This is a genomic window from Burkholderia sp. Nafp2/4-1b (genome assembly GCF_003635165.1).
Classification (GTDB): Bacteria; Pseudomonadota; Gammaproteobacteria; order Burkholderiales; family Burkholderiaceae; genus Burkholderia.
The window spans coordinates 111,069-226,411 of sequence record NZ_ML058624.1; the positions used below are offsets into that span (position 1 = coordinate 111,069).

Annotated in this window: 88 protein-coding genes, 1 pseudogene and 3 riboswitches (2 of these 92 cut by a window edge); of the genes and pseudogenes, 21 read left to right on the forward strand and 68 right to left on the reverse strand. The window is 68.8% G+C overall.

Annotation, left to right across the window (positions count from 1 at the left end; all coding sequences use genetic code 11):
• From C7H84_RS30450 to C7H84_RS30505, 13 genes are all read right to left on the reverse strand, one after another.
• Positions 1 to 119 carry the 5' end (the start) of a hypothetical protein gene (locus tag C7H84_RS30450; RefSeq protein WP_121862274.1) on the reverse strand. 319 nt of this gene lie to the left of the window's left edge, so 119 of the gene's 438 nt are visible here — the first part of the coding sequence; its start codon is at positions 117 to 119; the stop codon falls past the left edge of the window.
• A 203-nt stretch (positions 120 to 322) separates the two neighbouring features.
• Positions 323 to 1,246, reverse strand: a complete 924-nt coding sequence (locus C7H84_RS30455) for an ABC transporter permease (RefSeq protein ID WP_121862275.1) — start codon at positions 1,244 to 1,246, stop codon at positions 323 to 325.
• Entirely contained in the window at positions 1,246 to 2,118 is an 873-nt protein-coding gene (locus tag C7H84_RS30460; RefSeq protein WP_121862276.1) for a sugar ABC transporter permease, read from the reverse strand. Before C7H84_RS30460 ends, C7H84_RS30455 begins: the two co-directional genes overlap by 1 nt.
• A gap of 49 nt (positions 2,119 to 2,167) precedes the next feature.
• Complete coding sequence (locus C7H84_RS30465; RefSeq protein WP_121862277.1) at positions 2,168 to 3,247, reverse strand: ABC transporter ATP-binding protein; 1,080 nt, start codon at positions 3,245 to 3,247, stop codon at positions 2,168 to 2,170.
• Between the two features lie 49 nt (positions 3,248 to 3,296).
• Complete coding sequence (locus tag C7H84_RS30470) at positions 3,297 to 4,463, reverse strand: extracellular solute-binding protein (RefSeq protein ID WP_121862278.1); 1,167 nt, start codon at positions 4,461 to 4,463, stop codon at positions 3,297 to 3,299.
• Positions 4,464 to 4,813: 350 nt separating this feature from the next.
• The gene (locus C7H84_RS30475) at positions 4,814 to 5,200 is read right to left on the reverse strand and encodes a type II toxin-antitoxin system death-on-curing family toxin (RefSeq protein ID WP_121862279.1); all 387 of its coding nucleotides are present in this window, start codon (positions 5,198 to 5,200) and stop codon (positions 4,814 to 4,816) included.
• 1 nt (position 5,201) lies between these two features.
• Positions 5,202 to 5,375, reverse strand: a complete 174-nt coding sequence (locus C7H84_RS36655; RefSeq protein WP_162999420.1) for a hypothetical protein — start codon at positions 5,373 to 5,375, stop codon at positions 5,202 to 5,204.
• 125 nt (positions 5,376 to 5,500) lie between these two features.
• Complete coding sequence (locus C7H84_RS30480; RefSeq protein ID WP_121862280.1) at positions 5,501 to 6,094, reverse strand: alpha/beta fold hydrolase; 594 nt, start codon at positions 6,092 to 6,094, stop codon at positions 5,501 to 5,503.
• Positions 6,095 to 6,146: 52 nt separating this feature from the next.
• Complete coding sequence (locus C7H84_RS30485) at positions 6,147 to 7,475, reverse strand: MFS transporter (protein ID WP_121862281.1); 1,329 nt, start codon at positions 7,473 to 7,475, stop codon at positions 6,147 to 6,149.
• Positions 7,476 to 7,633: 158 nt separating this feature from the next.
• Positions 7,634 to 8,689 carry a 3-keto-5-aminohexanoate cleavage protein gene (locus tag C7H84_RS30490; protein WP_121862282.1) on the reverse strand — a complete coding sequence of 352 codons (1,056 nt, stop codon included), beginning with the start codon at positions 8,687 to 8,689 and terminating at the stop codon, positions 7,634 to 7,636.
• A 127-nt stretch (positions 8,690 to 8,816) separates the two neighbouring features.
• The gene (locus C7H84_RS30495; protein WP_121862283.1) at positions 8,817 to 9,665 is read right to left on the reverse strand and encodes a TauD/TfdA family dioxygenase; all 849 of its coding nucleotides are present in this window, start codon (positions 9,663 to 9,665) and stop codon (positions 8,817 to 8,819) included.
• 10 nt (positions 9,666 to 9,675) lie between these two features.
• On the reverse strand, positions 9,676 to 10,656 hold the full coding sequence (locus tag C7H84_RS30500; RefSeq protein WP_121862284.1) for a quinone oxidoreductase: 981 nt from the start codon (positions 10,654 to 10,656) through the stop codon (positions 9,676 to 9,678).
• A gap of 17 nt (positions 10,657 to 10,673) precedes the next feature.
• The gene (locus tag C7H84_RS30505) at positions 10,674 to 11,636 is read right to left on the reverse strand and encodes a hemerythrin domain-containing protein (protein WP_121862285.1); all 963 of its coding nucleotides are present in this window, start codon (positions 11,634 to 11,636) and stop codon (positions 10,674 to 10,676) included.
• Between the two features lie 281 nt (positions 11,637 to 11,917).
• Between C7H84_RS30505 and C7H84_RS30510 the strand changes: the two genes are divergently transcribed.
• The 3 genes from C7H84_RS30510 (at position 11,918) to C7H84_RS30520 (ending at position 16,962) form a co-directional block, all read left to right on the forward strand.
• Positions 11,918 to 14,611, forward strand: coding sequence for a LuxR C-terminal-related transcriptional regulator (locus tag C7H84_RS30510; protein ID WP_121862286.1), 2,694 nt, complete (start codon positions 11,918 to 11,920; stop codon positions 14,609 to 14,611).
• Positions 14,612 to 14,893: 282 nt separating this feature from the next.
• A complete protein-coding gene (locus tag C7H84_RS30515; protein WP_121862287.1) occupies positions 14,894 to 16,018 on the forward strand; it encodes a porin in 1,125 nt (374 codons plus the stop codon).
• A 239-nt stretch (positions 16,019 to 16,257) separates the two neighbouring features.
• Entirely contained in the window at positions 16,258 to 16,962 is a 705-nt protein-coding gene (locus tag C7H84_RS30520) for a glutathione binding-like protein (RefSeq protein WP_121862288.1), read from the forward strand.
• Positions 16,963 to 17,172: 210 nt separating this feature from the next.
• On the opposite strand, the gene C7H84_RS30525 is transcribed toward C7H84_RS30520, so the two are convergent.
• Positions 17,173 to 17,685: a MarR family transcriptional regulator gene (locus C7H84_RS30525; protein ID WP_121862289.1), complete on the reverse strand. Its 513-nt coding sequence runs from the start codon at positions 17,683 to 17,685 to the stop codon at positions 17,173 to 17,175.
• Positions 17,686 to 17,819: 134 nt separating this feature from the next.
• Here C7H84_RS30525 and C7H84_RS30530 point away from each other — a divergent pair, with 134 nt between their 5' ends.
• Complete coding sequence (locus C7H84_RS30530) at positions 17,820 to 19,028, forward strand: MFS transporter (protein WP_121862409.1); 1,209 nt, start codon at positions 17,820 to 17,822, stop codon at positions 19,026 to 19,028.
• A gap of 108 nt (positions 19,029 to 19,136) precedes the next feature.
• On the opposite strand, the gene cobM is transcribed toward C7H84_RS30530, so the two are convergent.
• The 4 genes from cobM to cbiE are packed head-to-tail and all read right to left on the reverse strand — an operon-like array spanning position 19,137 to position 22,969.
• A complete protein-coding gene (gene cobM / locus C7H84_RS30535) occupies positions 19,137 to 19,865 on the reverse strand; it encodes a precorrin-4 C(11)-methyltransferase (RefSeq protein ID WP_121862290.1) in 729 nt (242 codons plus the stop codon).
• A gap of 43 nt (positions 19,866 to 19,908) precedes the next feature.
• Positions 19,909 to 20,649: a cobalt-precorrin-6A reductase gene (locus tag C7H84_RS30540; protein WP_121862291.1), complete on the reverse strand. Its 741-nt coding sequence runs from the start codon at positions 20,647 to 20,649 to the stop codon at positions 19,909 to 19,911.
• Entirely contained in the window at positions 20,646 to 21,734 is a 1,089-nt protein-coding gene (locus C7H84_RS30545; RefSeq protein ID WP_121862292.1) for a cobalt-precorrin-5B (C(1))-methyltransferase, read from the reverse strand. Before C7H84_RS30545 ends, C7H84_RS30540 begins: the two co-directional genes overlap by 4 nt.
• Positions 21,734 to 22,969 carry a precorrin-6y C5,15-methyltransferase (decarboxylating) subunit CbiE gene (gene cbiE, locus C7H84_RS30550; protein WP_121862293.1) on the reverse strand — a complete coding sequence of 412 codons (1,236 nt, stop codon included), beginning with the start codon at positions 22,967 to 22,969 and terminating at the stop codon, positions 21,734 to 21,736. The genes C7H84_RS30545 and cbiE overlap by 1 nt, the downstream gene beginning before the upstream one ends.
• A 213-nt stretch (positions 22,970 to 23,182) precedes the next feature.
• A riboswitch (cobalamin riboswitch) is annotated at positions 23,183 to 23,374 on the forward strand.
• Positions 23,375 to 23,480: 106 nt separating this feature from the next.
• Here cbiE and cobG point away from each other — a divergent pair.
• From cobG to cobJ, 4 genes are read left to right on the forward strand one after another with little or no spacing between them, the layout of a single operon-like run.
• Positions 23,481 to 24,848 carry a precorrin-3B synthase gene (cobG, locus tag C7H84_RS30555; protein WP_276208423.1) on the forward strand — a complete coding sequence of 456 codons (1,368 nt, stop codon included), beginning with the start codon at positions 23,481 to 23,483 and terminating at the stop codon, positions 24,846 to 24,848.
• Positions 24,841 to 25,467, forward strand: a complete 627-nt coding sequence (locus tag C7H84_RS30560; protein WP_121862295.1) for a precorrin-8X methylmutase — start codon at positions 24,841 to 24,843, stop codon at positions 25,465 to 25,467. The genes cobG and C7H84_RS30560 overlap by 8 nt, the downstream gene beginning before the upstream one ends.
• A complete protein-coding gene (locus C7H84_RS30565; protein WP_121862296.1) occupies positions 25,464 to 26,198 on the forward strand; it encodes a precorrin-2 C(20)-methyltransferase in 735 nt (244 codons plus the stop codon). Before C7H84_RS30560 ends, C7H84_RS30565 begins: the two co-directional genes overlap by 4 nt.
• Complete coding sequence (cobJ, locus tag C7H84_RS30570; protein WP_121862297.1) at positions 26,195 to 27,946, forward strand: precorrin-3B C(17)-methyltransferase; 1,752 nt, start codon at positions 26,195 to 26,197, stop codon at positions 27,944 to 27,946. The genes C7H84_RS30565 and cobJ overlap by 4 nt, the downstream gene beginning before the upstream one ends.
• A 181-nt stretch (positions 27,947 to 28,127) precedes the next feature.
• Here cobJ and C7H84_RS37300 read toward each other — a convergent pair whose 3' ends face one another.
• From C7H84_RS37300 to C7H84_RS30600, 7 genes are all read right to left on the reverse strand, one after another.
• Positions 28,128 to 28,466, reverse strand: coding sequence for a hypothetical protein (locus tag C7H84_RS37300; protein WP_240462139.1), 339 nt, complete (start codon positions 28,464 to 28,466; stop codon positions 28,128 to 28,130).
• Between the two features lie 58 nt (positions 28,467 to 28,524).
• Complete coding sequence (locus C7H84_RS37305) at positions 28,525 to 28,830, reverse strand: lipid II-degrading bacteriocin (protein ID WP_240462140.1); 306 nt, start codon at positions 28,828 to 28,830, stop codon at positions 28,525 to 28,527.
• Positions 28,784 to 29,674, reverse strand: coding sequence for a hypothetical protein (locus tag C7H84_RS30580; protein ID WP_240462141.1), 891 nt, complete (start codon positions 29,672 to 29,674; stop codon positions 28,784 to 28,786). Before C7H84_RS30580 ends, C7H84_RS37305 begins: the two co-directional genes overlap by 47 nt.
• Positions 29,675 to 30,074: 400 nt before the next feature.
• Entirely contained in the window at positions 30,075 to 30,818 is a 744-nt protein-coding gene (locus C7H84_RS30585) for an IclR family transcriptional regulator (RefSeq protein ID WP_121862298.1), read from the reverse strand.
• 60 nt (positions 30,819 to 30,878) lie between these two features.
• Positions 30,879 to 32,045 carry an acyl-CoA dehydrogenase family protein gene (locus C7H84_RS30590; protein WP_121862299.1) on the reverse strand — a complete coding sequence of 389 codons (1,167 nt, stop codon included), beginning with the start codon at positions 32,043 to 32,045 and terminating at the stop codon, positions 30,879 to 30,881.
• 109 nt (positions 32,046 to 32,154) lie between these two features.
• Positions 32,155 to 33,456, reverse strand: coding sequence for a citrate:proton symporter (locus tag C7H84_RS30595; protein WP_121862300.1), 1,302 nt, complete (start codon positions 33,454 to 33,456; stop codon positions 32,155 to 32,157).
• A 114-nt stretch (positions 33,457 to 33,570) separates the two neighbouring features.
• Positions 33,571 to 34,749: a CoA transferase gene (locus C7H84_RS30600; RefSeq protein ID WP_121862301.1), complete on the reverse strand. Its 1,179-nt coding sequence runs from the start codon at positions 34,747 to 34,749 to the stop codon at positions 33,571 to 33,573.
• A 301-nt stretch (positions 34,750 to 35,050) separates the two neighbouring features.
• Between C7H84_RS30600 and C7H84_RS30605 the strand changes: the two genes are divergently transcribed.
• Positions 35,051 to 35,293 (forward strand): hypothetical protein, encoded by a 243-nt coding sequence (locus C7H84_RS30605; RefSeq protein WP_121862302.1) that lies wholly within the window; start codon positions 35,051 to 35,053, stop codon positions 35,291 to 35,293.
• 161 nt (positions 35,294 to 35,454) lie between these two features.
• Positions 35,455 to 35,883, forward strand: coding sequence for an NUDIX hydrolase (locus tag C7H84_RS30610; RefSeq protein WP_121862411.1), 429 nt, complete (start codon positions 35,455 to 35,457; stop codon positions 35,881 to 35,883).
• A gap of 16 nt (positions 35,884 to 35,899) precedes the next feature.
• Here C7H84_RS30610 and C7H84_RS30615 read toward each other — a convergent pair whose 3' ends face one another.
• From C7H84_RS30615 to C7H84_RS30650, 8 genes are all read right to left on the reverse strand, one after another.
• Positions 35,900 to 36,226, reverse strand: coding sequence for a low molecular weight protein tyrosine phosphatase family protein (locus C7H84_RS30615; protein ID WP_121862303.1), 327 nt, complete (start codon positions 36,224 to 36,226; stop codon positions 35,900 to 35,902).
• Between the two features lie 36 nt (positions 36,227 to 36,262).
• The gene (locus tag C7H84_RS30620) at positions 36,263 to 36,835 is read right to left on the reverse strand and encodes a DUF1993 domain-containing protein (protein ID WP_121862304.1); all 573 of its coding nucleotides are present in this window, start codon (positions 36,833 to 36,835) and stop codon (positions 36,263 to 36,265) included.
• Positions 36,836 to 36,974: 139 nt separating this feature from the next.
• The gene (locus C7H84_RS30625) at positions 36,975 to 37,427 is read right to left on the reverse strand and encodes a YaiI/YqxD family protein (RefSeq protein WP_021160082.1); all 453 of its coding nucleotides are present in this window, start codon (positions 37,425 to 37,427) and stop codon (positions 36,975 to 36,977) included.
• 91 nt (positions 37,428 to 37,518) lie between these two features.
• Positions 37,519 to 38,133, reverse strand: a complete 615-nt coding sequence (locus C7H84_RS30630) for a magnesium chelatase (protein ID WP_121862305.1) — start codon at positions 38,131 to 38,133, stop codon at positions 37,519 to 37,521.
• Between the two features lie 68 nt (positions 38,134 to 38,201).
• Positions 38,202 to 39,290 (reverse strand): ATP-binding protein, encoded by a 1,089-nt coding sequence (locus C7H84_RS30635; RefSeq protein WP_121862306.1) that lies wholly within the window; start codon positions 39,288 to 39,290, stop codon positions 38,202 to 38,204.
• The gene (gene cobN, locus C7H84_RS30640) at positions 39,287 to 43,105 is read right to left on the reverse strand and encodes a cobaltochelatase subunit CobN (RefSeq protein WP_121862307.1); all 3,819 of its coding nucleotides are present in this window, start codon (positions 43,103 to 43,105) and stop codon (positions 39,287 to 39,289) included. The genes C7H84_RS30635 and cobN overlap by 4 nt, the downstream gene beginning before the upstream one ends.
• A gap of 6 nt (positions 43,106 to 43,111) precedes the next feature.
• The gene (cobW, locus tag C7H84_RS30645) at positions 43,112 to 44,200 is read right to left on the reverse strand and encodes a cobalamin biosynthesis protein CobW (RefSeq protein ID WP_121862308.1); all 1,089 of its coding nucleotides are present in this window, start codon (positions 44,198 to 44,200) and stop codon (positions 43,112 to 43,114) included.
• Between the two features lie 26 nt (positions 44,201 to 44,226).
• Positions 44,227 to 45,285 (reverse strand): HoxN/HupN/NixA family nickel/cobalt transporter, encoded by a 1,059-nt coding sequence (locus C7H84_RS30650; protein ID WP_121862309.1) that lies wholly within the window; start codon positions 45,283 to 45,285, stop codon positions 44,227 to 44,229.
• A 193-nt stretch (positions 45,286 to 45,478) separates the two neighbouring features.
• A riboswitch (cobalamin riboswitch) is annotated at positions 45,479 to 45,742 on the reverse strand.
• A gap of 187 nt (positions 45,743 to 45,929) precedes the next feature.
• Between C7H84_RS30650 and C7H84_RS30655 the strand changes: the two genes are divergently transcribed.
• From C7H84_RS30655 to C7H84_RS30675, 5 genes are all read left to right on the forward strand, one after another.
• The gene (locus C7H84_RS30655; protein WP_276208420.1) at positions 45,930 to 48,032 is read left to right on the forward strand and encodes a TonB-dependent siderophore receptor; all 2,103 of its coding nucleotides are present in this window, start codon (positions 45,930 to 45,932) and stop codon (positions 48,030 to 48,032) included.
• A 70-nt stretch (positions 48,033 to 48,102) separates the two neighbouring features.
• Positions 48,103 to 48,338, forward strand: a riboswitch (cobalamin riboswitch).
• Between the two features lie 109 nt (positions 48,339 to 48,447).
• Positions 48,448 to 49,257, forward strand: a complete 810-nt coding sequence (gene cobA, locus C7H84_RS30660; protein WP_205611478.1) for a uroporphyrinogen-III C-methyltransferase — start codon at positions 48,448 to 48,450, stop codon at positions 49,255 to 49,257.
• Positions 49,254 to 49,631 (forward strand): cobalamin biosynthesis protein, encoded by a 378-nt coding sequence (locus tag C7H84_RS30665; protein WP_121862311.1) that lies wholly within the window; start codon positions 49,254 to 49,256, stop codon positions 49,629 to 49,631. The genes cobA and C7H84_RS30665 overlap by 4 nt, the downstream gene beginning before the upstream one ends.
• Before the next feature lie 40 nt (positions 49,632 to 49,671).
• Positions 49,672 to 50,274: a cob(I)yrinic acid a,c-diamide adenosyltransferase gene (gene cobO / locus C7H84_RS30670; RefSeq protein ID WP_121862312.1), complete on the forward strand. Its 603-nt coding sequence runs from the start codon at positions 49,672 to 49,674 to the stop codon at positions 50,272 to 50,274.
• A 3-nt stretch (positions 50,275 to 50,277) separates the two neighbouring features.
• Positions 50,278 to 51,588: a cobyrinate a,c-diamide synthase gene (locus tag C7H84_RS30675; RefSeq protein ID WP_121862313.1), complete on the forward strand. Its 1,311-nt coding sequence runs from the start codon at positions 50,278 to 50,280 to the stop codon at positions 51,586 to 51,588.
• A 51-nt stretch (positions 51,589 to 51,639) separates the two neighbouring features.
• Here the strand turns inward: C7H84_RS30675 and C7H84_RS30680 are convergent, their stop codons facing one another.
• A complete protein-coding gene (locus C7H84_RS30680; protein ID WP_121862314.1) occupies positions 51,640 to 51,927 on the reverse strand; it encodes a type II toxin-antitoxin system ParD family antitoxin in 288 nt (95 codons plus the stop codon).
• 112 nt (positions 51,928 to 52,039) lie between these two features.
• The gene (locus C7H84_RS30685) at positions 52,040 to 53,203 is read right to left on the reverse strand and encodes a M20 aminoacylase family protein (protein WP_121862315.1); all 1,164 of its coding nucleotides are present in this window, start codon (positions 53,201 to 53,203) and stop codon (positions 52,040 to 52,042) included.
• A 352-nt stretch (positions 53,204 to 53,555) separates the two neighbouring features.
• Between C7H84_RS30685 and C7H84_RS30690 the strand changes: the two genes are divergently transcribed.
• Together C7H84_RS30690 and C7H84_RS30695 are read left to right on the forward strand one after the other, a co-directional pair.
• Positions 53,556 to 54,626, forward strand: coding sequence for a type IV toxin-antitoxin system AbiEi family antitoxin (locus C7H84_RS30690; RefSeq protein ID WP_121862316.1), 1,071 nt, complete (start codon positions 53,556 to 53,558; stop codon positions 54,624 to 54,626).
• Positions 54,595 to 55,500, forward strand: a complete 906-nt coding sequence (locus C7H84_RS30695) for a nucleotidyl transferase AbiEii/AbiGii toxin family protein (protein WP_121862317.1) — start codon at positions 54,595 to 54,597, stop codon at positions 55,498 to 55,500. Before C7H84_RS30690 ends, C7H84_RS30695 begins: the two co-directional genes overlap by 32 nt.
• A 42-nt stretch (positions 55,501 to 55,542) precedes the next feature.
• Here the strand turns inward: C7H84_RS30695 and C7H84_RS30700 are convergent, their stop codons facing one another.
• The 9 genes from C7H84_RS30700 to C7H84_RS30740 form a co-directional block, all read right to left on the reverse strand.
• Positions 55,543 to 55,965, reverse strand: a complete 423-nt coding sequence (locus C7H84_RS30700; protein WP_121862318.1) for a type II toxin-antitoxin system VapC family toxin — start codon at positions 55,963 to 55,965, stop codon at positions 55,543 to 55,545.
• On the reverse strand, positions 55,962 to 56,228 hold the full coding sequence (gene vapB, locus C7H84_RS30705) for a type II toxin-antitoxin system VapB family antitoxin (RefSeq protein WP_121862319.1): 267 nt from the start codon (positions 56,226 to 56,228) through the stop codon (positions 55,962 to 55,964). Before vapB ends, C7H84_RS30700 begins: the two co-directional genes overlap by 4 nt.
• A 258-nt stretch (positions 56,229 to 56,486) precedes the next feature.
• Positions 56,487 to 57,527, reverse strand: coding sequence for a GNAT family N-acetyltransferase (locus C7H84_RS30710; RefSeq protein ID WP_121862320.1), 1,041 nt, complete (start codon positions 57,525 to 57,527; stop codon positions 56,487 to 56,489).
• Positions 57,527 to 58,366 carry a formyltransferase family protein gene (locus C7H84_RS30715; protein WP_121862321.1) on the reverse strand — a complete coding sequence of 280 codons (840 nt, stop codon included), beginning with the start codon at positions 58,364 to 58,366 and terminating at the stop codon, positions 57,527 to 57,529. The genes C7H84_RS30710 and C7H84_RS30715 overlap by 1 nt, the downstream gene beginning before the upstream one ends.
• A gap of 85 nt (positions 58,367 to 58,451) precedes the next feature.
• Positions 58,452 to 60,716 carry a TonB-dependent siderophore receptor gene (locus C7H84_RS30720; protein ID WP_121862322.1) on the reverse strand — a complete coding sequence of 755 codons (2,265 nt, stop codon included), beginning with the start codon at positions 60,714 to 60,716 and terminating at the stop codon, positions 58,452 to 58,454.
• Between the two features lie 46 nt (positions 60,717 to 60,762).
• Positions 60,763 to 62,139, reverse strand: a complete 1,377-nt coding sequence (locus C7H84_RS30725; RefSeq protein ID WP_121862323.1) for a lysine N(6)-hydroxylase/L-ornithine N(5)-oxygenase family protein — start codon at positions 62,137 to 62,139, stop codon at positions 60,763 to 60,765.
• A gap of 34 nt (positions 62,140 to 62,173) precedes the next feature.
• The gene (locus C7H84_RS30730; RefSeq protein WP_121862324.1) at positions 62,174 to 63,199 is read right to left on the reverse strand and encodes a GNAT family N-acetyltransferase; all 1,026 of its coding nucleotides are present in this window, start codon (positions 63,197 to 63,199) and stop codon (positions 62,174 to 62,176) included.
• Positions 63,189 to 68,171 carry a non-ribosomal peptide synthetase gene (locus C7H84_RS30735; protein WP_121862325.1) on the reverse strand — a complete coding sequence of 1,661 codons (4,983 nt, stop codon included), beginning with the start codon at positions 68,169 to 68,171 and terminating at the stop codon, positions 63,189 to 63,191. Before C7H84_RS30735 ends, C7H84_RS30730 begins: the two co-directional genes overlap by 11 nt.
• Before the next feature lie 9 nt (positions 68,172 to 68,180).
• Positions 68,181 to 77,897: a non-ribosomal peptide synthetase gene (locus C7H84_RS30740; RefSeq protein ID WP_121862326.1), complete on the reverse strand. Its 9,717-nt coding sequence runs from the start codon at positions 77,895 to 77,897 to the stop codon at positions 68,181 to 68,183.
• A 272-nt stretch (positions 77,898 to 78,169) separates the two neighbouring features.
• Here C7H84_RS30740 and C7H84_RS30750 point away from each other — a divergent pair, with 272 nt between their 5' ends.
• Positions 78,170 to 79,915 (forward strand): cyclic peptide export ABC transporter, encoded by a 1,746-nt coding sequence (locus tag C7H84_RS30750; RefSeq protein ID WP_121862413.1) that lies wholly within the window; start codon positions 78,170 to 78,172, stop codon positions 79,913 to 79,915.
• A 253-nt stretch (positions 79,916 to 80,168) separates the two neighbouring features.
• On the opposite strand, the gene C7H84_RS30755 is transcribed toward C7H84_RS30750, so the two are convergent.
• From C7H84_RS30755 to C7H84_RS30785, 7 genes are all read right to left on the reverse strand, one after another.
• Positions 80,169 to 81,206 (reverse strand): iron-siderophore ABC transporter substrate-binding protein, encoded by a 1,038-nt coding sequence (locus C7H84_RS30755; protein WP_121862327.1) that lies wholly within the window; start codon positions 81,204 to 81,206, stop codon positions 80,169 to 80,171.
• Positions 81,203 to 82,033 (reverse strand): siderophore-iron reductase FhuF, encoded by an 831-nt coding sequence (gene fhuF / locus C7H84_RS30760; RefSeq protein ID WP_121862328.1) that lies wholly within the window; start codon positions 82,031 to 82,033, stop codon positions 81,203 to 81,205. Before fhuF ends, C7H84_RS30755 begins: the two co-directional genes overlap by 4 nt.
• On the reverse strand, positions 82,030 to 84,123 hold the full coding sequence (fhuB, locus tag C7H84_RS30765) for a Fe(3+)-hydroxamate ABC transporter permease FhuB (protein ID WP_121862329.1): 2,094 nt from the start codon (positions 84,121 to 84,123) through the stop codon (positions 82,030 to 82,032). Before fhuB ends, fhuF begins: the two co-directional genes overlap by 4 nt.
• Positions 84,120 to 84,983: an ABC transporter ATP-binding protein gene (locus C7H84_RS30770; protein ID WP_121862330.1), complete on the reverse strand. Its 864-nt coding sequence runs from the start codon at positions 84,981 to 84,983 to the stop codon at positions 84,120 to 84,122. Before C7H84_RS30770 ends, fhuB begins: the two co-directional genes overlap by 4 nt.
• The gene (locus C7H84_RS30775; protein ID WP_121862331.1) at positions 84,973 to 85,992 is read right to left on the reverse strand and encodes a TauD/TfdA family dioxygenase; all 1,020 of its coding nucleotides are present in this window, start codon (positions 85,990 to 85,992) and stop codon (positions 84,973 to 84,975) included. The genes C7H84_RS30770 and C7H84_RS30775 overlap by 11 nt, the downstream gene beginning before the upstream one ends.
• 45 nt (positions 85,993 to 86,037) lie before the next feature.
• Positions 86,038 to 86,280: an MbtH family NRPS accessory protein gene (locus C7H84_RS30780; RefSeq protein WP_121862332.1), complete on the reverse strand. Its 243-nt coding sequence runs from the start codon at positions 86,278 to 86,280 to the stop codon at positions 86,038 to 86,040.
• Between the two features lie 95 nt (positions 86,281 to 86,375).
• Positions 86,376 to 87,044, reverse strand: coding sequence for an RNA polymerase factor sigma-70 (locus C7H84_RS30785; protein ID WP_121862333.1), 669 nt, complete (start codon positions 87,042 to 87,044; stop codon positions 86,376 to 86,378).
• A gap of 138 nt (positions 87,045 to 87,182) precedes the next feature.
• Between C7H84_RS30785 and C7H84_RS37310 the strand changes: the two are divergent.
• Positions 87,183 to 87,287: pseudogene (locus C7H84_RS37310) on the forward strand (HHHH-motif protein); the annotation flags it as partial.
• Positions 87,288 to 87,357: 70 nt separating this feature from the next.
• On the opposite strand, the gene C7H84_RS30790 reads toward C7H84_RS37310, so the two are convergent.
• From C7H84_RS30790 to C7H84_RS30820, 7 genes are all read right to left on the reverse strand, one after another.
• The gene (locus C7H84_RS30790; protein ID WP_240462145.1) at positions 87,358 to 88,380 is read right to left on the reverse strand and encodes a fimbrial protein; all 1,023 of its coding nucleotides are present in this window, start codon (positions 88,378 to 88,380) and stop codon (positions 87,358 to 87,360) included.
• Positions 88,381 to 88,388: 8 nt separating this feature from the next.
• Complete coding sequence (locus C7H84_RS30795) at positions 88,389 to 89,147, reverse strand: molecular chaperone (RefSeq protein ID WP_121862335.1); 759 nt, start codon at positions 89,145 to 89,147, stop codon at positions 88,389 to 88,391.
• 17 nt (positions 89,148 to 89,164) lie between these two features.
• A complete protein-coding gene (locus C7H84_RS30800) occupies positions 89,165 to 91,618 on the reverse strand; it encodes a fimbria/pilus outer membrane usher protein (RefSeq protein WP_121862336.1) in 2,454 nt (817 codons plus the stop codon).
• Positions 91,619 to 91,750: 132 nt separating this feature from the next.
• Positions 91,751 to 92,263 (reverse strand): fimbrial protein, encoded by a 513-nt coding sequence (locus tag C7H84_RS30805; RefSeq protein ID WP_121862337.1) that lies wholly within the window; start codon positions 92,261 to 92,263, stop codon positions 91,751 to 91,753.
• A gap of 850 nt (positions 92,264 to 93,113) precedes the next feature.
• Complete coding sequence (locus C7H84_RS30810) at positions 93,114 to 94,601, reverse strand: efflux transporter outer membrane subunit (RefSeq protein WP_121862414.1); 1,488 nt, start codon at positions 94,599 to 94,601, stop codon at positions 93,114 to 93,116.
• A complete protein-coding gene (locus tag C7H84_RS30815; RefSeq protein ID WP_121862338.1) occupies positions 94,601 to 97,738 on the reverse strand; it encodes a multidrug efflux RND transporter permease subunit in 3,138 nt (1,045 codons plus the stop codon). Before C7H84_RS30815 ends, C7H84_RS30810 begins: the two co-directional genes overlap by 1 nt.
• A gap of 18 nt (positions 97,739 to 97,756) precedes the next feature.
• Positions 97,757 to 98,944, reverse strand: coding sequence for a MexX/AxyX family multidrug efflux RND transporter periplasmic adaptor subunit (locus C7H84_RS30820; protein WP_121862339.1), 1,188 nt, complete (start codon positions 98,942 to 98,944; stop codon positions 97,757 to 97,759).
• 150 nt (positions 98,945 to 99,094) lie between these two features.
• On the opposite strand from C7H84_RS30820, the gene C7H84_RS30825 reads away from it, so the two are divergent.
• Together C7H84_RS30825 and C7H84_RS30830 are read left to right on the forward strand one after the other, a co-directional pair.
• On the forward strand, positions 99,095 to 99,742 hold the full coding sequence (locus C7H84_RS30825) for a TetR family transcriptional regulator (protein WP_121862340.1): 648 nt from the start codon (positions 99,095 to 99,097) through the stop codon (positions 99,740 to 99,742).
• Positions 99,743 to 100,071: 329 nt separating this feature from the next.
• A complete protein-coding gene (locus C7H84_RS30830) occupies positions 100,072 to 101,349 on the forward strand; it encodes a M23 family metallopeptidase (protein ID WP_121862341.1) in 1,278 nt (425 codons plus the stop codon).
• A 116-nt stretch (positions 101,350 to 101,465) separates the two neighbouring features.
• Here C7H84_RS30830 and C7H84_RS30835 read toward each other — a convergent pair whose 3' ends face one another.
• The 10 genes from C7H84_RS30835 to C7H84_RS30885 form a co-directional block, all read right to left on the reverse strand.
• The gene (locus C7H84_RS30835; protein WP_121862415.1) at positions 101,466 to 102,191 is read right to left on the reverse strand and encodes an amino acid ABC transporter permease; all 726 of its coding nucleotides are present in this window, start codon (positions 102,189 to 102,191) and stop codon (positions 101,466 to 101,468) included.
• A 2-nt stretch (positions 102,192 to 102,193) separates the two neighbouring features.
• Positions 102,194 to 102,916: an amino acid ABC transporter permease gene (locus C7H84_RS30840; protein ID WP_121862342.1), complete on the reverse strand. Its 723-nt coding sequence runs from the start codon at positions 102,914 to 102,916 to the stop codon at positions 102,194 to 102,196.
• 135 nt (positions 102,917 to 103,051) lie between these two features.
• The gene (locus C7H84_RS30845; protein ID WP_121862416.1) at positions 103,052 to 103,867 is read right to left on the reverse strand and encodes an ABC transporter substrate-binding protein; all 816 of its coding nucleotides are present in this window, start codon (positions 103,865 to 103,867) and stop codon (positions 103,052 to 103,054) included.
• A gap of 471 nt (positions 103,868 to 104,338) precedes the next feature.
• On the reverse strand, positions 104,339 to 105,643 hold the full coding sequence (locus C7H84_RS30850; RefSeq protein ID WP_121862343.1) for an MFS family transporter: 1,305 nt from the start codon (positions 105,641 to 105,643) through the stop codon (positions 104,339 to 104,341).
• Positions 105,644 to 105,875: 232 nt separating this feature from the next.
• Positions 105,876 to 107,555: a SpoVR family protein gene (locus C7H84_RS30855; RefSeq protein ID WP_121862344.1), complete on the reverse strand. Its 1,680-nt coding sequence runs from the start codon at positions 107,553 to 107,555 to the stop codon at positions 105,876 to 105,878.
• The gene (locus C7H84_RS30860; RefSeq protein WP_121862345.1) at positions 107,552 to 108,820 is read right to left on the reverse strand and encodes a YeaH/YhbH family protein; all 1,269 of its coding nucleotides are present in this window, start codon (positions 108,818 to 108,820) and stop codon (positions 107,552 to 107,554) included. Before C7H84_RS30860 ends, C7H84_RS30855 begins: the two co-directional genes overlap by 4 nt.
• 125 nt (positions 108,821 to 108,945) lie before the next feature.
• On the reverse strand, positions 108,946 to 110,868 hold the full coding sequence (locus C7H84_RS30865) for a PrkA family serine protein kinase (RefSeq protein WP_121862346.1): 1,923 nt from the start codon (positions 110,866 to 110,868) through the stop codon (positions 108,946 to 108,948).
• A 510-nt stretch (positions 110,869 to 111,378) separates the two neighbouring features.
• Positions 111,379 to 113,187, reverse strand: coding sequence for a methyl-accepting chemotaxis protein (locus tag C7H84_RS30875; protein WP_121862347.1), 1,809 nt, complete (start codon positions 113,185 to 113,187; stop codon positions 111,379 to 111,381).
• 277 nt (positions 113,188 to 113,464) lie between these two features.
• On the reverse strand, positions 113,465 to 114,394 hold the full coding sequence (rbsK, locus tag C7H84_RS30880; protein ID WP_121862348.1) for a ribokinase: 930 nt from the start codon (positions 114,392 to 114,394) through the stop codon (positions 113,465 to 113,467).
• On the reverse strand, positions 114,391 to 115,343 hold the 3' portion of the coding sequence (locus C7H84_RS30885; protein WP_121862349.1) for a LacI family DNA-binding transcriptional regulator. The gene runs 79 nt beyond the window's last position; 953 of the gene's 1,032 nt are visible here — the last part of the coding sequence; its start codon lies beyond the right edge, outside the window; the stop codon is at positions 114,391 to 114,393. Before C7H84_RS30885 ends, rbsK begins: the two co-directional genes overlap by 4 nt.

Here is a 115,343-nt window from a genome sequence, read left to right on the forward strand (position 1 = left end):
TCGAGCGCGCGGCGCACCGCGGCGTCGACGTCGCTCGAGCCGGGACCGTCGTGAAGCAAGTTGCAGGCGGCCAGTAGCGTGGCGGCACAGCCGAGTGTCAGCAGCGTGGGAAACTTCATGGAACTCCGCGAATCCGGTGAACATCGGGCGGCATGCGGCGGCGCATGATGAACGCAACGCCCGGCCGGTACGCTGCGTAGTCTGCAACGTCCGCGCGTCATTCGCGGTATCCATTTGTAACCAATTGCACCGGAGTTGCACGCGAGTTGCACGCAGGCGCGCCGCGGCGTCATCGCGCTGCCGCCGTCATTCGGCTTGCTGCCTACTGTCGCTCCTCCTTCACGCGGCTGACGAGTTGCGTCGGGCTCACGAACTGCAGCGCGATCACGACCCAGATGAGCGTGATGGCCATGTAGATCATCGCCATCGCATCGATCGACTGCGGCGCGCGCACGCCGGTCGAGAACACCGCGTAATACAGCGCGACGACGAGCGTCTGCGTGCTCGGGCCAGCGGTGAAGAAGGTCAGCTCGAACATGCCGATCGTGCGCACGAGCACGAGCAGCCCCGCCGCGAGCATGCCGGGCACCAGCAGCGGCAGCAGCACGTAGCGGAAATAGCGCCACGTGTTCGCGCCGAAGATGCGCGCGGCGGCTTCGAGGTTCGGGTCGATCTGCTCGATGAACGGCGTCATCACGAGGATCACGAACGGCAGCGCCGGCACGAGGTTCGCGAGGATCACGCCGGACAGCGTGCCCGCGAGCCCGATCTTGTACATCACGGTCGCCATCGGGATCCCGTAGGTGACGGGCGGCACCATCAGCGGCAGCAGGAACACCAGCAGCACGAAGCGCTTGCCGCGAAACGACACGCGCGCGAGCGCATAGGCGGCCGGCACGCCGAGCGCGACCGACAGCAGCACGACAGCGCCGACCACTTCGACCGTCACCCACAGCACGCTCGCGAGCTGGAAGTCTTGCCACGCCTTCGCATACCAGTGCAGCGTGAAGCCCTGCGGCAGCGGCGTGCCGAACCAGCGCGTCGCGATCGAGTTCACCGCGACGGTCGCGATCAGCAGCATCACGTTCAGCAGGAAGAACGCCATCAACCCCCACACGAGCGCCTTCCACGCGCGGCCGGCGAGATTGCCGCGCATCTTCTGCGGCTTCATCGCGTTGACGGGCCGCGCGCCGGGCGGGCTGTGCTTCGGCGGCCACGCCGGCGCGGCATGATTGTCGGTCGCCATCAGCCCTTGCCTCCCGTGACCGGACCGGTATAGAAGAAGCGGCGCGCGCCGAGCATCGACGCGACCACCAGCAGCTGCACGAAGCCCATCACGATCGCGATCGCCGACGCGAGCGAATAGTCGTAGCTCTCGAACGCGGCTTCGGCGGCCGCGATGGAGATCACGCGCGTCGGCCCGGCCGGCGCGCCGAGCAGCACGGCCGACGGAAACACCGAGAACGCCTGCACGAACGACAGGCACGCGGCCATCGTGAGCCCCGGCACGAGCAGCGGCAGGTAGATCTGGCGGAACTGCTGCCACGGGTTCGCGCCGAGCGTGGCCGCGGCACGCGCGAGCGTCGGGTCGATGCCGCTGATGTACGACAGCATCAGCAGGAACGCGAACGGAAAGCCCGACACGATCAGCGACAGCAGCACGCCCCAGTAGTTGTGCGTGAGGCGCACTTCGTCGGTGTACAGATGCAGCCCCTGCAGCGCTTGCGGGAACCAGCCGTTCGGGCCGAAGTACGTGAGCATCCCGTCGGCGACGAGCACCGTGCCGAGCGTGACCGGAATCACCAGCAGCGTCGTGACGAACTTCTGGTACGGCGAGTTGCGGCGCAGCGCGAACGCGACGGGCACCGAAATCCCGACGTTGATCAGCGTCGCGGGCACCGCGAGCTTCAGCGTGACGAGCACGGTCGGCCACATCGCGGTATCGGTGAAGAACTGCACGTAGTTCGCGAGCGCGCCGCCGCCGTTCATCGGCTGGAACGACAGCACGAGGCCGTATGCGAACGGATAGATGAACAGCGCGACGATGAACGCGAGCGCGGGCGTGACGAGCCACGCCTTCGCGTCGCGCGGCGCGCTGCCGGTCGCGAGCGTGCTCATGCGGCCTCCGAGTGGCACACGGCCACGATCGCCGCCTGGCGCCGGCCGCTCATTGCGTGTCTCCCGCATAGACCAGCGTGCGCGCGGGCGCCACGCGCATCCGCAGCCGCTCGCCTTCCGCGAATTCGCCGGCGACCCGCGCCCAGATCGCGCCGAACGGCGTGTTCGCGCGAATCAGCGAATCGCGGCCGCCGTACTCGACGGTTTCGACGGTCGCGTCGAATGCGTTGTCGGCGCCGTCTTCCGCGCGCTCGATGTCGTCGGGGCGCAGCGCGACCAGCACGTCCTTGCCGTCGAAGCCGGCCATCGGCACGCCGGTGATGCGCACGCCGGCGGCGCCGACGTTCACGTAGTCGCCGGCCATCCCTTCGAGCGTGAACGGCAGCACGTTGCGATAGCCCATGAAGCGCGCGACGTGCAGGTTGTGCGGGCGCGTGTACACGTCCTTCGGCGACGCGACCTGCTGCACGACGCCCTCTTTCATCACGACGATCCGGTCGGCCATCGACAGCGCTTCGTCCTGGTCGTGCGTCACGTAGATCGTCGCGCGTTCGAGTTGCGTGTGGATGCGGCGGATCTCGGCGCGCATCTCGATGCGCAGCTTGGTGTCGAGGTTCGACAGCGGCTCGTCCATCAGCACCAGCGGCGGCTCGATGACGATCGCGCGCGCGATCGCGACGCGCTGCTGCTGGCCGCCCGACAACTGCCCGGGCAGCTTGCCTTCGTGGCCGACGAGCTGCACGAGTTCGAGCGCCTGCTGCGCGCGCCGCCGCGTTTCCTGCCTCGACACGCCGCGCATCTTCAGCCCGAAGCCGACGTTCTCGAGCACCGACATGTGCGGAAACAGCGCGTAGTTCTGGAACACCATCCCGAAGCCGCGGTGCTCGGGCGGCAGCACGTCGATGCGCGTGTCGTCGAGCCAGATTCCGCCGCTCGTGAGCGGCTGCAGGCCGGCGATGCAGTTCAGCGCGGTCGACTTGCCGCAGCCCGACGGGCCGAGCAGCGCGATGAACTCGCCGCGCCGGATGTCGAGATCGAGCCCGTCCAGTGCGGCGACCTGCGCGCCCTGCGCATTGGTGAAGCTGCGGCACACGCCGTCGAGCCGCAACCGTTCGAAACTGTGCTTCATTACGCGAACTCCATCGGCACGGGCGCCGTGGCGCCCGCGGGTTCATGCGTCATTTCGATTTTTGCGAACCGATCTCGCGGTCCCACTTCTGGAACGCGGCGACCATCGCCTGCGCGTTGAGCGGCTGTACGTGCGGACGATCGGCGAGCAGCTTCGCGTACTCGGGGCGGCCAAATTTCCTGAGCGCCTCCTGGCTGTGCGCGGGCGCCATCTCGAGCGTCACGCCCTTCACCGCCGGGCCCGGATAGAAGTAGCCGTCGTCGTAGGTCATCGCCTGCTGCGCCGGTTCGAGCAGGAAGTTCATCAGCTTGTACAGCACGTCGAGCTTGTCCTTCGGCACGCCCTTCGGGATCACCATGTAGTGCGCGTCGTTGACCCACGTCATGTTGTCGAACGGCTGGATCCGGAAGTCGGCCGGCACGATGCCGAGCGCGCGCGGGTTGATATCCCAGCCGGTGACGGTCACGGTCATGTCGCGCGTGCCTTCGCCGAGCTCCTTCATCACGGCCGACGTGCCGCCCGGGTAGTACGGCACGCATTCGTTGAGCTGTTTCAGGAATGCCCAGGTCTTGTCCCAGCCGTTGATCGGGTCCTGCGGGTTCTTGTCGCCGAGCACGTACGGCAGCCCCATCAGGAACGTGCGGCCGGGGCCCGAGTTGGCCGGACGCGCGTAGATCAGCTTGTTCGGATGCGCCTTGCACCATGCGAGCAGCTGGTCGGGCGTCTTCGGCGGATCGCTGACCTTGGCCGGGTTGTATTCCAGCAGCGGACCGGCCGGCATGTAGGTCACTTCGATGCCGAAGCCCTGCGCGAGATCCTGCATCTTGCGCGGGCCGGGCGCGTATTTGTCGAGCACGCCGGGGAACGCGCCCGCGTTGTCGGGCAGCAGCTTCAGCCACAGGTTCTGCTCGATGCCGGCGGCGAGTGCGTCGGTGCCGGTCAGCACGAGGTCGATGTCGGAGCGCCCCGCCGCCTGCATCGCCTTGATCTTGCCCGGCAGTTGCGGCGCGGGTGCGTTCGTGAACGTGACGTTCGCGACGAGATTCGGGTTCTTCTCCTTGAACGCCTCGATGGCCTTCTGCGTGAGCTGAAGATTGCCCGCGACGTCGACGACGTTCAGCGATACGGGTGCGGCGACGGCCGCCGCGGCCGACAACGTGAAGCCCAGCGCCAGGGCGATCCGGCGGACGCGCCGCGCGATCGTGGTTGTGTTCATGTCTCCTCGCTTCGGTCGGTGGATGGGACCTTTCTTTCGGGAAATCATGACGGCGTTATACGATGTCGGTCAACAAAAAACCGAGCGGCGCGGGGCGGGAATTTCCCTAACAGAAACCTTCCTGAATGCTCCACTCCCCCAGACGCAAGCGCTCGGTCGGTCGGCGGAATGAGACAAAGGCGGGGTGTTAGGACGTCGTATGTCGACGCGATGCGGAATGAAACCGGTTCATTAGCGCATTGCCAAAGGGCACATGAGGGACGACGGACACCCGAATAAGGTGCCCATCAATGCGCGCCGATGAGCGATTGCTCAACGGCGGCTGATACGAGAACGCTGACTCGGTGCCGTTAACGGCGTCCGGAGAGTTCCCAGACCGCGCTGAAATACTCGGCCAGTTCCTCGCTGGATACCGTGCCGTCCGCCACATCGACCATAAGATCTTCGAGGTCGGCGCGACGAGGAATCGTAATCCCTTGTCGCTCCATATACGTCAACGCACAGGTGAGACCGGTACGCTTGTTGGCATCGTTGAACACGTGCCCGCGCGCGATGGCAACTGCATAGGTCGCGGCAATGCCGAATACGTCATCGAGGCCTGCGTAATGCGCATGATTGTCCACGCGATGCAGGGCGGCCTCGACACCGCCCCGACCGGCATGAGCAAATCCGCTCAGCCCGCCAAGATCCCGGATGATCTCGTCATGAATCGTGATGACGTAATCGAGGTCCAGCAAATCAACGATCCTTCAGTGCGATCAGCACGTCTCGGTGCTCGGAAATGACTTTTCGTGCGGCGCGCAGCACGTCGCCTTTCTCGGTCTCCGTCGATGCCTTGACTTCCCTGGTGGGCCGGATGATCGTGCGGGGTTTCAGTTCAACCCCGTACAGCGTCTTTCTTTTGGGGGTCATGACAGTTCTCTACCTTAAAAAACGTTAGCAATCAGCCACTTGCTCTCAAGCAAGGCAAGCCGCCTGGTTCGCGTCAATCATAGCATTCGAACAAGCGCTGAAGCGTCCGAATGAGTCGGGGAACGTCAGCCCGCCGAGGCGAAATGGCTATTACCAAGCACTGCCACCTCCCCGATCCACCGCTCCGCATCACGCCACTCGCCATACCCGGACGCCGGGTTCAGGTGTCCGACTTCGCCGAGGTCGACGAGCCGGCTGCCCCACCCCGCCGCCAGCGCTTGCGCACGTTCGAAGCGCGCGAGCGGATCGTTGCGGCTCGCGGCCACGATGCTCGGAAACGGCAGCGGCCCGGTCGGCACCGGCGTCCAGCCGTGCGCGGCGAGCGCCTCGGGCGTCGGATAGCCGTCGGGCATCGGTGTATCGAGATCGGCCGGCGCGGCGAGCAACGCGCCGTCGATCGGGCGCGTGGCCCGAAGCGCCCAATGCACGGCGATCATCACGCCCGCGCTGTGTGCGACCAGAATGACAGGGCCGTCGATCGCGGCCAGCGCCGCATCGAGCGCCGCGACGCGCGCGGCGCGGCTCAGCTTGTCGGCTTCGAGCGACGCGACGGAGCGCGCGTTCGGCAGGCGCCGTTGCAGATGCGTCTGCCAGTGATCTTCGACGTGATCGCGCAAGCCGGGCACGATCAGGATGGTGGGCGCGGTCGCCAGGGTCATGCAGCCTCCGGGGGCGTCAAGTCAGGTTCAATTCGGTTCGGTACGGCTCGACTCAGGAAAGCCGGGCCGCGCGCCGTTCGCGCTCGACGCGCGCGAAATCGGCCGTATAGCTCGCCCAGCCGATCGCGAACAGCACGGCGGCTGCCAGCGGCACGACGGGAATCCATTGCAGTGCGCCGACGAGGCCGGCGCGATCGGCGACCCACCCCGTCAGCAGCGGGCCCGGCGCCATGCCGAGCAGGTTGTTGGCGAGCGTGAGCGTCGCGAACGCCGACGCGTGGATCGCGGCCGGCGTCAGGTTCGCGACCATCGCGCCCGATGCGCCGGACGCACCGGCCCCGACCAGCATGCCCGCGCAGATCAGCGCAAGTTGCAGCGGGCCGGGCGGCAGCCGGAACGCGATCGCGAGGCACACGCCGGTCAGCACGCAATACGCGATCGCGGTCAGCCATTTGCGCGAACCGTCGGTATGCCCCACGCGGTCGGTGACGATTCCGCAGCCGACCATCCCGACGCCCGACAGCAGCACGAACCCGGCCGCGAGCACGGCCGCGCGGTCCGGCGCCATCGCGTAATAGCGGTTCAGGTAGCTCGGCAGCCACGCGAACAGCGCGCCGGGCACGAACAGGTGCAGCCCGCTGCCGACATACGCGCAGATCACCGAACGCGACGCGAACAGCCCCGACATCAGCGCGCGCACGCTGCCGCGCAGGTCGCGCGGCGCATCGGCATCGCGCCGGCACGGTTCGATGCGGCACGCGGCGAGCCGCCGTTCGGTGACCACGCCGCGGTACGCAACCAGCAGCACGATCCCGAGCGCGGCCATCACGCCGAACGACCAGCGCCAGCCGAGATGCGCGCCGACCAGCCCGCCGAGCGCCATCCCGAATACCGAGCCGAACGCGCCGCCGGCCATGAACGCGCCGGTCAGCGTCGCACGCAGGCGCGCTGGAAAGATGCTGAGGATCAGCGCGACGCCGACACTGCCGTACGCGGCTTCGCCGAGCCCGACGAGGCCGCGCGACACGAGCATTTCCGCGTAGTTGGTCGACAGCGCGCAGCCGAGCGTCGCGATGCTCCAAAGCGCGGCCATCAGCACGATGCTGCGCACGCGCCCGAAGCGGTCGGCGAGCACCGACAGCGGAAACGTCAGCAGCCCGACCAGCAGCGCGACGATGCCGGACAGCGAGCCGAGCTGCGTGTCCGACAGCGCCCAGGCATGCTTGAGCAGCGGAAACACGGCATTGAGCACCTGCCGCGACATGTAGTCGGACAGCAGCAGCCCGACGGTCAGCGCGAACACGAGCCACGCATAGGCCGGCGTGCGCCGGCCGGCGGCGGTCACGTCCTGAAGCGACGGCTCGACATGATGAATCAGCATGTGCGTCTCCTCCGGCACCGGGGCGGCAACGCGCCGGCGCGGCTTGCGCGGCCCCCGCTCCGTGTCCCGGAGCTTGCCCTCGCGCACGTCGCGAGGAGGGGTGCCGCGCCACATCGATCGGCGGACGGCGCTCGCGGGCCGCCCGGATGCGCTACGCGTCAGGCCGCGCGCAGCGGCACGCTCGACTGGCCCGGCCGGCGGTTCGGCGCCATCCCGAGCTGCGCGAGCGTCTCGTCGACGCCGTCGTACTGCACGCCGATCCGGTAGATCGCCTTCGCTTCCTTGCCGGTCGCGATGTCGCGGCCGAGTTCGCGCGCGATCCGCACGCACTGCTCGATCTGCTGCACCGACGTCATCCGGTTGCCCTTCTGGTCGATGATCGTGTCCTCGATTCCGCAGCGCGGATGCAGGCCCAGCGCCATCGCGACCGTGTTGATCGGCAGCACGTTCTTCATCAGCGATTCGAGCGTGATGCACGCGCCGTCCGGGCAGCGCCGCACGAATTCCATGAAGTTGTACGGATTCGGGCCGTCGAAGCCGCCGCCGATGCCGACCCACGTGACGTTCAGCGGGCCGCGATAGACGCCGCGACGGATGATCCGCTCGAGCGTTTCCAGCGCGTGCATGCCGGTAAGCTGGAAATGCGGCTGGATGCCGGCCGCCTGCAGCCGGCGCAGGTGCTCGTCGACCCAGCCGGGGCCGGCCGGCACGGTCATCTCGCGATACGCGTCCCACAGCGCGGCTTCGTTCAGCGACGTGCCGGCGATGTCGTTGCGGTTCATCAGCTCGGTGATGTTCATCTGCACGGTGTTGATCGCGACCGTCACCTGGTCGGGCTTCGGCGTCAGTTCGGCGAGCATGTGGCGCGTGTCGTCGGACAGCCATTTCGCTTCGGCGCCATCGCCTTCGGGCGCGAACGAGATCGAGCCGCCGACCTGCAGGATCATGTCGGGCACCGCGTCGCGCAGCCGGCCGAGCAATTCGTTGAACTTCGACAGCCGCTTGCTGCCCTTGCCGTCGAGTTCGCGCACGTGCAGGTGCAGCACCGTCGCGCCCGCGTTGTAGCAGTCGACGGCCTTCTGCACGTGCTCGTCCATCGTCACCGGGATGTCTTCCGGAAAATCGGCCGGCATCCATTCGGGGCCGTACGGGGCGACCGTGATGACCACCTTGTCCTGGTTTTCCGGGTGCAGCGAATCGTCGAAAAATTGCATGTCGTCCTCCAGTGGGAATCGTTGTGTTCGTGGTGTACGGGCGTGCGTGTCCCGTCGCGCCGGGCGGCGGGCCCGGGGCGTTGCGTTATGTTGGGTCGAAATTCGGCTGAGGTGCGCGGGCGCTCGCTTAGAACGGCACGTCGCCGACGATCCCCGCGCGCTCCATCCGGCGCACGCACGGCGGATAGTCCATCACCGCGTAATGCTGGGTGCTGCGGTTGTCCCAGATCGCGACGCTGTTCTTCTTCCAGCGCCAGCGCACCTGGTACTCGGGGATATACGCCTGGCTGATCAGGTACTGCAGCAGCTGGCCGGCACCGGGGTTCGCGTCCTGGCCGACGCGCACGCGCGCCGGCGTGTGGAAGTTCGTGAAATGCGTGGTGAACGCATTCACGTACAGCACCTTCTCGCCCGTATCGGGATGCGTGCGCACGACCGGATGCTCGGCGTCCGGGTACTGCGCCTTCAGCGCGAGACGCTTGTCGATCGGCATCGCCGCGCCGAAGCTCGCCTCGATGCTGTGACGCGCGCGCAAATCGTCGATCTGCTGCTTCACGTGCGGCGGCAGGTTGTCGTATGCGAGCACCATGTTCGCCCACATCGTGTCGCCGCCGACGGCCGGCCCCTCGACACAGCGCAGCACGCAGCCGAACGGCGGCGCCACGCGCCAGCTCGCGTCGCTGTGCCACGCATTCTCGTAACGGTCGTTCGGCTGGTCGGGCGACTTGTAGATCCGCACGAGCCCGGGGTGCTCCGGGTCGCTGCCGGCGACCGGATGATCCTCGAGCTCGCCGAAGCGGCGCGCGAACGCGACGTGCTCGGCCCGCGTGATGTCCTGGTCACGCAGGAACAGCACGCGATGATGCAGCAACTGCGTGCGGATCTCGGCGAACAGGCCGTCGTCGTGCACGGCATCGGCGAGGCTCACGTCCAGCAGCTCGGCGCCGATCGCACAGGTCAGGGGTTCGACTCGCATGCGCGTCTCCTCAGACGATGAATACCGACGAGCCGGTCGTCTTGCGCGACTCGAGGTCGCGGTGCGCGTGCGCCGCGTCCTGCAGCGCATAGCGCTGGTTGATCTCGATCCGGATGCGGCCGGCCGCGACATGCGCGAACAGCTCGCCGGCCAGGTCGTTCTTCTCGGCCGGATCGGCAATGTAGTCGGCCAGCGCCGGGCGCGTCAGGTACAGCGAGCCCTTCATCGCGAGGCGCTGCGGGTCGAACGGCGGGATCGGGCCCGATGCGGTACCGACGCAGACCATCAGCCCGCGCCGCTTCAGCGAATCGAGCGAGCCCTCGAAGGTGTCCTTGCCGACGCTGTCGAACACGGCGTCGACGCCCGCGCCGTTCGTCAGTTCGCGCACGCGTTTCGCGACGTCGTCGCGGCTGTAGTCGATCGTATGGTCGCAGCCGTGCGCACGGGCGATCGCGGCCTTGTGTTCGCTCGATACCGTGCCGATCACGTTCAGCCCGAGCAGCTTCGCCCATTGCGACACGATCAGCCCGACGCCGCCCGCGGCCGCATGCAGCAGGATCGTGTCGCCGGGCGCGAAATCGTGGATGCGGCGCAACAGATAGGCCGACGTGAGGCCGCGCATCGTCATCGCCGCGGCCGTGTCGCACGCGATGCCGGCCGGCAGTTTCACGAGCGGCGCGGCCGGGATCAGCCGCTCGGTGCTGTATGCGCCGAGCGTGTTCAGGAAGCCGGTGTAGGTCACGCGGTCGCCGACCGCGACGTTCGTCACGCCGGGGCCGATGGCCTCGACCACGCCCGCGGCCTCGACGCCGATGCCGGCCGGCAGCGGAACCGGATACAGGCCGCTGCGGAAATAGGTGTCGGCGAAATTCAGGCCGACGGCCTCGTGCCGCACGCGCACCTGTCCGGCGCCCGGGTCGCCGACTTCGACGGGTTCCCAGCGCAGCACGTCGGGGCCGCCGGTTTCGTGGAATCGCACTGCATGTGCCATCTCGTTCTCCGTAGTATTCAGTCAGTCGGATGCGCGCCGGGCGTCGTCGCGGCTGCGCCGCGCGCCTGGGGCGCGTCCAGTTCGATCCAGTCGGCGTCGGTCAGGTAGCGCCGCGCAGCCGGGAAAATCACGCCTTCGATGCGCCCCATCTGCTCGAACGCGCCGCGCGCATAGACGGCGGCCGCGGTATCGAACGCGGCCGACGGCAATCCGTCGGAAGCGAGCCGCAACAGCGCGTCGAGCGCATGTGCGTCGCGGCGCCGCTGGCGATCGAGCTCGTCGAGTTCGGCCGCGGTGCTCTCCGCGCGCCTGCGCAATGCCGCGAAGAGGCGCGCTTCGACGGACGTGCGCAACCGCGCGTCCTGCAAGGCCGACAGCGAGGCCAATGCGGTCAGCGTGCCGTTCGTGCTGTTGGCGCCGTTCGCGGCCCGGTGCATTGAAGCGCTCGGGCCTTCGCTTGCTGCCATCAGCGCCTGCAACGTTTCGCCGAGCAGGCGATGCGCGTCGAGACAGCGCGCCATCACACGCAGCTCGGCGGCCGCATGCCGCGCCGGACACACGAGCACCGGCACGCTGCTCGTCGCAAGCAACACCCGCCGCTGCGCGCACGCGGCTGCATCGGCATCGTGCGGCAGCGCCGCAACGCAGATCAGGTCGCAGCCGAGCTGGCCGGCGAGCATGCCGGGCGATGTGTCGCTGGCCGCTGGGTAGGCTGCCCCCGGATCGCCGGCCGCCGGATGGTCGGCCGCCGGACGGCCGGCCCCCGCGATCACATGCGACAGGCCCTGCGCCCGTGCGGCGGCTTCCACTTTCGCATCGTGCGCCGGCATCCGCGCTCCGGATAAACGCGAGTCGGGCGCGGTGCCGGCCAGCACGAACGTGACCCGCGCGCCGACCGCCCGCGCCAGTTCAAGCGCGGCGCCGATCGCGTCGATGCCGCCGGGCACGCAGTCGACCGTCACGAGCAGATGGCGATACATCGTGCCGCCCCGCTTATCGGGCGTGCGGCGCGCGGTGTGCTGCGCCGGTCGATTCGATGTTCATGGCCTTCTCCTCGTCGGGATCGTCGGTTACAGAGGTCGGTTGCCGGTGTCGGTTGCATTCGTCACGCGTCGGAACCCATGCTATCGACCGGGCGGCGGCGCGGCCCCACTCGTCGCGGGGGGGATTGACGCGCGAACGCGGTTCGGCCGATCCTTCCCCCCACACCCACCCCGGACGCTGGCCCGCACGGCACCGCCTGATTCCGACTGCTGCCCCGATGGCCCACCCACCCGATCGCGCCGACGCGCCCCCCACCGAACTCGTGCTGAAGACGACCGCGCCGCGCGTGCCGGCCCAGCTGCTCGCGCGGGCGCGGCTGAGCCTCGCCGCGCCCGCATTCGACGGCCGGCCCGTCACGCTCGTGCAGGCCCCGGCCGGCTACGGCAAGACGTCGCTGCTCGCGCAATGGCGGCGCGAATCGCTCGCGCTCGGCCGCGCGGTCGTGTGGCTGTCCGCCGATGAGCGCGACGACGCGCCGCGCCTGCTGCAGGGGCTCGTGCAGGCCGTGCGTACCGGCTGCGCACGGCCGGGCTTCGGGCGGCTGATCGCGGGCGGCGCGGCGCGTGCGCTGGAAGGCTTGACCGCGTGGCTCGCCGAAGTCGCGCAACTGTCGATCGACGCGCTGCTGATCGTCGACGACGCGGAGCGGCTGCCGGCCGCCGGCGTGGACGCGCTGACCTACGTGCTGCACAACGCGCCGCAGAACCTGCGGGTGGTCGTCGCGGCGCGGCGCGGGCTCGATCAAGCGGCCGGCGACTTGCTCGCCGGCGGGCAATGCACGCTCGCCGGGCCCGACTGGCTGCGCTTCACGCTCGATGAGACGATCGCACTGGTCGGTGCGCGCTTCGCGCAGAAGGTCGACGCCGACGCCTGCGCGCGGCTGTTCGAGCGCGTCGACGGCTGGCCGCTCGGCTTGCAGCTCGCGATGGCGGCGATGGCGCGCTCGGCCGATCCGCGCCAGGCCGTCGATGCGCTCGCCGCGCGCATGGACGGCACGCGCGACCGGCTCGTCGAACTGCTGCTCGCGAACCTGTCGGCCGACGACACCGCGTTCCTCACGCGCACGAGCGTCGCTGACCGCCTGCATCCGTCGCTGTGCGTCGCGCTGCTCGACGACGCGGCGGCCGCCGACCGGCTCGCGCGGCTCGCGCGCGACACGCCGCTGTTCATTGCGTCCGACGATTCCGAATGGTGCCGGCTGCATCCGCTCGTGCGCGATACGCTGCGCGATCGTCTGGCGGCGGGTCCGGGCACGGACCGCGGCACGTTGCACGCACGCGCGGCCGCGTGGCTCGACGCGCACGGGATGACGGAGGAAGCGGCGCGTCACGCGTATGCCGCCGGCCAGTTCGATACCGCGTACGCGCTCGCGCAGCGCTGCCTCGAGGATGCGATCAAGCAGGGCCGCATCAACGACGTGCTCGACTGGCTCGCGCTGCTGCCCGACGCGGAGCTCGACAAGCGTCCGACGCTGCGGATCGCGGTCGCGTGGGCGCTGGCGCTCGGCGAGCGCCATGTCGAGGCGCAGCGCCAGATCGCCGGGATCCTGGCCGACGCGGGCACCCCGGCCGCGATGCGCTACGAATGCGCGCTGATCCTCAGCGCCGCCGCGTATTACGCCGACGAAATCGACCGCTTCGTCGCGCTGTTCGAACCGTGGGCGGACTTCACGCCGCCCGCGGCGACGTGGCTCGCGCAGATGCATGCGAACCGCCTGTCGGCGCGCGCGATCATCGTCGGCGAACCGGCGCAGGCGCGCCGCTTCCAGCAGGCCGCGCCGCGCGGCGAGACGGCGGCCGGGTTCGGCTACGTCGCGCGCTGGGGCGAGCTGATCACCGGCCTGAGCTACCTGCGCGAAGGCCAGATCCGGCTCGCCGACGACGCGTTGTCGCCGGCGCTCGCGCGTGCCGAGGCCGACCTCGGGCGCCGCCATCCGCTGACCTGCATGCTCGCGGCGATGTGTGCGGCGATCGCTTACGAGGCCGATCGTGTCGACCAGGCCGCCGCGCTGCTCGCGAACCGGCTCGACGTGCTGGAGCACGCGGGCACGCCCGACACGGTGCTGCTCGGCTATCGGACGGCCGCGCGCATCGCGCTGCTGCGCGGCGTCGAGCATCGCGCGATCGACCTGCTCGAGGCGCTCGACGCGATGGCTGTCGCGCGCCGGCTGCCGCGCCTGTCGGTCGCGAGTCTCGCCGAACAGGTGCGCATTCACGCGGCGCGCTATCGCGAGGCGACCTGCCATGCGCTCGTCGAGCGGATCGATGCGATCGCCGCGGCGGAATTTCCGTCGCACGGGCCGCTGTGGCGGCGCCCCGTGGTGCTGCTGCAGGCGACGGCACACGCGGGCGCGGCACTTGCCGCGCGCCGCTGGGACGATGCATGCGCGGCACTCGACGAGGCGGCCGTGCTGGCGCGCGAGATGAGCATGGGACGCGAGCGCATCGAGATCATGGCGCTCAGCGCATTTGCGCTCGAGCAGTCGGCGCACGGCGGCCGCGCGCGGCTCGACGAGGCGATGAATCTCGCGGACATGTTCGGCTTGACGCGCACGCTCGCCGACGCGCATCCGGCCGTCGCCGACTGGGCGCGCCGCGTCGGCGACGAGGCGGCCGCGGGCGATGGCGTTGCACGCGCCGCGCAACCGCAGCCGCGCATCGTGCCGCCCGCGCCGCGCAGCTCGGCGAGCCCGCGCGCGGTGCCGAGCGTCGTGCTGACGCCGAAGGAACGCGCGATTCTCGAGCTGCTCGCACGCAACCTGTCGAACAAGGAGATCGCGGTGGCGCTCGCCGTCGGCGAGGAAACCGTGAAGTGGCACCTGAAGAACCTGTTCGGCAAGCTCGACGCCAGTTCACGCAAGCACGCGGTGCGTCGTGCGCTGGTGCTCGGGTTGCTTGAAAGCGCGCCCTGAAGTTGCGGCCGGGTTGCAGCCGGTTTGACCGCCGCCCACCCACGTCTGTACGGGTCTTGCCAGGCCGTTGACGGCCGCCGCATCGCCCGGCCTTCCCTTCGATTCTCCGCAACCCTGCCCCCCGCGCGTGGGGGGGAGCTACCGCGCGCCGTTGCGTAGTCTTTCCGCACGGCTTGCAGCGGCGCCGCGTTCCCGCCTGCGTCGACGCTGCCCCGCCTGGCTTTCCCGTTTCAGCCGCCCGGGCTCGATCCCGTGCGGTCCACTACGATCCTGGAGACTTCGATGAAGACGAAACTGGCCGTGCTCGCGGCGCTTGCCGGCTGCTCGGCGCTCGCGCATGCGCAATCCTCCGTCACGCTGTACGGCGTGGTCGATACGGGCCTGCTGTACCAGAGCACGTCGGCCGCGTCGTTCAGCCCGACCGCGCCGAACACCGGCAAGGTGTTCCGGATGAAGGACGGCGGCATCTATTCGAGCTTCTGGGGCATCAAGGGCAGCGAGGACATCGGCGGCGGCTACAAGGTCAACTTCAAGCTGCAGGGCTCGTTCGACAGCGGCACCGGCAGGATGCAGCTGAGCGACACGCCGGGCGCCGTCGCGATCTTCAACCAGGTTGCGTCGCTCGGCGTGTCGGGACCGTTCGGCTCGGTCACGGCCGGACGCCAGATCGTACCGATGATCTACGCGATGGCCGACACCGACGTGCGCAACGCGCAGTTCTTCGGCAGCGTGCTGACCGCGTGGCTCGGCCTGAACACCGCGGCCGGCTGGCCGGGGACGAGCACCAACGGGGCGATTGGCGCGCTGTACGACAGCAATGCGCTCGTCTATCAGTCGCCGACATTCGCGGGTGCGTCGATCGCGCTCGAATATGCGCCGGGCGGTGTCGCTGGACAGTTCCAGGGCGGCACGCGCGAATCGGTCGTGCTCAAGTATTCGAACTACGGGCTCAACGCGTCGGCCGTCTACTACAACGGCCACGACACGAATCCGGCGCCGGGCGTCGCGCCGACCGGCGTCGACAACAACCGCTTCGTCTACGTCGGCGCGAAATACACGATCCGCGATTTCTCGGTGTCGGCGTCGTACGGCAACGGCCGCAATCCGTCGCACGCGGACAAGGTGAACCTCGACATGCTGTCCGCCGGCGTCGGCTATCGGTTCACGCCCGCGTTGCAGGTGACGTCGGCGGTGTATTACCTGAAGGACCGCAACCGTTCGGAAAACCGCTCGACGGCCGTCGTGCTCACGGCCGACTACAGCCTGTCGAAGCGGTCGATGGTCTATGCGCAGGTCGGTCACGTGAACAACCGCGGCACGATGAACCAGATGCTCGTGTACGGGCAGCCGGTCGCACCCGGGGTCGGCACGACGGCCGCGATGGTCGGGCTGCGGCACAACTTCTGAGGAAGCGGCGGGCGACAGTGCGGCACCGCGGTGCGCGCTGTGGCGCCGCGTCGCCGGGACGCCCCCGTGCGGCCGCCGTCTGCAGCGATCGCGGGGATCGGCTACAGTGGGCGTTTTCGGCGCGCCCCGCCCGCCTGTCCGATGCGATCGTCGCGTCCCTGCCTGCCGTGTCAGGGGCGGTCGGCGTTGCGTGGCAGGCAGGCGCGGCGCGGATCCTTCACGTTGACAAGCGAACTTCCATGCCCGATCTGTCCGCCTTCCCGATCACGAAAAAATGGCCGGCCCAGCATCCCGACCGTCTCCAGCTGTACTCGCTGCCGACGCCGAATGGCGTCAAGGTGTCGATCATGCTCGAGGAAATCGGGCTGCCGTACGAGCCGCACCTCGTGCGCTTCGACACGAACGACCAGTTGTCGCCTGAATTCCTGTCGCTGAACCCGAACAACAAGATCCCGGCGATCATCGATCCGAACGGCCCCGACGGCCAACCGCTGCCGCTGTTCGAATCCGGCGCGATCCTGATCTATCTCGCGGACAAGACCGGCCAGCTGATCCCGAAGGATCTCGCGGGCCGCTACGAGACGATCCAGTGGGTGATGTTCCAGATGGGCGGCATCGGTCCGATGTTCGGCCAGGTCGGCTTCTTCCACAAGTTCGCCGGGCGCGACTACGAGGACAAGCGTCCGCGCGACCGCTACATCGCCGAATCGAAGCGCCTGCTCGGCGTGCTCGACGCGCATCTCGCGAACCGCAAGTGGGTGATGGGCGATACGTACACGATCGCCGACATCGCGATCTTCCCGTGGGTGCGCAACCTCGTCGGCTTCTATGAAGCGGGCGATCTCGTCGGCTTCAGCGAGTTCCGTCACGTCGCACGAGTGCTCGAAGCGTTCGTCGCGCGGCCGGCCGTCGCGCGCGGGCTCAATATTCCGGCACGCGATTGATGTGCGATTGATGCGCGGTTGATTCGGGCAGCGGGTGCCGCCCGCTGTCTGCGTGCCGGCCGCGTAGCCGTTCCGTGCGAACGGCATGCGTTCGAAGTTCACGTCACTGGCGGCCCGCTGCCCGGCGCGGCGGGCAGTTTTCCTGCGTTCCCTTCGCGTTTTTCGCTTCTCGCGCGCGTTGCATCCATTCAGCGTGACGATACGGCTCGGTCACTTTTCAGCCGACGTCGACGCCCCGCTCCCCAATCCCGCCAGCAGCTTTCCCAGCAACGCCGAAAGTTGCGCCTGCTCCGCCTCCGACAGCGCGGCCAGCATCGCGCGTTGATTGTCGACGTGCGCGACCACCGCGTCGTCGATCAACGCGCGGCCGGCGTCGGTCAGCGCGACGAGCGTGCCGCGGCCGTCAGCCGGATTCGGCCGGCGCTCGACCCAGCCGGCCTTCTGCAGCCGGTCGATGCGCGCGGTCATCCCGCCCGACGACATCATCAGCGCGTCGTACAGCGCAGTTGGCGTCAGCGCGAACGGCGCGCCGCTGCGCCGCAGCGTGGCCAGCACGTCGAATTCGCCCGGCTGCATCCCGTAGCGCGCGAACAGCGGATTCAGGCCGTCGCGCGCAATCACGAGCGCGGCCTCCTGCAGCCGCCCCATCACCAGCATCGACGACGCATCCAGATCCGGACGCTCGACGCGCCATTGCGCGAGCGCATGCGCGGCTCGATCCATTAACCCTCCTCGGTTCACTAGTTATCTTGACGTCGAGATAAATCCGCATTTATCTTGATATCGAGATACTTTACATGAAAACGCATGCACGCCCGCTGACGGACGTGCCGTGCACCGAGATCGAGGGCCATCCAATGAATCGCTTCACTTCCCCCGGCTGGCGGCTCGCCGCCATCGTGCTGGTCGGCCTGAACCTGCGGCCGGCGCTGGCCGCGATCGGGCCGCTGCTCGACATGATCCAGCGCGCGACCGGGATCGGCGATGGCGCAGCGAGCCTGCTGACCACGATCCCGATCCTGCTGATGGGCGTCGGCGCGCTGAGCGCGCGGCGGCTGCAGCGTGTGACCGGCATTGCCGGCGGCGTCGGGCTCGGCGTCGCGCTGATCGGGCTCGCCTGCGCGTCGCGGCTCGGCGCGCAGCACGCGTGGCTGCTGCTGGCGAGCGCGTGCTGCGCCGGCATCGGGATCGCGATGGTGCAGGCGTTGTTGCCGGGGTTCGTGAAGGCGCATTTCGCGACGCGGATCGGCGGTGCGATGGGCGTCTATTCGACGTCGATCATGGGCGGCGCGGTGCTCGCGAGCGTCGTCGCGCCGTTTGCGGCGGCCCGCTGGGGCTGGTCGGCTGCGTTGGCGGGCTGGGCGCTGCCGGCCGTGCTCGCGGCGCTCGCGTGGCCGCTGGCCAGTCGTGGCGGCGATGCGCGGGTGTCGGGGCCGGCTTCGACATCGACATCGACATCGGCTTGGGCGTCGCCGGTACACGCACGGCCGTCGCGCTCGCCGCGCGCATGGCGGCTCGCGGTGTTCTTCGGGATCGCGACGGGCGCCTACACGCTCGTGCTGGCATGGCTGCCGCCGTACTACATGCGGCTCGGGTGGTCGCCGACCGCGGCCGGCAGCCTGCTTGGCGGCGTGACGCTCGCGGAAGTCGTCGCGGGGCTGGCGATCTCGGCGACGATCGACCGCCTGCCCGATCGCCGGCCGGCATTGCATGCGGCGATCGCGTCGCTGCTCGCGGGGTTGCTGGTGATGCTGGCCGCGCCGCAGGCGCTCGCGCTGCCGGCTGCGCTGCTGCTGGGGGCCGGGATCGGCGCGCTGTTTCCGCTGTCGCTGATCGTCACGGTCGATCACGCGGCGACGCCGGCCGATGCGGCATCGTTGACGGGGTTTGTGCAGGGTGTCGGCTATCTGCTCGCCGGGTTGTTTCCGTTCGCGGCGGGCGTCGTGCGCCAGCATCTCGCGGACCTGTCGCCGACGTGGGTTGCGATGGCGTGCCTGTGTGTCGTGCTGTTCGCGCTGGCGACAGGCTTCGCGCCGCAGTTTGCGCGGCGCGTCGCGCGGGCCTAGAGCAGGCCGGACGCGGCGCGTGAAGGCGTCGATCCGGTCCGTTGCCGGCGCGCGGTTGCCCGTTGTGGCTCAGTCGCGCCGGATCGCACGGTCAGCACCGTTCGACCATCAACTCCCGCTCGCATACAGCGTCGAATCCGCGAACCCCTCCGCATCCAGCACGCGCCCGATCAGGATCAGCGCGGTGCGTTCGATCTGCGTGCCCTGCACCTTGCCGACGATGTCGGCGAGCGTGCCGGTCACGCGTTCCTCGTCGGGCCAGCTCGCGCGGTAGATCACCGCGACCGGGCATGCGGGCCCGTAATGCGGCAGCACTTCATCGACGATCCGCGCGAGATGTCGCACGCCGAGATGGATCGCGAGCGTCGCGCGATGCGCGGCCAGCGCACCGAGCGCTTCGCCTTCCGGCATCGTCGTCTTGCCCGCGAAGCGCGTGAGGATCACCGTCTGCGCGACACCGGGCAGCGTCAGCTCGACCCCGAGCGTCGCCGCGCATGCGGCCGTGGCCGTCACGCCCGGCACGATTTCATATGGAATCCCGAGCGCCTTGAGCCGGCGGATCTGCTCGCCGATGGCGCCGTACAGCGACGGATCGCCCGAATGCACGCGCGCGACGTCCTGCCCTTGCGCATGCGCGTCGGCGAGCAGCGCGACGATCGCGTCGAGGTCGAGCTCGGCCGTGTTGACGACGCGCTCCGCGCGATGGCCGTCGAGCACGGCCGGCGGCACGAGCGAGCCCGCGTACAGGATCACCGGGCAGGTGCGCACGAGGCGCTGGCCCTTGACCGTGATCAGCTCCGGGTCGCCGGGGCCCGCGCCGATGAAATACACCGTCATCGAAAATTCTCCGTCAATGGATGAGGCCGCCGTTCGCGCGGTATCACGCGCGGGCGGCCGGATCGTGCGCATCGAGCGCATCGAGCAGCGCGGCGGCCGAGTCGAACGTGCGATCGGCGTCGGGCAGCGACGGCCGTGTCAGCATCACGACCGGCAGCCTGCGTTCGCGCGCGACGTCGAGCTTGGCCTCGGTTGCGGCGCCGCCGCTGTTCTTGCTGACGACGACGTCGATGCCCGCGAGCGCGAACAGCGCGCGCTCGCCGTCGAGCGTGAACGGCCCGCGCGTCGCGACGATCTGTGCGCGCGCGTTGCCGGGATGCGCATCGAGACAGCGCACCAGCCAGAACTGATGCGGCGGGATCTCGTCGAGATGCGCGAGCGGTTCGCGGCCGAGCGTGAACAGCGGTCGCCGGAACGGCGCGAGCGCGGCCTCGATGCCGGCCCAGTCGTCGACCATCCGCCAGTCGTCGCCGGGCTGCGGCGTCCACGGCGCGCGGCGCAGCGCCCACAGCGGCACGCCCGCGTCGCGCGCGGCAGCCGCTGCGTTCGCGCTGATCCGCGCGGCATACGGATGCGTGGCGTCGATCACGAGGCCGATGCCCGCGCTGCGCAGATACGCGGCGAGCCCGGCCGCACCGCCGAATCCGCCGACGCGCACCGCGCAGCGCAAATCGTCGGGCACCTTGCCGAGGCCAGCGAGGCTGTAGAAGTGTTCCGGGCCGAGCGCACGCGCGATCTTCAGCGCGTCGCCGGTGCCGCCGAGCAACAGGATGCGCGTGCTCATCGGGCGCGCCCGACGAAGCCGCCCTGCCGGTCGATCGCGAACATCTCGACGGCGACCGACGCCGGCACGATATCGCGCGCGACGCGCAGCGCATGGGCGCAAACGAGGTCGCCGAGCGGCACGCCGGCCGCATGCGCGAGCTTCAGCGCTTCCTGACTGGTGTTCGCCGCGCGCATCGCGGCCTGCAGCGCGTCGTTCGCGCCCGCCTCGGCCGCCCACTGCGCGAGCATCGGCAGGTCGATGCTCGAATGGCGGCTATGCAGATCGAGATGGCCGGCCGCGAGCTTGCTGAGCTTGCCGAAGCCGCCGCACATCGACAGGCGCGCGACCGGCGCGCGGCGCAGGTGCTTCAGCACCGCACCGGCGAAATCGCCCATCTCGATCAGCGCCATGTCCGGCAGCCCGTAGTGCGCGCGCATCGCATCCTCGCTCGCATTGCCGGTGCACGCGGCGATGTGCGTGATCCCGTTCGCGCGCGCGACGTCGATGCCCTGATGGATCGACGCGATGTACGCCGAGCACGAGAACGGTCGCACGATGCCGGTCGTGCCGAGGATCGACAGGCCGCCGACGATCCCCAGGCGCGGGTTCATCGTCTTCAGCGCGAGCGCCTCGCCGCCTTCGACGCCGATCGTCACGTCGAACCCGCCTGCGTAACCGTATTCGGCCGCGAGCGCGTCGAGGTGCGCGGTCATCATCTGGCGCGGCACCGGGTTGATCGCCGGCTCGCCGACCGGCAGCGTGAGCCCCGCGCGCGTGACGGTGCCGACGCCCGGCCCCGCATGAAAGCGCACGCCGGGTGCGGCGGCCAGCGCGACGCGCGCGAAGATCAGCGCGCCGTGCGTGACGTCCGGATCGTCGCCGGCATCCTTGATCGTGCCGGCCTCGGCGCCGTCGGCCGTGGTGCGGCAGAACTCGAGCCGCATCATCACGTGCTGCCCCTTCGGCAACACGATCTCGACCGCATCGTCAGCGCGGCCGGCGAGCAGCAGGCGTGCGGCGGCGAGCGATGTCGCGGTCGCGCAGCTGCCGGTCGTATAGCCGAACCGCAGCGGCGCCGGTTGTTCGGGGGTCTCGTCGCGCATCACGCGGGGGCCGCGACGTCCGTCGCGGCGGCATCGGGCTTGCGCACGTCGTACAGCGTGACGGGCAACGGCTGCCGCCATGTGTCGAAGCGGCCGAGCGGCTCGGCGTGCGCGAGCGACACGCGCGTGAGCGTGCCGCCGTGCGCGTCGCGCCACGCGGCGAGCGCGAGCTCGCCCTGCAGCGTGACCGCGTTCGCGACCAGCCGGCCACCGGGTTTCAGCGCCGTCCAGCACGCGTCGAGCACGCCGGCCGCGGTCGCGCCGCCGCCGATGAAGATCGCGTCGGGCGCCGCAAGCCCCGCGAGCGCATCCGGCGCGCGCCCCGCGACGAGTTGCAGGCCCGGCACGCCGAGCGCATCGCGGTTGTGCTCGATGAAGCGCTGCCGCTCCGCATGCGCTTCGATCGCGATCGCCTGGCACGACGGATGGGCACGCATCCATTCGATGCCGATCGAGCCGCTGCCCGCGCCGACGTCCCACAGCAGTTCGCCCGGTGCGGGCGCGAGGCGGCCGAGCGTGAGCGCACGCATGTCGCGTTTGGTGAGCTGACCGTCGTGGCGGTACGCGTCGTCGGGCAGGCCGGGGGTCAGCGCGCGGCGCGGCGCATCGGGGCCGGCTTGGCAGTCGAGCGCGATGAGGTTCAGCGCCGCGGTTTCGTCGACGTGCCAGTCGTGCGCGAGGCCGTCGAGACGCCGCTCGAGCGGGCCGCCGAGATGTTCGAACACGCTGATGCGCGTCGGGCCGAAGCCGCGCGCGGTGAGCTCGGCGGCGACCGTGGCCGGCGTGCGGCCGTCGGCGCTCAGCACGAACAGGCGCCGGCCCGGCAACAGATGGCGCGCGAGCGTCGCGAGCGGCCGGCCGACGAGCGATACCGCACCGACGTCCTGCAACGCCCAGCCGAGCCGCGCGGCCGCGAGCGACAGCGACGACGGGGCTGGCAGCACGCGCCATTCGTCGGCGGACAGCGCACGTGCGAGCGTCGCGCCGACGCCGAACAGCATCGGGTCGCCGCTCGCCAGCACGCACACGGGCGCGCCGCGCCGCGCGAGCAGGCCCGACAGGTCGAACGGCGACGGCCACGGCTCGCGCTCGGCTCGCAGCCGCGCGGGCAGCATGTCGAGGTGCCGCTTCGCGCCGACGACCCGCGTCGCGTCGAGCAGCGCGCGCCGCGCGCCGCGTCCGAGCCCCGCGTAGCCGTCGTCGCCGATGCCCACTACCGTCAGCCACGCCGTCATGCACCGTTCCCCATCGTCCGATTCCATCGAGTTGCCGGCGGCGGCCGTTCAGGCGCCGGTGCGGCCGTCCGCATTCCGAAAGTCGGCATGGTACCGTGTTCCACCGCGCGTTTCATCTGCCGGACGGCCGCCGACGGGCGCCGTTTCGCTTTGGTCGCGGCGCCCGGTCGATGGTCGCCGGCGGTCGCGATACGCCGGTGAAATCGGGTATCCTACGGCCGTTCGTTCGCCGGTGCCCTTCGGGGCCGAAGAGGGAACACAGGGCGCCCCGCGCGCCGCTGTGGCTGCCCCCGCAACTGTAGACAGCGAGCCGAGCTCCCCCTCATGCCACTGGTTTCACCGGGAAGGCCGGGAGCAGGCGCCGACCTGTCAGCCAGGAGACCTGCCGGCCTGAAAGTGCGTGCGTGCCAGTCGGCGTCGGGCGGGGTGTACCGATGCGTTGGCCGCGGCGCCACACTGTCCCGATATTCCGTTGAGCTCCGCCCCCGTTTCGATTCCTGTGTCGCCCGTCGTGCGCCCGTCGGCTTGCCCGGGGCTCGTGCGCGTCGTCGCGGCCGCCGACGGCGGCCTGTGCCGAATCAAGCTGCCCGGCGGCCGGCTCGATGCGCGGCAGGCGCGCGCGATCGCAGCCGCCGCACGCACGTACGGTTCGGGCGCGATCGACGCGACCAATCGCGCGAATCTCCAGTTGCGCGGCATACGCGACGGCGCGGCCGATCCGCTGGCCGGCGCGCTGCTCGCTGCCGGGCTCGGCCCGCGCATGAGCGCCGATGGTGCCGCCGACGACAAGGGCCGCGCCGCGCTCGCCGCAAGCGACGACGTCCGCAACCTGATGCTCAGCCCGCTCGCCGGGCGCGATCCCCACGCACTGCTCGACAGTCACGCACTCGCGCTGCCGTTGCTCGACATGCTCGCGCGCGAGCCGCGCCGCGGCGAGCTGTCGCCGAAGTTCTCGATCCAGCTCGACGGCGGCGAAGCGGTTGCGGCGCTCGATCATCCGCACGACATCTGGCTGGCCGCATGGCGTCGCGGCGACGGTGCGGTGCGCGTCGCCGCGGGGCTGGCCGGCTGTCCACCGATCGCGCCCGGCGATTCGCCCGCCGCGTTCGACGTGGCGCCGGACCAGGCCGTCGCGCTCGTGCGCGCACTGCTGCTCGCCTTCCTCGATCTCGCACCGGCCGACATCACGCGGATGCGCGGGTTGCTCGCGACCGTCGCCGAACGCGCATTACGCGAGCACGCGCAGCACTACGTGCCGTTCGCGCTCGACGCCGATCCGGCGCTGGCCGGCTGGCGGCGCATGCATGCGGATTCCGCGCTGCGTTCCGGCGCGCGACCGTCGCTCGACGCGGACCGCTGCAGCGTCGGCGCGCAGTTCGTGCTCGGCCGGCTCGATGCTGCGCAACTGGAACGGCTCGCGGCACTGGCCGAAGCCGAAGGCGACGGCACGCTGTCGATGACGCCGTGGCAAGGCATCTTCGTGCACGGCGTGCGGCACGAACGGGGGCCCGCCGTGCTCGACGCGCTCGCGTCGCTCGGTCTCGTGTGCACGCCCTCCGATCCGCTTGCGGCGCTGGTCGCCTGTACCGGCAGCACGGGCTGCGCGAAGTCGCGCGCCGATACGAAACGCGATGCGCTCGCGCTGGCCGCGCGCGTCGGCCGGCCGCTCGACGTGCACCTGACCGGCTGCGAGCGCCACTGTGCGCTGCCGCACCCCGCGACCCACACGCTTGTCGCGGTGGCACCCGCAACCTACGACCTTTACCGGCGCGACGCCGCCACGGGCCTCGGCGCCCCGCTCGCGCGCCATCTGACGATTGACCAGGCCGCGGCCCGACTGACGGACGCGCGGCACAGCCAGGACACCACCGATGCTTGACTACATTCGCGACGGGCAGGAAATCTACCGCCAGTCGTTCGCGACGATCCGCGCCGAGGCCGACCTGTCGCGGATTCCGCCCGATCTCGAGAAACTCGCGGTGCGCGTGATCCATGCGTGCGGGATGGTCGATGTCGTCTACGATCTGCGCTTCTCGGCAGGCGCCGGCACGGCGGGCCGCACCGCGCTCGCGGCCGGCGCGCCGATCCTGTGCGACGCGAAGATGGTCGCCGAAGGCATCACGCGCGCGCGGCTGCCGGCCGGCAATCGCGTGATCTGCACGCTGGGCGAACCGGACGTGCCCGACCTCGCGCGGCAACTCGGCAACACGCGCTCGGCCGCAGCGCTCGAGCTGTGGCGCCCGCATCTGGCCGGCAGCGTCGTCGTGATCGGCAATGCGCCGACCGCGCTGTTCCACCTGCTCGACATGATCGACGCCGGCGCGCCGCGCCCCGCGCTGATCCTCGGCTTCCCGGTCGGCTTCATCGGCGCGGCCGAATCGAAGGCGATGCTCGACGCGAACAGCCGCGGCGTGCCGTACGTCGCGCTGCTCGGCCGGCGCGGCGGCAGCGCGATGGCGGCCGGGGCCGTCAACGCACTCGCGACGGAGGTCGAATGACAACCGCGCGCGGACGTCTGTTCGGGGTCGGCGTCGGCCCCGGCGACCCTGAGCTGATGACGATCAAGGCGCTGCGCGTGCTGCAGGCGGCGCCGGTGGTCGCGTATTTCGTCGCGAAGGGCAAGAAAGGCAATGCGTACGGGATCGTCGAAGCGCACCTGCTCGACGCGCAGACGCAACTGCCGCTCGTCTATCCGGTGACGACCGAGGCACTGCCGCCGCCGCTCTGCTACGAGACGGTGATCGCCGACTTTTACGACACGGCCGCCGAGATTGTCGCGTCTCATCTGGACGCCGGGCGCGACGTTGCGGTGATCTGCGAAGGCGATCCGTTCTTCTACGGGTCGTATATGTATCTGCACGACCGCCTCGCGCCGCGTTACGACACCGAAGTGATCCCGGGCGTGTGCGCGATGCTCGGCGGCACGGCCGTGCTCGGCCAGCCGCTCGTCTATCGCAACCAGAGCCTGTCGGTGCTGTCCGGCGTGCTGCCGGAGGCCGAACTGCGCGTGCGGCTCGCGCAGGCCGATGCGGCCGTCGTGATGAAGCTCGGCCGCAACTTCGACAAGGTGCGTCGCGTGCTCGACGAACTGGGGCTCGCGAAGCGCGCGCTCTACGTCGAACGCGCGACCATGGCGACGCAGCGCATCGTGCCGCTCGACGAAGTCGATCCGATGGCGTCGCCGTATTTCTCGCTGCTCGTCGTGCCGGGGGAAAAATGGCAAGGATGACGACTCCGCCCGCGATCGTGATTCTCGGCGCAGGCGCGCTCGAGACCGCGCGGCGCATCCAGGCGCGTTATCCGGGCGCGCTCGTGCACGGGCTCGCGTCGCGCGTCGCGGCCGACGTGCCGTTCGACGAACTCGGCCCGCATCTGCGTGAGCTCTACGCGCGCGGCGTGCCGATCGTCGCGCTCTGCGCGGCCGGCATCGTGATCCGCTGCGTCGCGCCGGCGCTGACCGACAAGGGTGTCGAGCCTCCGGTGCTCGCGGTCGCGGAAGACGGCTCGGCCGTCGTGCCGCTGCTCGGCGGGCTGACGGGCGTGAACGTGATCGCGCGCGAAATCGCCGAATGCGTCGGCGTCGCGCCGGCGATCACGACGAGCGGCGAGCTGCGTTTCGGCGCGTGCGTGCTCAATCCGCCCGACGGCTATGCGCTCGCGGATCTCCAGCAAGGCAAGCGTTTCGTATCCGACCTGCTCGCGGGCGCGGCGACGCGCATCGACGGCGCGGCGCCGTGGCTCGACGACGTCGCGTTGCCGCGCGACGACGCGGCAGCACATGCAATTCGCGTGACGCCCGATGCGTGGCGCGGTGCGCGTGACGAACTCGTGATTCATCCGCGCAGCGTGGTGGTCGGCATCGATGCAAATGGCGTGCGGGATGACGCTTCGGCATCGCTCGCCGAACGCATCGATGCGATGCTGGGTACGCATGGGCTCGCGCGGTTGGCACTTGCGGCGCTGGTCGCTCCGGCGACGTTGCTCGGTGATGCGCAGGTCGAAGCGGCGGCTCGGACGCTGGATGTGCCGCTGCGGTTCGCCGATGTCGATTTCGCCAACGGTGACGCTGACGACGGCGACGACGCGCATGCCGGCGACACCGATGCCGCCGCCCTGCTCGCCCGCACGTTGCGCGTGGCCCACACGCTGCGCGCAACGTCCGGCGGTCTTGCTTGTGCGGTCGCTTCGCAGCCGGTCGATCCGGCGACGCTCGGCCGCGCGCGCGGCCGCCTGACGGTGCTCGGCATCGGCCCGGGCGACGCCGCGTGGCTCACGCCCGCCGCACGCAATGCGCTCGCGGACGCCACCGACATCCTTGGCTATACGACTTACGTGACGATGGCCGGCCCGTTCCGCGCGGACCAGCGCGTGCACGGCACCGACAATCGCGAGGAGATGCAGCGCGCGCGCCATGCGTTCGAGCTGGCGGCCGAGGGCCGGCGCGTGGCGGTGGTGTCGTCGGGCGACCCCGGGGTGTTCGCGATGGCGGCGGCCGTGCTGGAGGCGCTCGACGAAGCGCGCGATCCGCGATGGGCGGCGGTCGACCTGCGCATCGAGCCCGGCGTATCGGCGTCGCTCGCGACCGCCGCGCAGGCCGGCGCGCCGCTCGGCCACGATTTCTGTGCGATCTCGCTGTCGGACAACCTGAAGCCGTGGGACGTGATCGAGATGCGGTTGCGGCATGCGGCGCAAGCCGATCTGGTGATGGCGTTCTACAACCCGATCTCTCGCGCGCGGCCGTGGCAGCTCGATCGGGCGCTCGATGCGGTGCGTGCGCATCGAGCGCCCGACACGATCGTCGTGCTCGGCCGCGATATCGGCCGGCCCGGCGCGACGCTCACGACGACGACGCTCGGCGCGCTGCGCAGCGATCAGGTGGACATGCGCACGATGGTGATCGTCGGCTCGTCGACGACGCGGCGTTTCGCGATCGGCGACGGGCGTGAGTGGGTGTATACGCCGCGCTGGTATCGCTGAACTTCAATGCGGATGGAGCGAAAGTTCCCCCTTGTGCCCTTGGGTAACTGAGGCGTCCGGCGACAGTTGCCTGGGCGGAAGAATCTCTGTCAATCGATGTCTTCCGCCCGTCGATGAGGCATAGAGGCCATGAAGTTGAACAGATGGTTCAATATCGTCGAGCTCGTGAATCCACAGCGGGTCAATCAAAAGGACCTGCATTGTCAACCACAAAGCCTCTGCATGTCATTTTTGCCACATAACGATGATTATCGACGCGGTAAGGAATTTTCCATTGCTGTAGATCCACCAAATACTCCGCAGCCTCATCAAACGACACATTTGAAAAGTTATTGTGTCTGGCATACTTGACTAGATAATCCCTCACTTGGGATGTGGAGAGGTTCGGGCAGGCCGCATCGCCTCCATCATCTCGAATGTATGCCATAACACCTATCAACAACGCAGCCAGAAGTACAATCGAAAAAACAGCCGCAAGTGTGAATTTAAATAAACTGGAGAAATATGCTTTCGGCATCATGCCTCCATCAGTGACAAAAAATCGAAACAGGAAATCATCTCAAACACAAATCAAACGATCAGTTGATTACCGGTCTTTCTCGTCCATGCCCTATGGAAGGGAGGTGCACCGCACCACCACCTTGGTTCGTCGCTCTTATGCTGGCTCTGGTCCCTTGAATATTCAACGGCTGGGAACCGGTGAAGTAGATCATATAATCGTGATGACCAGTAAACGAGCCGATTACGCGAATCAACGTAGTGAGCGCCTCCTGAACCGCCGGCCGAGAATTGGATGCATCAAAATCAAATTTATCCGGGTTGAGCGCATATTCCCCGTTAAAGCTGAAACGTCCGTCGACACTTAGGATTAGCTGCCGTAACATGCCCACTCACTCGACCTAACGCCGACCCTACTATGTATTCGTGATCGCTTAGAAGATTTGTGCTAAATGCGGCATCTATTGGATATGTTCCGGGCCCCATTCCGTCGTTGACGATGATGCTTCGAATCGGGCCGATTTCGGCAGCTCCGATTTTGAGATGGAGGGATTTCAAATCAACGGACCTAGGACTACCGTCCCCTCGGATCCAGTAGTCGTAGGCGGCCAACGGAAAAAACGGCGTCGCGTAAAATTTGAAATCGGAGATGGGCGGCGAAGGCAGATGACTGAAATAGTAGTTACTAAAAAGACCAAATGCCGTCGTCAATCCTCCTATCTGCATATTGGAGAGTTCGTACTGACTGGCTCCGGCAATGCTCTGCCACCCATTATTGGCCAACCATTGCGTAAAAAGTCCGTACGTTGCAATCTGAGCTCGAATGACGTTGTTGCTTGCCAATTCAATGCCGTATGCGAATTGATGCAACATTTCGAGCGGATTTTTCGCGGCTGCGGCCTCAAAAACTTTCTTTCCGTTCACCAGCCTGAACTGCCCGATTTGCCAAATTCCGCCGCGAATATCTTCCATGCCAGGCGCCCAAACATATCCGCCGGCAGGGCCATTCGGAGTTGCCACCGGAAGGCTGTAATCATGGGGAGCCGTTACATTGATTGGAGGCATCATGTCATCGGCGGGGCCATGGCCTTGGGCCCAACTTCGCAGTGGACGCAACGTCATGGTCGCAGGAGCCGCAATCGAAATGCCCAACAATTTGCGCCGCTTCCTCGCTAGTCCTTCATTGGACATGCGATCAATTTCGGGCACGGAGTTTCTCTTTTCTGTCATTTTGTTCCCCATATCTCATAAAAGCACGTGTTTCGACGGCTCGGTTTTGGCAGCAAATATGGGGATTGTTTATATAATTATATTTGTCGCGCAATGGTAATGTAATGTATGCGCATCGTTTCAATTTGTCATTATTTTTTTGTAGTTTTCACGTTCGTGATTGTCGCGCTTGACGCGGTAAACGCGATTGCGACGGACTAGGCCTTGCGCGCCCCGCGACATAGGAGCGACCGCGCTCGGCACCGCGCACTGCGGCAGATGATCGGGATGAACGACGTGCAGCGCGAGACTTCACGCATTATGAATGCGCACAGGATGCTAATACGGCCATTCCCAGGTGCTATCCGGCATCGAGGCAACGGCCATTAAAACAGGTCTCCGCCACGCTTCTCGGCCCCTGTTACCCGCGCCCCTGCTCCGCCAGCAGCCGCGCCTTCGCATCGACGAGCAGCGCCGCATGCGTGTCGCGATGCTGGCGGATCCGCTCGGTCGGCCCGACGACCGACAGCCCGTACCAGTCGCCGTCGAGCGTCAGGGCAACCGCGATCGCCGACAGCTCGGGCGCGCTTTCGCCGAAGTTCTCCGCCCAGCCGAGTTCGCGAAACCGTGCGGTCTGCGCGACGAGCGCCGGCAGGTCCGCCACGCTCGCATCGGTAAAGCGTTCGAATGACAGCTGCGCGCCGAGCGCCTGCTGCGCGTCGCTCGCGAGTTCCGCGAAGATCGCCTTGCCGATCGAGTTCGCATGCAGCGGGCGCAACTCGCCCGGCTGACGCGTATAGCGGATCGCCTGCTCCGACTCGACGACGTCGAGATACGTGACCGACGCACCCTGGATCTTGCCGAGCACGGCCGTCTCGCCGCTCGCGTCGCGCAGCGCGACGAGATGCGGATGCACGAGGTCGACGACCGGATCGGTCGCGTCGATCGCGGCGGCGACCGCCTGCAGGCGCCGCGTCGGGTAGTAGCCGCCGCGCTTGCGCACCTCGTACAGGTAGCCGCGGCTCACGAGCGTGCGCGCCATCGCGAGGCAGCTCGACGCCGGCACATTGAGCAGGCGCGCGAGTTCGGTGAGCGGCAGCGGCCGCCGTTCGGCGGCGAACAGCTCGAACAGGTCGAGCGTGCGGGCAACGAGTTTGACGTCCATGACGAGCGCTTGATTCGGAACGGGGAGCCGCGCGCCGGGCCGGCCGCCGGGTCGCTACGGTCAGTACGACTTCGGCAGCCCGAGCACCTTCTCCGCGATGTAGCAGAGGATCAGTTGCGGACTCACGGGCGCGAGCCTCGGAATCATACACTCGCGCAGGTAGCGCTCGACATGGTATTCCTTCGCGTAGCCCATCCCGCCGTGCGTCGCGATCGCCGTCTGGCACGCGTGGAACGCGGCTTCCGCGCCGAGGTACTTCGCGGCGTTCGCCTCCGCGCCGCACGACTGCCCCGCGTCGTAGCGCGTCGCCGCCTTCATCACCATCAGCCATGCGGCCTCGAGCTGCATCCACGCCTGCGCGAGCGGATGCTGGATCGACTGGTTCTGCCCGATCGGCCGACCGAACACGATGCGCTCGCACGCATACTGCGTCGCGCGCCGCAGCGCGGCCTGCCCGAGGCCGATCGCCTCGGCGGCGATCAGGATCCGCTCGGGGTTCAGCCCGTGCAGCAGATAGCGGAAGCCGTCGCCTTCGTTGCCGATCAGGTCGTCGCGCGGCACACGCAGGTTGTCGATGAACAGCATGTTCGAATCGACGGCCTTGCGGCCCATCTTCTCGATCTCGCGCACCTCGACGCGTGAGCGGTCGAGATCGGTGTAGAACAGGCTCAGCCCGTCGGTGGGCTTCGCGACCTGGTCGAGCGGAGTCGTGCGCGCGATGATCAGCATCTTGTTCGCGACCTGCGCGGTCGAGATCCAGATCTTGCGGCCGCTGACCACATAGTGATCGCCGTCGCGGCGTGCCTGGGTCGTCAGATGCGTCGTGTCGAGGCCCGCGTCGGGTTCGGTCACCGCGAAGCAGGCCTTGTCGCGCCCGGCGATCAACGGCGGCAGGAAGCGCGCCTTCTGCGCGTCGTTGCCGAACACCTGCACCGGGTTCAGCCCGAAGATGTTCATGTGCACGGCCGATGCGCCCGACAGGCCCGCGCCCGATGCGCTGATCGTGCGCATCATCAGCGCGGCCTCGGTCATCCCGAGCCCGGCGCCGCCGTAGGCCGGGTCCATCGCGATGCCGAGCCAGCCGGCCTCGGCAAGCGCCGCGTGAAAGTCGGACGGAAACCCGCCCGCGCGATCGCGTTCGAGCCAGTAGTCGTCGCCGAAGCGTTCGCAGATTTTCTCGATCGCGCTTTCGATCGCGCGCTGGTCGTCGGTCAGGTCGAACTGCATGGATTGCTCTCCAGGAAAACGTGAACGGCCGTGCCGGGCTCGATACGACGGCGGCCTTGCGGAAGCCTCCGCGGCGCAGGCCGGCGCGGCGCGATGCATGCGCATACGCTCACAACGGAAACACGCCCGTCGCGACCGCGGCGAACACCATCAGCACGGTGGCGGCGAACAGGAACGGAATCGTGAATTTCTGGTGCTCGGCCAGCTCGACGCCGGTCAGGCCGACAATCAGGAACGTCGCCGGCGTGAGCGGGCTGACCGGGAAACCGGTCGTCATCTGGCCGAGCAGCGCGGCCTGCGCCATCTGGATCGGCGGCACGCCGAGCAGCTTCGCGCTTTCCGCGAGCACCGGCAGCACGCCGAAGTAGAACGAATCGGGGTCGAACAGCAGGCTGAGCGGCATCGACAGCAGGCCAAGCACGAACGGCATGTGGCGGGCATGCTCGATCGGCACGTGCGCGACGACGACCTCGGCCATCGCCTTCAGCATCCCGGTGCCGGACATGATCCCGGTGAACGCGCCGGCCGCGAGCAGCACGCTCGCCATCATCAGCGCGGCCTTCGCATGCGCGTCGATCCGCTCGCGCTGTGCGTGCACGTCCGGATAGTTGATGACGAGCGCGGCGACGGTGCCGAGCATGAACATCACCATCGGGTCGACGATGCCCGACACCAGCGTGCCGAGCACGACGAGCGTGAGCGCGAGGTTGATCCGGAAGCGTCCGGGCCGGCGCAGCGCGCGTTCGGCGTCGGTCAGCTCGCGCGGCGCAATCGCGAGTGCCGCCGCGCCCGCGCGATCGAGCCCGAGCCGCTTCGCCTCGCGCGCGCCGAGCACGTACGCGGTGCCGAACACGAACACGAGCCCGACGATCTGCACCGGAATCATCGGCATGAAGATCGCCGAGCCGGGGATGTGCAGCGCGGCCGATGCGCGCAGCATCGGCCCGACCCACGGCAGGAAGTTCACGCCGGCCGCCATCGACGCGACGCACGCGAGGATCCGCCGGTCCATCCCGAGCCGCGTATAGAGCGGCATCATCGCGGGCAACGTGACGAGAAACGTGACGGCGCCCGAGCCGTCCAGGTGGATCAGCAGCGCGAGCAGCGCCGAGCCCATCACGATGCGCGGCGGATGGCAGCCGATCACGCGCAGCACGCCCGCGATGATCGGGTCGAGCATCCCCGCATCGGTGAGGATTCCGAAAAACAGAATCGCAAAAACGAACATTCCGGCGATCGGGCCGATGTTCTGCACGCCGTGCACGATGAACTTGCCGGTCGAGAGTCCGAAGCCTGCCGCGAGCGACGCGGCCACCGGCACGACGATCAACGCGACGAGCGGCGACAGCCGCTTCGTGATGATCAGGCCGAACAGCGCGACGATCGCGATCGCGCCGATCCATGCGAGCATGATGGGTCTCCTGTTGCGCCGGCGCGCGGCGGGCGCGCTGCGGCGTGATGTCCGAAGCGGTGTGCGGGCGTGCGGCGGCGGACGCCCTCGCACGGTCGCCGGCCGCGATGCGTGTCAGTTCCGGTGCGTGCCGCCGGCGTCGCCGGTGCCGTCGTGGGCGAGATCGGCGAATACCTGCGCCGCGTGCTCGTTCAGCGCGGGCGGCGGCCGCCGGTACGTGGCCGGCGTGCGGCCGAGCTTGATCGGCGACGCGATCCCGCGATGTCGGCCCAGTTCGACCTTCATCTGCCGGTGCGCGACGTGCGGATGATCGAGCGCCGCGTCGAGCCCGAGCACGGGCGCGCACGGCACGCCGCGGCGCATCAGCTGCTCGGCGAGCGCCGCGCCGTCGTGGTCGGCCAGCGCCGTTTCGAGCAGCGCGCGCAACGCGGCGCGGTTCGTACTGCGCGCGCGATTGTCGGCGAAACGCGGATCGGCCGGCCAGTCGCGCGTGCCGAGCACGTCACACAGCGCGGCGAACTGCCCGTTGTTGCCGACCGCGAGGAAGATGTCGACGCTCGCGGTCGGAAAGCTGTCGTATGGCGTGATGTTCGGATGCGCGTTACCGGTGCGCACCGGCGCCTGCCCGGAATGGAAGAAGTTCGGCGTATGCGGATGCAGGATCGATAGCGCGCAGTCGAACAGCGTCGATTCGACGAACTGGCCGCGCCCGCTCGCATCGCGTTCGCGCAGTGCCATCAGCACGCCGAGCGCCGCGTTCAGGCCGGTGACGAGATCGACGATCGGCACGCCGACGCGCAGCGGCGCACCGCCCGCCTCGCCGTTCACGCTCATCAGCCCGGCCAGCGCCTGCACGGCCGCGTCGTAGCCGGGCAGCCCGCCGAGCGGGCCATCCGCGCCGAAACCCGACACCCGGCAATAAACGAGCCGCGGAAAGCGCGCGTGCAGCGCGTCGAAGCCGAGGCCCCAGCGTTCCATCGTGCCGATCTTGAAGTTCTCGACCACGGCATCGGCGTGCTCGAACAGCGCGAGCAGCCGCTCGCGATCGTCCGGTTTCGTGAGGTCGAGCGCGATGCCGAGCTTGTTGCGGTTCACGCCGAGGAAATACGACGCGGTGTCGCCGTCGAACGGCGGCCCCCAGGTGCGCGTCTCGTCGCCCGACGGCGGCTCGACCTTGATCACCTCCGCGCCGTGGTCGGCGAGGATCTGCGTCGCGTACGGGCCGCCCAGCACCCGCGACAGATCGATGATGCGCAACCCCGCCAACGCGCCCTGCTGCATCAGCTCCGCCATGCGTCTCGCTCCTGCTTCCGGTTGATCGGACCGCCGGTTCCGCCGCGCCGACAGCAGCGGCACCGGTTCCCGAACTAGAACAATAATTCATGTGTGTGAATTTATATTCACACTAGAGAATTTTGTTGTCAAGCCGGAAATGCTGTGGCGGGCGCGCCGCGAACGCGGCCGACCGCAACCGGGACGACAATCGGGGACGGCCAGCACGGACGGCCTCGAACGCCGGCCGGTTGCCGCGCCCGGCCGCGGTTCGCTAAGCTGGCGGGCACGACTCGTTTGAACTCAAGAAAGGCGGACCTCGATGAAACGCATGCTGCTCGCAGTCCTCGTGCTCGTATCGACGCTGGGCGTCGCCCGCGCGCAAACGCAGACCTTCCATTTCGGCGAAGGACAATCCCGGTCGCCGGCCGCCGCGCCGGTGGCACGGCCGGCGCCCGCGCGTCCGCACGTGACGCCGCCGCATCATCACCGGCGTTCCGTCCACAAGCTGCGGCCTGGGCGATCCGCGAAGCCCGCACGCTCGCGGATCTACGCGCAAGCGTGACGCGGTGCGCGTTGCGCGCGGCAATGCACGGAACTGTCACGAACGCCGGCTATGATCGGCGCGGCGGCTTGCATGCCGTCGCACCCGACGCTCGGGCGGTCGACGGGCAGCGCCTGTCGACGTGCAGTTCCCTCCACGATTCAGCACTCGATTTGCCGAACATGAATACCGGGCCGGATACCGTCGCCAGCATCAAGGAACGCGCCACGATCGTGTGCCGCCAGCGCAGCAGCGTGCTGCTGGTCGCCCGTACCGCGGCGCGCTGGTCGCTGCCGGGCGGCACGATCCGGCGCGGCGAGACGCCGCTCGAGGCCGCGCGGCGCGAGCTGGCGGAGGAAACGCGGCTGGAGGGACTGGCGCTCGACTACGCGGTGCAGTTCGGCGGGCTGACGAAGCTCCATCACGTGTTCGTGGCCGACGTGCCGAACCACCTGACCCCGCGTGCGAGCAACGAGATCGCGCGCTGCAAGTGGTTCGACGTCGAGCGCCTCGAGACACTGCGCGCGAGCGTGCCGACCCGCAAGATCATCGAACTCCTGCACCTCGACTGCCTTTCGTCGCTCGCCGACGTGCCGCTTCGCTCGCGTTGAACCGCGGTCCGGCGGCTTACGCGCGCAGCAACGGCCCGGCCTTGCGTTCGAGCAGCGCAACCAGTTCGGGCTGCATGTAGGCGTAGCGGTCGGGAATGTCGAGGCAGACGATCTTCTTGTGCTTCAGTTGGGCGCCGAATCGGGCGGACAGCCTTGCCTTGTGCGCGCGTTCCATCACGAACACGATCTCGGCCCAGTCGAGCTGTTCCGCGGTCAAACGCGTGTGGGCGTCGGGCGCGAGGCCGGCGGAATCGGTTTCGACGCCCGGCCACGCGGCGAACACCGCTTCGGCGGTCGGGCTGCGCAGCCGGTTGCGGCTGCAGACGAACAGCGCCCGCATCATGCCTGCGCGCGGCGGCCGGATTGCGCGCGCATCCGTTCAACCCTGCGGAATCGTATCGGGCCGCACGTACGCCAGCATGTGCGGCACGTAGTCGGCCTTGCCGAGCTCGACACCGTAATGGCGCAGGATCGCGTACGCGGCGATCGAGTGAAAGTAGAACTGCGGCAGCGCCCAGTCGCGCACGTACTGTTCGCCGGTCATGTCGAACGCGGTGCCGTTCGGCAATTCGAGCGCGATCGGCCGCGCGGCGCCGTGATCGAGTGCGTCCGGCGCGAGTTCGCCGAGGAACGCAATCGTGCCCGACAGGATCCCTTGCGCGTCGCTCAGCGTGCCGGGCTGCGCATCGGCATGCCAGCCGGCTTCGCGCAGCGCCAGCAGTGCGTCCGGCAGCGGCTCGCCGCGCAGCCGGTAGACGGGTTCCATCGCCTGGAAGCACGAGAACCGCACCTGGGCGGCGAGCGGATACATGTCGGGCGCGAGCTTCAGCGTCAGCAACGCATCGGGCGCGTCGCCGGCGGCCTGCCGGTGCGCGACGGCCTTGTCGAGCCACGCGGACTGCGCGCGCAGCATCTGGGTGAAGGTCGGAACGAGGAGTTGGGTCAGTGACATTCATGCTCTCCAATGGGTCGTTCGCATCTCGCGGTCAATGACGGGCGAATTCGTATTCTGCCGCAGCGGACGTTTCGACGCGAAACCAGTGACGCATCGCCGCGCCGGCACGCACGCGCATCAGCGCATCAGCGCTTGGTCAGGGCTTGCCGTGGCGCGCGAGAAACCGGTCGAGCTGCGATGCGAACGCCTTGCCGTCGCGTGCGCTGAACGGCGCCGGGCCGCCGGTATCGATGCCCGCGCTGCGCAGCTGGTCCATCATCGCGCGCGTCGACAGCCGTTCCTCGATGTTCTCGCGGCTGAACCAGTTGCCGCGCGGGTCGAGCGCGTGCGCGCCCTTGTCGAGGACGGCCGCGGCGAGCGGAATGTCGGCGGTGATCACGAGATCGCCGGCTTCCGCGAGCTCGACGATCCGCGCATCGGCCACGTCGAAGCCGGCCGGCACCTGCACTGCCTTGATGAACGGCGACGGCGGCGTGCGCAGGAACTGGTTCGCGACCAGCGTCACGCAGATCTCGGCACGACGCGCGGCGCGAAACAGCATGTCCTTGATGACGGCGGGACACGCGTCGGCATCGACGAGTACTTGCATGGCAGGTGTTCCAGTAAGCAGAAACGGCGATCATAGCGCAGCGCCGCCGGCGCACGCCGCGCACGCCTCACTCGCTGGCTCGATCAGCGCATCAGCCGGCCATTCCGGCGCACAACGCCGCCGCGGTCGTCCATCGCGCGCCCCAGGCCTCGGCGAGCCGCCTGCCCTGCCCGATCCGCACGGCCGCGTCGTCGAAATCGACGAACACGACGTGATCGGCGGCGGCCGGTTTCGGCGGTGTCTCGCGCGTGCGTCCGTCGGACAGCACCCACAGCCAGCGCTGCTTGTCCGGCGTCGGCGTGCGCCTTGCGTCGCGTGCCAGTAACTGCGCGGCGGCCGCGATGCCGTCCGCGAGCGGCGTGCCGCCGCCGCCGTCCACCGGGTCGACCCAGCGCGCATTCCACCAGCGCGGCACGGCCGGGCCGAAGCGCCGCGCGGCGCCGTCGCCGCCGAAGCAGATCAGCGCGGTTTCCATGCGCTCGCGCGCGGCCTGGTCGAAGTACGCGACGATCAACCCTTTCGCGAGCGCGAGCCGTTCGTGCGACAGCATCGACGCCGAACAGTCGAGCACGAAGCAATGGAGTGCGCGCGGTGTGCCGGCCTGCTTGCGAAACCGCAGATGGCCGGCGTGCAGCGGACCGCCGCGCTTCGCGGCGAGCGTCGCCGGCCACGCAATGGCCGTGCCGGCACGCACCGCACCCGGCACGCGCGCGGCGGCGCCTGATTGCCATCGAGGACCGCGAACGGCGTTCGCGGCGGCGTCGGCTCGATGGCTCAGCGTTTTTTTAGCGGCAGCGGTACCACGCCTTTCACATCGTGCCGCCCGGCCGGCTCGGGCGGCAGGTAGCCCCAGTCGGCTTGCGATGACGTTGCATCGTTGCGAGCCGCACGCGCTTGATCGTCGGGCCGCGAGCGCGGGTCCGGCGCGGAACGTTCGTCACGGTTGCCGCCGCCGTCTTCATCCGCCTGCGACGCGCGCGACGGCGGCGACGACCCCGCATGACGCCGATGCCGCAGCACCGCGTCGGCCACGCGTTCGACATGCGACACCGTCACCGCGCCGGCCTGCTCCAGCGCCGCGAGCGCACGCGCGGCGCGCAGCATCACGAGATCGGCGCGCAACCCGTCGACGGCCGCTTCGATGCACAGCGCGCTGACCCGCGCGTGAACCGCATCGTCGAAATCGAGCGCCGACAGCCGCGCCCGCGCCGCGTGAATCCGCTCGCCGAGCTCGCACTGTGCGGCCGCGTGACGCGCACGAAACGCGTGCGGATCGAGATCGAACGCGAGCCGCGCCTTCACGATCCGTTCGCGTTGCGCGGCATCGAAGCAGTTCTCCAGTTCGACCATCAACCCGAAACGGTCGAGCAATTGTGGGCGCAGTTCGCCTTCCTCGGGATTCATCGTGCCGACCAGCACGAAGCGCGCGTCGTGCGCGTGCGATACGCCATCGCGTTCGACCACGTTCACGCCGCTCGCGGCGACGTCGAGCAGCGTATCGACGAGCCCGTCGGCGAGCAGGTTCACCTCGTCGACGTACAGCACACCGCGATGTGCGCGCGCAAGCAGCCCCGGCCGGAAGCGCACGCCGCTCTCGGCGAGCGCATGCGCAAGATCGAGCGTGCCCGTGACCTGCTCGTCGCTCGCCGACAGCGGCAGCGTGACGAATTCGCCTTCGGGCAGCAATTCCGCGAGCGCGCGTGCGGCAGTCGATTTCGCGGTGCCGCGCGGGCCGCTGACGAGCACGCCGCCGAGCGACGGGTCGATCGCCGCGAGCAGCAGCGCCTGCTGCAGCGGTTGCTGCGCGACCAGCGCCGCGAACGGGAATACCGCGCGCGTGCGATGCGTTGTCGGATCGGTCATCGCCGTCCTCCTTCCTGGAGTTGTTCGCTGTCGAGCCAGACCGCTTCGATCCGCTCGCGATAGTCGCCCGGCTGCTGCCACAGCCCGCGCTGCATCGCTTCGACGAAGCGTTCGCAGATGCCGTGCAGCGCCTTCGGGTTGTGGCGTTCGAGGAACGCGCGGGTGTCGTCGTCGAACAGGTACGCGTCGGCGACGAGCGCGTACTGGTGGTCCGACAGCACGCGCGCGGTCGCGTCATAGCCGTACAGGTAGTCGACGGTCGCAGCCATTTCGGCCGCGCCCTTGTAGCCGTGACGCTTCACGCCGTCGAGCCATTTCGGGTTGACGACGCGCGAGCGGATCACGCGCGCGATTTCCTCGCGCAGCGTACGCATCTTCGGCGCGGCCGGATTCGCGTGGTCGCCGTGGTAGATGCTCGGCTGCTGCCCGGACAGGTGGCGCACGGCCGCCGTCATCCCGCCCTGGAACTGGTAGTAGTCGTTCGAGTCGAGGATGTCGTGTTCGCGGCTGTCCTGGTTCTGCACGACGACGTCGATCGTCGCGAGCCGCTCGCCGAACACGTCGGGCGCCGCGTCGCCCGCGCTGTTCTGCGCGTATGCGTGGCCGCCCCACTGACGGTACGCGTCGGCGAAATCGGCGTCGGTCTGCCAGCGGCGCTGGTCGATCAGGTCCTGCAGGCCCGCGCCGTAGCTGCCCGGCCGCGCGCCGAACACGCGCCAGCCGGCGCGGCGCCGCGCTTCGTCGGGTGCCACGCCCTGCTCGATCCATTTCGTGCGTTCGCGCTCGATGCGTGCCCGGATCGGGTTCAGTTCCTCGGGCTCGTCGAGTGCGGCCACCGCCTGCACCGCCGCGTCGAACAGGTGCATCAGGTTCGGGAACGCGTCGCGGAAGAAGCCCGACACGCGCAGCGTCACGTCGATGCGCGGCCGGTCGAAAATCTCGATCGGCAGGATCTCGAAGTCGGTCACGCGGTGGCTGCCGTGCGCCCATTTCGGCCGCACGCCGAGCAGCGCGAACGCCTGCGCGATATCGTCGCCGCCGGTGCGCATCGTCGCCGTTCCCCACACCGACAGGCCGATCGCGCGCGGATAGTCGCCGTGGTCCTGCAGATGACGCTCGATCAGCTGCTGCGCGGATTTCAGCCCGAGCGTCCACGCGGCCTGCGTCGGCACCGCGCGCGTGTCGACCGAATAGAAGTTGCGGCCGGTCGGCAGCACGTCGGGCCGGCCGCGCGACGGCGAACCGCTCGGCCCCGGCGGCACGAAGCAGCCGTCGAGCCCGCGCAGCAGTTGGCGCATTTCTTCGGTGCCGCACGCGTCGAGCGCGGGCATCAGCGTCGAACGCACGCGTTCGATGACCGCGAGCGTGTGCGGCCATTCGCCTGGCGGCGCCGCGCCGGCGCCGACATCGGCGAAAGCGCGGCCGTCGGATGCACACAGCCCGTCGAGCCACTGCTGCGCGAGCCGTTCGAGCCGCTCGCGCGTGTCGCCCGCATGACGCCACGGCGACGCGTCGAGCGCCTGCAGCACGGCCGGTCGCGGCCCTGTCCACGGCGCGGCCCAGTCGGCCGCGAGCGGATCGAACGCGTCGCCGAGCGCGAGATCGCGCGCGAGCGCCGCGATCAGCCCCGCGCGTTCGCCCTTGCCGTCGCCGACCGGAAAGCGTGCGAGCGCGAGCAGCGTATCGCGCCGCTGGCGCTCGGCCGGCGACGCGCCGAACACGTGCAGCCCGTCGCGAATCTGCGCTTCCTTCAGTTCGCACAGCCACGCGTCGACGCGCGTCAGCAGCGCATCCTCGTCGCCCGCATCGCGCGGCGGGGACACGCTCAATTCATCATGCAGACGATGCTCGGCGATCGTCGCGAGAATCGTCTTGCGCAGCAGCTTCGCGCGCCGCGCATCGACCATCAACGCTTCGTAGTACTCGTCGACCTGCCGCTCGAGATCCTGCAGCGGCCCGTAGTTCTCCGCACGCGTGAGCGGCGGCATCAGGTGATCGATGATCACCGCCTGCGCGCGGCGCTTCGCCTGGCTGCCCTCGCCCGGATCGTTGACGATGAACGGATACAGGTGCGGCAGCGGCCCGAGCGTCAGGTCGGGCCAGCACGCATCGGACAGCGCGACGCTCTTGCCCGGCAGCCATTCGAGGTTGCCGTGCTTGCCGAGATGGATGACCGCGTCGATGCCGAACGCATCGCGCAGCCAGAAATAGAACGCGAGGTACGCATGCGGCGGCACGAGGTCCGCGTCGTGGTAGCTCGCATAGTCGTTGTCATCGCGCGAGCGCGACGGCTGGATGCCGACGAACACGTTGCCCGCGCGCCACCCGGCGATCGTGAAGCGCCCGTGGCGCAGCGTCGGGTCCGCTTCGGGCGGGCCCCAGCGTGCGTTCAGCGCGTCGCGCACGGCTGCCGGCAGCCGCGCGAAATGCGCGACGTAGTTGGCCAGCGCGAAGCTCTGGAACGCGGGGCGCAGCGCGCGCACGGCCGGATCGTTGGTCACGCCTTCGGTGAGCCGCGCGATCAGCGCGTCGCCGTCGGCCGGCAGGTCGGCCACTGCATAGCCTGCGTCGCGCAGCGCCGCGAGCACGCGCAGCGCGGACGCCGGCGTGTCGAGCCCGACGCCGTTGCCGATCCGCCCCTCGCTTTGCGGATAGTTCGCGAGGATCAGCGCGATGCGCTTGTCGCCGTTGTCGAGCGTGCGCAGCCGGCACCAGCCGCGTGCGAGCGCCGCGACGAACGCGATCCGCTCGGCGTCCGGCTGATAGCGCACGACGTCGACTTCGGTGTGCGGACAACGATACGCGAGCCCCTTGAAGCTCACCGCACGCGTGACGATGCGCCCGTCGACTTCGGGCAGCGCGATGTGCATGGCAATGTCGCGCGCGTGCAGCCCCTGGTTGTCGGCCAGCCACGCGTCGCGGTGGCCGCCCGACAGGATCACCTGCAGCACCGGCGCGTCGCCGGCGAGCACGTCGGGCTCGGGGCTGTCGATCGCGCCGGCCGCGAACGCCGTGGTGTTCAGCACGAGCGCGACGCGGTGCGTGTCGCACAGCTGCGTGATGACCTCGCGGCTCACCGTATCCTTCAGCGACGTGACCGCGATCGGCAGCGGATTGAGCCCTTCGTGCACGAGCGCGTCGGCCAGCGCATCGAACACGGCGGTATTCGCCGCCTGCCAGTGGGCGCGATAGAACAGGATCGCGACGACGGGCGCGCCGGGCGTCCAGCGTGCGTGCCAGTCGTCGACGCTCGCCGGGTCGCGCGCCGGGTGATACAGCGCCGCGGCCGGCAGCGGGCGCGGCGGCTCGGGTTCGTCACCGAAACCGAGCGTATGGAACGCAATGCTGCGCAGCAGCGCTTCGGCGTTGTGCATCCCGCCTTCGCGCAGGTAGCGCCACCACAGCCGGCACAGCTCGGGCGCGACCGTGCTCTTCGCGACGAGGTTCGGGTCTTCCTGCAGGTCGCCCGAGAACATCGCGAGCTGCTGCCGGCGTTTCGACGCGAGCGACACGGCCTGTTCGATCCCGTACGGCCAGTATGCTTCGCCGCCGAGATGATCGATCACGACCGTCTTCGCGTGGCGCAGCACGTCGTCGACGTAGAAATCGACCGACGCCGGCTGCCGCAGGAACGTGACGTTCGCGAGCCGTACGCTCGGGAAACCGGCCGGCAGTTTCGGCACGACGCTGGCGAGCAGCGACAGCGTCGTGTCGGCCGAGCTCAGGATCACGATGTCGGCCGGTTGCTGGTCGATCCGGACGACGCCCTGCGTATCGTCGACGAAGCCGCCCGGCGTGGTGCGCAGCAGATGCATCGTGCGTTACGCCTGCTGCGTTTGTGCGGCACACGCGGCGTCGAACGCGTGCTGCAGCGCGGCCGCGTCGAGATCCTCGCCGATCAGCACGAAACGGCTCGCGCGCGTTTCGCCGTCCTGCCAGCGACGGTCGAAATAGCTGTCGAAACGGCGGCCGACGCCCTGGATCACGAGCCGCATCGGCGCATCGGGCAGCGCCGCGAAGCCTTTCGCGCGGTAGATCGTATGCGTCTCGACCACGTGTTGCAGCGCGGCGATCGTCGCGTCGCGCGAACCCGCGTCGCCCGCCACCACCACCGAATCGAAATCGGCGTGATGGTGATCGTGGTCGCCGCCGTCGGCCGAGCCGTGATGGTCGTGACGCAGGTGGATCGTTTCCTCCGACGCCGATTCGAGCCCGAGCAGCATCGCAACATCGAGTTCGCCGCGCGTCGCGCGCACGATCTTCACCTGCGGCGGGATTTCCTCGCGGATCGCGGCTTCGACGTCGGCGAACTGCGCGTCGCCGACGAGGTCGGCCTTGTTCACGATCACGAGATCGGCCGACGACAACTGGTCGGCGAACAACTCGTGCAGCGGCGATTCGTGGTCGAGGTTCGGATCGGCGCGGCGCTGCGCGTCGACGGCCTGCGGGTTCTCCGCGAACTGGCCGCTCGCGGCGGCCGGCCCGTCGACGACGGTCACGACCGCATCGACCGTGAAGCTGTTGCGGATCGTCGGCCAGTTGAATGCCTGCACGAGCGGCTTCGGCAGCGCGAGGCCCGACGTCTCGATCAGCACGTGATCGATGTCGGCACGGCGCTCGACGAGCGCTTCCATCACCGGATAGAACTCCTCCTGCACGGTGCAGCACAGGCAGCCGTTCGCGAGTTCGTACAGCTGGCCGGCCGCTTCGTCCGGTGCGCCGTCCGCATCGTCGCAGCCGATGCCGCAGCCCTTGAGGATTTCGCCGTCGATGCCGAGCTCGCCGAATTCGTTGACGATCACCGCGATGCGGCGGCCTTGCGCGTGCTGCAGGATATGGCGCATCAGCGTGGTCTTGCCGCTGCCGAGAAATCCCGTGACGATCGTGACGGGAAGCTTGCGTAGGGTCATGGTGGGTCCTGTGGCGAATGAGGGGGTCAGGCCGAGAGCGTCACGTCGATCTCGTCGTAGCGTTTGACGCGGTAGATCGCGGCCGACACGATCCAGCACGCGAGGAACAGGCCGATCACGACGTAGCCGAGCATCCCGAAATGCGACGCGACCATCGTCGAGAAGTCCCACACGGGGCCCTGCAGCGACAGCTTGTCCGCGAGCAGCGCGAGCACCTCGATGCCGCCGATCAGCGCGGCGACCAGCACCGACACGAACGTGATCGTCATGTTGTAGTAGATCTTGCGGATCGGCCGCACGTACGCCCAGCGGTACGCGCCCATCATCAGGATGCCGTCGGTCGTGTCGACGAGCGTCATGCCCGCGGTGAACAGCACCGGCAGCACCATCACCGACCAGAACGACAGGCCGCCCTGCACCTGCGTGGCCGAAATGCCGAACAGCGCGATTTCGGTCGCGGTATCGAAGCCGAAGCCGAACAGGAAGCCGACCGGATACAGGTGCCAGCTGCGCGACACGAGCCGGAACAGCGGGCGGAACAGGCGTGCGAGCACGCCGCGCTGGTTCATCAGCATGTCGAGATCGGCATCGACGATCGCCTCGCCGCGACGGGCCGCGCGAAACGTCCGGTACACGGAGATCAGGATCAGCAGGTTCGCGGCCGCGAGCACCAGCAGGAAGAACGCCGACACGCTCGTGCTGATCACGCCGCCCCAGGTCTTCATGCTCTCGAAGCGCGCGAGCGATGCCGCGGTCAGCGCAACCGCGACCGACATCACGATCACCACCGTCGAATGGCCGAGCGAGAAGAACAGGCCCGCGCCGAGCGGGCTGCGGCCTTCCTGCATCAGCTTGCGCGTGACGTTGTCGATCGCGGCGATATGGTCGGCGTCGACCGCGTGGCGCAGCCCGAACACGTACGCGAGCAGCGCGGTGCCCAGCAGCACGGGCTGGTCGCGAAATGCGACGAAGGCCCAGATCCACGCGCCGACGTTGAAGGCGGCGAGCAAGGAATAGATCGCGACGATTTTGCCGCGCAGCCCGGACGGGCTGTCGTTGAACAGGCGGAAGAACGAGTCGAGCATGATGCTCCTTTGCGAACGGTCGACATGATGAATGCCAACACGGCTGCCGCGTGCCCTGCCCGCGCCGCCTGCCGCTCGTCGCACCGGCCCGCGCATCGCGCATACGCGCGGCGGACGGATCGGCGGAGGAAGCGGAAAACGTTCGGGCGTCGGGCGTACTGCGGCCGTGGACGATGCGCCGCCTCCCCGCGGCGCTGAACCCCAACGTTGTGGCCGGTATCCGGGCTGACGAACACGCCGCTTCGCCTTCCCGGATGCGCGGCATCCAGTGGCGGTCGTCCGCATGCGGCAGGCATGCGGCGAAGCGGCGCTGCGTCGCGCTGCGCGCGACACGTTCGCTTACCGTTGCGGGGGCAGCACAGGTTGGCTCGACTGCGGTGCAGTCAGGCTCCCTGTTTCCCGTTTAACTGCGCACGCCGGAGCAGCGCGCGCGAGCACCAAAACGCGTGCGAGTGTAGGCGGCGGTGCCGGGAGCGTCAAGGCGGCCCGCAGATGGCAAACGCGAATGATTGTCGTTTTCAACTGATCGAGATAAACTTTGCTCGACAAGAAAACCGCAGCGACGCAATGGCAAAGCGAGGCAGTCATTCAGTGATCCTTAAATCTTCATGTCAAAACCGCAGATATCCGGATGGGGTTTTCCTTTGCTGGCCCTTTCGCTGGGCTCGATTGCCGGCGTTGCGCCATGGCCTGTGGCGGCGGCCGAGTTCGACGACGAACTGCCCGCGCTCGAGGTGCGCAGCCGCCGTCATCCGTACGATCCGCGTCCCGACAGCGTGAGCACGGCGACCCGCACCGCCAGCGACCCGCGTGACGTACCGCAAACCGTCGACAGCGTCTCGGTCGACGAAGCGCTGTCCTATGGCGGTCGCACGCTTGCCGATGCGCTGGCCGGCGTGCCGGGCTTGTCGAACACGTCGGATACGCGCTTCGATTCGTTCCGCATTCGCGGTTTTTCCGGCGCGGGCGACCTGCTGCTCGACGGTATGCGCGACGATGCGCAATACGTGCGCAGCCTCGGCAACATCGAGCGCATCGAAGTGCTGAAGGGGCCGGCCGCAGCGCTGTACGGGCGCGGCAGCGGCGGCGGCGTCATCAACCGGATCACCAAGCAGCCGTTGCCCGAAAACTTCGGAAATGTCTCGGCCGCAACCGGCAGCGACGGACGTCTCGGCGCATCGGTCGATCTCAACCGGATGCTGTCCGGCGCATGGAGCATGCGGCTCAACGCCGGGCGTGAACACGCACGCAGCTTCCGCGACCATGTCGACGGCACGCGCCAGTACGTCGCGCCTTCGATCAAATGGCAGGACGCGCGACGAAGCTGGCTGCTGCAGTTCGAATACGACGCATACACGCGCGTGCCCGATCGCGGCATGCCCGCGCCGGTCACCGCGGCCGACTCGACCGGCAAGCCGGTCGCGTTCTCGCTGCCGTCCGCGTCGCGGACCACCTTCTTCGGTGCGGCGGGCCAGGACACCCTCCGCGACGCGAACCTGAACTGGCGCTCGGTCTTCACCCACGCGCTCGGCGGCGACTGGCGGGTGCGGCATACGCTGGGCGTGCTGAATTTGCACAGCACGTTCGACAATACCTACGTCACGCAGAGCTACGTCGCGAAACCGCGCGACTACCGGTACGTGCCGCGTGCGCGCTACCTGCAGGACATGACGCATCTCAATGTGCAGACCGGCGTCGAATTGAGCGGCAAGCTCACGACCGGGCCGGGATTGCACGACCTGCTGTTCGGCATCGAATACGGCTGGCAACGGCGCGCGCCGAAGCTCCTGCAGGCGGGCGCGGCACCGGTGCCGATTACCGGACCGGACGGTGTCGTCCCTGCCGGCTCGGCGCCCCGCCCATTCGCGATGAACCGCCATCGTGTCAGCGACTATGCGGTCTTCGCGCAGGACCGGATCGAGCTCGGGCGATCGTGGAAGCTCCTCGGCGGCCTGCGCTGGGAACGCTTCGACGTCGATTCCAGCAACCTTCTGGACGACCTGCGTTCGCGACGCACGACGACTGCGTGGGGCCCGCGGCTCGGCGTCGTGTGGTCGCCGGTCGCCGCGCACAGCCTGTATGCGTCATACAGCAAGAACTTCGCGCCGGTCGGCGGCGACCTGATCGGCATCACGCCGAACGCGCGCGGCAATACCAACGATCTCGGCCCGCAATACACGCGCCAATACGAGGTCGGCGTGAAAAGCGACTGGCGTGGCGGCGCACTCAGCACGACCGTCGCGCTGTTCCAGCTCGACCTTTACAACCGCCGCATCGCCGATCCGATCCGGCCAGGATTTTTCGACCTGACCGGCCTCGAGCGTAATCGCGGACTGGAACTGAGCGTCGCCGGCCGGCTCGCGGGCGACTGGTTCGTGCGCGGCGGCATCGGATGGCAGCACGCGCGGGTGGTCGATGCCGAGCCGAAGTACGCGGGCAAGCGGCCGGCGGGCGTGTCGCCGTCGAACGGCAGCCTGTTCGTCGGCCACGCGCCGCTGCTCGGATTTTTCGCGGAACTCGGGCTGATTTACGAAGGTGCGCGTTACGCCGAGCGCGACAACCTGCTCAAGTTGCCCGGTTACGTACGCTGGGACGGCAAGGCCGGATACCGGACACGCGACCTCGAAGTGACGCTGGCGGCCGTCAACCTCACCGATCGCGACTATTACGCGAGCGCGACGAGCGCGGCGCAGATCATGCCGGGTTCGCCGCGGACGTTCACGCTGACGGCGGCATACAAGTTCTGATCTCGCCGGCTGACGCGCCGGCCCCGCGCAGCCGGTGCGCCGGGCGGCTTGTGGCGTGCACGCCTGTGCTATCGTATGCGCCGCGTTCGGTGCTCGCATGCGCATTCCGTGCATGCAGTTAAACGGGAAACAGGAGGCGGACGTCCGCCCGGCCTGTGCTGTCCCCGCAACGGTACGCCGCCCGCGCGCCGCGATTCCCCCGCCCGCGCCCAGGCCGCCCGCGATGCCACTGCCCTTCAGCGGGCGGGAAGGCTGCGGCCTGGCAAGCGGCCAGCCCGGATACCGGCCGACGCAAGGGGCGAGCGCACTGCTCGCCGAACGCCCGATCCGCGGGGGACGGATGGGGTGCGCATTCCGCTCGCGCTCGCGCGGGCTTCGCCCGATCCGTCATGCATTGCCTGTCCGCCGGCCGCCGATGTGCCGCTCGCTGTCCCCTTTCCACCGCTACGACACGGTGCGCGCCGTGCCGCGTGCGATGAGCCGCGCATGGCTCGTCGGCGCCGGCCCCGGCGACGCCGATCTGCTGACGCTGAAGGCCGTGCGCGCGATCGCCGCGGCCGACGTGCTGCTCGTCGACGATCTCGTGAACCCCGAGGTATTGCGCCATGCGCGCGCCGACGCACGCATCGAGCACGTCGGCAAGCGCGGCGGTCATGTGTCGACGCCGCAGGAAACGATCGTCGCCGCGATGCTCGCGCACTTGCGCGCGGGCCGCAGCGTCGCGCGGCTCAAGGGCGGCGATCCGTTCGTGTTCGGCCGCGGCGGCGAGGAACTGCTCGCGCTCGGCGCGGCGGGCTTCCCGGTCGAGGTCGTGAACGGCATCACGGCAGGCATCGCCGCGCCGGCCGCGCTCGGCATTCCGGTCACGCATCGCGGCGACGCGCAGGGCGTGATCTTCGTCACGGGCCACGGCGCCGGCGCCGACGAGCCCGACTGGCACGCGCTCGCCGCGACGCGGATGACGATCGTGATCTACATGGGCATTCGCCGCCTCGACGCGATCGCAGCCGCGCTGCGCGACGGCGGCCTGGCCGGCGACACGCCGTGCGCGGCGATCGAGAACGCGACGCGCGACGGGCAGCGGCACGTGCTTGCGACGCTCGATACGGTCGTCGAACGCGTGGCCGCGACCGGCATCGGTTCGCCCGCGATCGTCGTGATCGGCCGCGTCGCGGCGCTTGCCGACGATCCGGCGGTGCGCGCGGCGCTCGGCGGCCGCGGATGATGCGCGTCGCGCTCGGCGTCGGCTTCCGCGCGGGCGTGACGGCCGTGCAACTCGATGCCGCGATACGCGCGGCGCTCGCGCACTACCCGGACGCCGAGCCGGCCGTCGTCGCGACACTCGCCGACAAGGCACGGGCCCGGCCGCTGCGCGCGCTGTGCGCGCGGCGCGGCTGGCCGCTCGTCGCGTTCGACACGGCACGGCTCGCGCAGTACGCCGGACCGGCATTGAGCGGGCCGTCGGCCGCGGCACTCGAGCGTTTCGGCGTCGCGGGCGTGGCCGAGCCGTGCGCGCAGCTCGCGGCGCCCGGTGGCCGGCTGCTCGGCCCCAAATCCATCCTGGGCGGCGTGACGGTCGCGCTCGCCGGCCCGCTGTGAACCCTTTTCCTTTGTTTCGCTTTCGACAGGACGACTCCCGATGAAGACCGATGCCGAATCCCATCAGCGGATGACCGAACGCCGCCGCGCCGGTCATGAAAAGAAGCAGGCCGCCGCCACGCAGGAAAAGGGCCTGCTGATCGTCAACACCGGCAACGGCAAGGGCAAGAGCACGGCAGCGTTCGGCATGGCCGTGCGCGTGCTCGGCCACGGCATGCGGCTCGGCGTCGTGCAGTTCATCAAGGGCGCGCTGCATACGTCCGAGCGCGACTTCCTCGGCGCGGTCGCGCAATGCGACTTCGTGACGATGGGCGACGGCTATACGTGGAACACGCAGAACCGCGACGCCGACATCGCGACGGCCCGCAAGGGCTGGGACGAGGCGCGCCGGATGATCGAAAGCGGCGAGTACCGGATGGTGATCCTCGATGAGCTGAACACCGTGCTGAAGTACGAATACCTGCCGCTCGACGAAGTGCTCGCGACGCTCGCCGCACGGCCGGCTTCCGTGCACGTCGTCGTCACCGGGCGGCATGCGCCCGACGCGCTGATCGATGCGGCCGACCTCGTCACGGAAATGCGGCTCGTCAAGCATCCGTACAAGGAGCAAGGCGTGAAGGCGCAGCGCGGCGTGGAGTTCTGACCGATGCCGGCCTGCCCCGCGCTGTTCGTCAGCGCGCCCGCGTCCGGCCAGGGCAAGACCTCGGTGACGGCCGGCCTCGCGCGGCTGCATCGGCGGCTCGGCCGGCGCGTGCGCGTGTTCAAGACCGGGCCGGATTTTCTCGATCCGATGCTGCTCGAACGCGCGAGCGGCGCGCCCGTGCATGCGCTCGACCTCGGGATGGTCGGTGAAGCCGGCTGCCGCGCGCTGCTTGCGGACGCCGCGCGCGACGCGGACCTGATCCTGATCGAAGGCGTGATGGGACTGTTCGACGGCACGCCGAGCAGCGCCGATCTCGCGGCGGCGTTCGGCGTGCCGGTCGTCGCGGTGATTTCCGCGAAGGCGATGGCGCAGACGTTCGCGGCGATCGCTTTCGGGCTCGCGCGGTTCCGGCCCGAGGTGCCGTTTTACGGCGTGCTGGCGAACCGCGTCGGCTCGCCGCGGCATGCGGAACTGCTGCGGCAGGCGCTGCCCGACGACCTGCGCTGGCTCGGGCACGTGCCGGCCGACGCGGGCATCGCGCTGCCGGAGCGCCATCTCGGGCTGCACCAGCCGGCTGACATCGACGATCTCGATGCGCGGCTCGAACGTGCGGCCGACGTGCTCGCGCAGACGGCGCTCGTCGAATTGCCGCCCGCCGTCGCGTTCGTCGAACCGGACGTTGCGGCCCCGCTGCCGCGCGCGCTCGCCGGCAAGCGGATCGCGATCGCGCGCGATGCGGCGTTCTCGTTCATCTATCCGGCCAATCTCGCGCTGCTCGACGCGCTCGGTGCGGAACTGCGGTTCTTCTCGCCGCTGGCCGACGAACCCGTGCCCGACGCTTGCGATGCGCTGTTCCTGCCGGGCGGCTATCCGGAGCTGCATGCGGCGACGCTCGCGGCGAATGCCGTGACCGCGCGGACGATCCACGCGCACGCGGCGGCCGGCCGGTCGATCGTCGCGGAATGCGGGGGGATGGTGTATCTGTGCGAGTCGCTGACCGACGTGGATGGCGTGACGAGACCGATGCTCGGGCTGCTGCCGGGCCAGGCGACGATGCAGCGCCGGTTCGCGGCGCTCGGGATGCAGCAACTGGAGACGCGCACCGGACCGATGCGCGGCCACACGTTTCACTATTCGCGGCTCGACACGCCGCTCGAGCCGGTGGCGAGTGCTGCGCGGCCCGATGGCGAGCCCGGCAGTGGCGAAGCCGTGTATCGCTCCGGCGCGATCGTCGCGACGTACATGCACATGTACTGGCCGTCGAATCCGGATGCGGCGGTGGCGTTGTTCGGTGGGGATGTGTTCGAGACATGAGCGGCGAGCGTGCGGAGCGGCCGGCCTTCGACGGTACGACGCCAACGGTCTTCAGGATTCGGGGCATGAATCGTGCGACCACAGGTGACCGGCCTTAACCGCAACGCGTTGCGCCCGCATGCGCGCCAGGAAGGTTTCCCCGTCGAACGTCTGGGGAGGCCCTGAAGCGTCCCCGGCGTCCAGCGCGTCGTGCAGCGCGCGCGCCTGCGCTTCGCGTGATCCGAGCGGCCGCAATCTCGCTCGTACGGTGTCGCTATCGGAGCATCGCTCCGGCTGCACGTCGGTGCCGACGTACTCCGCAACGTGATCGTCTTGGGAAATAGATGCTTTTTGCGACATGGTTCACTTCGTTAGAACACGATGGGCATATACCAAGGCAATGTACATGCCGTATGTAATGGCTGGGAGCGGATTGTGAATGCCTAGCCGCAACCTCACCCCGCATTCGCCATCACACCAGAAACGCCTCCGCCAGCTTCACCCAATACGACGCACCGGTCGGCAGCGCCGCGTCGTTGAAGTCGTAGCCCGGGTTGTGCACCATGCAGCCGCCCTCCCCGTCGCCGTTGCCGATGATCAGGTAGCAGCCCGGCCGCTTCTCGAGCAGGAACGCGAAATCCTCGCTGCCGGTGAGCGGCACCATCCCGTCGATCAGGTTCGCTTCGCCGACCCACTCGCGCGCGACGCCGCGGGCGAATGCGGTCATGTCCGCATCGTTGACGAGCACCGGGTAGCGGCGCTGGTAGTCGATCGTCGCGGTCGCGCCGAACACGGCCGCCTGCGCATGAACGACTTCCTTGATGCGCGTTTCGAGCAGGTCGCGCACCTCCGGTTTCAGCGCGCGCACGGACAGGCGCATCTGCGCGCGGTCGGGAATCACGTTCGGCGCCTCGCCCGCATGGATCGCGCCGACCGTGACGATCGCCATGTCGAGCGGCGACACGTTGCGCGACACGATCGTCTGCAGCGCGATGACGATCTGCGCGCACACGACGACCGGGTCGATCGCCTTGTGCGGCACCGCGCCGTGGCCGCCGCGCCCCTGCACGTCGATGATCACGGTATCCGACGACGCCATGAACGGCCCCGGCAGGAAGCCGAACTTGCCGGTCGGGAAACCGGGCATGTTGTGCATCGCGAAGATCGCATCGCACGGGAATTGCTCGAACAGTCCGTCGTCGAGCATTTTCTTCGCGCCGCCGAGCCCTTCCTCGGCCGGCTGGAAAATCAGGTTCAGCGTGCCGGAAAAGCGGCGCTCGCGCGCGAGGTGCTTCGCGGCGGCAAGCAGCATCGCCGTGTGGCCGTCGTGGCCGCACGCGTGCATCTTGCCGGGGATCGTGCTCTGGTACGGCAGACCGGTCGACTCGTGGATCGGCAGCGCGTCCATGTCGGCGCGCAGGCCGAGGCGCTGCGCGCCGTCGCCGACCTTCAGCTGCGCGACCACGCCCGTGCCGCCAAGCCCGCGATGGACCGTGTAGCCCCACGCCTGCAACTGCTCGGCAACGAGGTCGCTCGTCGCGAATTCCTCGAAGCCCAGTTCGGGGTGGGCATGAATGCGGTGCCGGATCTGGATCATTTCGTCGGCGAGGCCTGCGGGGATCACGCTGTGCGTCACGGTGTCGTCTCCTGTGTGCTGTGGGTGTGCTGGCAAGGATAGTCCGACGAGCAGCAACCGGACAGACGTAAAGTCGTCACGGAGACAACCTTTAGTTGCCAGCCGAGCACCCGCGACGGGCGACGGAGTCGGCGGACCACGCATACCGGCCGTCCGGACGAGTGCCCCGCCGGCTCAGCTCGTATGACACTGTGGGTTCGATCGCGATTGTCTGGCGGAGGAATCGTTGATAGCCGTCCGAAATTCTGGAATAGTTCCGTTTCACCAAAGGGTTGGCCGTAGTTGTTCATTTTTTGACGCTTGTACATTTTTTGTGTACGCTGATAAAAAAGTGAACAAGCGAACCGCTCCGATGCCCGACAACGCCACTCTTCCGACAGCGGAACAGCACGTGCTGAACGAAGCGTGCGCCGCGTTCGAACGCGCGACCCGACGCTTCCACGCCCGGCCCGTACGCGTGCCGGCCGCATACCAGCCGCACGCCGACGCGATGATCCGCTTCCGCATTGCCGGGCAGACCTTCGAGATGCCGGCGGCCGTGAGCGTCGGCGTCGAATCCATGCAGGATGCGCGCGCGGCGCTGCGGCGCCGTGGCAGCGCGCCCGTGCCCGGCGAGCGGCCGCTGATGCTGGTCGCGCCGTACGTGTCAGCCGAACTGGCCGCTCGCCTGACCGATGAAGGCATTCCGTTCGTCGATACCGCCGGCAACGCGTGCCTGCTCCAGCCGGAGGCCACGGTGATGATCTCGGGCCGCCCGAAACCGGCCCGCATGCGGCGCCGGCAGGCGTCGCGCGCCACGACGCCGAAGGGGCTCGCCGTGATGTTCGCGCTCGCGACGCAGCCGGGCCTCGTCGCGCAGCCGTATCGCGCGATCGCGGCCGCATCGGGCGTCGCGCTCGGCACGGTCAACCTCGCGATGGACGACCTGATCGCGCGCGGCCTCGTCGCACAGCGGCGCAACGGCGAACGGCTGATGCCCGACTGGCCACGCTTCTTGCAGGAATGGGTCGCACTGTATCCGAGCCGCCTGCGCGCGAAACTGCCGGCCCGGCGCTTTGCCGCGCTCGCCCCCGACTGGTGGCGCGACTTCGATTTCGCCGCCTTCGATGCGCGGCTCGGCGGCGAACCGGCGGCCGATCTGCTCACGCACGACCTGAAGCCCGCCGCGATCACCGTCTACACGCACGGCGCCGCGTCGAACCGCCTGCTCGTCCAGGCGCGCCTGCGCCCGGACGAGCACGGCGATGTCGAGTTGCTCGAAGCGTTCTGGCCGCCCTCGCCGGCGCTCGACTGGCGCGAGCAGGACATGCCGCTCGTGCCGCCGCTCCTGATCTACGCGGATCTCGTCTCGTCCGGAGACAGCCGCAACCTTGCCGCCGCGGAACACATCCATGACCGATACCTCGCCCACCTGCCCGCTTGAAATCGACGCGCGCCGGCCGCTCGAGCCGGCGGCGGTCGCGCTGCTGCAGGCGGTCGGCGCGGCCTGCGCGCGGCTCGACGCGGCATTCGTCGTGGCCGGCGCGACCGCGCGCGACATCCTGATGTGGCACGTCCACGGCATCCGGCCGGTGCGTGCGACGCGCGACGTCGACGTCGCGGTGTGCGCGGTCAACTGGCCGTTTCATGAACGGCTCGTCGATGCGCTCGTCGCGACCGGACAATTCGCCCGCGCGCCGAAGCATCGGCAGAAGCTGCTGTTCGACAGCGGTACGCCGGGTTTTCGCACCGAACTCGATCTCGTACCGTTCGGGCCGCTCGAAACGCCGCCCGGTGAAATTGCATGGCCGCCGGGCGGCGACTTCGTGCTCAATGTGCTGGGGTTTCAGGAGGCGGTCGATACGGCGCTGGCCGTGTTGATCGGCGCCGGCATCACGGTGCCGGTGGCGAGCCTGCCGGCACTCGCGCTGCTGAAGCTGCTCGCGTGGAAGGACCGGCGCGCGCGCCAGAATAGCGACGCGTACGACCTGCTGTTCCTGCTCACGCATTTTCACGATGCGGGCGATCGCGAGCGCATCTGGGACGTCGCGCCCGACCTGCTCGAACAACATGGTTTCGAGCCGGAGCTGGCGGCAGCGGCGCTGCTCGCACGCGACGCGAAGCGGATCGCGTCACCGCACACGCACGATGCGATCCGCGCGTTGTTGTCAGACGAAGCGACTTACGCGACGCTCGGGCAGGATCTGCAGGCCCGTGCGTTCGCGCTGTTGCCGGGTGAATTCAATGACGACGCCGATCGGTATCTCGATGCGTTCCGTGGCGGCTTCCTCGCGAGTCCGCCCGTTCATCGGGAATGACATGCTGCCGCGCGACGGCCATGCCATCGTGCCTGCACAGCCTCATGCCGAAGCGGCCCAGTCTTCGAGCGACAATCCCGCGACACGGTTGAATTCGCGACTATTGTTGGTGACGAGCACGGCGCCGGCCGCGATCGCGTGGCCGGCGATCGATGCATCGTTTGCACCGATCGGCGTGCCACGTGCGGCTAGGTCCACTCGAATCGCGGTCGTTGCATCGATCGCCGCGGTATCCCACGACAGCACGCCGTCCAGCCGGGCGACAAAGTTCGTCACGAGTTCGGCATGCTTCGGCGATGCCTTTCTGCCGACTGAGCCGAACCGCATCTCGGCATAGGTAATCGCCGATACGACGATCCGGTGCTGCGCATTGACGCAGGACTGCAATCGGGACAACACCACGGGCGGCCGCTCGCGCATGATGAACGAACAAATGTTCGTATCGAGCATGTAGAGCGTGGTCACCGGCCGGGCTCCGTCGGTGCATCGTCATCGGCGCTGGACAGGTCGAAACGGCCGGATTCGACGACGGTCGGGCGCGTGGCCAGGAAGTCGGCATCGGCCAGCGGTTCATTGGCGAACGACAACCACGTCGGGCGCACCGGCCGCAGCAGCAGCGTGTCGCCCTCGCGGCGGATCTCGAGTTCGGTCACACCCTCGAATTCCATGTCCTTCGGGATGCGGATGGCCTGATTGCGGGCATTCTTGAAAATGGAAACGGTGCGCATGAGCCACTCCATGGGAGTACGATGCGCCCATTCTAAACATATGCTGGCATATGTCAATGTAGGGGAGCGCGGAACGAGAATCGCGCTCACTGCTGTCCCGGGCGTGCTTTGCATGTCGTCACGACCTGTGTGGTTGAGGGAGAGATCCATTCTTCCTCATACCGTGCGCCCGTTCCATATCCCGAACGGCCGATCCTCGGCCCTGGTGAGCCGCGCGAAGCATCATCCAGCCGCGCCGGCACTTCGCGCCCTCTCCCGTCACGGCAACCGGAAACTGTCGAAGAACGTTTCGCGCTCCATCACGGTGAGCGCCGCGCGCTTGTGCGGGAAGTCGAACTCCTTCAGCGTGTAGAACCCGAGCCGGTGCATGTACGCGATATGCCGCACGTGATCGACGCGCGGCTCGCCGACGAGCCGCTGCGTACGCGGTTCGTCGACGAACATGTAGTGCAGCACGCCGCTCCACCACGCATGCAGCTTGCCCGCGCTCTGGAAGCGCGAGTCGCCGATCAGCAGGTGCAGCCCGCGATCGTAGTCGTGCGCGTCGTAGAACGGCGCGAGGCGGTCCTCCTTCGCCCAGTAGAACTCGAAATAGCCGAACGGCGTGTCGTCGAAATAGCCGATCATCGGATGCATGTGCGGATCGGCGAGCCGCTCCGCGAGATACGCGGCGTGCTCGTCGAGCGTGCCGCGCTGATCCCAGAAATGCGCGACGCGATCGAGGTTCATCCAGTCGCTGAAGAGTTGCGCATCCGCGTCGATATCGACGGTGCGCAGGCTGAACGTCATCCCGACCTGCGGCATGTAGCGCGCATAGATCTCACCGGCCGGCGACGGCGGCCGCACCGGATGCCGGTGGCCGTTCGTGATCGTGTAGCGCAGCGGCATCCCGCCCGATGCGCTCGCCTTCAGCCACGGCCGCGGGTTCTGCCAGAAGGTCGCGCGCGATGCGCTCAGGCGCAGCCGCTCGCCGGCGATCCGCGCGTCGTCGATCACGCCGTCGCGCACAGCGCGGGCGACGTACGCCGCGACGGCCGCCGGGTCGGCGCTGCCAAGCGGCACCGATACCGTCGCCATGTCGTGCCGCGTGTCCGTGTTGAACAGCGCGACGAATTCCGCGAGCAGCGCGCCCGGCGAATCGTCGGGCCGCCATGCGTCGAGCGTGCGCTCGGCGGCGGGCGACGCCTGCACCTGCACCTGCGCGTCCGTTCGTGCGTGCGCAGCGCCGTCGAGCGCCGCGGCCACCTCGCCTTCGACGGCGTCGGCCGTGCGTGCCGGTTTCGTCAGCGTGTCTTCCATCACAGTGCTCCCGCGTCGTGGCGGTCGGCGAGGATGTGCAGCCCGCGCTCGAGTGCCGGAAACAGGCTGCGCTGAAAGTTGTTCCAGCGCAGTTCGAGAATCGTGTCGTCCGGCGCGATCGGCGTGTCGAGCACGTCGCAGATCACCTCGCCGGAATCGATGCCGTTGTCGACGTAGTGGAACGATGCGCCCGTCGTCGTCACGGGTTCCACGCGCGACGTCGTGCCGCTCGCCCAGTCGACCCGTTCGCCGCGCGCGCCATGCAGCGCGTCGAGCGTCGCCCACGCGCCGCGCCGCTGGTACGGCGAATCGTCGGCCGTGATACCGGGGTGGATGTTCGCGATGCGACGGTGAAAGCGCGCGCCGGGGCGCACGAGTTCGTCGAGGATCACGAGCAGCCCGTCGAGCACGACCACGTCGGCGTCGAGTTCGAGCAGGCGTTCGAGCAGGCGGCGCTCGAACGCCTGCTTGCCCGTCACGCGTTCGCGCGCGTCGCGCGGCAGCCGCCGGTACGTCGACGCAATCGTGCAGAACAGATCGTCGACGGGCCGGCCCTGCACGGCCAGCCCGTCGGGCAGGATCCACGGGCGGCCCGGCGTGCGCTTGAACCCGTAGTCGGCGACCCTCGCGCGGTCGGCCGGCGAGCCTTCGTCGTCGTCGACGATCACGCCCTGCAGCGTATAGCGTTCGCCGAGCGGCGAGTCGTTCAGGCGCTCGACGAGGAATTCGAGCGGCGCCTTCATGTAGCGCGTGCCGCCCTGGTAAGCGACCGGCTGGCCGGCGCGATCGGCCGCGCCGTTGCGCAGCGACTGGATGTAGACGAGGTTTTTCTTCGGCATGGAGGCGTCGTGGAAAAAGCGGACGACGGCGCCGCGGCCCGCCGCACCGGCCCGAAGGCTGGCCGGCACGCCGCGGCGCGCGGCGTCACCAGTTGTATTTCGCGGTGGCGATCACCGTGCGGTCGGTACCAAAAATGCAGACGTTCGTCGACTGGCAACCGCTGATGTAGTGGCGGTTGAACAGGTTCGTCCCGTTCACGGCAAAGCGCCAGTTACGCGTGTCGTAGTGCACGCCTGCGTCGAACAGCGTGTAGCTCGACACGGTCAGCGAGTTGTCGGCCGCACCGGCCGACGCGCTCTGGTAGCGCACGCCGCCGCCGAGGCCGAAGCCGGTGAGCGGCCCGGTGTGCCATGTCCAGTCCGCCCACAGCGACGCCATCTGGCGCGGCCGCGGAATGTCGACCGGCCAGTTGTTCAGCGATGCGTCGTTGGCCTTCACGTTCTTCACGTCCTGGTACACGTAGGACGCGATCAGCGACAGGTTCCGCGTGAGCTTGCCGGTCGCGTTCAGCTCGATCCCGCGCGAGCGCACTTCGCCGGTCTGGATCGACGTCGTGCCGGCCGGATCGAGACTCGTCGGCGTCGGCGTGAGCACGTTGGTCTGGTTGATCTGGTAGATCGCCGCGCTCAGCATCATGTTCTTGCCGGGCGGCTGCCAGCGCAGGCCGGCCTCGATCTGCTTGCCGCGCGTCGGCTGCGGCAGGCCGCCGCCGTAGAGATTCACGCCGATCAGCGGATTGAACGACGTCGCGTAGCTGACGTACGGCGACAGCCCGTAGTCGCCCTGATACGTGAGGCCCACGCGGCCCGTGAATGCCGTGACGTCGGCCTTCGACTGCGTGCCGCCCTCGCGGTCGTCCATCCGCTGATTGACCCAGTCCTCGCGGCCGCCGAGCGTCAGCGTCCAGCGGTTCCACTTGACCTGGTCCTGCACGTACAGCCCGAACGTGTTCATCGTCGTGTACGTGTTGGTGCGGTACGTGGTGTTCGGCGGCGAGAACACGGACAGCGTGACCGGCGTGTAGACCGGGTTGTAGATGTTCAGCGTCGGCGCGGCGGCCAGCCATTCGCTGTCGGTCGCGGTCTGCCGGTTGTACTGGAAGCCGAGCAGCAGCGTGTGCTCGAGTGGCCCCGTGCCGAAGCGGCCCTGCAGGTTGTTGTCGATGTCGAAGCGGCTGTAGTTCGTCTGGAACACGCCGGCCCAGCGGTTGATGTCGGTCAGGCTGCCGTCCGCGAAGCCCGCGCCGAACACCGAGCCGTTGTCGAGCGACAGGTGCATCCAGCGCACGTTCTGGCGGAACGTCCACATGGAGTTCAGGTTCCGCTCGAACTGGTAGCCGAGCGACCACTGCTTCTTGCGGTAGTAGTTGAAGTCGGGGTCGCCGCCGTAGACGTCCTTGCTCAGCTGCCCGTTCGGGTTCGGCAGCACGGTGCCTTGCGCGGGCAGGAAGTTCGACGAGATGTCGCCCCAGTCCTGCAGGTACGTGGCGGACAGCGTCAGCGACGTATCGGCGTCCGGGCGCCAGCGGAACGACGGCGCGAGCGCGACGCGCTGGTCGTTGTTCGGGCCCGTCAGCGCATTGCCGTCGCGCGCGACGCCGACGAACCGGTACGCGTACTTGCCGTCCGCGTCGAGCTTGTCGCCGACGTCGAGCATGAACTGCTTGCGCGCATAGTTGCCGAACTGCACGCCGGCTTCGCGCACGCGCTCGCCGTCGGCCGTCTTGGTCTGCACGTCGATGATCGCACCGGGGTCGCCCGCGCCGTACAGCACCGACGTCGGCCCGCGCAGCACGGTGATGCTGTCGATCATGTACGGATCGACGCGCCAGCTCGACAGGTTCAGCGTGTTCGGCACCTGCAGGCCGTTCACGTAGGCGGTCGGCGTGAAGCCGCGCAGCGCCGCGTACCAGTCGGAACGGTTGTCGGAGCCGTACGACGAGAAGCCCGGCACGTAGCGCAGCGCCGCGTTCACGTCGGTCGCGCCGGTCATCTCGATCTGCTGCGCGGTGACGACGTTGATCGTCTGCGGGATTTCATTGATCGACGTATCGGTCTTGGTGCCGGTGCGGCTGCGCTTCGCGACGAGGCCCACGGTGCCGTCCCCTTCCGCGCCCGCGTTGACGGTGATCGCCGGCAGCGTGCCGGTCGCCGTGCCGTTCGGTGCGCCGGTCGACGTGCCGGCTGCCGCACTGGCCGCCGCACCGTTCTGCGCACTGCCGGCCGACGCCGCCGTGCCTGCGTTCACGGCCGGCGCCGTCTGGGCATATGCGTGCCCCGCGGCCATCCCGAACGCCACGCTTGCCGCGGCTGCGATCGCACGCACACGCGTGCCTGTTGCCCACTCCATCTTTCTCTGCTCCACTTTTTTGATGCGGTCTCCGACCGCGCCTTTGTCAAAGAGCGAAAGCCATGCGGCCCGCGCTCGCCCCGTCTTGATGTCGTTGTTCGTGCACTGCCCGGGCCGCGCCGTCGTCATGCGTGGCCGCGATACCGTCTTCGAGCGATGCGCAGATCTCGTCCGCGCGGCGCGCCAGCACCGACAGCAGCGTGTCGGACAGTCCGTGGCTGTCTTCGCAGCAGCCTTGCAGGTAGATGCGCGGCGCGAAGTGCTCGGGCGTCGCGAGCAGGTAGTCGCGTGTGACGTCGCCGCGCATGAGCGCATCGCCGAGATGCGGCGCGAGCGCTTCGAGCAGCGCCGAATGCGTGTCGCGCCGGTAGCCGGTCGCGAGCACCAGCGCGTCGAAGCGTTCGACGCGCGTCGCGCCGCTCATCCGGTCGCGCAGCGTCAGCTCGATACGGCCGTCGGCGGTGCGCACGGCGGCCTCGATCGCGCTGTTCGCGAGCAGCGCATGGCGCGGCGTGCCGTCGATGCGCTGCAGGTACAGCATTTCGTAGATCTCCTCGATCAGCGGCCGATCGACCACCGCGTAGTTGGTGTCGCGATAGCGCTCGAGCAGCGCGCGGCGCGCATCGTGCGGCTGCGCGTACACGACGTCGGTGAACTCGGGGCTGAAGATCTCGTTGACGAACGGACTGTCGTCGGCCGGTTTCAGCGCGCCCGCGCGCATCACGAGGTTCGCGTCGACGTGCGGGAAGCGGCGCGCGAGATCGATGAACACCTCGGCCGCGCTCTGCCCGGCGCCGATCACCGCGACGCGGCGGCGCTCGCCGTCCGGCGACGCGACCAGCCGGTCGATGTCGGTCAGGTAGGATGACGAATGGATCACGCGATCGCGGCCGAGTGCGGCGAACGCGTCCGGCACCGCCGGCGTGCCGCCGACGCCCACCGACAGCGCACGCGTCACGCGCTGGCGCTCGTGGCCGGCCGCGTCGCGCGACAGCACGCGCAGCGCGTCGATGCGCGCGCCGTCGCCGCGCACCGGTTCGATCGCCGTGACGGTCTCGCTGTAGTGCACATGCTCGTCGAACGCTTCCGCGACCCAGCTCAGGTAGTCGTGGAATTCGACGCGGGTCGGATAGAAGTTCTTCAGGTTCACGAATTCGTTCAGCCGGCCGCGTTCGAACAGGTAGTTGATGAACGTGTAGCGGCTCTTCGGATCGCGCATCGTCACGAGATCCTTCAGAAACGAGATCTGCATCCGGCAGTCGTCGAGCAGCATCCCGCGGTGCCAGCCGAATTCCGGCTGGCGTTCGACGAAGCAATGCGCGAACGGCCGTGCGCCGTTGCGTTCCGCGAGGCGCACGGCCAGCGCCAGGTTCGACGGCCCGAAGCCGACGCCGATCAGGTCGAATACGGTTTCTCTCTGCATGTCTCTCAGCTCCCTTGTCGGTGAAACCGGCGCGTCATACATGACGGCCGGAGAAGAACGTCTCGCGCTGCGCGCACATCCACAGCGGCTGCGCGTCGGCGAGCGTCAGACGACGCTGCCGCGCGAAGCCGTGCCGCGCGAGGGTGTCGACGACCTGCGCGCGGCCGGCCGGGACCGCGCAGCCGACCGCTTCGGTGCGCGGGTCGTCGAGAAACAGGTAATGAACGACGGACGGCAGCCAGCCGGCCACGCAGTGCGGGCCGCGCCAGCGCGATGCGCCGACCAGCATCCGCAGCCCGCGGTCGTAGTCGCGTGCGCCGACGTGCGGCGCGAGCCGGTCTTCCTTCAGCCAGAACGCCTCGACATACGCGAATGGTTCGCCGTCGAAGCAGCCGATGAGCGGCGTGACGTGCGGATCGGCATCGGGCGCCGTGCCGTCCGCGCCGGGCTGCGCACCCGGCCAGCCGTCGCGCACGCGCGGTTCGTCGAACCACCGCGCGACGCGCGCGGCGTCCTCGGCCGGCTGCCAGCCGCGCAGCGTGAAGCGCACGCCGAGCGCCGGCAGGTCGCGCGCGTAGACGTCGCCGCGCGGCGCGGGCGGCCGGCGCGGATGACGCCGGCCATCCGTCAGCATCGGCAGCGTCGCGCATGGCAAATGCGTGCCGACGCGCCACAGGTCGGCCTGCTGCGCCCAGCCTTCGCGCATGCACAGGCCGCCGTCGGCGAGCACGCCGCTCGCGCGCAGTGCGTCGAGCGCGACCGCCGGCCACGCAGCCGGGTCGAGCCGGATCGCCGCATGGCGCAGGCCGTCGGCAAACGCCGCGGCGAGCGCGGCCAGCAGCGCGCGGCGCTGGTCGGCCGGCGCCGCGCGATGGTTGTAGGCGACGAGACGCAGCGCGCCGTCGTCGCCGAGTTGTGCGCGCAGCAGCTGCGCGCCGATGCCGTCGCCCTGCGCGACGCGGATCTGCGCGCCGTCGCGCACGGCGAACAGGCCGTCCGCGAACGCGAGGCGGTACGTATCGAGCATCGTGAAGCCGTCCGGACGCACTTCAGCGAGCATCGCGCACCTCCTCCGCTTCGGCCGACGCGGCGATGCGCGCGGCGAGCGCCGCGAGCGTCGGGGCCGCGAACACGTCGCCCACCGTCAGCGCGTGACCGGCGCGGCCGGCCGCATCGACGAAGCGCACGATGTCGAATGAAGTCGCCCCCGCCTCGAACAGATCGGCGTCGGGCGCCGGTGCGGCCGTCGCGAACGTGTCGGACCACAGCGCGGCGAGCGTGGCGGCGGCGTTCGGGGCGCTCGCCGCCCGGCTTGCCGGGGCGGCTGCGACCGCACCAGGTGCCGGCGCGGCGAACAGCGCATCGGGCACACCAAGCGCCGCTTCCGATGCGCCGGCAAACCGCGCGACTTCGTCGTGATAGAGATCGACGAGCGCATCGACGAGACCGCCGTCGAGCAGTTCGTCCGCATACGAGAACGCGGCGCTCACGCGGCCGTCCGGATGCTCGACGACGTCCAGTTCCAGCGTGAACACCACGCGATGGCGCACGTCGTCGAACTCGTCGAGCGACAGCCCGGCCCAGTCGCGTGCGGCGGCGCCGGTCGGGCGCAGATAGTTGAACATCACCTGGAACAGCGGATTGGCTTGCGCGGCACGCGGCGCGCGCAGCGCCGCGACGACGTCGGCGAACGGCACGTCGGCATGCGCGTATGCGGCGAGCGCCGTGTCGCGCACCTGCGCGAGCACGTCCGCGCGGCGGGCCGTTGCGTCGAGCCGCGTGCGCACCACCACGGAATTGATGAAGAGCCCGAGCGCATCGCGCGCAGCTTCACCGGTGAGCTCGCGCGTCGACGCGAGCACGCCGACCGGCTGGTCGGCCGCACCGGTCACGCGGAACAGCGCGGTGTTGAGCGCTGCGTGCAGCAGCATCGGCAACGTCGCGTGTGCAGCCGACGCGGCGTCGCGCGCGGCACGGATCAGCGACACGTCGAACTCGAACGCGATGCGCGCCGCGCGCCATTGCGGGACGGCCGGTGCATCGGCACGCTGCGGCAGCACGGACGGCGGCAGGTCGGCCAGCGCGTCGCGCCAGTACGCGATGCGGGCCGGATGGCATGGTGCCGGCAGCACGAGTGACGCGCTTTCCGCCGATGCCGGCACCGATGCCGATGCCGCTTCGCCACGCACCAGCGCGACATAGCGCGCACGCACCGCGTCGAGCCACAGCTCGATCGATTCGCCATCCGACACGATGTGATGGATCGTCACCGACAGCACGTGATCGTCCGCCGCGAGCTTCAGCACGCGTGCGCGCCACAGCGGCGCATCGGCCTCGAGATCGAACGGCGCGAGCGCATCGGCGTCGGTGAGCGCCGCCGCGCGGGCGAGCGCGTCGGGCTGCGCGGACAAATCGACGAGCGGCAGCGCGACGGGCGCCGCAGCGTCGATCCGCTGGCCCGGCAGCATGCCGTCGCGAGCGACGAGTCGCGTGCGCAGCGCCGGATGCGCGGCCGCGACCGCCGAGAACGCCGCGCGCAGCGCACCGACGTCGAGCGGGCCGCGCACGCGCAACGCGACGGGAATGTTGTACGCGGCGCTGTCCGGCTGTGCGCGCCACAGGAACCACAGGCCGAGCTGCGCGGGCGACAGCGGCCATACGCCGTGCGCATCGCGTTTGACCACCGCGACGCTCGGCGCCGCGGCGCCGGCGTGCGCGGCACGCGGCGCATCGGCCACCTGGCGCGCGTACTGCGCGAGTACCGGCGCTTCGAACAGCGCGCGCACCGGCACGTCGCGGCCGAGCCGCTCGGCGACGCGCGTGGCCACGCGCACCGCGGCCAGCGAATGGCCGCCGAGTTCGAAGAAGTGATCGCCGCGGCCGACCCGCTCGATGTTCAGCACGTCGCGCCAGATCGCCGCGAGCGCGGCTTCGTTGCCGTCGCGGGGCGCTTCGTACGCGCGTTCGACGCGCACCGGCGCCGGCAGCCGCGCGCGGTCGACCTTGCTGTTCGCGTTGCGCGGCAGCGCGTCGAGCACGATCAGCTGCGCGGGCACCATGTAGTCGGGCAGCGTGCGGCGCAGATGCGCATCGAGCGTCGCGGCTTCGACCGGCTGCGCGGCGGCCCGTGCATCGGCGGTCAGTTCGACGTAGGCGACGAGCTGCGCGTGCGCGCCCTGCCCGTGCACGACCGCGCACGCTTCGCGCACCGCGTCGTGCGCGGCCAGCTGCGCTTCGATTTCACCGAGTTCGATCCGCAGCCCGCGCAGCTTCACCTGATGATCGACGCGGCCGATGAAGTCGAACACGCCGTCCGCGCGGCGGCGTACGAGGTCGCCCGTGCGATACAGGCGTGCGCCCGGCGCGCCGTACGGATCGGGCACGAAGCGCTCGGCCGTCAGCGCGGGACGATCGAGGTAGCCGCGCGCGACGCCGATCCCCTCGCCGCCCAGGTACAGCTCGCCGATCACGCCGACCGGCAGCGGATGCAGCCGTTCGTCGAGCACGTGTGCGGTGCGCGCGCCGACCAGCGTGCCGATCGGCAGATAGGCGGCGTCGCCGAGCTTCGCGAGATCGTCGCCGGGACGGAACATCCACAGCGTCGGCGTGATCACGGTTTCGGTCGGGCCGTAGCCGTTGACCACGCGCACGTTCGGCATCGCGCGGCGCAGCATCGCGAACGCCTCGCGCGACGTCGCTTCGCCGCCGACCGTCAGCGAGCGCAGCGTCGGCGGCGCACCGTGCGCGAGCGCCCATTCGGCGAGCTGCGCGGCGCAGCCGGGCGGCACGTAGGTCATCGTCACGCCGTCGCGGATCATCATCGCGCAGGTCTGCGCGGGCGGCCACAGCACGTCGGCCGTCACCGACACGGCGGCGCCCGACAGGTATTGCGAAAACCACCCTTCGTGCGCGCCGTCGAAGTTGACCGACTGGAACAGCAGGAACACGTCGTTCTCGGTTGCGCCGTAGCGCTGCGCGATCGCCACGCAATGCCGCGCGAACGCCGCGTGATCGACGATCACGCCCTTCGGCTTGCCGGTCGAACCCGACGTGTAGATCGCGTATGCCGCATGGCCGGGCAGCACGTCAGGCAGCGCGACGCCGGCGGCTTCGTCGAGTGTCTCGACTTCGTCCGCGCGCCAGACGCGCAGTTCAGGCAGCGCGGGCAGCGACGCGGCGCTCGCGGCGTCGGTCAGCACGTGCGCGATGCCCGCATCGCCGACGATCTGTGCGAGCCGTTCGCGCGGATGGGCCGGATCGAGCGGCACGAACGCGGCGCCCGACTTCAGCACCGCGATCAGCGCGACCAGCAAGTCGACCGAGCGCTGCAGCGCGACGCCGACGCGCATCTCGGGCCGCACGCCGGCCGCGACGAGGTTGCGCGCGATGCGGGCCGCGCGCGCGTCGACCTCGCCGCGCGTCAGCGCGCGATCGATGTCGGCGACGCCGCGGGCGTCGGGGCGCGCCTGCGCATGCGCGGCGATGCGTGCATGCACCGGGACGAACGGCTCAGCTTCAGCCGCGCCCGCCGGCGCGTTGCATGCGAACAGTTGCGCCAATTCGTCGGCCGGCAGCCAGTCGAGATCGCCGATCGGCATGTCGGGGCGCGCGAGCGCATTGCCGAGCAGCGTGACGAAGCGTGCGGCGAGGCGCGCGATCGCATCCGCATCGAACAGGTCGAGCGCGTAGATGAACGCGGCGTCGAACGTTCCGTCGGGTGTCGCCTCGACGGCAAGCGTGAGATCGAATTTCGCGGACGGCGTGCCGGACGGCAGCAAGGCCGCCGACGCCGCGCCCAGCGCCGGCAGCGCGCGGCGTTCGCCATACGCGGCCATCACCTGGAACAGCGGATGGTGGCTCGCGCTGCGCGGCACGCCGAGCGCGTCGACCACCTGTTCGAACGGCACGTCCTGGTGCATCTGCGCATCGACGAGCGCACGCTGCGTGCGCGCGACCAGCGACGCGAAATCGCCGTGCGCGGGCACGTCGACGTCGATCGCGAGCGTATTGACGAAAAAGCCGATCAGCCCGGCGGTTTCCGCGCGCTCGCGGTTCGCGGCCGGCACGCCGACGCAGATCCGCGCATCGCCGGTCGCGCGTGCGAGCAGTGCGTCGAGCGCCGCGAGCAACACCGCGAACGGCGTCGCGCCGGATGCCGCCGCGAACGCGCGCAGTTGCGCACCGGTGCGTGCGTCGAGCGAAAACACGTGACGCGCGCCGCGCGCGCTGCGGCGTGCAGGCCGCGCGGCCGCACCGGGCAGCGTGATCACGCCGCGCTGCGGATCGAGCCGTTCGCGCCAGAACGCGAGCTGCCGCTCGCGCTCGCCCGCATCGAGCCAGCGGCGTTGCCACAGTGCATAGTCCGCGTACTGGATCGGCAGCGGCGCGAGCGGCACCGGCTCGCTCGACGCATATGCGCGATAGAACGCCGCGAGCTCGAACAGCATCACGTCGGACGACCAGCCGTCCGACACGATGTGGTGAACGGTGAGCGCAAGCCAGTGATGCGTCGCGTCGAAGCGGATCAGGTGTGCGCGCACGAGCGGCGCGGTGCCGAGATCGAACGCGTCGGCTTCATCGGCCGTCGCGACGCTTTCGGCGCGCGCGACGCGCTCTCCTTCGGGCAGCGCTTCGAGATCGGTCTCGCGCCACGGGCAGCGCAGCGGCGGATGGATCGTCTGCGCGACGCCGTCCCCGGCTTCGTCGAAGGTCGTGCGCAGCGCTTCATGACGCGCGATCAGCGCATCGCATGCGAGCCGCAGCGCGTGCGCGTCGAGCGGGCCCGTCAGCGCGAGCCGCTCGGTGAGGTGATACGCGTCGGGCGCGTCGATCAGCCGTGCGTGCAGCCACAGCCGCGTCTGCGCGAACGACGCCGGCACGCGATCGCTGCGCGGCGTGCGCGGCGGGATCGGCAGCATGCGGAAGTCGATGCCGGCCGCATCGAGCTTGTCGATGAACACCGTGCGCTGCGCGTCGGGCAGTTGCGCGAAACGCGTCGCGAGCGCGAGCCAGTCGGGTTGAACCTTCGTCATCCGTCGTCCTTATTGGGTTTCCAGTTCGCCGAGCAGCGCATCGATCGCGCTTGCCGCGTCGGTCTCGCCGCAGGCCGCGCAGGCCGCGTCGATCGCGTCCGCGCAGCGCGCCAGCGTGCGGGTGTCGAACAGCGTGCGCAGCGGCAGCGCGAGACCCCAGTGCAGGTTGGCCTGCGCATGGGCCTGCGTCGCGAGCAGCGAGTGGCCGCCGAGCAGGAAGAAATCGTCGTCGCGGCCGATCGCGTCCACGTGCAGCACGCGCTGCCAGATCGCCGCGAGCGCGCGCTCCGTGTCGGTCGCGAGTTCGACGGCCGCGGCAGCGTCCCGCACCGGTGCGGGCAATGCATGGCGATCGCACTTGCCGTTCGGCGTGACCGGCAGCGCGTCGAGTTCGATCAGCCGCGACGGCACCATGTACGCGGGCAACTGCGCGCGCACAACGTCCAGCAGTGCTGCGCGATCGAGCGGGCCTGCGTCGCCGCATGCGACATAGCCGATCAACTGCTCGTCGCGCACGATCACGACCGCGTCGTGCACGCCCGGCGCCGCGCGCAGAAGCGCCTCGATCTCGCCCGGCTCGATCCGCTGGCCGCGCAGCTTCACCTGCGTGTCGACGCGGCCGAGATAGTCGAGCGCGCCGTCCGCGCGGCGCCGCGCGAGGTCGCCCGTGCGGTACATGCGCGCGCCCGGCACGAACGGATTAGGCACGAAACGTTCCGCGGTGAGCGCCGGGCGGCCGAGATAGCCGCGTGCAAGGCCCGCGCCGGCCAGATACAGCTCGCCGGTCGCGCCGGCCGGCACCGGCTGCCACGCCGCATCGAGCACGTGCAGCTGCAGGTTCGCGATCGGATGACCAATCGGCACCGCGACGGCGTTCGCGTCGTCGGGGCAGCAGGTCCAGTGCGACACGTCGATCGCGGCTTCGGTCGGCCCGTACAGGTTCACGAGCGTCGCGTTCGGCATGAGCCGCGCGACCTTCGCGACGAGTTCGGGCGCGAGCGCCTCGCCGCTCGCGACGATCAGGCGCACGCTGTCGCATTGCGCGGCGGCCGCGAAGTCGTCGAGATACGCGGCGAACGCGGCCAGCATCGACGGCACGAAATGGAGCACCGTCACGCCGTGCGCATGGATCGCGGCCGCGAGGCGGGCCGGGTCGCGATGGTCGCCCGGCGCGGCGATCGCGAGCTTCGCGCCGATCGCGAGCGGCCACACGAATTCCCATACCGACACGTCGAAGCCGAACGGCGTCTTGTGCAGCACGACGTCGTCGCGCGTCAGTCGGTAGGCGTGCTGCATCCACGCGATCCGGTTCGCGAGCGCGCCGTGCGAGTTGCCGGCGCCCTTCGGCTTGCCGGTCGAGCCGGACGTGTAGATCAGGTATGCGAGTTGGGCGGCGTCGACGATGTCGGCCGCGACGTCGACGGCGGTGCCGCCCGCGTCATCGGCGAGCAGATCGGCCACTGTCAGCAATTGCGTCGCGCCGGCGTCGCCGAGTGCAGCCTCGACCTGCTCGCGCAAATGGGCTTGCGTGATCGCGACCGCGGGCCGTGCGTCGCGCAGCAGGTACGCGATGCGCTCGGCCGGATAGTCGGGATCGACCGGCAGGTACGCGGCGCCGGCCTTCAGCACGCCGACGAGCGCCGTCACCATGTCGAACGAGCGCTCGACGCACAATGCCACCGGCGTATCGGGCTGCACGCCGCGCCGGCGCAATGCGGCGGCGATGCGTGTCGTGTTCAGATCGAGTTCCCGATAGGTCGCGCGCTGTACGTTGCCGTCGGCGTCCGCATACTCGAGGGCGATCGCATCGGGCGTCGCCCGTGCGGCTTCCGCGAATTGCAGATGCAGCGGCTGTCGTTGCGCGTCCGGCCACGTTTGCGCGGTGTCCTGGGCGCGCGCCAGCGCGTCGCGCGTCGCTGCATCGGCGATCGACAGCGTGCCGAGCAGCGCCTCCGGCGTGCGGGCCAGCGCATCGAGCGCGCAGGCGAACGCTCGGTGCCAGATCTCGACCTGGCGCGCATCGATGCGCGCGGTGTCGTAGCCGTAGTCGATCGTCAGGTCGGCGCCGCTCTCGATCACGAGCGTCAGCGCGAAATCGGTCGCCTCGATGCAGCGGACGTCGGTCAGTGCGAGCGAGCGCGGATCGGCGTCGTGCGCGGTGTCGTCGACCGGATAGTTCTCGAACACGACCAGCGTGTCAAACAGTGCGCCGCCGGCGCCGCGCGCCCAGCGCTGGATATCGGCGAGCGGCGTATGCGCATGCTCGGCGGCGGCCGCATTCTCGCGTTGCAACGCCTGCAGCCAGTCGGCCGCGCGCTGTTGCGGCGCGGGCGCCGTGATCACGGGCAGCGTGTTGATGAAGAGGCCGAGTACCGTGTCGACGTCCGCGAGCGCATCGGGACGGCCCGCGACGGTCGCGCCGAACGCGACGGCCGGCTGGTGCGTCATGCGTTGCAGCGCGAGCGCCCACGCGCCCTGCACCAGCGTGTTGACGGTCAGCTTCAGCGTGCGCGCCGTTTGCGCGACACGCGTCATCGCCGCCGCGTCGATCGTCGCGCGCCACGTGACCATCTCGGCGTCCGCGCGGTCGGCGACGCGCTCGGCGATCAGCGTCGGCGCGTCCAGACGTGCCAGTCGCTCGGTCCAGAAGCGCTCGTCCGCATCGCGATCGCGCGTGCCGAGCCACGCGATGAAGTCGCGATAGCGCAGCGTCGGGCGACTCGCGAACGGCGATACCGCATCGGGGTCACGATAGTCGCGCAGCACGTCGGCCAGCAGTCGCGCGGTGCTCCAGCCGTCGAGCAGCACGTGGTGACGAGTCCACACGACGCGCCATGCGTCGTCGGTCACGCGGATCAGCGTGAGCCGCATCAGCGGCGGCTCGCGCCAGTCGAAGCCGCGTGCGCGGTCGGCCGCGAGCCAGGCATCGAAATCGGCGTCCAGCGTGTCGCCGCGCATGCGCCAGTCGAGCTGTTCGACCGGCATACGCGCATGGCGATGCACGCATTGCAGCGGCGCGGCTTCGTCCGGCATCACGCTGGTGCGCAGGATGTCGTGACGTTCGACCGAGGCGCCGAACGCGGCCGCGAGCCGGTCGGCATCGAGCGCGCTCGCGGTTGCGACGAGCTGGTTCACGTAACTGGCATGACCGGGCGCGAACAACGCATGGAACAGGATGCCCTGCTGCATCGGCGACAGCGGATATACGTCGTCGATCGTGCGCCAGTCGAGCGGCGCGCGCTCGATCGCGGCCTGCGTGAGGCCGGCGGCCTGCGCGAGCGGGAAGTCGCCCGGCGTCGCACCGCCGCCGCGATGCGCGATACGCGACGCGCACGCTTCGGCGAGTTCGCGCAGCGCAGCGGCGAAGCGTTGCGCGAACGCATCGATCGTCGCGCGCTCGAACTGCGGCGCACCGTACACCCAGTGAACCTTCAGCGTGCGCGCGCCGTCGCGGTCGGTATCCAGATAGGCATGGATCGCGAGCGCGTTGCCGAGCGGCCCCTGCGGGTCGCGCTCGATGCCGGCGCCGCCGAAGCGCGGCACGAGCGTCGCATCGCGCGGCGCATCGAACTGGCCGAGATAGTTGAACGTGACGCGCGGACGCGGTACGGCAGCGAGCGCCGCACGCGTCGCCGCATCGCCGTAGTGCGCGAGCACGCCGAAGCCGAGCCCCTTGTGCGGCACCGCGCGCAGCGTGTCCTTGACCGCGCACAGCGTGTCGCGCGCGGTGGCTTCGACCGGCAGCGTGACCGGATAGTGGCTCGTCAGCCAGCCGATCGTGCGGCTCGCATCCGCATCGTCGAACAGTGCTTCGCGGCCGTGCCCTTCGAGTTCGACGCGGCATGCAGTGGCGCCGCCGGGGCCGGCCAGCGCCAGCGCAAGGGCTGCGCTCAGCAGTTCGATTGTCTGTGTACGGTATGCGGCGTGCGCGTCGGTCAGCGCGGCGCGCGTCAATGCCGCGTCGATCGTCTGCACGACGGTGGCCATGTCGGCGTTGGTCGCCGCTGCGTCGGGATGATCGGGCACGATGTCGTCGCCGCGTGCCATGCCGGCCCAGTAAGAGACTTCGTCAGCGAACGGCGATGCAGGCTCCGTCGCGGCGCGCGCGAGACGGGCGGCCCACGCGTCGGCGCGCAGGCCCGGTTGCGACAGGCGAACCGGTGCGCGCTCGCATGCGGCGCGATACGCGGCGTCCAGGTCGTCGAGCAGGATGCGCCACGACACGCCGTCGACGATCGCGTGGTGAATCGCCAGATACAGCTGCGTCGAACCGTCCGGCAGCCGCGCCGCGCATGCGCATGCAAGTGGGCCGCGGCCGAGGTCGAGACGGCGCTGCAACGCGTCGAAGCGCGCGAGTGCATCGGCTTCGTCGCGGGCGGCGACGTCGACGAACGGCAGTGCGTCGTACGGTTTCGGCGCGTCGCTCGCATGCCACTTGCCATCCGCGCCGCGCGTGAAGCGCCGACGGAACGCGTCGTGATGGGTCAGCAAGGCGTCGAACGCACGCGCGAACGCATCGACGTCGAACGGGCCGCGCACGTCGAATGCGACAGACTGGTTCCAGTGGCCCGGATGCGGGACGTCGAGCGCGAAGAAGCGCTGCTGTGCGGGTGTCAGGATCGCGTCGGCAGCCGGTTCGGACTGCGCCGTTGCCGACACGACCGAGGTCGCCGCCGGCGTGGCGGCGGCGATGTCCACGGTCTTCGCGATGCGTGCGAGTTCGGCGATCGTCGGGCCGTCGAACAACTGCTTCGGCGTGAAGCGCACGCCGCGCTTGCGAGCACGCGCGATCACCTGCAGCACGAGGATCGAATCGCCGCCGAGTTCGAAGAAGTTGTCGTCGCGGCCGACGTGCGGCGCCTTCAGCACCGCTTGCCAGACTTCGGCGAGCGCCGTTTCGACCGGGCCCTGCGGCGCATCGCCGGACGCAACGGCGACGGGCGCGACCGCCAGCTCGCGCAGCGCCGCGCGATCGATCTTGCCGTTCGCGGTCACCGGCAGGCGTGCGAGCGCGACGAACTGCGCCGGCACCATGTAGTCGGGCAGCGTCGCGCCAAGCGCGGCGCGCACGGCGGCTTCGTCGAATGCCGCGCCGTCGCGCATCACGACGCACGTTACAAGCCGCAGGCGGCCGTCGTGCTCGATCGCGAGCGTCTCGGCCTGGGCAATCGGGCCGGCCGCGCGCACGGCCGCGCTGACTTCGCCCGGTTCGACGCGATAACCGCGAATCTTCACCTGGTCGTCGATGCGCCCGAGGAACGCGAGACGGCCGTCGGCGCGCAGACGCACGCGGTCGCCGGTGCGATACAGGCGCGCACCGGGCGTAAACGGATCGGGCACGAAGCGCTCGGCGGTCTGCGCCGGCCGCTTCAGATAGCCGCGCGCGACGCCCGGCCCGCCCAGATACAACTCGCCCGCCGCACCGGCCGGCACGCATGCGCCGAACGCGTCGAGTACCAGCGCGCGCGCATTCGGCAGCGGTACGCCGAGCGGCACACCACTCGCCGGGTCGCGCGCGTCCGCGGCAATCGACGCGGTATCGCACGCGAGCGCGCCGACGGTCGCTTCGGTCGGCCCGTAGTGATTGATCACGCGGCAGGCCGGCGCGAGCGCGGCCACGCGCGCGACGAGCGCCCACGTCAGCGTTTCGCCGCCGGTCACGAGCGCGTGGCGCGGCAGCACGTCGGCCGGCACGCGCGCGTCGAGCAGTGCCTGCAGGTGGCTCGGCACGATCTTCAGCACGCCGACGTCGCGGTCGCGCATTTCCTCAGCGAACAGGTCCGGATCGAACGCGCACGCGGCCGGCAGCAAGTGCAGCGTGCGGCCCGCGCACAGCGCGCCGAACAGCGTCGTATGGCCGAGGTCGGCGGCCACGGTCGACACCATCGCGAACGACGCGTCCGGCGCGAACGCGAGTTCGTCGAGCATCCCCTGCACGTAGTCGGCCAGTGCGCCGTGCGACACGACGACGCCCTTCGGGGTGCCCGTCGAGCCCGACGTATAGATCAGGTAAGCGCCCTGCTCCGGATGCGGCGCGACGTGGATGCCCGCTGCATGCGCAAGCGTCGCATCCTGCGCGAGCGTGTCGACGTCGAGCGGTTGTGCGCCGGTGTCGGCCGGCCATGCGGCAACCTCCGCGACGAGTGCCCAGCATGCGCCGCAATCGGCGGCCGCGGCCGCGACGCGCGCGGCCGGCTGCGCCGGATCGAGCAGCACCGCGAGCGCGCCGGCCTTCAGCGCGCCGAGCAGAGCGACGACGAAGCGGGCCGACCGCTCGATGCAGACGATGACGGGCGCTTCGGCCGTCGCACCGCGCAGTTTCAGTGCATGCGCGATGCGGTTCGATGCGTCGTCGAGTTCAGCGAACGTCAGCGATGCCGACGCATCGGCGAGCGCGACGCGATGCGGATACGCGGCCGCCTGCCGAGCGAAGGCGGCGACGATGTCGGCGTGTTCGACGTTCAGCGCGCGACCGTCGCGCGGCTGACGCGACGCCGGCGACGCATCGCACGGCAGCGCGGCCGTCGTGGCGTGTGGTTCATGAGCGGCGGACGACACCAGCGCCGCATAGCTGTCGAGCCACGCGCGCGCGGTATCGGCATCGATGCAGTCGGTTGCATACGCGGCGACGAGCTCGATCCCGTTCGCGTCGTCGGTGAAGTCCAGCGCGAAGTCGAAGCGCGCGGCGAGATCGGGGCCCGGCGTCGCCACCGCGGTCGCGCCCGGCAGCACGCTGTCGTGCCGCGCATCGAACTGCTGCGCGAATTTCACGCGCAGCCATTCGTCGCCGCGCTTCACGGGCGGCTGCACCGCATCGACGACGCGCTCGAACGGCACGTCCTGGTGCGCGACCGCATCGAGCGCCGCCGTGCGTGCCGCATCGACCAGCGCGCGGAACGGCTGCGTCGGCGCCACGCGCACGCGCAGCGCGACCGTGTTCAGGAACAGGCCGAGCAGCGCGCGCGTTTCCGGGCGCTGGCGGTGCGCGACCGGCACCGCGACGACGACGTCCGTCTCGCCGGTCAGGCGCGACAGCCATGCGTCGAGCGCGGCCAGCAGCACGGTGAAGACCGTCGCCTGTGCATCGCGTGCGAGACGCCGCACGTCGGCCGCGACCGCGTCGGGCAGGCGCACCGATACGCGCGCGCCCTGCAGCGTGCGCGTCGCGCCCGGCTGGCGGTCGACCGGCAGCGCGAGCGGGCCCGGCACGTCGCGCAGCGCACCACGCCAGTAGTCGAGCTGTCGCTCGCCTTCGCCGCCGGCGAGCATGTCGCGCTGCCAGTCCGCGTAGTCGGCGTACTGGATCGGCAGTTCCGGCAGCGACGGTTCGCGCCCTTGCGCATACGCACGGTACGCAGCAGACAGTTCGTCGAACGCACAGCGCGAGCTCCAGCCGTCGGTGATCGCGTGGTGCGCGGTCAGCAGCAGCCGGTGGCGATCGTCGGCGAGCACGACCAGCGTCGCGCGCAGCAGCGGCCCGCGCGTCAGATCGAACGGGGCGCCCGCGTCGCGTTCGGCAATGCGCGCGGCTTGCGCATCACGCGCGGCCGGCGGTTGGTCGCGCAAGTCGAACGTGGCGATCGCAACCGGCAGATGCGCATGGACGCGCTGCATCACGATGCCGTCGTCATTGTCGACGAGCGTCGTGCGCCACGCGTCGTGCCGACCGATCACGTGATCGAGCGCGCGTTGCAGTGCGGCGCGGTCGAGCGAGCCGTCGATCGTCCAGTGCGCGGCGATGTGATACGCGGCGCTGGCGTCGCGCGTGTGCGCGAGCACCCAGAAGCGTTGCTGCGCGAGCGATGCGGCGCGCTCGACGTGCGGCGCGGCGGCGGCACCGGCCGGCGCTGCCGAGCGGCGCGCGGGAATCCCGGCCAACGGTTCGCCCGTTTCGCGTTCCGAACGATCGACCTGCGCGGCGAGATCGGCCAGCGCCGGATCGGCGAACAGCGTGTCGAGCCGCAGGTTCACGCGCAACGCGGCGCGGATCGCGGCCTGCAATTGCATCGCGGCGAGCGAATCGGCGCCCAGTGCGAAGAAGCGAGCATCACGCGACGGCGTCGTATCGAGGCCGAGCAGCATCTGCCAGAAGCCGGCGATCTGCCGTTCGGTCGGCGTGCTCGGCGCGTCGCCCGCGTGTTGTACCGTGTCGCGCGCGGCGGCGATGCGCTCGCGCAGCGCGGCACGGTCGATCTTGCCGTTCAGCGTGTACGGCAGTGCGTCGCAGCGCACGAACCGGTGCGGGTGCCACGCGGCGGGCAACTGCGCGGCCACGTGCGCCTTCAGCGCCGCATCGTCGGCGCCCGTGCGCAGCGCGACGCATGCGACCAGCCGCGTCGGCCCGTTGCCGGTTTCGGCGATCACGGCCGCGTCGGTCACCGCCGGATGCGTGCGCAGGCACGCGGCAATTTCAGCAGGCTCCACGCGCACGCCGCGCACCTGGACCTGGTCGTCGAGTCGGCCGAGATAATCGAATGCGCCGTCGGCGCGCAGGCGCGCGAGGTCGCCGGTGCGGTACACGCGCGCACCGGGCTCGCCGTGCGCATCGGGAATGAAGCGCTCGGCGGTCAATGCCGGGCGACCGTGATAGCCGCGCGCGATGCACACGCCGCCGAGCAGCAGCTCACCGCCCTCGCCCGGTGCGTTTGATTCATTCGATTCATTCGATGCGCTGGTCGTGTCGCCATCGATACGCGCGACGCGCGGACCGATCGCGCGACCGATCGGCAGCGATGCATACGCATCGTCCGCGGCCAGCACCGGCGTTGCGCCCGGCTCGACCGGCCACAGCATCGGCGAGATCACGGCCTCGGTCGGCCCGTAACCGTTGATCAGGCGCACCGACGGAAACGTGCGGCGCACGAACTCGAACGCCTGCTGCGGCAGCGCTTCGCCGCCGAACGCGAGCACGCGCAGCGCCGGCGGCACACCTTCGCGCGCGGCAACCGCCGCGAATTCGCGCAGGTACGCCGGCGGAAACGCGGCGACGCTGACCGCTTCGCGCACCATCAGCGCATGGGCGGCATCCGGCGCGAACGGCTGCGGCGGCGCAATCGTCACGCTCGCGCCGACCGCGAGCGGCGCGAGCCAGCATTCGTGCGCGGCATCGAAATTCACCGACGCGAAATGCAGCAGGCGGTCGCCTCTTTCGATCGGCAGCGCACGTGCGAGTGCCTCGCAATGCGCGGCGAGCGGCCCGTGTTCGACGACCACCGCCTTCGGCGTGCCGGTCGAGCCCGACGTATAGATCATGTAGGCGGCCGAGCGCGGATGCACCGTCACGTCTTCGTCGTCGACGAAAATCGTGGCGTCCGTGCCGTGAGCTTGTGCCGGCGTCGCATCGAACGCGTGTTCGAACGGCGCGCCGAGCGCCGCGCGGCCGGCCGCATCGACAATCCCGTGACGCAGTTGCGCATCGCGGACGATCCAGTCGAGGCGCGCGGCGGGATGACGCGGATCGAGCGGCACGAACACGCCGCCCGCCTTCAGCACGGCCAGCAGCGCGACGAACAGCTCGCACGAGCGCTCGACGCAGACGCCGACCCGCACTTCCGCGCCGACACCGGCCGCACGCAGTTGCCGTGCAAGCGATGAAGCACGCGCGTCGAGCGCGCCGCGCGACAGGCGCAGGTCGTTCTGGAAAGGCGCGGCGAGCGCGGGTGCGTCGGGCGCGATGCGCGCCAGTTCGCGGATTCGGTGATGCAGCGCAGTCGGGAAACTCGTCATGTGCGTGAAGTCCTTCGGTCCGGCCGCTTCGGCCAAGTCTCGGGGCCGCTTGGGGCGGCTTCACTGGTGTGACGAACGGCGCCGCCGATTTTTTACCGTTTTGCGCGCAAAGCCCGAACGAAGCCGTTTTTTTTGCACGCAGCGCTAAATATTTGCGCGGCCCGTTCGTCTATCAGGGAGGAAAGCCGCAGCCGGGCCCGGCCCGCGCCGCTTTCGCGTCAGTTTTGCCGTTTCCACATGGACTGCCTGCCCTTCATTTACCGACGTTGCCGATGACAGCCGCCCACGAGCCTTCTTCCCCGCCGTCCCTCGACGCCTCCCCCGGCCGCCCCGCGGCCCGCCTGATCCTCGCGCTGCTGCGCGAAAGCCGCGCGTCGCTCACGCTCGCGCTCGTCGCGTGCGTGCTCAACGGTGTCGCGAGCGTGCTGCTCGTCGCGACGCTGAACCGCGCGCTCGCCACACCCGGCGCGGCCGATGCAGCGCTCGCGTGGCGCTTCGCGCTGTGCGCGGTGATCGCGCTCGTCACGCGGATCGTGTCCGGCACGCTGTTCGCGCGGCTGTCGCAGGACACGATGGCGCGGCTGCGCGTGCATCTCGCGCGGCGCGTCGGCGCGGCCGAGCTGCGCGACATCGAGCGGATCGGCGCGGCGCCCGTGCAGTCGGTGCTGACCGACGACGCGACCAACGTGTCGATGCTGTTCTTCGCGCTGCCGAACCTCGTGATGCACGGTTCGATCGTGTTCGGCTGCCTCGGCTACCTCGCGTGGCTATCGTGGCCCGTGTGCGCGCTTGCGCTGACCGCGATCATCGCGGGCTCGCTCGGCTATCACACCGGCGACCGCCGCGCGATCGCGTCGCTCGAGGCGGCCGGCCACGCGCAGGACCGCCTGTTCGGCTATCTCGGCGCGCTGTTCTCCGGCGCGAAGGAACTGAAGCTGCACGATGCGCGCGCCCGCCAGTTCGTCGACGGCCAGCTGGGCGCCGCAATCGGCGAAGTGCGCGACCATCGGCGCCGCGCGTTCAGCGCGTATGCGGTCGGGGTCGGCTGGATCATCTTCCTGTTCTACGTGTTCCTCGGCGCGGCCGCGTTCTGGCCGCAGCTCGGCGTGCATGCCGATGCGGGCACGGCGGCCGGCTACGTCGTCGTGTTCCTGTTCATGCTGGTGCCGCTCGACGGCTTGCTGAACAACCTGCCGACCGTCAATGCGGCGCGCGTGTCGCTCGGCCGGATCGAAGGCGTGATGGCCGAATTCGGCGCGCTGCGCACGGTGCCGCCCGCGAGCGACGCGCCCGACGTGCCGCCGGCCGGCGCCGTCACGCTGCGCGGCGTCACGCACGCGTATTTCCACGAGCGCGACGAACGGATGTTCCGGATCGGGCCGGTCGACCTGACGATCCGGCCGGGCGAGCTCGTGTTCATCGTCGGCGGCAACGGCAGCGGCAAGACGACGCTCGCGAAGGTGCTGACGGGGCTCTACGAGCCGGAGGAAGGCACCATCGAGGTCGACGGCCGCACGATCGGCTGGCGCGAGCGCGCCGCGTACCGGCAGCGCTTCAGCGCGGTGTTCAACGACTTCCACCTGTTCGATGCGCTGCTCGGCATCGTCGATCCGGACGATCCGGCGCGGGCCCAGGCCGATGCGCGCGCGAATGCGCTGATCGCGAAGCTCGCGCTTGATCACAAGGTGAAGGTCGTCGACGGCGCGTTCTCGAATCGTGCGCTGTCGACTGGCCAGCGCAAGCGGCTCGCGCTCGTCGTCGCCTATCTGGAGGACCGGCCGTTCTACCTGTTCGACGAATGGGCGGCCGACCAGGATCCGTCGTTCAAGGCCGTGTTCTACGAGCAGCTGCTGCCGGAGTTGCGCGCCCGCGGCAAGGCCGTGATCGTGATCACGCACGACGACCGCTATTTCGATCTCGCCGATCGGCTGCTGAAACTCGACAACGGACAGATCGTCAGCGACACGATGCCCGCGCGGTCGCGCGCGCGGGACGGTGCCGACGCGCTGAGCGCGTAAACACGAATGAACGCCGGCCGCCTGCGCGCAGCGATTGCGATGCGCAGGCGGCCGGCGTTCGGTTCAGAGGATTGGAAGAATCGGAATATTCGGCAAGACCGGAGCGACATATCGTTCGGTGTGCTTTGAAGCGGTCGAAAGCATATGCAACACCGTCGGGATCACGCGAAACGAGCATTCGCACTGCACACGCAAGGCAAGACAACGCATTTCCCGACCACGCTGCCTCCCCCGCTGACAACCCGCCCCTCGTTCAGCGCGCGGCCGGCAGCTTCAGCATCGTATCGGTCATCACGTCGGCCAGCTTCAGCGCCGACATCGGCCCGCCGAATCCCCAGATGTTCCGCTCGATGAGCGCGATCCTGTGCTCGCGCAGCGCGGGCACGAACCGCCACACCGGCGAATCGAGTTTCGACGACAGCGGCACGTCCATTCCCGTCGCGGTGACGAACAGCACGGCGAGGTCGCGTTGCCGGAGCAAGTCGGCGGACGTCACGTAAACCGTGCCTTCCCGCGTCGGCTTCTTCGGCCACGGATCGAGCCCGAGCGCACGCGCGAGGCCCGCCGATGTGCTGTTGCCCGTATAGGCCCAGTAACGATCGGGCAGCCCGAGATCCTGCAGCAGCGCGATGCGCTCGCCGCTGCGCCCGGCCGCGTTCAGCCGTGCCGCATTGCGCGCGATACCCGCGTCGAGTTGCGCGTCGACCGCTTGCGCGCGCGCGTCGCGTCCGGTCACGCTGCCGATCGTGCGGAAAATCTGTCGCATCCAGTCGAGCTGCGTGACGGGAACGCCGTCTTCCGATACGTTCGGGCTGAACTGGAACAGGATCGTCGGCGCGATCCGGTCGAGCGCGGCAAAGATCGGCGCATGCCGGAAGCCGACGCCGATGATCAGATCGGGCTTCACCGCCGCGATCGCCTCGAGCCCCGGCTCCTGCCGCGAGCCGATGTCGGTCACGTGCGCGAGCCGGTCGCTCGCGTAGCCGAGCCAGCCCGGATAGAACGCGGTATCGGCCATGCCGACCGGCACGATGTCGAGCGCGATCAAGCTTTCCGCGAACATGAAGTCGAGTGCGACCACGCGCTGCGGCCGCACCGGCATCGTCGTGCTCGCCTGCGAAACAACGGGGTTGCCGGCCAGCGAGCGGCCCGGTTGCGAAGCCGTGCCGCGCTGCCCGGCGCGCGCATCGTCGGCGCTTGCAACGGCCGGCGTGACGAGCGCGGCCAGTACGCGGAGCGCATGGCGACGGCCGGCATGCGCGGCCGCAGCGACCGGCGTTACCGGCGTCATCGGATCGCGTCCTGCTCGGCCAGCGCCTTGTCGTCCATCGTCAACAGCAGGGGGCAGCTTCCACACAGTTGCGTTTCTCCAGGAATTTCGTAGCGCAGGCAGCACACGCGCCGCGCACGAAACGGCGTCGGCAAGAGCGGCGAGCGCGGCACGGCATCGCGAACCGGCATGCGCAGCGGATTCGGTTCGCCATGCACGCACGACGCGCCGAACAGCCAGTCCGCATCGCGCACCGGATCGGCCGCGCACGGCAGCGTGCGATACGTGTCGAGCAGATAGTCGAGCAGATTGCCTGCGTTGCTCCACAGCACGCGCGGCGTGACGCCGCCCATCGCCGCGAGCAGGTCGATCACCGCGCCGAGATGCGCGACAAGCCCTGCATAGCGCTGCGCAGGCGAGTCGCACGGCGCGCCGAGCGCATCCGGCGCGAAATACAGCGCGGCCGGCATCCCGTCGTCGAGCGCGACGAACGTGCGCTCCGGCGCCATGTCGAGCGGGCGGCCGAGCGTCAGCGCGGCGACCACGCCGGCGGGCGCCGCGCGGCCGAAGTAGTACTTGCTCCATTGCGACATCAGCGCACGCGCATGCTGCGCCGGATCGCCGCCGTAATGACGGACCATCGCGTCGAGCATCGCCGCGCGATGATCGGGCAGCGCGCTGACCGGCACGACGATGCGGCCCGGCGCGTGCACGCCGTCGGACATTTCGTCGGGTATCCCATCGGGCATCCCGAGCCACACGACGTCGAGATGCTCGGCAAACGGTTCGGGCGCGCACGCGGAAAAGCGCGTGGCGCGTGCGCCGTCGAGCGCGAGCAGGGGCCTCATCGCGCCGCGCGCCGGGCGCGGCGCCCCTCGAGGATCAGCAGCCCGAGCAGGTACGGTGCGCCGATCAGCGCGGTCAGCACGCCGGCCGGCACTTCGCGCGGCGCGACGACCGTGCGGGCAGCCAGGTCGGCACATCCGAGGATCAGCGCGCCGCAAGCGGCCGCGAGCCACAACCGCGTGCGATGCCGGCGCGCGCCGAGCATCGTCGCGACGTGCGGCGCCATCAGCCCGATGAAGCCGACCGGGCCGACCGCCGCGACGGCCGCGCACGCGGCAAGCGTCGCGATCGTCAGCGCGAGCGGCCGCAGCGCGGCGACCGGCAAGCCGAGTGCGGCTGCCTGGTCGTCGCCGAGCGCGAGCATGTCGAGCGGTCGTGCCAGCCATGCGAAGACGGGCACCGCCAGCACGCACCAGGGCAGCAGCATCGACACCTCGCCCCAGCTGCGACCATAGGTGCCGCCGACGAGCCACACGACGAAGCGTGCGGGCTGCACGCTTTCCTGCGTGATCAGCCACTGCGCGAGCGTGGTCCACAGCGCGCCGATCACGATGCCGGTCAGCGCGACCGCGAGCGGTGCGTACCGATGCCGATGATTCTGCGCGAGCGTGATCGCGAGCGACAGGCCGCCGCCGATCAACGCGGCGGCCGCGAGCGTCACGTGGCCCATCAGCGGCCACGTCGACAATGCAAACAGCGTGACGAGCCCCGCGCCTTGCGTGACGCCGAGCACTTCGGGGCCCGCCAGCGGATTGCGCACGACGCTTTGCATCGCGACGCCGCTCACGGCCAGCAGCGCGCCGGCGAGCAGCGCGCACAGCAGGCGCGGCATGCGCAGATCGATCAGCATGTGCGCAACGGGATCATGACCCGACAGCGCGGCGGACCAGCGCGCGGGCGACAGCCATTCGGGGCCAGCCGACACGCCGACGAACACCGCGAGCGCGCCCATCACGACGAACAGCGCGGTACGTAGCGGCCAGCCGAGCCGTTCGAGCCAGCCGACGATGCGCGTCGCGTCGCCACCGGCCGAGCGTTCGGCTTCCGCATGCAGCACGCCCGACCAAGCGGCGCCGCGCCGGATCATCGCGAGCATCAGCGGCGTACCGACGAGCGCGATCGCGACGCCGGTCGACAGCGTCGCGTCGAGGCCCGATGCGAGCACCGCGCTGTCGGTGACGAGCACCAGCGCGCCGCCCGCGAGCGCCGACAGCGGCACCAGCACGCCGAGCCGCGCCGCGCGCGCGCCGCGCAGCTGGCGCAGCAGGTTCGGCGCGACGAGCCCGACATACGACAGCGGGCCCGCGATGCTGACGGCCACGCTCGTGAACGCCACTGCGACGATCGTCGCGGCGAGCCGCGTCGCGTCGACGCGCACGCCGGCGGCAGCCGCCGCGTCGTCGCCGAGCGCGAGCGGATTCAGCGGCCGGATCACGAACGGCAGCGCGAGCAGCGGCACGACGAGCCAGCGCGCGGCCAGCGCCAGTCCGGTCGCGCCCGGTTGATAGAGACTGCCGTTGGTCCACAGCGCGGCGCCCGCGATGTTCTGCTCGAAGAACGCGAGCACGAGCGTCGACAGCGCCGCGAACAACAGCATGCAGACGCTGCCCGCGAGCACGAGCCGCAGCGGCGTCGCGCGCCAGCCGCCGGCCGCGACGATCGCGACCGCGGCGGCGATCAGCCCGCAGACGAACAGCAGCGGCACCGACGCGACACCGGCGAGCGCCGGCACCAGCATCGCCGCGAGCAGGCCGAGCTGGGCGCCGCCCGTCACGCCGAGCAGGTCGGGCGACGCGAGCGGGTTGCGTGTGAGCGACTGGAACAGCGCGCCTGCGATCCCGAGGCAGCCGCCCGCGACCAGCGCGGCCGCGACCCGCGGGAGATTGAGATCGAACAGGAACACGCCGGCGAGTGCCGCCGCGTCGCTGCCCGGCGCGGCGTGCCACCACACGCGCAGGTCCGGTGCGACGCGCAGCACCGCCAGCACCGCGATCAGCGCGACGAAGCCAAGCGCGAGCGCGCCGGCGCGCCGACCCGGTACGGCACCCCGCCCGCTCGCCGCGAGCCGCTTGCGCATCGCGAACGTCGTCATACGGCGATGTCCCGGTCAACGACGCGATCGAGCGCATGCGGCGTGCCGGTGGTCGCCGGCCCATAGACCGGCCCGTAGGCCGGCACGCACATCGGCGCGCCCGTCTGCGGATGCGCGAGCTTCAGCATGTCGACGCCGAACGCCGCGCGCAGCTGCGCCGGCTCCAGCATCGCGTCGGGCGAGCCCTGCGCGACGAGGCGGCCGGCACGCATCAGCACGATATCGTCGCTGTACGCGGCCGCCTGGTTCAGGTCGTGCAGCACCCAGACGATCGTCAGCCCGCGCGCGCGGTTCAATGCGCGCAGCGCGTCGAGGATGTCGAGCTGGTGATGGATGTCGAGATAGGTCGTCGGCTCGTCGAGCAGCACGATCGGCGCCTGCTGGGCGAGCGCCATCGCGATCCACGCGCGCTGCCGTTCGCCACCGGACAGCGCGCCGACGTCACGCTCGGCGTCGCCGGCGAGGCCGCTCGTGTCGAGCGCCTCGTCGATCGCCGCATGATCGGCGCGCGACAGCCCGCGCAGGAAGCCGCCGTACGCGTAGCGCCCGTACGCGACCAGTTCGCGCACCGTCAGCCCCGACGGAATCTGGTTGAACTGCGCGAGCATCGTGAGCTCGCGCGCGAGCGCGCGACGGCGAAACGACGCGAGCGGCTTGCCGTTCACGTCGATGTGGCCCGCACGCGCGGGCTGCAGACCCGCGAGCGTGCGCAGCAGCGTGCTTTTGCCACAGCCGTTCGGGCCGCACAGCGCCGTCACGCGGCCGGCCGCGATCGACAGGTCGAGCCCGTCGATCACGACATGGTCGCGATAACCCACTGTCAACCCGCGCGCCGCCAGCGCGGCGGGACTACGCGTCATCGGTCCTCCGTTCGGCCGCGCGCGGGACCGTGTAACTCTGCGCCATCGCGACCACCACTTTGCGCGGCCCTTCGAACGGGTCGCGCGCATGCGCGGTCAGCATGTTGTCGAGCATCAGCACGTCGCCCGTCTGCCACGGGAACACGATGCGCTGGCGATCGAGCACGCCGCGGATCTCCGCGAGCGCGTCGGCCTCGAGCGGCGCGCCGTCGCCGTAGTACACGTTGCGCGGCACGTTTTCGAGGCCGACCGCGTCGACGAGTGCTTCGTGCATGTCGTCGTCGAGCGCGGACAGATGAAACAGGTTCGCCTGGTTGAACCACACACGGTCACCCGTGCGCGGATGGCGCGCGACGGCCTGACAGCGTTCGCGCGTGCGCAGCAGCAGCTCGCCGTCGTCATCGGTGCGCCACGCGCATTCGATCCCGCGCGCCGCGCACATCCGTTCGACTTCGGCCGGCGCGTCGGTGCCGAACGACTGCTGCCACGGCAGGTCGAGCCCCTGGCCGAAATTGCGCACGTACAGCAGTTCGCGCTGCTCGAAGCGCGCGATGAGCGCGGGATCGAGCGCACGATAGACGGCGCGGCTGTCCGCGATCGGCGTCGCCCCGCCCTTCGGTGCGGCGAGTGCGCAATGGAACCAGATCCGCAGCGGCCATTCGCGCGTGTACGACTGCTCGTTGTGCAGCGGAATCGCGCGGTGCGGCGGGTATTCGGTCGACGTGTAGACGGCGCCTTCGACCTGGCTGCGCGGTGTCGACGCGTATTCATAGCCGATCAGCGGATCGCCGAACGACGCCGCGAACTGCTGGAACGCGTCGATCGACGGCACGTGAAAACCTGTGAACAGCACACCGCCCGCCCGTTCGAGCGTGTCGGCCGCGATCGCGTGCGCGAGCGGCGCGATCTCGTCGAGCGACAGGCCGTCGGCGCTGCGCGGCGACACGACGGTGGGCAGCCCCGGCTCGATACGCAGGTCGTCGAGCGTCGGCAACGAAAGCAGGGTCATGCAACGTCCTCTTCAGGTGGCGCGCCGCACCCGCGGCGCAGCAGGTCACGACGCGCGCGTCGCGCGGTCGCCGTCCATCGCGCGGCGCAGGCTCGCGGGGCGCATGTCGGTCCAGACGGTCTCGATGTGCGCGAGGCAGTCGGCTTTCGCGCCGCGCACGCCGACCTCGCGCCAGCCGGCCGGCACGGGCCGAAACGTCGGCCAGATCGAATACTGCTCTTCATCGTTGATGACGACCGTATAGACGAGGTCGTCGGTGTCGGCGGAAGGCGTCGTGGCTTGCGTCATGATCGAAATAAGGCGGGAGGCGGTTGATGGAGGCGAAGCGGCGAAAAGTCGGATCGGCCGCTCCTGTGTTGAAGACGATTGGCCGATGCGTTTTTTTACCGCCGCCGCGCACGACCGCCGAGAAACACCGGGCACGCGACGCCGCGCTGGCACGCATCGAGACATTCCGCGCAGTGCCGCTCCGCGTCGCGCACCATGAAATGCACGAGCGTTTGCGACACGTTCAGCGCGCGCGCCGCGGTCTGCAGCGTCTCCTCGCGCAGCCGCACCATCTCGAACGCCGCGCGGCTGCGCGCCGGCAAGTCGTCGAGCGCGGCGCACACGCGACGCAGCGTGTCGCGCGTCATCAGCGCGGCTTCGGGCGTGGGCTCCGGCGACGGCACGTCGAAGCCGTCGTCCTCTTCCGTGTGATAGACGTTCTCGAGGCTTTGCCGGCGGCACGCATCGATCGATGCGTTGCGCACCATCCGCGTCACGTACGCGACCGGCTGGCGCACCGCGTCCTGGTTCGGGAATTCGACGAGCTTCACGAACACGTCGTGCACGACGTCCTCGGCCCGGCTCGCGCAGCCGACGAAGCCGCGCGCGACGTTGACGAGCATCGCGCGATGGGCGATCAGCACGTCGAGCAAGGCGCCCTGCGCGCGTGGCTCCGCGGCGCGGCGCGCGCGCGGCGCAGGGCGCGACGGCAGGTCCGAGTAGCTGCCGAGGAACGGGTTTGCCATTGCCGCTGCCGGCCGTTCGAGCACTTGCGCCATTGCCATCGATCTGCTCCGTCGAATTCCGAGATAGCGCAATTTAACGTAAACGCTAATCATTCTCAATTCGATTACCGAATACCCCTTTCGGTTATCAGGATTTGTCTGAACAATCTGGAGGCGGCGTTTTGACGGGCGGTAAGGGTTGCCGCCACCGTGCTCGTACCGGCCATCGCCGAAGCGCACCCGCACCGCGTGTGTCACTTCGAGCATCATCACCATCACACGGTGTGCCACTGGGTGCGCTGAGCCTCGCGCAGCGGGTTTGAAGAAAACGCCGGCACGCCGGCGTTTTCTTCATGGTGCGCATGCCCGCACGTCAGTAGATGAAGAGCCGGACTGTTGCGGTCGCATCGAAACGCCCGATCTTGGGCGGACCGAACGACTTCAGCACCGCATCCATCAACACGCTCTGATTCATCACGTTGGACGGAAACTGCGCGAGCGTGAACTGCTGATTGAACGGAATCGCCCTGCCCTGGCTGTCCTCGATGCCGATCCCGAAATTGCTGTCCTTCGCGGGCACCAGCAAGCCGTTCTGGACCGGAAAGCTCGTTTCGAAATAGCCGTCGACCCGCACCGCGACGTTGCATTTCTTCGTCAACGACAACGAGAACCGCTTGCGCGGCACCGCCGGCATGAAGCCGTTGCCCACCGCCTGCACCTGGCCGAAGTTCACGATGCCGGGTTCGGGCGTCACGAGCACGTCGACGAAGCATGGCGTCGGCTTCAGGTTGCGCAGCCCGCTCAACCGGTACTGGAAGCTCGGGCTGTACGCATTCAGCCCGAACTCGCCGTCGAACTGGAAGACGGTATAGATATCGCTCGGCGGCTGGACCCAGTTGCCCTTCTTGCGCACGACGACCTGGTAGTCGATGCTGATGCGGGTCTGCTGACAGCGCCCGCGATCGAAGTCGTACTTGCTGCACGGCGGCACCGCATACCCGGTGAACACGCCGCCGCCGCGATTGCTCGTCTTGTCGAAGTAATCGATACCCCGGTAGCGGATGCCGATCTCGAGCCCCCACGCGGCCGGGTTCGTGCGGTTCGGATTCGCGTAGAAATAGATGTTGTCGACGACTTTCAGGCTCCCGGCGTCACCGAGGTCCTTGTAGCAATATCCGGACGTCGTGCGAACCGGCGACACCCAGATCACGTATCCGTCCGGTGCATCGGTCGGATACGACGCCACGCCGCCGATCGGTTCCGTCAGCGAGGTCGCGCCGCCGTTCGTCAGGCAGCGCAGCGCCCACGCGGGTTGCGCCGCCGCGATCAGCAACGCCAGAATGAGCCATCGCAGCCACGCGGCCGCGGTCGCGGCCGGCGAATGCCGTTCGTGCATGGCTGCGCTCATTTCTTCACGCTCTTGCACACACCCGCGTCGCACGCGTACTCGACCGCCACCTGGCCGCCGTAATCGTCGATATGCGTGACGAACAGCGTCGCCGGCGCCGCGGCCTTGAACGGCACGTCGGCCGTGCTCATCGGGTCCACCATCACCGGCTCGATCGGCACCGGCGTCTTCTGCGCGCCTGCCGCCACGTCGACCACCGTCACGTGGTACGGCGTCGGGTTGTCGAACACGAGCTTGTGCGAGGCCGCATCGACACGCAGCGTCATCGGCAGCGTCCAGTCTTCGTCGCGCGCGGGCTGCACGCCCTTCGGCCGGTAGAACAGCTTCATCTGCGTATGCAGCGCGATCTGCAGCGTGTTCGGCGTATCCGTCTTCGGCGGCACTTCGCGGATGTTCAGGTAGAACACCGATTCGCGATCGGCCGGCAGCGCCGCACCGGGCAGCTTCGCGATCCGCAGCACGTTGCGCTCGCCCGCCTCGACGCGCTGCAGCGGCGGCACGACCATCAGCGGCGACGTGATCTTGTTGCCGTGCGTATCCTCGAGCCACGACTGCACGAGGTACGGATACGTCGTGCTCTTGTTGGTGATCGTGACGATCGCGGCCTGTTCGCCTTCGTTGAAGATCACGCGCGTGCGGTCCGGCACGATCGCCGCGTGCGCGGCGCCGGCGCCGGCGCCGGCAAGCAACGCGCCTGCCGCAGCCAGCAGGCACGACGTGCGGCGCAAAAAGGAAAGGGAGAAGGCAAGGTTCATCGCTGGATCCGTGAGAGTCATCGTTCGACGCGGGCGGCCGCTGCATGCGACTCGCCGCGCGTCTGGCACGTCACCGGAATCGGCGTGCCTTCGAGTTGAAGCTGGTTCGGCAGTGCGTCCACCGTGCACAGCGTGCGTTCGCCAGCCCGCACCGCGAGCGCGGATTTCGGCTGCACCTGGGTCAGGAACGCCGCACCGCCCTCCCCGACGATGCCGAGCTCCTTGCCGTTCGCCGCGTCCTGCACCGATGCGCCGAACGGCAGCGGCTTGCCGGCCGCATCGGTCAGCGTCAGGTACAGGTTGCTGCCGCGCGCGACGGCGAATTTCGCGAAGCCGATCGCGCCGTCGGTCAACACCATGCGCTGGATCGGGTTCGATACCTGCACTTCGAGCGGCAGCTTCTCGACGTTGACGGTCGCGTCGTACACGTTGTACGGCGAGATCCCGTCGAGCACCGCATAGCCGCGCGAGTCGGTGTGCGTGAGCGTGCCGGACAGCGGCACGTCGCGCACGCCGTCGGTCGACACCAGCAGGCGCGTATCGCCTGCGTTGCCGTTCGCGTGCGCGGAGACCCCGTACTGCGTCGCGACGAACGAGCCGTCGACTTCGAGCGACGCGGCCGCATATGCGTTGGCAAGCGTCGATGCCTGCGCGGTGAGCTGGTACGTCGACGTGCGCTGGCGGAAGCTCGCGTTCGCCGACGCGCGGCCGTCGGTCGCGCCCGCATTGACCTGGTAGGTGCGGCCGGCCGGATCGTCGTAGATGTAGCCCGCGTTCACGCTCGTGCTGCCGCTGCCCGTCGTCAGGTTCGACGTGACGGTGTGACGGCCGCCGATCGGCAGCGTCGCGGTCACCGAGAACTGGTTGCCGCTCGCGCCCGCGCTCTGCGTGCGGAAGGCCGACACGCTGACGTTCAGGTTGCGCAGCGCGCCGATCGAGAATGCGCGCGTGAGCGTCAAGCCGACCCGTTGCTCCGACGCGCGGGCCCAGTAAGTCGTCTCGTCGTACGAGAAATAGGTCGACGTGTCGCCGAAGCGCTTCGACATCGTCGCCGAGTAGCGCTGCTTGCTGTTGGCGAGACCATACGCGGTCGGGTCGCCCGAGAACTGCGCGAAGTTGGTGTACTCGCGCTCGGAGAAGCGATAGCCGAAAAAGCGCACGTCCGCGTCGAGTCCGTCGAAGTGCTTCGAATAGTTGATGCGATACGAATTGCCGTTGCGCGTCGTGCCGTTCCACCACAGCGTCGCGCGCGCATGCGTGACGTCGGCCGATACCGCGCCGAACGTGCCGAAATCGCGGCCGACGCCCAGTGCGATCGACGTATAGCCCGACGCGGCGATGAAGCCGCCGTAAACGGTGATGTCGAACGGCAGACCGTACGCGGCTTCGCCGAAGCCGAAGAACGGCGTGATGCCGGCGCCGCCGAACTGCCGCGGCTTGCCGACGGCGGCCTTGTAGCGCAGCTGTCCGGTGCGCGCGAGGAACGGCACGGCGGCCGTCGTCACCTGGAAGCGCTGCACGCTGCCGTCCTCTTCCTCGACCGCGACGTCGAGCGTGCCCTGCACGCTCGTGTTGATGTTCTGCAGTGCGAACGCGCCCGGCGACACGCGCGTCACGTACAGCACGCGGCCCGCCTGCGATACGGTCACGGTCGCGTTGGTGCGCGCGACGCCCGAGATCAGCGGCGCGTAGCCGCGCAGTGAAGGCGGCAACATGCGGTCGTCGCTGCGGATCGACGCACCCGTCAGCGCGAACGTGTCGAAGATGTCCGAGCTCAGGTAGTCGTCGCCGAACGTCACCGTCGACTGGATCGACGGCAACGCGCGAAACGCGTAGAGCCGGCTGAAGCGGAACGTGCGGTCGGCGTACGCCGTGTTGCCCACGTTCGATTGCGCCTGGTAGTCGCCGCGAAAGCGCCATGCGTCCCAGTTCGCGCCGATCGTGCCGTAGGCCTGGATCGAATTCGTCTGTGCGCCGCCCGCCCCGAAATTACGGTTCGTGTTCGCGATCACGCGATAGTCGAGCAGCGCGCCCGGAATCCCGTCGGACCAGCGCTCCGGCGGCAGATAAGTCGAATCGGTGAATTCGAGCGCGGCCTGCGGAATCGTGATCTTGAGCCGTCCGTCGCTCTTCAGGTAACGCACGGTCGCGCCCTCGATCGCGCCGAGATCGACGCAACGTCCGCCCTGGAAGCGCGGCAGGTCCTTCGCCAGCGACGGCTTCAGCCCGAACTGCGCGACGAGTTCCGGCGGCAGGCACGGCTTGCCCGCGCCGGATGCGTCGAGCGCGATGAACTGGATCGCCTGCAGCCCGTAGAACAGGTCATTGACCTGCACGTCGAGCATGTACTCGCCCGGCAGCGTGAAGTCGGGCTGCGAGAACTGCGCCAGGTCGACGTTGCGCGTGCCGTCGATGTCGAGGAACGACGCATTGAATTCCGTCGCATGGCTCGGGCTGCCGACGACCAGCACGGAGACGCAAAGGAAGGAATGTCTGATTCGCACGCGGCGCTACCGGAAATCCAGGGAACAGGAAACGGGAAGGAAACGAGGCGGGAGAAAGGGTGCGCGAGGGTGCGCGCACCCCTTCTCCGGAACGGACGCTTACTGGTAGCGGACCGTGAAGTTCGCGACGCCGTCGGCGGTACCCGGCGTCACGCCGGCTGCCGTCGCTTCGTACATGGCCGCGAACCGTGCGACGTTCGTGCCGTTCTGCAGTACGGTCGGTGCCTTCTGTTCGGCGCCGTTGTCGAGGTATTCGCCCGACGCTGCCTGCAGGCGGATGCCGACGTTGGTGGCCGAGCCGATCGTCGCGAGCAGCTTCGGCTGGCCGGCGCTCGACGTGCCCGTGAACGTGAAGTACGCGTTCTGCGCGATGCTCGTGTCGCAGTCGGTCAGCCTGATGTCGAAGTTGGCCGGCGTGGACTTGTCGCCAGCCTGCTTGAACGTGTGCGTCGGCACCTTGCCGAGGTTCACGGTCTGGTTGACCGAGCCCGAATCGATGCCGCATGCGCCCGCGACGATCTCGCCCGTGAAGTTGATCGTGCCGGTGCCTTCCGCGAAGGCCGAGGTGGACAGGGCGGCGAGTGCGACAGCGGTCAGGAGGGATTTTTTCATGACGTTTTCCGTGAAATTGCAAAGGGAATAGCGGACGTGGCGGATACAAAAGGCAGCGTGTGGTTCGCTCCCGTCCGTCACGAGGCCGCATTATCGAGATAGCGATGAAAGAACTCTGTAAAGCATTGTTAAATCGGCAATGACAATTCTCTTTTTATGCCAACTCAAACCCGCTCTTTCCCATAAATTTTCAATCCGGACATTTTATTCCGCAGTCCTTTTTTATCTTCCGGAACCAACTGAAAATTAAGGATAATTTCTTTCGGTGAACGCGAACGCCCCGCTACTCCTTTCTGGATATGGCTTTGCCAGATCACCCGGCGAAAAAGACAAAGTTCTGTTCAATCCCGCCATCGTTGTCCGACCGCAACGGAAACATTCAACGATTTTCAACTGAGAGGAAATTAACGAGCGATTCCTGGCACGTTGAATTTCTCGCGCAAACGATTGCGCAATTCGCACAAACGTTTCACCGCGACACTATGTCGCCGCTCATTATTTCCAATATGTGAATTAATCGAACCGTCAATCCCGGTTTAAAAGCCGCGCGTAAAGCCATGCGTCCGGACAAGATCCGGCGCACGGGATCGAATCGAAAAAGGAGGAAATCAGACCGGCTCAAGGCCATCGGCGACGCGATCGGTCGCCGGGATGCGTGTCGAGTCGAAGCGTTGAAGGTGAAGGTTGCCCTTCGGCCCGACAGCGGGGAGAAAAATCATGCGGGCGACGACGCGCACATGCACGCATCGTCCAGCACTGCCGGTGGCCCGGCAGAATCCATGCCGACCGCGGTGGCGACGACGCCTCGCAACGCGTCATCGCCACGCCGCCGCCTGGCCCGGCTAAGCCATCACGCAGCCTCCTCGTCCGCCGAGGCCGGTGCCCACCCGCCGCCGAGCGCGCGATACAGCGCGATCGCATTTGCAAGTTTCAACGCCTTGAGCCGAATCAGTTCCTGCCCGGACTCGTACGTGCTGCGCTGCGCGTCGAGCAGTTCGAGATAGGTCGCGACGCCGCCCGCATAGCGGCGCTCGGCGAGCTTCAGCCGCGCCCCGTCCGCTGCGTCGACGTCCTGCTGCGCGGCAAGCTGCCGATCGATCCAGTCGCGCGCGGCGAACGCGTCGGCCACTTCGCGGAACGCGGTCTGCACGGTCTTCTCGTATTCGGCGACGGCGATGTGCTTGCGCGCGTTCGCGACGTCGAGATTCGCGCGGTTGCGGCCGCCCGCGAAGAGCGGCAGCGTGATGCGCGGCGCGAACGTCCACACGCTCGTGCCGGCCGCGAACAGGCTCGAGAACGCATCGCTGACCGAGCCGTAGTCGGTCGTCAGCGCGACGCGCGGGAAGAACGCCGCGCGCGCCGCGCCAATCTGCGCATTCGCGGCCTTGAGTCGCGATTCGGCCTGCCGGATGTCCGGCCGCCGCTCGAGCAACGCGCTCGGCGCACCGGGCGCCACCGGCGCGATCGAAAGCGTGTCGAGCGCGGTGCCGTCGGCCGGCACGGTACGCGCGAAATCGCCGGCGAGCAATTGCAGCGCGCGCACCGACTGCGCATGTTCACGCTGCAGCGCGGCCTGTGACGCACGCGCCGATGCCACCAGCATCTCGGCCGAGCGCAGCTCGATCGCATCGCTCGTGCCGGCCGCGTAGCGGCGCTGCGTGAGCGACGCGATGCGCTCGCGCGCGTCGAGCGTGCGCTGCGCGAGCGCCAGTTGCTCGTGCAATGATCGTTCGGAAACGTACGCGCCGGCCACCTCGGCGATCACGCCGATGCGCACCGTGCGCTGCGCATCGGCCGTCGCGAAATACTCGGCGAGCGCCGCATCGGACAAGCTGCGCACGCGGCCGAACAGGTCCAGTTCGTATGCGCTGATGCCGACGCCCGCACGATACAGCCCGCTCACCGCGCTCTCGCGCACGACCGGATCGTACTGGCGCGTGCGTTCGTAGCCGAGGTTCGCGTCGACCGACGGCAGCAGGTCCGCACGCTGCACGCCGTACAGCGCGCGCGCTTCGTCGAGGCGGCCGGCCGCGATCCGCAGGTCGCGATTGTTGGCGAGCGCGGCGTCGATCCATCCCTGCAACGCCGGATCGGTGAAATAGGCGCGCCAGTCGTCGAGCCGCGCGGCATCGGCGGACGCAACCGCAGTCGCAGTCGCAACCGTAGCCGGTTCAACGCCCGGTTCGGCGGCGCCATCGACCGGCGCATAACCGGCCGGCACCGGTGCCGCCGGCCGCTCGTACCGCGGCGCGAGCGAGCAGCCGGCGAACGCGAAGCCCAGCGCCGCGGCCAGCGCGAGCCGATTCCTCAGCGCGGCGCGTGCATTCAACGCAAACATCATTGCGATCCCTCCATCGTTGCCGGCTGCGCGCCGCCGCGCCGGCGCGGGCCGACGTCGAACAGGCGGCCGACGATCACGAAAAACAGCGGGACGAGGAACACCGCGAGCACCGTCGCCGTGATCACGCCGCCGAGCACGCCGGTGCCGATCGCCATCTGCGCGCCGGAAGCGGCGCCCGACGCGAACGCGAGCGGCAGCACGCCGACGCCGAACGCGAGCGACGTCATCACGATCGGCCGCAGCCGCAACCGTGCGGCCTCGAGCGCCGCGTCGACGAGCGACATGCGCTGCGCGACCAGGTCCTTCGCGACTTCGACGATCAGGATCGCGTTCTTCGCGGACAACCCGATCGTCGCGATCAGCCCCACCTTGAAATAGATGTCGTTCGGCATCGCCCGCAGCGTGACGCCGAGCACCGCACCGATCACGCCGAGCGGCACGACCAGCATCACCGCGAACGGAATCGACCAGCTTTCGTACAGCGCCGCGAGCGCGAGGAACACCACGAGCACCGACAGCGCGAACAGCATCGGCGCCTGCGCGCCCGACAGCCGCTCCTCGAACGACTGGCCCGACCACGCATGACCGATGCCGGCCGGCAGCTTCGCGGCGACGCGCTCGATCGCGGCCATCGCTTCGCCGCTGCTGTGCCCCGGCGCGGCCGAGCCGTTGATCGTGAACGACGGATAGCCGTTGTAGCGCGTGAGCTGCGGCGGCCCGAGCGTCCAGTGCAGCGTCGCGAACGCCGCGAGCGGCACCATCTCGCCGCGCGCGTTGCGCACGCGCAGCTTCTTCACGTCGTCCGGATCGAGCCGGTGCAGCCCGTCGGCCTGCACCATCACGCGCCGCACCTGCGTGCCGTGCATGAAGTCGCCGACATAGTCGGAGCCGAACATCACCGCGAGTGTCGTGTTGATCTCGTCCATCGACACGCCGAGCGCCGATGCCTTCGCGCGATCGATGTCGAGCTTCAGCTGCGGCGCGTCCTGCGTGCCCGCGAACATCAGGTCGGTGAGCGCCGGATCCTTGCCGCCCGCCGCGAGCAGTTGCTCGCGCGCGGCGCTGAACGCCGCGTAGTCGAGCCCGCTGCGGTTTTGCAGCCGGAAATCGAAGCCGCTCGTCGAACCCAGATCGGGCAGCGCCGGCGAGTTCATCGCGAACACCGTGGTGTTCGCCGTGCCCGCGAAGCGCTCGTTGATGCGCGCGACGATCGCCTGCACCTGATCCCGCGCGGCCTTGCGTTCCTTCCAGTTCTTCAGCGTGACGAAGATCATCCCGCCGTTCGGCCCTTCTCCGTACAGGTTGAAGCCGCCGAGCGCATACGTATAGGCGGTCGGTTCGTCGCGGCGGATCGTCGATTCGACCTCGCGCACGCTCTGCATCGTTTCCGCGAGCGGCGTACCCTGCGGGCGGATCACCATCACCATGAAGTTGCCCTGGTCCTCGTCGGGCAGGAACGCGGTCGGCAGCTGCGTGAGCATCAGCGCGGCGGCCGCGGTCAGCGCGCCGTACACGACGAGCCAGCGCAGCGGCTTCTTCAGCATCGTGCCGACGCGCGTCGCATAGCGCTGCGTCGAGCGCGCGACGAAGCGGTTGAACCAGCCGAAGAAGCCGCGCTTCTCGTGATGGTCGCCGGACACCGGCTTGAGCAGCGTCGCGCACAGCGCAGGCGTGAGCGACAGCGCGAGAAACGCCGAGAAGCCGATCGACACCGCGAGCGCCAGCGCGAACTGCCGGTAGATGTTGCCCACCGCGCCGCCGAAGAACGCCATCGGCAGAAACACCGACGTGAGCACCACGGTGATCCCGACGATCGCGCCGCTGATCTGCCGCATTGCCTTGACCGTCGCATCGTAGGGCCCGAGCCGCTCCTCGACCATCAGCCGTTCGACGTTCTCGACGACGACAATCGCATCGTCGACCAGGATGCCGATCGCGAGCACCATCCCGAACATCGTCAGCACGTTGATCGAGAAGCCGGCCGCATACATCACGCCGAACGTGCCCGCGAGCGCGACCGGCACGACGAGCGTCGGAATCAGCGTCGCGCGCAGGTTCTGCATGAACAGGAACATCACGAGGAACACCAGCACGCCGGCCTCGATCAGCGTCGTGACGACCTTGTTCATCGACACGCGCACGAACGACGACGTCTCGTACGGAATCTGGTATTTCACGCCCGGCGGGAAATACGCGGACAGCTCGTCCATCGTCGCGCGCACGCGCTTCTCGGTGGATACCGCGTTCGAGCCCGGCGCGAGCTTGATGCCCATCCCGGTCGCGACCTTGCCGTTCACGTACGACGGATAGTTGTAGTCGTTGCCGCCGAACTCGACCCGCGCGACGTCGCGCAGCGTGAGCGCGGAACCGTCCGGCTGCGTGCGCAGCGCGATCGCGCCGAAATCGGCCGGCGTCTTCAGCGGCGCATCGGCGAACACCGTCGCCGCGATCGGCGCGCTGTCCGGCACGGCGCTGCGGCCGATGTCGCCGACCGTCACGCGCGCGTTGTGCGCACGCACGGCCGACGCGATGTCGGACGCGGTGAGGCCGTGCCCGGCCAGCTTCACCGGGTCCGGCCAGATCCGCATCGCATATTCGGCGCCCCAGAACTGCACCTTGCCGACGCCGTCGACGCGGCGCAGCGCCTGCACGACGTTCGCCGATGCATATTCGCCGAGCTGCACGGCGGTCATCCGGCCGTCGTCCGACGTCAGCGACACGACCAGCTGGATGTTGTCGGCGGCCTTCTCGACCTGGATGCCGTCGCGCCGCACCGGTTCGGGCAATCGCGCGTCGACCGTCTTCAGCCGGTTCTGCACTTCGACGGCCGCGAGATCGGCGTTCACGCCCTGCTTGAACGTCAGGTACAGCGACGCCATCCCGGCGCTGCTCGTCGCGGATGTGTACAGCAGGCCCGGCGCGCCGTTCATTTCGCGCTCGATCAGCGCGGTCACCGATTCCTCGACGACCTGCGCGGACGCGCCCGGATACGTCGCATAGATGCTGATGACGGGCGGCGCGATGTCCGGGTACTGGGCAACCGGCAGCGCGCGAATCGAGAACGCGCCGCCGAGCATGATGAAGAGTGCGATCACCCACGCGAAAACGGGGCGATCGATGAAGAAGCGTGCCATGTTGGTCTCGTGAACCGGTCAGGTTTGACGGGCGGCCGGCTGCGAGGCGGCCTTGGTCGGCGATGCCTGCTCGACGGGCTTGACGGCGGTATCGGGTGCGAACTGCGCGGCGTTGTCGACGATCACGCGCTCGCCGCCTGCGAGGCCGCGCGTGATGCGCCAGTTGCGGCCGCTGATCTGGTCGGCGACGACCTCGACGTCCTTCACCTTGCCGTTCGTGCCGACTACCCGCACCGACGTGCGGTCGGCGGTGCGCAGCAGCGCATCGCGCGGCACGAGGATCGCGCGCTGGTCGACGGCCGCGTCGAGCGCGATCCGCACGTACGCGCCGGGCAACAGCTCGCGCTCGGGATTCGGGAACAGCGCGCGCATCGCGACGGTATCGGTGGTCGGATCGACCGCGAGATCGCTGAACAGCAGCTTGCCCTTCAGCGGATACGCGGTGCCGTCGGCGCGCAGCAGCGTCACCGTGACGTCGTGCTGCGCGATGCCCGTCGCGCGCCCGCTCTTCACCGCGCGGCGCAGCGCGTCGACGTCGGCCGCCGGCTGCGAGAAGTTCACGTAGATCGGATCGAGCTGCTCGACCGTCGTGAGCGGCGTCGCCTGGTCCTGGCCGACCAGCGCGCCCTCGGTGACGAGCGCGCGTCGCGCGCGGCCCGCAATCGGCGCGGTGACGGTCGCATAGTCGAGCTGCAGTTGCGCGCGGGCGAGTTCGGCCTTCGCGGACGCGACGTCGGCCTTCGCCTGCGTGTCGTCGGCGACGGCCTCGGTGTGATCGCGCTCGCTGACCGCGCGGTCGCGCACCAGGTCGTCGTAACGGCGGCGCTTGTCGCCCGCCGCGAGCGCTGCCGCCTGCGCCTTCGCGAGCGCACCCTGGGCGGCGTCGCGCGCGGCCTTCAGCGGTGCGGGGTCGATGCGGAACAGCACCGCGCCCTGCTTCACCTCCTGCCCTTCCTCGTAAGTCCGCGCGGTGACGATGCCCGCGACCCGCGCGCGCACCTCCGCCTGGCGATACGCGTCGAGCCGGCCCGGCAATTCGACGGTCATCGGCACGGCCGTCGGGCGCACCGTCACGACCGTCGCGTTCTGGATGGCCTCCGGCGCCTTGTCTTTTTCGCCCTTTCCGCATCCGGCCACGGCCAGCATGGCCGCGAGCGCGAACGGCGCCAGCCGCAGGCGGCGCCCCAGGGAGCGTTTGTTATTCATGTGTGACCTCGGATCGTTCGCCACCGATACAATGCGGCGGCTCAGGGTGGCCGATTATAATCAGTCACGACTGATTAAATATGAGCGGTTGCAATCGAATCGTCATACTGTCTCAATAAAACGACAGCGAACTGTAAGGAAATTCACGACATGGCCCGCAAGACCCGGGAAGAATCGCTCGCCATCAAGCACCGGATCCTCGACGCCGCCGAGCTCGTGCTGCTCGAAAAAGGCGTCGCGCAAACCGCGATGGCCGACCTCGCCGAAGCGGCCGGGATGTCGCGGGGCGCCGTGTACGGCCACTACCGCAACAAGATGGAAGTGTGTCTGGCAATGTGCGACCGGGCGTTCGCGCGCACGTCGGAAGGTTTCGACGCGGTCGAGAACCTGCCTGCGTTCGCGACGCTGCGCCGCGCCGCGTCGCACTATCTGCAGCAATGCGGCGAGCCGGGCCCGATGCAGCGCGTGCTCGTGATCCTTTATACGAAATGCGAGCAGAGCGAGGAGAACGGCGCGCTGCAGCGGCGCCGGATGCTGCTCGAGCTGCAGATGCTGCGCATCACGAAGGCGCTGCTGCGCCGCGCGATCGCCGCCGGCGAACTGGCCGCCGATCTCGACGTGCATCTCGCGGCCGTCTATCTGGTGTCGCTGCTCGAAGGCGTATTCGCGTCGATGATCTGGACCAACCGCTTGCGCGGCAACCTGTGGAACGACGCGGAAGCGATGCTCGACGCCGGCTTCGACGCGGTGCGAACCTCCGCGGCCCTTCATGTGCGCGCGCAAAAATTTCCTGTCTGAAGAAAAGCCGCGCAATAAATGCTGATTTAACCCGAATTACCGCACTGCGAAACGAACGCGCCGACCCTCTTTAAAATTTTTAACGTTTTGCGGAACATCGGTAGACTGACGCTGTCATCTTTCTTTAGCGTCTTCGTGATAATCCGGGTGCGACCCGCATAGTTCACGCCGCCGTTCGAAGCGGGCCTGCTCGCGAGTTGGGTCGAACGGAAACGATACAGGCCCCTGGCGGGGCCTGTTTTGTTGCACGCCCACCGCCGCTCCGTCGGCACCCGACGGATGTGCGGCCCGTGGTTCCTGCCCACACCCTCTTTGAACCGCTTTCCTGGATGTGGACTCACTTGGTCAAGCCTGCCGCAACCCCTGATGCTTTCGCGCCCGGCCGCGCGCAGCGCCTCGTGCGCGCGCTCGGGCCGGCCGCCGTGCTCGGCGCCCTCGCCGCCTTTGGTCTCGCCGCCGCGCTGCCGGCCGTGTCGCAACTGCCGGGCGCCGTCGATTCGGGCACGGCCGCGCTGCCGCAGCGCGTGCTGTCCGACACGCCGTTTCCCACCGCGCAGCATTTCGTGACGAGCGAACTCGCGCGCACGCTCGGCGAGCGCGACGAACTCGGTGCACGCAACGATCGCAGCGCGCAGCCGGGCCTGTTCGCCCCGCTCAGCGCGCACCGCAACGACATGCTCGGCTATGCGAGCCTGTTCCAGTACGCCACGGCCGAGCAGCAGCACGGGATGCGCGCGGGCGACATCGAACTCACGCTGTCCGATACGCTGAACCGTCTCGACGTGCCGCCCGAGGTGCGCATCCAGCTCGGCGATCTCGTCACCGGCAAGGTCGCGATGCGCGCGAGTGCGCAGCGCGGCGACTACTACCGCGTCGCGTACGACACCAACAACGGCACGCCGCACCTCACCGCGGTCGAGCTGCGCGTCGCGGGCCGCACGTTCGGCGCGATCTGGTTCCGCGCGCCGGGCGCCGATCACGGCGCGTACTACGCGCTCGACGGCACGCCGCTCGAAGCGGCCGCCTTCACGATGCCGGTCAAGTGGACGCGCATCAGCTCGTTCTTCGGCGAGCGCGTCCATCCGCTGTCGCAGGCGATGGCGTTTCATACGGGTGTCGATCTCGCCGCGCCGAGCGGAACGCCCGTCACCGCCGCGGCCGATGGCGTCGTGTCGTTCGTCGGCACCGATCCGGGCGGCTACGGCCGCTACGTGATCGTCGATCACGCGGACGGCTATTCGACCTACTACGCGCATCTGTCCGCTTACGCGCGCGGGTTGAAGACCGGCGAAACCGTGAAGCAGGGCCAGCGCATCGGCTCGGTCGGAATGACAGGCGCGGCTACCGGCCCGCACCTGCACTTCGAAGTGCGGGTCGCGAACGATCCGGTCGATCCGCTCGTCACGCTCGCGAGTGCGCAGACGGGGCTCTCCGACATGCAGCGCACCGCATTCCGCCAGGAAGCGGCGCAATGGCGCTTGCGCCTCGCGTCGATCAATACGTCGCCGTTTGCGTTCGCGCAAAGCGACGGCCCGCTGTGGGGCGACTTCGCGACCGGCCCGTCGACGCTGCGGGCGGTGTTCGATACGCACTACAGCGCGTCGTGACGCGGGCGCGGTACTGAAGCACTGAAGCATCATCATGCCTGTCGCCGTTCGAGCAGCGGCGACCGACCGATCCTCGTTACCGCACACGTGCCGCATGCATTGCATGCGGCCGGCCGTCACCGCGCGGGCTCGGTGCGCTCGGCGGTCGCCCGCGCGATACGCTCCGCACGCGGTCGACGCGACAGCAACCAGCGCGCCGCGCCATCGATCGACGTACACAGCACCAGGTAAAGCACCGCGACGAACAGGAAGATCGGCGCCGGATAGATCATCAGCCGGTTGTTCACCTGCGTCGCGACGAACGACAGTTCCGGCACGCCGACGATATACGCGAGTGACGTGTCCTTCATGAGCGCGACCCACTGGTTGACGAACGACGGCGTCATGATCCGGATCGCCTGCGGCAGCAGCACGTAGCGCACCGTCTGCCAGCGCGTGAGCCCGAGCGACAGCCCCGCCTGCCACTGTCCGTCGCCGGCCGCGACGATGCCCGCATGCACCGCATGCGCGAGATACGCACCGCCGATCAGCGCCAGCGCGCACACGACCGTCGCGAGCCCCGGCACGTCCATGTGCAGCAGCATCGGCATCAGGAAGTACGTCCAGAAGATCAGCATCAGCACCGGAATCGCGCGGAAGAAGCCGATGAACGCGAGCAGCAGCACGCGCGCCGGCCCGCGTGCGAGCGCCATCGCGACGCCCAGCGCCACGCCCAGCACAGCCGACGCGACGGCCGACGCGATCGCGAGCACCAGCGACAGCGCGGCCCCGCCAAGCGGGCCGTCCGGGTACGCGCCGACCAGCAGGTACGGCAGATTCGAGAGCAGAAGCGACAGATCCATCGTCAGCGCCCCGCCCCGAGCCGGTCGCGCCATTGCGTGGCCGCGTACGCGCCGGCCTCGATCGCGGCGACCGCGGCGATGTACAGCACGGTCGCCACGCCGAACGCGGCGAAGGTCTTGAACGTCTCCGTCTCGACCTGCCGCGACGCATACGACAATTCGGCGACGCCGATCGCCATCGCGAGCGACGAGTTCTTCACGAGATTCATGTATTGGCCGAACAGCGGCGGCAGCGCGATGCGCACGGCCTGCGGCAGCACCACGTAGCGCAGCGCCTGCATCGGCGTGAGGCCGAGCGCCGCGGCCGCGTCGTGCTGCGCACCGCGCACGCCGCGCAGCCCGGCTTCGCATTCCTCTGCGACGAATGCCGCCGTGTACGCGCTCAACCCGATCCAGCCCGCGACGAACTCGAACGACGGCCACGCGAGCGTGAGCGCCCCGATGCTCAGTTCATGGCGTGCGTTCAGCCAGCCGATCCACGTCTCGGGCAGCAACGACGCGACGCCGAAATACCAGAACAGCAATTGGACGAGCAGCGGCGTGTTGCGGAACGCGACGACATAGCCGGCCGCCAACGTGCGCAGGACCTTGCCGCGCGCATGCCGGATGACGGCGAGCAGCAGCCCGCCGACGGTCGCGGCGAGCGCCGACGCGAACGCAAGGCCGAGCGTCAGCAGGAAGCCCTGCCAGAGCCAGGACAGATATTTGGGAGCCAACCCGAGCATGCTGTGGTGCGGGCGCGAAGCGCGCGATCAAAGAGAATGAAATAAAACGGAACGCGCCGCGATCCGTACTGCGCACCGGCACGGCCGGCGGCGGATCGCGGCGCACGTGGCGCACTGGCACGAGGGGTGCGCGGCTCAGGTCTTGTCGCCGATCCGGAAAATGCGCGTCAGCGGCGTCTTCGTCGTCGGCCCGAACCACGCATCGTAGATCTGCGTCGCGCGACCGTTCGCCTCGAGCCCCTTCAGCGTGTCGTTCACGAAGCCGAGCAGGCGCGTCTCGCCCTTCGGCACGCCAACGCCCATGTAGTCGTTCGAGATCGTGAACGGCGGGATCTCGTAGTTCTGCTTGTCGGGCACGTTCGCGAGCAGGCCGATCAGTTTCGGCCCGTCCTGCGTGATCGCCTGTACGTTGCCGGCGCGCAGCGCGGCAAATGCGAACGGCGTGTCGTCGTACGCGACGATCGTCGCCTTCGGGAATTTCTCGCGCAGCGTGATCTCGTTCGTCGTGCCCTTGTCCGCGCCGACGCGCAGCGTGTTCAGCTGGTCGGCCGATTTCAGCACGCCCTTCTTCGCGAGAAACTGCTGGCCCGACGAGAAATACGGAATGCTGAAGTCGACCTGCTTCGCGCGTTCGTCGGTGATCGTGAAGTTCGCGAGCACGAGGTCGACCTTGCCCGACGTCAGGAACGGAATGCGGTTCGCGGGGTTGGTCGGCTGCAGCTGCAGCTTCACGCCGAGCTTGTCGGCCAGCGCCTTCGCATAGTCGACGTCGAGCCCAACGATGTGATTGCTCTTGCCGTCGACGTAACCGAACGGCGGATTGCTGTCGAAGGTCGCGACGCGCAGCACGCCGGCCTTCTTGATGTCGTCGAGACGGTCCGCGTGAGCGACCGTGCCAGCCGTGACGAGTGCGGCCCCGACGAGCCACGTAGCGAGAGTGTGGAATTTCATGAGCACGACCTGATTTGTTATGAAGGCCGCCGCGGATCGCGCGGCAGCCGGTTCGAGGAACATCGCGACGCCGGTGTATGTCGTCGCGAAGCCGCTAACGTATCAGCGCGTGCGGCGATTCCGAACCAACAAATGGTGCTTTGCTCTGCGGGTTTCGTGATGAGGTGCGCGGCGCTCGTGCAGGCCATGCAGCGCAAAAAAACGCCCGCTGCACGCAGCGGGCGCGAATCCCAGTCAAGGAGGTGTCACACGAACTACGTGCTCAGAATAAGAGCATCGTGCGCGGCGGACAACGAAGCGATTCCGATATCGATATCGCGCGTGCGGCGATGAGCTTGCGCGCGGCGATGCGCACACCGCGCAGACCAAAAAACGGCGCGCCGCCTGCGTGGCGGAGCGCCGTCCTGATGCGTGCTGCGTGTCGAAGCGGAGAACCAGCCTCACGGCCTCACGCCCGCGCCGCCCTGCCGATCACGGCTCGTGACGCAGATACCCTTCCTTGCTCGGATCGCGCATCCGCCACGACACGATCAGCGAGATCGCGCACAGCACCGTCACGTACCAATAGAAGGTTTCCTCGCTGCCGACCGACTTGAACCACAGCGCGACATACTCGGCCGAGCCGCCGAAGATCGCGTTCGCGACCGCATACGACAGGCCGACGCCCATCGCGCGCACTTCGGGCGGGAACATCTCGGCCTTGATGAGGCCGCTGATCGACGTGTAGAAGCTGACGATCGCCAGCGCGATCGTGATCAGCGCGAACGCGGCCGTCGGGCTCGTCACCGTCTTCAGCGCATGCATCAGCGGCACCGTGCCGATCACCGCGAACGTGCCGAACAGGATCATCGACGTGCGGCGGCCGATCTTGTCCGACAGCGCGCCGAACACCGGCTGGATCAGCATGTAGACGAGCAGCGCGACGGTCATCACGTTGCTGGCCGTCTTCGCAGGCATGCCGGCCGTGTTCACCAGGTACTTCTGCATGTACGTCGTGAACGTGTAGAAGATCAGCGAGCCGCCGGCCGTGAACCCGACGACCGTGAAGAACGCGCCCTTGTGCTGCCACACGCCGCGGATCGTGCCCGCGTCCTTCTTGTCGCGCGATGCGCTCGTCGACGTCTCGTCGAGCGATTTGCGCAGGTACAGCGAAATCAGCGCGGCCGCCGCGCCGACCACGAACGGAATGCGCCAGCCCCACGCCTTCAGTTCGCCGGCCGACAGCGTCTGCTGCAGGATCACGAGCACCAGCAGCGCGCACAGCTGGCCGCCGATCAGCGTCACGTACTGGAACGACGCGAAGAAACCGCGCCGCCCCTTCAGCGCGACTTCACTCATGTAGGTCGCGCTCGTACCGTACTCGCCGCCCACCGACAGGCCCTGGAACAGCCGCGCGACCAGCAGCAGCGCCGGCGCGAGCGCGCCGATCTGCGCATAGGTCGGCAGCACCGCGATCACGAGCGAGCCGCCGCACATCATCAGCACCGAGATCATCATCGCCGCGCGCCGGCCGTGACGGTCGGCGATGCGGCCGAACAGCCAGCCGCCGATCGGACGCATCAGGAAGCCGGCCGCGAACACGCCGGCCGTGTTGAGCAACTGCGTCGTCGTGTTGCCGCTCGGGAAGAACGCCGGCGCGAAGTACAGCGCGCAGAACGAGTAGATGTAGAAATCGAACCACTCGACGAGGTTGCCCGATGAGGCGCCGACGATGGCGAACACGCGCCGCCGGGTGTCGTGCGCGGACAGCGCAGCTTGGTCGGTCTGGACGTCCATGGGTTGGTCTGTTCCTTTTAGTGCTTTCTGGGCGAGACGGCTGCGGGCCGCCGCGTGCGTCGCACGTGGCACCGGTTCCGGCGCACGGCGCTACGGGATTTTAGCGAAATGTAAAGTAACGGGCTTTCCGGGTTCGTCCGGATGTAGAAAAATTTTCTCGCGCTGCGCGTTCGTCATATGAAAACGCCAGCCGCGAGGCTGGCGTCGGATGCAAGCTATTCCCGCACGGCACTCAAACGCGCACCTCCGGCGGCACGTAGCGGCACTCGTAGCGCTTGCGCACGGTACCGGCCTCGTCGACGCTTTCCAGGAACACGTCGAACTGCCAGAGCCGCGCCATGTGCTTGAGCACTTCCTCGCTGTCGTTCGACAGATGGCGGTTGTCGGTCATGAAGTGGCGCAGCGTGAGGCTGCGGTCGCCGCGCGTGTTGACGGCCCACACCTGGATGTTCGGCTCGCGGTGATGGATGTCGTACTGCCGCGACAGCGCCTGCCGCACGTACTGGTAGCCGGATTCGTCGTGGATCGCCGACACCTCGAGCGAATCGCGCATGTCGTCGTCGAGCACCGAGAACAGCCGCATCTCGCGGATCAGGTTCGGCGACAGGTACTGCGCGATGAAGCTCTCGTCCTTGAAGTTGCGCATCGCGTAGTGCATCGCCGGCAGCCACGGGGTGCCCGCGATCTCCGGGAACCACTTGTAGTCCTCTTCCGTCGGCGCTTCGCAGATCCGGCGGATGTCGCTCATCATCGAGAAACCGAGCGCATACGGGTTGATCCCGCTGTAGTACGGCTTCGTGACGGGCGGCTGGTAGACCACGTTGCTGTGCGAATGGAGGAACTCCATCATGAAGCTGTCTTCCAGCTTGCCCTGGTTGTACAGCGTGTTCAGCAACGTGTAATGCCAGAACGTCGCCCAGCCCTCGTTCATCACCTGCGTCTGCCGCTGCGGATAGAAGTACTGGCCGATCTTGCGCACGATGCGGATCACTTCCCGCTCCCACGGCTCGAGCAGCGGTGCATTCTTCTCCGCGAAATACAGCAGGTTTTCCTGCGGCTCGGACGGATAGCGTTCTTCCTGCTCCTCCATCAGCTCCGGCTTGCGGCCCGGCAGCGTGCGCCACAGCTCGTTGACCTGCGACTGCAGATACGCCTCGCGCTCGCGGCGCAGCGCGGCCTCTTTCGACAGCGACGGTTTCTGCGGCCGCTTGTAGCGGTCGACGCCGTAGTTCATCAGCGCATGGCACGAGTCGAGCAGTTCCTCGACGCGGTCGAGCCCGTAGCGCTCCTCGCACTCGGCGACGTAGTTCTTCGCGTACACGAGGTAGTCGACGATCGCGTGCGCGTCAGTCCACAGCCGGAACAGGTAATTGCCCTTGAAGAAGGAGTTGTGCCCGTACGCCGCGTGCGCGATGACGAGCGCCTGCATCGTCATCGTGTTCTCTTCCATCAGATACGCGATGCATGGGTTCGAGTTGATGACGATTTCGTACGCGAGGCCCATCTGGCCGCGGCGATAGCTTTTCTCGGTTGCGAGGAAGTGCTTGCCGAACGACCAGTGGCGGTAGTTGACCGGCATCCCGACCGACGCGTACGCATCCATCATCTGCTCGGCGCTGATCAGTTCGAGCTGGATCGGATAGATGTCGAGCTCGTATTGCTCGGCGACCTGCGAGATGTGCGTGTCGTATTCCTCGAGCAGTTCGAACGTCCAGTCGGACGGGCAAGGCAGCGGCTTGCGTTCGGCAACGTTCATACGCGCTTCCTTCTGCCCGGCACCGGGCAAGTCGGCGGCCGGCGGCACCGGCTCGGCCTGGCCGCGTTGCTGCGATGCGGCAGGGCCGGCCTGGTCGTCGCCGGAAGGGCGCGGCGCATAGCCGCGCGACTCGTTGTGCAGATGGCGGGTCGTCATGACATTTCCACCTGCTTTTCGAACAATTCGCGAAATACGGGGTAAATATCGGCAGCCGATTCGACTTTTTTCATCGCGAGGTGCGGTTGCGACAACGCCAGTTGCGCGTACTCCAGCCACAGGTTCTGCTCTTCCGGCGCGACCTGGATATACGCGAAATACCGCGTCTTGGTGAGGATATCCTCTTCCAGCATTTTGCGACACTTCGGCGAATCGTCTGTCCAGTTGTCGCCGTCGGACGCCTGCGCACCGTAGATGTTCCATTCGGTCGGCGAGTAGCGCTCGTTCATCACCTTGCGCATCAACTCGAGCGCGCTCGACACGACGGTGCCGCCGCTTTCGGTCGAATGGAAGAAGGTGTCTTCGTCGACTTCCTCGGCGCGCGTGTGGTGACGAATGAACACGACTTCGATCCGCTCGTAGTTGCGCTTCAGGAACAGGTACAAAAGAATGAAGAAACGCTTCGCGAGATCCTTGCGCTGCTCGTCCATCGAGCCCGACACGTCCATCAGGCAGAACATCACGGCCTGGCTCGACGGTTGCGGCTGCTTCACGCGGTTGATGTAGCGCAGGTCGAACGGATCGATGAACGGAATCCGCCAGATACGCCCCTTCAGGTGATGGATCTCGGCCTCGAGCGTCGCGATTTCCGCGCGACGGTCCTCGGTGTCCTTCTTCAGCACCTCGAGCTGCGCCTCCAGCTCGCGCAGCTCGTTGACGAGCGGCGAGCCGAGCGCGATACGCCGGCCGAGCGCGCTGCGCAGCGAGCGCACGACGTCGATGTTGTTCGGCGTGCCTTCCGCCGACCAGCCCGCGCGCACGTTCTTCCAGCTCGGCACCGTCAGCAGGTGCGTCTTCACGAGGCGCGGCAGTTCGAGATCGTCGAAGAAGTACTGCATGAATTCGTCGCGCGACAGCTCGAACACGAAGTCGTCCTGCCCTTCGCCCTCGTTGCTGGCCTGACTGCCGCCGCCGCCCGAGCCGCCCTGCGGACGCGGAATCTTGTCGCCGCGCACGTAGTCTTCGTTGCCCGGGTGCACGTATTCACGACGCCCGCCCGGCGCGTGCCGGAAATTCGGCTCCGCGATGTCCTTGCGCGGGATCGTGATGCTTTGCGTGCTCTGGATATCCTTGATGCTACGGTCGCGCACCGCGTCGGACACGGCACGACGAATGTAGTTCTTGACGCGACGCAGAAAGCGTTCGCGGTTGGCGATGCTCTTGTTCTTGCCGGCCAGCCTGCGGTCGATGATTTGATGAAGCACTCCCGGTCTCCCGCTCGAAAGTCGATCTGCCGGGGCACTCGCCGCGCATGCCGTCTGCCGTCATGCGGGCGGCGCCTCTGAAGACGCCCGTACGGACTCGCCGTACGGGCGCAGTACCGCGCGCGTCATGACGACTTGCGCACGCGCAGGTACCAGTCGCAAAGCAGCCTCACCTGCTTCGGCGTATAGCCCTTCGCGACCATCCGGTTCACAAAGTCCTCATGCTTGCGCTGCTCCTCTGCCGAGCCCTTCGCGTTGAACGAAATGACCGGCAACAGTTCCTCGGTATTCGAGAACATCTTCTTCTCGATCACGACGCGCAACTTCTCGTAGCTGGTCCACACCGGATTCTTCCCGGCGTTCGCCGCCCGCGCCCGCAACACGAAGTTGACGATCTCGTTGCGGTAATCCTTCGGATTGCTGATCCCGGCCGGCTTCTCGATCTTCTCCAGCTCCGCGTTCAGCGCGGCGCGGTCGAAGCTCTCGCCCGTGTCGTGATCGCGGAATTCCTGGTCCTGGATCCAGAAGTCCGCATACGTGACGTAGCGATCGAAGATGTTCTGCCCGTATTCCGAATACGATTCGAGATAGGCGGTCTGGATCTCCTTGCCGATGAATTCCGCATAGCGCGACGCGAGCACGTCCTTCACGAACGACAGGTACTTCTGCTCGGTTTCCGGCGGGAACTGCTCGCGTTCGATCTGCTGTTCGAGCACATACATCAGGTGCACGGGGTTGGCCGCGACCTCGCTCGAATCGAAGTTGAACACGCGCGACAGGATCTTGAACGCGAAGCGTGTCGACACGCCCGTCATCCCTTCGTCCACGCCGGCGTAGTCGCGATACTCCTGGTACGACTTCGCCTTCGGATCGGTGTCCTTCAGGTTTTCGCCGTCGTACACCTGCATCTTCGAGAACAGGCTCGAATTCTCCGGCTCGTGCAGGCGCGACAGCACCGAGAACTGCGACATCATCTTCAACGTGCCCGGCGCGCACACGGCTTCGGCCAGCGACGAATTGCGGATCAGCTTCTCGTAGATCTTCGTCTCTTCCGACACGCGCAGGCAGTACGGCACCTTGACGACGAAGATCCGGTCGAGCAGTGCCTCGTTGTTGCGGTTGTTGCGGAACGCCTTCCACTCCGACTCGTTAGAGTGCGCGAGGATCACGCCGTCGAACGGGATCGCGCCGAATCCTTCGGTACCCTTGAAGTTGCCTTCCTGCGTTGCGGTCAGCAGCGGATGCAGCACCTTGATCGGCGCCTTGAACATTTCGACGAATTCGAGCAGGCCCTGGTTGGCGAGACACAGGCCGCCCGAGTAGCTGTACGCATCGGCGTCGTCCTGCGCGTACTGTTCGAGCTTGCGGATATCGACCTTGCCGACGAGCGACGAGATGTCCTGGTTGTTCTCGTCGCCAGGCTCCGTCTTCGCGATGCCGATCTGCCGGAGGATCGACGGATAGCGGCGCACCACGCGGAACTGACGGATGTCGCCGTTGTATTCGTGCAGGCGCTTGACCGCCCACGGACTCAGGATGCTCTTCAGGTAGCGGCGCGGAATGCCGTATTGCTCTTCGAGGATCGGGCCGTCTTCGTCGTAGTCGAACAGCCCGAGCGGCGATTCGTTGACGGGCGAACCCTTCAGCGCATAGAACGGCACGCGCTCCATCAGTTGCTTCAGGCGCTCGGCGATCGACGACTTGCCGCCGCCCACCGGGCCGAGCAGGTAGAGGATCTGCTTCTTCTCTTCGAGGCCCTGCGCAGCGTGGCGGAAGTATGCGACCACCTGCTCGATCACTTCCTCCATTCCGTAGAACTCACGGAACGCGGGATAGACCTTGATAACCTTGTTCGCGAAGATCCGCGACAGGCGCGGGTCGTTGCGAGTGTCGATCTGTTCGGGTTCCCCGATTGCAGCCAGCATGCGTTCGCCCGCCGTGGCATACGCTGACGGATCGTTCTTGCAGAGCGCGAGATACTCCTCCAGCGAGAGCTCTTCCTCTCGCGTTTTTTCGAAGCGGTTCGCGAAGCTGCTGTAAATATCCATGCTACCTCCCTCGCCTGAGTCTGAAGACGTGCCTGCCTTCCTACGACTGCGCAGAAGCAAGCGCGTTCGAATTCATCCTAAACCCTTTCTTATTTTTTTTCACGAACTCTTCGTATGAAGTTCGTCATTCTCGACAACACCGCTTGGACAACGCATTTCCTCGCTTTACAATCGATCTCCCGTGTCGCAGAAACTGCATCCGCCACGTCTCGTCGAGCATCGAATCGTCTCGTGCGTTGGACATCTGCGACGTCGTCGCCCTCCCTTCGTTCTTCCCTGCATTCCTATACGTTCGAGCGCACGTGTGCGATGACATGACACGTGCGCCGTTACAAATTTTTTTCGCATCTTGCACAGTGCCGCCGCGCACGAGTGGGCCGGCACGACACGCGGCGATGTTCGATCGTTCGCGCGCGGCTGACATATCCAGTCGACCGCGAAAACGACGACGCCCGCATGCCGCGGGCGTCGAGCGCTACCAAATGGGGATAGATGCGCGGTGCACGCGAATCAGAACGTCTCCCAATCGTCGCCGCCGGCGGCAGCCGCAACCGCCGCCTGTGCTGGCGCGGCGGAAGCGGCTACGGGTTTGCGAGCAGACGTAGCAATTGCCGTGCGCTTCGCCGGTGCCTCGCGAATGTCACGGGCGTCACGGGCGTCACGGGCGCCGGCCGATGCGCCCGATGCGGACGTCGTGACCGGCGCGGCAACCGGCGCGGGCATCGCACGCGGCGTTTGCCGCGCCGCAACGGCGGCGGCAGGCCGGCCGCCCGCTTCGTCGTCGATCCGGAACACCGACGTCGCTTCGCGCAGCCGCGCGGCCTGCTCGTCGAGCGATTGCGCGGCGGCCGCCGCTTCCTCGACGAGCGCGGCGTTCTGCTGCGTGACTTCGTCCATCTGCGCGACCGCGCGCGCGACCTGGTCGATGCCGCCGCTCTGCTCTTCCGACGCGGCCGCGATTTCGCCCATGATGTCGGTCACGCGCTGCACTGCGCTGATCACATCGCTCATCGTGCGGCCGGCTTCGTCGACCAGCGTCGACCCGGTGCGGATGCGGTCCACCGACGCGTCGATCAGCACCTTGATCTCCTTGGCCGCGCTCGACGAACGCTGCGCGAGGCTGCGCACCTCGCCCGCGACGACCGCGAACCCGCGCCCTTCCTCGCCGGCGCGCGCCGCCTCGACGGCCGCGTTCAGCGCCAGGATGTTGGTCTGGAACGCGATGCCCTCGATGATCGCGATGATGTCCGCGATCTTCGCGGAGCTGTCGTTGATCTCGCCCATCGTGCCGACCACCTGGCCGACCACCGTATTGCCCTTGTTTGCAATCTCCGATGCATTCGCGGCCAGCGAGCTTGCCTGCCGTGCATTGTCCGCGTTCTGCTTCACGGTGCCGGTCAGCTGCTCCATGCTCGACGCGGTTTCCTGCAGCGCCGAGGCCTGTTCTTCCGTGCGCGACGACAGGTCGATGTTGCCGGCGGCGATCTGCCGCGCCGCGGTCGCGATCGACTCGCTGCCGCCGCGTACCGTGCGCACCGTGTCGATCAGGCCGCGCTGCATCTTCGCGAGCCCGTCGAGGAGCTGGCCCATTTCGTCGCGCCGATGCACGACGACCGAGCGGCGCAGGTCGCCCGCGGCGATCGCGTCGAAATGCGCGAGCGCGTCCGCGAGCGGACGGCCGATCGCACGGCTCAACGTCAGCCATGACAGCACCGCGGCGATCAGGCCCGCTGCCAGCACGGCGATCGACAGCACCCGCAGCGTTTCATACACCGATTCCGCATGGTTGAAGGTCGCGTCGGCGTCGGTGAACTGGAAATTGCGCAGCGCTTCGCCCGCCGTCGCGAGATCGCTGTAGCGCGCCTGGAGTTCCTTGGCGCCCTCGCCGATGCGGTCATGGTCGCCCGTCGCCACCGTGCTGCCGAACGCGTCGCAACTGCGCTGCAGCACCTGTCGCTTCGCGGCGACGTCCTGCGCGAGCCGGTCTTCCGCCGGCCCGCGCGGCAGCGCAAGGTACTTCTGCCACCACGTGTCGGACTGCGCGCGCATCGCACGGCTGCGCTCCACCGCGGCGGCGGCGTCCGCCGTGCCGGCCAGCAGCGCGGCGCGATCGAGCGCCAGGCGCTCGCGCGCCGCATACATTTCTGCCATGGCCACGTTGACCGCGCTCGGCATCTGGTTCGTGAAAATATCGCGCGTCGCGTCGTTCGAGCGCGTCATCCCGTACACGCCGAGCACGCCGATCACCCCAAGCAGTACCGCGAGAAACGCCATCGTCAAACCGATGCGCGCACGTATCGTCAGGTTTCCGATCACCATCATTCTTCCTGTGTTGCGTCGTCATGGACGGGCCTGGCCCGTTTTTCGAAACAGTGTTTCGCTCCGATGTTTTTACGACCGCCTGCCGCGCAACTTGATGGTATTGACAACAATTTTTCAGCGATTCCCCAGTTCATTGCAGATCATTGAATAATGGGGGCGAAACGATCCGGCCCGCCGGTATAAAGGCGGCCGCAAGCATCGTTTGCGGGCCATTGAGGGTGCGGTCGCCGGCCGCCTGCTGGCGCAGGTGCCGGCCGCGATGGATGATCCAGCCCTATCGGGCCAGTTCGGCGAGCGTGGGAATCGACGGCTGCGCGCCGGCGCGCGTGACCGATAGTGCCGCTGCGCGTTGCGCGAAGCGGATCGCGGTGTCGACGTCCTCGCCGGCCGCGAGCCGCGCGGCGAAACCGCCGATGAAGGTATCGCCGGCCGCGGTCGTGTCGACCGCCTGCACGACGGGCGCCGGATAGTGGCGCGCGGCGCCGTCGGCCGCGAGCGCGAGCACGCCGCGTGCGCCGAGCGTGATCAGCACGTTGCGCGCGCCGGCCGCCTGCAGCGCGCGTGCCGCGGCTTCCGCGTCGGCCGGGTCGCGCACCGGCAGGCCGGTGAGCGCGGCCGCCTCGACCTCGTTCGGGATCAGGTAATCGACGAGCGGCAGCCAGCCGTCCGGCAGCGGCGCCACTGCCGGCGCCGGATTGAGCACCACGGTGCGGCCGAGCCGCCGCCCGGCCGACAGCGCCGCGAATACGGCGTCCGGCGGCGTCTCGAGCTGGCAGATCAGCACGTCGGTCGCGGCGAGCGCCGCGTCGTGCTGCGCCACCGTTGCGGCCGTGACTTCGCCGTTGCCGCCCGCGACGATCACGATCGTGTTCTGGCTCGCATCGTCGACGACGATCAGCGCGACGCCGGTCGACGCCGCCGCGCTGGTCGCGAGTCGCGAGCAATCGATCCCTTCGGCCGCGAGGCCGGCGCGCAGCGCGGTGCCGTGCGCATCCGCGCCGACGCAGCCGATCATCGTGACCTGGGCGCCGAGCCGCGCGGCCGCGACCGCCTGATTGCCGCCCTTGCCGCCCGCCGCCTGCGCGTACGCGTGGCCGGCGAGCGTTTCGCCCGGCACCGGCAGCCGCGGCGCCCGCACGACGAGATCCATGTTGAGGCTGCCGACCACCGTCACGCGGCCGGCGCCTGCGTTGCGCGCCGTCATGGGCGACCGCCCGGCACACCCGGTTCGCGATAGACCGCCGTCGATTCGCGCAGCACCAGACGCGGCGACACGACGCGGCGGCGGCTCGGCGCGGCCGTCGAGCCGCCGCCGATCCGCTCGATCAGCGTCTGCGCGGCCATTTCGCCGAGCGCGCGCACCGACTGGCCGACCGTCGATAGCGCCGGATACGTGTAGCGCGAGAATTCGATGTCGTCGAAGCCGATGATCGAGCAGTCGTCCGGCACGCGCAAGCCGCGCTCGGCCGCCGCGCGCAGCGCGCCGACGCCCATCAGGTCGTTGCCGGCGAAAATCGCGCTCGGGTGCACCGACTCGAACAGCCGCGACGCCGCGTGATAGCCGCCGAGGCACGAGAAATCGCTTTCCGCGATCGCGCCCGGCACGATGTCGATCCCGCGCTCGGCCATCGCGCGGATGAAGCCGTGCACGCGCATCGCGCTGACGGCCGTATCGGTCGGCCCGGTGATGCAGCCGATCTTCGCGTGCCCGAGTTCGAGCAGGTGACGCGTCGCAAGGTAGGCGCCGCGTTCGTGGTCGATCTGTACGAGGTCGGCCGCGAGCCCTTCGATGTTGCGGTCGACGACGACGAGCGGCGCGTGCGCGTCCGCGAGCGTCTGCGCGAGCACCGCGTCCTCGCCGGCCGACGCGACGATCAGCCCGTCGATGCGCTTTTCCTGCAGCACGCGCAGGTAATTGCGCTGCTTCACGGGATCGTCGTCCGAGTTGCAGAAGAACACGCAATAGCCGTTGGCCGCGCATTGATCCTCGATGCCGCGTGCGAGTTCCGCGAAGTACGGATTCGTGCTGTTCGGCACGACGAGGCCGATCGTCGCCGTCGAGCGTGCCTTCAGCGAGCGCGCCACGGCCGATGGCACGTAGTTCAGCTCGCGGATCGCGCCCTCGACCTTCGCACGCACATCCGCGGACACCG

Coding starts and splice junctions, on each gene's coding strand:
- C7H84_RS30480 (WP_121862280.1), bottom strand. CDS start 6,094: ATGACCCTGGCGACCGCGCCCACCATCCTGATCGTGCCCGGCTTGCGC.
- C7H84_RS30505 (WP_121862285.1), bottom strand. CDS start 11,636: ATGTATCGCCATCTGCTCGTGACGGTCGACTGCGTGCCCGGCGGCATC.
- C7H84_RS30785 (WP_121862333.1), bottom strand. CDS start 87,044: ATGGCAATGGCGCAAGTGCTCGAACGGCCGGCAGCGGCAATGGCAAAC.
- C7H84_RS30650 (WP_121862309.1), bottom strand. CDS start 45,285: ATGCTCGACTCGTTCTTCCGCCTGTTCAACGACAGCCCGTCCGGGCTG.
- C7H84_RS30530 (WP_121862409.1), top strand. CDS start 17,820: ATGAATCGCTTCACTTCCCCCGGCTGGCGGCTCGCCGCCATCGTGCTG.
- C7H84_RS30735 (WP_121862325.1), bottom strand. CDS start 68,171: ATGACGAAGGTTCAACCCGACTGGCTCGCGCTCGCGACGCGTTTCGCG.
- C7H84_RS30830 (WP_121862341.1), top strand. CDS start 100,072: ATGTGGACTCACTTGGTCAAGCCTGCCGCAACCCCTGATGCTTTCGCG.
- C7H84_RS30770 (WP_121862330.1), bottom strand. CDS start 84,983: ATGACGCGTAGTCCCGCCGCGCTGGCGGCGCGCGGGTTGACAGTGGGT.
- C7H84_RS30515 (WP_121862287.1), top strand. CDS start 14,894: ATGAAGACGAAACTGGCCGTGCTCGCGGCGCTTGCCGGCTGCTCGGCG.
- C7H84_RS30710 (WP_121862320.1), bottom strand. CDS start 57,527: ATGGAAGACACGCTGACGAAACCGGCACGCACGGCCGACGCCGTCGAA.
- C7H84_RS30540 (WP_121862291.1), bottom strand. CDS start 20,649: ATGAGCACGCGCATCCTGTTGCTCGGCGGCACCGGCGACGCGCTGAAG.
- cobM (WP_121862290.1), bottom strand. CDS start 19,865: ATGACGGTGTATTTCATCGGCGCGGGCCCCGGCGACCCGGAGCTGATC.
- cbiE (WP_121862293.1), bottom strand. CDS start 22,969: ATGACGGCGTGGCTGACGGTAGTGGGCATCGGCGACGACGGCTACGCG.
- C7H84_RS30580 (WP_240462141.1), bottom strand. CDS start 29,674: ATGACAGAAAAGAGAAACTCCGTGCCCGAAATTGATCGCATGTCCAAT.
- C7H84_RS30850 (WP_121862343.1), bottom strand. CDS start 105,643: ATGGACGTCCAGACCGACCAAGCTGCGCTGTCCGCGCACGACACCCGG.
- C7H84_RS30470 (WP_121862278.1), bottom strand. CDS start 4,463: ATGAACACAACCACGATCGCGCGGCGCGTCCGCCGGATCGCCCTGGCG.
- C7H84_RS30625 (WP_021160082.1), bottom strand. CDS start 37,427: ATGCAAGTACTCGTCGATGCCGACGCGTGTCCCGCCGTCATCAAGGAC.
- C7H84_RS30565 (WP_121862296.1), top strand. CDS start 25,464: ATGACAACCGCGCGCGGACGTCTGTTCGGGGTCGGCGTCGGCCCCGGC.
- C7H84_RS30585 (WP_121862298.1), bottom strand. CDS start 30,818: ATGGACGTCAAACTCGTTGCCCGCACGCTCGACCTGTTCGAGCTGTTC.
- C7H84_RS30495 (WP_121862283.1), bottom strand. CDS start 9,665: ATGCGAGTCGAACCCCTGACCTGTGCGATCGGCGCCGAGCTGCTGGAC.
- C7H84_RS30595 (WP_121862300.1), bottom strand. CDS start 33,456: ATGCTCGCATGGATCGGCGCGATCGCGATCGTCGCGCTGTTCGGCCTG.
- C7H84_RS30810 (WP_121862414.1), bottom strand. CDS start 94,601: ATGTTTGCGTTGAATGCACGCGCCGCGCTGAGGAATCGGCTCGCGCTG.
- C7H84_RS30795 (WP_121862335.1), bottom strand. CDS start 89,147: ATGAACCTTGCCTTCTCCCTTTCCTTTTTGCGCCGCACGTCGTGCCTG.
- C7H84_RS30875 (WP_121862347.1), bottom strand. CDS start 113,187: ATGGTGATCGGAAACCTGACGATACGTGCGCGCATCGGTTTGACGATG.
- C7H84_RS30840 (WP_121862342.1), bottom strand. CDS start 102,916: ATGCTCGGGTTGGCTCCCAAATATCTGTCCTGGCTCTGGCAGGGCTTC.
- C7H84_RS30500 (WP_121862284.1), bottom strand. CDS start 10,656: ATGGCACATGCAGTGCGATTCCACGAAACCGGCGGCCCCGACGTGCTG.
- C7H84_RS30730 (WP_121862324.1), bottom strand. CDS start 63,199: ATGCTCGCTGAAGTGCGTCCGGACGGCTTCACGATGCTCGATACGTAC.
- C7H84_RS30665 (WP_121862311.1), top strand. CDS start 49,254: ATGATGCGCGTCGCGCTCGGCGTCGGCTTCCGCGCGGGCGTGACGGCC.
- C7H84_RS30725 (WP_121862323.1), bottom strand. CDS start 62,139: ATGCAGAGAGAAACCGTATTCGACCTGATCGGCGTCGGCTTCGGGCCG.
- C7H84_RS30835 (WP_121862415.1), bottom strand. CDS start 102,191: ATGGATCTGTCGCTTCTGCTCTCGAATCTGCCGTACCTGCTGGTCGGC.
- C7H84_RS30490 (WP_121862282.1), bottom strand. CDS start 8,689: ATGCAATTTTTCGACGATTCGCTGCACCCGGAAAACCAGGACAAGGTG.
- C7H84_RS30755 (WP_121862327.1), bottom strand. CDS start 81,206: ATGACGCCGGTAACGCCGGTCGCTGCGGCCGCGCATGCCGGCCGTCGC.
- C7H84_RS30605 (WP_121862302.1), top strand. CDS start 35,051: ATGAAACGCATGCTGCTCGCAGTCCTCGTGCTCGTATCGACGCTGGGC.
- C7H84_RS30465 (WP_121862277.1), bottom strand. CDS start 3,247: ATGAAGCACAGTTTCGAACGGTTGCGGCTCGACGGCGTGTGCCGCAGC.
- C7H84_RS30695 (WP_121862317.1), top strand. CDS start 54,595: ATGACCGATACCTCGCCCACCTGCCCGCTTGAAATCGACGCGCGCCGG.
- C7H84_RS30690 (WP_121862316.1), top strand. CDS start 53,556: ATGCCCGACAACGCCACTCTTCCGACAGCGGAACAGCACGTGCTGAAC.
- C7H84_RS37305 (WP_240462140.1), bottom strand. CDS start 28,830: ATGTTACGGCAGCTAATCCTAAGTGTCGACGGACGTTTCAGCTTTAAC.
- cobO (WP_121862312.1), top strand. CDS start 49,672: ATGAAGACCGATGCCGAATCCCATCAGCGGATGACCGAACGCCGCCGC.
- C7H84_RS30620 (WP_121862304.1), bottom strand. CDS start 36,835: ATGTCACTGACCCAACTCCTCGTTCCGACCTTCACCCAGATGCTGCGC.
- C7H84_RS30845 (WP_121862416.1), bottom strand. CDS start 103,867: ATGAAATTCCACACTCTCGCTACGTGGCTCGTCGGGGCCGCACTCGTC.
- C7H84_RS30545 (WP_121862292.1), bottom strand. CDS start 21,734: ATGCGCGACGAGACCCCCGAACAACCGGCGCCGCTGCGGTTCGGCTAT.
- C7H84_RS30525 (WP_121862289.1), bottom strand. CDS start 17,685: ATGGATCGAGCCGCGCATGCGCTCGCGCAATGGCGCGTCGAGCGTCCG.
- C7H84_RS30865 (WP_121862346.1), bottom strand. CDS start 110,868: ATGGATATTTACAGCAGCTTCGCGAACCGCTTCGAAAAAACGCGAGAG.
- C7H84_RS30740 (WP_121862326.1), bottom strand. CDS start 77,897: ATGACGAGTTTCCCGACTGCGCTGCATCACCGAATCCGCGAACTGGCG.
- C7H84_RS30600 (WP_121862301.1), bottom strand. CDS start 34,749: ATGGCGGAGCTGATGCAGCAGGGCGCGTTGGCGGGGTTGCGCATCATC.
- C7H84_RS30820 (WP_121862339.1), bottom strand. CDS start 98,944: ATGAATAACAAACGCTCCCTGGGGCGCCGCCTGCGGCTGGCGCCGTTC.
- vapB (WP_121862319.1), bottom strand. CDS start 56,228: ATGCGCACCGTTTCCATTTTCAAGAATGCCCGCAATCAGGCCATCCGC.
- C7H84_RS30780 (WP_121862332.1), bottom strand. CDS start 86,280: ATGACGCAAGCCACGACGCCTTCCGCCGACACCGACGACCTCGTCTAT.
- C7H84_RS30680 (WP_121862314.1), bottom strand. CDS start 51,927: ATGTCGCAAAAAGCATCTATTTCCCAAGACGATCACGTTGCGGAGTAC.
- C7H84_RS30635 (WP_121862306.1), bottom strand. CDS start 39,290: ATGACCGATCCGACAACGCATCGCACGCGCGCGGTATTCCCGTTCGCG.
- C7H84_RS30720 (WP_121862322.1), bottom strand. CDS start 60,716: ATGGAGTGGGCAACAGGCACGCGTGTGCGTGCGATCGCAGCCGCGGCA.
- C7H84_RS30675 (WP_121862313.1), top strand. CDS start 50,278: ATGCCGGCCTGCCCCGCGCTGTTCGTCAGCGCGCCCGCGTCCGGCCAG.
- C7H84_RS30790 (WP_240462145.1), bottom strand. CDS start 88,380: ATGCACGAACGGCATTCGCCGGCCGCGACCGCGGCCGCGTGGCTGCGA.
- C7H84_RS30855 (WP_121862344.1), bottom strand. CDS start 107,555: ATGACGACCCGCCATCTGCACAACGAGTCGCGCGGCTATGCGCCGCGC.
- C7H84_RS37300 (WP_240462139.1), bottom strand. CDS start 28,466: ATGATGCCGAAAGCATATTTCTCCAGTTTATTTAAATTCACACTTGCG.
- cobA (WP_205611478.1), top strand. CDS start 48,448: ATGTGCCGCTCGCTGTCCCCTTTCCACCGCTACGACACGGTGCGCGCC.
- C7H84_RS30750 (WP_121862413.1), top strand. CDS start 78,170: ATGACAGCCGCCCACGAGCCTTCTTCCCCGCCGTCCCTCGACGCCTCC.
- C7H84_RS30590 (WP_121862299.1), bottom strand. CDS start 32,045: ATGCAGTTCGACCTGACCGACGACCAGCGCGCGATCGAAAGCGCGATC.
- C7H84_RS30775 (WP_121862331.1), bottom strand. CDS start 85,992: ATGACCCTGCTTTCGTTGCCGACGCTCGACGACCTGCGTATCGAGCCG.
- C7H84_RS36655 (WP_162999420.1), bottom strand. CDS start 5,375: ATGACCCCCAAAAGAAAGACGCTGTACGGGGTTGAACTGAAACCCCGC.
- C7H84_RS30460 (WP_121862276.1), bottom strand. CDS start 2,118: ATGAGCACGCTCGCGACCGGCAGCGCGCCGCGCGACGCGAAGGCGTGG.
- fhuB (WP_121862329.1), bottom strand. CDS start 84,123: ATGACGACGTTCGCGATGCGCAAGCGGCTCGCGGCGAGCGGGCGGGGT.
- C7H84_RS30485 (WP_121862281.1), bottom strand. CDS start 7,475: ATGCTGATTCATCATGTCGAGCCGTCGCTTCAGGACGTGACCGCCGCC.
- cobN (WP_121862307.1), bottom strand. CDS start 43,105: ATGCATCTGCTGCGCACCACGCCGGGCGGCTTCGTCGACGATACGCAG.
- C7H84_RS30615 (WP_121862303.1), bottom strand. CDS start 36,226: ATGATGCGGGCGCTGTTCGTCTGCAGCCGCAACCGGCTGCGCAGCCCG.
- rbsK (WP_121862348.1), bottom strand. CDS start 114,394: ATGACGGCGCGCAACGCAGGCGCCGGCCGCGTGACGGTGGTCGGCAGC.
- fhuF (WP_121862328.1), bottom strand. CDS start 82,033: ATGAGGCCCCTGCTCGCGCTCGACGGCGCACGCGCCACGCGCTTTTCC.
- C7H84_RS30610 (WP_121862411.1), top strand. CDS start 35,455: ATGAATACCGGGCCGGATACCGTCGCCAGCATCAAGGAACGCGCCACG.
- C7H84_RS30715 (WP_121862321.1), bottom strand. CDS start 58,366: ATGCCGAAGAAAAACCTCGTCTACATCCAGTCGCTGCGCAACGGCGCG.
- cobW (WP_121862308.1), bottom strand. CDS start 44,200: ATGACCCTACGCAAGCTTCCCGTCACGATCGTCACGGGATTTCTCGGC.
- C7H84_RS30805 (WP_121862337.1), bottom strand. CDS start 92,263: ATGAAAAAATCCCTCCTGACCGCTGTCGCACTCGCCGCCCTGTCCACC.
- C7H84_RS30825 (WP_121862340.1), top strand. CDS start 99,095: ATGGCCCGCAAGACCCGGGAAGAATCGCTCGCCATCAAGCACCGGATC.
- C7H84_RS30455 (WP_121862275.1), bottom strand. CDS start 1,246: ATGGCGACCGACAATCATGCCGCGCCGGCGTGGCCGCCGAAGCACAGC.
- C7H84_RS30510 (WP_121862286.1), top strand. CDS start 11,918: ATGGCCCACCCACCCGATCGCGCCGACGCGCCCCCCACCGAACTCGTG.
- C7H84_RS30520 (WP_121862288.1), top strand. CDS start 16,258: ATGCCCGATCTGTCCGCCTTCCCGATCACGAAAAAATGGCCGGCCCAG.
- C7H84_RS30815 (WP_121862338.1), bottom strand. CDS start 97,738: ATGGCACGCTTCTTCATCGATCGCCCCGTTTTCGCGTGGGTGATCGCA.
- cobJ (WP_121862297.1), top strand. CDS start 26,195: ATGACGACTCCGCCCGCGATCGTGATTCTCGGCGCAGGCGCGCTCGAG.
- C7H84_RS30560 (WP_121862295.1), top strand. CDS start 24,841: ATGCTTGACTACATTCGCGACGGGCAGGAAATCTACCGCCAGTCGTTC.